The sequence below is a fragment of the Symmachiella macrocystis genome, assembly GCF_007860075.1.
Lineage (GTDB): Bacteria > Planctomycetota > Planctomycetia > Planctomycetales > Planctomycetaceae > Symmachiella > Symmachiella macrocystis.
This window is the reverse complement of the sequence record NZ_SJPP01000001.1, coordinates 3,562,233-3,677,575: the sequence shown is the minus strand read 5'-3', so window position 1 is coordinate 3,677,575 and position 115,343 is coordinate 3,562,233. Positions and strand designations below refer to the sequence as shown.

93 protein-coding genes and 1 tRNA gene (2 of these 94 cut by a window edge) are annotated in these 115,343 nt (G+C 55.3%); 39 read left to right on the top strand and 55 right to left on the bottom strand.

Annotated features, from left to right (window positions below):
• Positions 1 to 371, top strand: partial view of a dicarboxylate/amino acid:cation symporter gene (locus CA54_RS14265; protein WP_146371400.1) — the final stretch only. It extends 1,279 nt beyond the left edge of the window; the window shows 371 of its 1,650 coding nt (coding positions 1,280–1,650); the start codon falls outside the window, past its left edge; its stop codon occupies positions 369 to 371.
• A 212-nt stretch (positions 372 to 583) separates the two neighbouring features.
• Positions 584 to 2,122 carry a PP2C family protein-serine/threonine phosphatase gene (locus tag CA54_RS14260; RefSeq protein WP_146371399.1) on the top strand — a complete coding sequence of 513 codons (1,539 nt, stop codon included), beginning with the start codon at positions 584 to 586 and terminating at the stop codon, positions 2,120 to 2,122.
• Between the two features lie 45 nt (positions 2,123 to 2,167).
• Here CA54_RS14260 and lptE read toward each other — a convergent pair whose 3' ends face one another.
• The 7 genes from lptE to CA54_RS14225 form a co-directional block, all read right to left on the bottom strand.
• On the bottom strand, positions 2,168 to 2,698 hold the full coding sequence (gene lptE, locus CA54_RS14255; protein ID WP_231963063.1) for an LPS assembly lipoprotein LptE: 531 nt from the start codon (positions 2,696 to 2,698) through the stop codon (positions 2,168 to 2,170).
• 48 nt (positions 2,699 to 2,746) lie between these two features.
• Positions 2,747 to 4,066 (bottom strand): outer membrane protein assembly factor BamD, encoded by a 1,320-nt coding sequence (bamD, locus tag CA54_RS14250; RefSeq protein WP_197532464.1) that lies wholly within the window; start codon positions 4,064 to 4,066, stop codon positions 2,747 to 2,749.
• A gap of 234 nt (positions 4,067 to 4,300) precedes the next feature.
• On the bottom strand, positions 4,301 to 5,050 hold the full coding sequence (gene recO, locus CA54_RS14245) for a DNA repair protein RecO (RefSeq protein WP_197532463.1): 750 nt from the start codon (positions 5,048 to 5,050) through the stop codon (positions 4,301 to 4,303).
• 153 nt (positions 5,051 to 5,203) lie between these two features.
• Entirely contained in the window at positions 5,204 to 5,431 is a 228-nt protein-coding gene (locus CA54_RS14240) for a hypothetical protein (protein ID WP_146371395.1), read from the bottom strand.
• A 354-nt stretch (positions 5,432 to 5,785) separates the two neighbouring features.
• Positions 5,786 to 6,703, bottom strand: coding sequence for a ThuA domain-containing protein (locus tag CA54_RS14235; protein ID WP_231963062.1), 918 nt, complete (start codon positions 6,701 to 6,703; stop codon positions 5,786 to 5,788).
• An 87-nt stretch (positions 6,704 to 6,790) separates the two neighbouring features.
• Positions 6,791 to 8,335, bottom strand: coding sequence for a M20/M25/M40 family metallo-hydrolase (locus CA54_RS14230; RefSeq protein WP_197532462.1), 1,545 nt, complete (start codon positions 8,333 to 8,335; stop codon positions 6,791 to 6,793).
• Between the two features lie 88 nt (positions 8,336 to 8,423).
• The gene (locus tag CA54_RS14225; protein ID WP_146371393.1) at positions 8,424 to 9,362 is read right to left on the bottom strand and encodes a leucine-rich repeat domain-containing protein; all 939 of its coding nucleotides are present in this window, start codon (positions 9,360 to 9,362) and stop codon (positions 8,424 to 8,426) included.
• Between the two features lie 195 nt (positions 9,363 to 9,557).
• Between CA54_RS14225 and CA54_RS14220 the strand changes: the two genes are divergently transcribed.
• A complete protein-coding gene (locus tag CA54_RS14220) occupies positions 9,558 to 10,958 on the top strand; it encodes a sulfatase (RefSeq protein ID WP_146371392.1) in 1,401 nt (466 codons plus the stop codon).
• Between the two features lie 16 nt (positions 10,959 to 10,974).
• On the opposite strand, the gene recG is transcribed toward CA54_RS14220, so the two are convergent.
• The gene (gene recG / locus CA54_RS14215; protein WP_146371391.1) at positions 10,975 to 13,056 is read right to left on the bottom strand and encodes an ATP-dependent DNA helicase RecG; all 2,082 of its coding nucleotides are present in this window, start codon (positions 13,054 to 13,056) and stop codon (positions 10,975 to 10,977) included.
• A 110-nt stretch (positions 13,057 to 13,166) separates the two neighbouring features.
• Here recG and CA54_RS14210 point away from each other — a divergent pair, with 110 nt between their 5' ends.
• Positions 13,167 to 14,636 carry an ankyrin repeat domain-containing protein gene (locus tag CA54_RS14210; protein ID WP_146371390.1) on the top strand — a complete coding sequence of 490 codons (1,470 nt, stop codon included), beginning with the start codon at positions 13,167 to 13,169 and terminating at the stop codon, positions 14,634 to 14,636.
• Positions 14,637 to 14,806: 170 nt separating this feature from the next.
• Here CA54_RS14210 and CA54_RS14205 read toward each other — a convergent pair whose 3' ends face one another.
• Positions 14,807 to 15,505, bottom strand: a complete 699-nt coding sequence (locus CA54_RS14205) for a 3-keto-disaccharide hydrolase (protein ID WP_146371389.1) — start codon at positions 15,503 to 15,505, stop codon at positions 14,807 to 14,809.
• A 388-nt stretch (positions 15,506 to 15,893) separates the two neighbouring features.
• On the opposite strand from CA54_RS14205, the gene CA54_RS14200 reads away from it, so the two are divergent.
• From CA54_RS14200 to CA54_RS14185, 4 genes are all read left to right on the top strand, one after another.
• Entirely contained in the window at positions 15,894 to 16,652 is a 759-nt protein-coding gene (locus tag CA54_RS14200; protein ID WP_146371388.1) for a methyltransferase domain-containing protein, read from the top strand.
• A gap of 206 nt (positions 16,653 to 16,858) precedes the next feature.
• A complete protein-coding gene (locus CA54_RS14195; RefSeq protein WP_146371387.1) occupies positions 16,859 to 17,395 on the top strand; it encodes an ester cyclase in 537 nt (178 codons plus the stop codon).
• 95 nt (positions 17,396 to 17,490) lie between these two features.
• Complete coding sequence (locus tag CA54_RS14190; protein WP_146371386.1) at positions 17,491 to 17,949, top strand: RpiB/LacA/LacB family sugar-phosphate isomerase; 459 nt, start codon at positions 17,491 to 17,493, stop codon at positions 17,947 to 17,949.
• 194 nt (positions 17,950 to 18,143) lie between these two features.
• Positions 18,144 to 19,139, top strand: coding sequence for a hypothetical protein (locus CA54_RS14185; RefSeq protein WP_146371385.1), 996 nt, complete (start codon positions 18,144 to 18,146; stop codon positions 19,137 to 19,139).
• 119 nt (positions 19,140 to 19,258) lie between these two features.
• Here CA54_RS14185 and CA54_RS14180 read toward each other — a convergent pair whose 3' ends face one another.
• The 5 genes from CA54_RS14180 to CA54_RS14160 all read right to left on the bottom strand — a co-directional run bounded on the left by CA54_RS14180 (position 19,259) and on the right by CA54_RS14160 (position 23,672).
• Positions 19,259 to 19,678: an ester cyclase gene (locus CA54_RS14180; RefSeq protein ID WP_146371384.1), complete on the bottom strand. Its 420-nt coding sequence runs from the start codon at positions 19,676 to 19,678 to the stop codon at positions 19,259 to 19,261.
• Positions 19,679 to 19,910: 232 nt separating this feature from the next.
• Positions 19,911 to 20,888 (bottom strand): hypothetical protein, encoded by a 978-nt coding sequence (locus CA54_RS14175; RefSeq protein ID WP_146371383.1) that lies wholly within the window; start codon positions 20,886 to 20,888, stop codon positions 19,911 to 19,913.
• A gap of 390 nt (positions 20,889 to 21,278) precedes the next feature.
• Positions 21,279 to 21,863, bottom strand: coding sequence for a thermonuclease family protein (locus tag CA54_RS14170; RefSeq protein ID WP_197532461.1), 585 nt, complete (start codon positions 21,861 to 21,863; stop codon positions 21,279 to 21,281).
• A 118-nt stretch (positions 21,864 to 21,981) separates the two neighbouring features.
• Entirely contained in the window at positions 21,982 to 22,269 is a 288-nt protein-coding gene (locus CA54_RS14165; protein WP_146371381.1) for a hypothetical protein, read from the bottom strand.
• 194 nt (positions 22,270 to 22,463) lie between these two features.
• Positions 22,464 to 23,672, bottom strand: coding sequence for a DUF1570 domain-containing protein (locus CA54_RS14160; RefSeq protein ID WP_197532460.1), 1,209 nt, complete (start codon positions 23,670 to 23,672; stop codon positions 22,464 to 22,466).
• 259 nt (positions 23,673 to 23,931) lie between these two features.
• Here CA54_RS14160 and CA54_RS14155 point away from each other — a divergent pair, with 259 nt between their 5' ends.
• On the top strand, positions 23,932 to 25,236 hold the full coding sequence (locus CA54_RS14155; protein WP_146371379.1) for a hypothetical protein: 1,305 nt from the start codon (positions 23,932 to 23,934) through the stop codon (positions 25,234 to 25,236).
• 138 nt (positions 25,237 to 25,374) lie between these two features.
• Positions 25,375 to 25,866 (top strand): DinB family protein, encoded by a 492-nt coding sequence (locus CA54_RS14150; RefSeq protein WP_146371378.1) that lies wholly within the window; start codon positions 25,375 to 25,377, stop codon positions 25,864 to 25,866.
• Between the two features lie 97 nt (positions 25,867 to 25,963).
• Here CA54_RS14150 and CA54_RS14145 read toward each other — a convergent pair whose 3' ends face one another.
• The gene (locus CA54_RS14145) at positions 25,964 to 27,466 is read right to left on the bottom strand and encodes a Do family serine endopeptidase (protein ID WP_197532459.1); all 1,503 of its coding nucleotides are present in this window, start codon (positions 27,464 to 27,466) and stop codon (positions 25,964 to 25,966) included.
• A 732-nt stretch (positions 27,467 to 28,198) separates the two neighbouring features.
• On the opposite strand from CA54_RS14145, the gene rnc reads away from it, so the two are divergent.
• The 3 genes from rnc to bufB all read left to right on the top strand — a co-directional run bounded on the left by rnc (position 28,199) and on the right by bufB (position 30,672).
• Positions 28,199 to 28,927: a ribonuclease III gene (rnc, locus tag CA54_RS14140; RefSeq protein WP_146371376.1), complete on the top strand. Its 729-nt coding sequence runs from the start codon at positions 28,199 to 28,201 to the stop codon at positions 28,925 to 28,927.
• Between the two features lie 222 nt (positions 28,928 to 29,149).
• On the top strand, positions 29,150 to 29,623 hold the full coding sequence (locus CA54_RS14135) for a hypothetical protein (RefSeq protein ID WP_146371375.1): 474 nt from the start codon (positions 29,150 to 29,152) through the stop codon (positions 29,621 to 29,623).
• A gap of 110 nt (positions 29,624 to 29,733) precedes the next feature.
• Positions 29,734 to 30,672: an MNIO family bufferin maturase gene (gene bufB, locus CA54_RS14130; protein WP_146372394.1), complete on the top strand. Its 939-nt coding sequence runs from the start codon at positions 29,734 to 29,736 to the stop codon at positions 30,670 to 30,672.
• An 87-nt stretch (positions 30,673 to 30,759) separates the two neighbouring features.
• On the opposite strand, the gene CA54_RS14125 is transcribed toward bufB, so the two are convergent.
• From CA54_RS14125 to CA54_RS14105, 5 genes are all read right to left on the bottom strand, one after another.
• Positions 30,760 to 31,134: a hypothetical protein gene (locus tag CA54_RS14125; protein WP_146371374.1), complete on the bottom strand. Its 375-nt coding sequence runs from the start codon at positions 31,132 to 31,134 to the stop codon at positions 30,760 to 30,762.
• Positions 31,135 to 31,376: 242 nt separating this feature from the next.
• Entirely contained in the window at positions 31,377 to 32,168 is a 792-nt protein-coding gene (locus CA54_RS14120; RefSeq protein WP_146371373.1) for a phytanoyl-CoA dioxygenase family protein, read from the bottom strand.
• Positions 32,169 to 32,264: 96 nt separating this feature from the next.
• On the bottom strand, positions 32,265 to 32,855 hold the full coding sequence (locus tag CA54_RS14115; RefSeq protein ID WP_146371372.1) for a DUF1802 family protein: 591 nt from the start codon (positions 32,853 to 32,855) through the stop codon (positions 32,265 to 32,267).
• 76 nt (positions 32,856 to 32,931) lie between these two features.
• Positions 32,932 to 34,401, bottom strand: coding sequence for a hypothetical protein (locus CA54_RS14110; protein ID WP_146371371.1), 1,470 nt, complete (start codon positions 34,399 to 34,401; stop codon positions 32,932 to 32,934).
• 159 nt (positions 34,402 to 34,560) lie between these two features.
• Positions 34,561 to 35,973, bottom strand: coding sequence for a PQQ-binding-like beta-propeller repeat protein (locus CA54_RS14105; RefSeq protein WP_146371370.1), 1,413 nt, complete (start codon positions 35,971 to 35,973; stop codon positions 34,561 to 34,563).
• A 368-nt stretch (positions 35,974 to 36,341) separates the two neighbouring features.
• Here CA54_RS14105 and CA54_RS14100 point away from each other — a divergent pair, with 368 nt between their 5' ends.
• Together CA54_RS14100 and CA54_RS14095 are read left to right on the top strand one after the other, a co-directional pair.
• Complete coding sequence (locus tag CA54_RS14100) at positions 36,342 to 37,634, top strand: Gfo/Idh/MocA family protein (protein ID WP_146371369.1); 1,293 nt, start codon at positions 36,342 to 36,344, stop codon at positions 37,632 to 37,634.
• Positions 37,635 to 37,712: 78 nt separating this feature from the next.
• The gene (locus CA54_RS14095) at positions 37,713 to 38,171 is read left to right on the top strand and encodes a universal stress protein (protein WP_146371368.1); all 459 of its coding nucleotides are present in this window, start codon (positions 37,713 to 37,715) and stop codon (positions 38,169 to 38,171) included.
• A gap of 222 nt (positions 38,172 to 38,393) precedes the next feature.
• On the opposite strand, the gene CA54_RS14090 is transcribed toward CA54_RS14095, so the two are convergent.
• The 6 genes from CA54_RS14090 to CA54_RS14065 form a co-directional block, all read right to left on the bottom strand.
• Positions 38,394 to 38,747: a carboxypeptidase-like regulatory domain-containing protein gene (locus CA54_RS14090; RefSeq protein ID WP_146371367.1), complete on the bottom strand. Its 354-nt coding sequence runs from the start codon at positions 38,745 to 38,747 to the stop codon at positions 38,394 to 38,396.
• Positions 38,748 to 39,048: 301 nt separating this feature from the next.
• On the bottom strand, positions 39,049 to 40,131 hold the full coding sequence (locus tag CA54_RS14085; RefSeq protein WP_146372393.1) for a DUF1559 domain-containing protein: 1,083 nt from the start codon (positions 40,129 to 40,131) through the stop codon (positions 39,049 to 39,051).
• Positions 40,132 to 40,346: 215 nt separating this feature from the next.
• Entirely contained in the window at positions 40,347 to 41,234 is an 888-nt protein-coding gene (locus CA54_RS14080) for an alpha/beta fold hydrolase (protein ID WP_146371366.1), read from the bottom strand.
• A 114-nt stretch (positions 41,235 to 41,348) separates the two neighbouring features.
• Entirely contained in the window at positions 41,349 to 42,476 is a 1,128-nt protein-coding gene (locus tag CA54_RS14075) for a M12 family metallo-peptidase (RefSeq protein ID WP_146371365.1), read from the bottom strand.
• 125 nt (positions 42,477 to 42,601) lie between these two features.
• Positions 42,602 to 43,645 (bottom strand): glycoside hydrolase family 130 protein, encoded by a 1,044-nt coding sequence (locus CA54_RS14070; RefSeq protein ID WP_197532458.1) that lies wholly within the window; start codon positions 43,643 to 43,645, stop codon positions 42,602 to 42,604.
• A 418-nt stretch (positions 43,646 to 44,063) separates the two neighbouring features.
• Complete coding sequence (locus CA54_RS14065; protein ID WP_146371363.1) at positions 44,064 to 47,789, bottom strand: PVC-type heme-binding CxxCH protein; 3,726 nt, start codon at positions 47,787 to 47,789, stop codon at positions 44,064 to 44,066.
• Between the two features lie 250 nt (positions 47,790 to 48,039).
• Here CA54_RS14065 and CA54_RS14060 point away from each other — a divergent pair, with 250 nt between their 5' ends.
• Positions 48,040 to 49,155: an acyltransferase family protein gene (locus tag CA54_RS14060; RefSeq protein WP_146371362.1), complete on the top strand. Its 1,116-nt coding sequence runs from the start codon at positions 48,040 to 48,042 to the stop codon at positions 49,153 to 49,155.
• Between the two features lie 265 nt (positions 49,156 to 49,420).
• On the opposite strand, the gene CA54_RS14055 is transcribed toward CA54_RS14060, so the two are convergent.
• From CA54_RS14055 to CA54_RS14030, 6 genes are all read right to left on the bottom strand, one after another.
• Positions 49,421 to 50,656, bottom strand: a complete 1,236-nt coding sequence (locus CA54_RS14055; RefSeq protein ID WP_146371361.1) for an amidohydrolase family protein — start codon at positions 50,654 to 50,656, stop codon at positions 49,421 to 49,423.
• Positions 50,657 to 50,876: 220 nt separating this feature from the next.
• Complete coding sequence (locus tag CA54_RS14050) at positions 50,877 to 52,529, bottom strand: FAD-dependent oxidoreductase (RefSeq protein ID WP_146371360.1); 1,653 nt, start codon at positions 52,527 to 52,529, stop codon at positions 50,877 to 50,879.
• A gap of 111 nt (positions 52,530 to 52,640) precedes the next feature.
• On the bottom strand, positions 52,641 to 53,765 hold the full coding sequence (gene ribD / locus CA54_RS14045) for a bifunctional diaminohydroxyphosphoribosylaminopyrimidine deaminase/5-amino-6-(5-phosphoribosylamino)uracil reductase RibD (RefSeq protein ID WP_146371359.1): 1,125 nt from the start codon (positions 53,763 to 53,765) through the stop codon (positions 52,641 to 52,643).
• Between the two features lie 58 nt (positions 53,766 to 53,823).
• Positions 53,824 to 56,103: a glutamine amidotransferase gene (locus tag CA54_RS14040; protein WP_146371358.1), complete on the bottom strand. Its 2,280-nt coding sequence runs from the start codon at positions 56,101 to 56,103 to the stop codon at positions 53,824 to 53,826.
• A 20-nt stretch (positions 56,104 to 56,123) separates the two neighbouring features.
• Positions 56,124 to 58,577, bottom strand: a complete 2,454-nt coding sequence (locus tag CA54_RS14035; protein WP_146371357.1) for a vWA domain-containing protein — start codon at positions 58,575 to 58,577, stop codon at positions 56,124 to 56,126.
• Between the two features lie 291 nt (positions 58,578 to 58,868).
• The gene (locus tag CA54_RS14030) at positions 58,869 to 59,726 is read right to left on the bottom strand and encodes a carbon-nitrogen hydrolase family protein (protein WP_146371356.1); all 858 of its coding nucleotides are present in this window, start codon (positions 59,724 to 59,726) and stop codon (positions 58,869 to 58,871) included.
• 249 nt (positions 59,727 to 59,975) lie between these two features.
• Here CA54_RS14030 and CA54_RS14025 point away from each other — a divergent pair, with 249 nt between their 5' ends.
• The 3 genes from CA54_RS14025 to CA54_RS14015 all read left to right on the top strand — a co-directional run bounded on the left by CA54_RS14025 (position 59,976) and on the right by CA54_RS14015 (position 64,399).
• The gene (locus CA54_RS14025; RefSeq protein ID WP_197532457.1) at positions 59,976 to 61,475 is read left to right on the top strand and encodes a TolC family protein; all 1,500 of its coding nucleotides are present in this window, start codon (positions 59,976 to 59,978) and stop codon (positions 61,473 to 61,475) included.
• 267 nt (positions 61,476 to 61,742) lie between these two features.
• Positions 61,743 to 63,278, top strand: a complete 1,536-nt coding sequence (gene xylB, locus CA54_RS14020) for a xylulokinase (RefSeq protein WP_146372392.1) — start codon at positions 61,743 to 61,745, stop codon at positions 63,276 to 63,278.
• Positions 63,279 to 63,439: 161 nt separating this feature from the next.
• On the top strand, positions 63,440 to 64,399 hold the full coding sequence (locus CA54_RS14015; RefSeq protein WP_146371354.1) for an ornithine cyclodeaminase family protein: 960 nt from the start codon (positions 63,440 to 63,442) through the stop codon (positions 64,397 to 64,399).
• Between the two features lie 25 nt (positions 64,400 to 64,424).
• On the opposite strand, the gene bshB1 is transcribed toward CA54_RS14015, so the two are convergent.
• The gene (bshB1, locus tag CA54_RS14010; RefSeq protein ID WP_146371353.1) at positions 64,425 to 65,132 is read right to left on the bottom strand and encodes a bacillithiol biosynthesis deacetylase BshB1; all 708 of its coding nucleotides are present in this window, start codon (positions 65,130 to 65,132) and stop codon (positions 64,425 to 64,427) included.
• A 39-nt stretch (positions 65,133 to 65,171) separates the two neighbouring features.
• On the bottom strand, positions 65,172 to 66,392 hold the full coding sequence (locus CA54_RS14005; RefSeq protein ID WP_146371352.1) for a lactate racemase domain-containing protein: 1,221 nt from the start codon (positions 66,390 to 66,392) through the stop codon (positions 65,172 to 65,174).
• 202 nt (positions 66,393 to 66,594) lie between these two features.
• Between CA54_RS14005 and CA54_RS14000 the strand changes: the two genes are divergently transcribed.
• Both CA54_RS14000 and CA54_RS13995 read left to right on the top strand, forming a co-directional pair.
• Positions 66,595 to 67,203 (top strand): RNA polymerase sigma factor, encoded by a 609-nt coding sequence (locus CA54_RS14000; RefSeq protein WP_231963060.1) that lies wholly within the window; start codon positions 66,595 to 66,597, stop codon positions 67,201 to 67,203.
• 339 nt (positions 67,204 to 67,542) lie between these two features.
• The gene (locus CA54_RS13995) at positions 67,543 to 68,136 is read left to right on the top strand and encodes a PspA/IM30 family protein (RefSeq protein WP_146371351.1); all 594 of its coding nucleotides are present in this window, start codon (positions 67,543 to 67,545) and stop codon (positions 68,134 to 68,136) included.
• 45 nt (positions 68,137 to 68,181) lie between these two features.
• Here CA54_RS13995 and fhcD read toward each other — a convergent pair whose 3' ends face one another.
• Complete coding sequence (gene fhcD / locus CA54_RS13990) at positions 68,182 to 69,093, bottom strand: formylmethanofuran--tetrahydromethanopterin N-formyltransferase (RefSeq protein WP_146371350.1); 912 nt, start codon at positions 69,091 to 69,093, stop codon at positions 68,182 to 68,184.
• A gap of 250 nt (positions 69,094 to 69,343) precedes the next feature.
• On the bottom strand, positions 69,344 to 70,708 hold the full coding sequence (locus CA54_RS13985) for a right-handed parallel beta-helix repeat-containing protein (protein ID WP_197532456.1): 1,365 nt from the start codon (positions 70,706 to 70,708) through the stop codon (positions 69,344 to 69,346).
• A 330-nt stretch (positions 70,709 to 71,038) separates the two neighbouring features.
• On the opposite strand from CA54_RS13985, the gene CA54_RS13980 reads away from it, so the two are divergent.
• From CA54_RS13980 to CA54_RS13970, 3 genes are all read left to right on the top strand, one after another.
• Complete coding sequence (locus CA54_RS13980; protein WP_146371348.1) at positions 71,039 to 72,538, top strand: UbiD family decarboxylase; 1,500 nt, start codon at positions 71,039 to 71,041, stop codon at positions 72,536 to 72,538.
• Positions 72,539 to 72,672: 134 nt separating this feature from the next.
• A tRNA-Thr gene (locus tag CA54_RS13975) sits at positions 72,673 to 72,745 on the top strand.
• 641 nt (positions 72,746 to 73,386) lie between these two features.
• Positions 73,387 to 74,676, top strand: coding sequence for an OmpP1/FadL family transporter (locus CA54_RS13970; protein WP_146371347.1), 1,290 nt, complete (start codon positions 73,387 to 73,389; stop codon positions 74,674 to 74,676).
• Positions 74,677 to 74,945: 269 nt separating this feature from the next.
• Here the strand turns inward: CA54_RS13970 and murJ are convergent, their stop codons facing one another.
• On the bottom strand, positions 74,946 to 76,589 hold the full coding sequence (gene murJ / locus CA54_RS13965; RefSeq protein WP_197532455.1) for a murein biosynthesis integral membrane protein MurJ: 1,644 nt from the start codon (positions 76,587 to 76,589) through the stop codon (positions 74,946 to 74,948).
• Between the two features lie 23 nt (positions 76,590 to 76,612).
• Positions 76,613 to 77,014, bottom strand: coding sequence for a hypothetical protein (locus CA54_RS13960; RefSeq protein WP_146371345.1), 402 nt, complete (start codon positions 77,012 to 77,014; stop codon positions 76,613 to 76,615).
• 348 nt (positions 77,015 to 77,362) lie between these two features.
• Here CA54_RS13960 and CA54_RS13955 point away from each other — a divergent pair, with 348 nt between their 5' ends.
• Positions 77,363 to 78,355: an ABC transporter substrate-binding protein gene (locus CA54_RS13955; protein WP_146371344.1), complete on the top strand. Its 993-nt coding sequence runs from the start codon at positions 77,363 to 77,365 to the stop codon at positions 78,353 to 78,355.
• Positions 78,356 to 78,413: 58 nt separating this feature from the next.
• On the opposite strand, the gene CA54_RS13950 is transcribed toward CA54_RS13955, so the two are convergent.
• Both CA54_RS13950 and CA54_RS13945 read right to left on the bottom strand, forming a co-directional pair.
• Positions 78,414 to 79,706, bottom strand: a complete 1,293-nt coding sequence (locus CA54_RS13950) for a 3-keto-disaccharide hydrolase (RefSeq protein WP_146371343.1) — start codon at positions 79,704 to 79,706, stop codon at positions 78,414 to 78,416.
• A 94-nt stretch (positions 79,707 to 79,800) separates the two neighbouring features.
• Entirely contained in the window at positions 79,801 to 82,026 is a 2,226-nt protein-coding gene (locus CA54_RS13945; RefSeq protein WP_146371342.1) for a multiheme c-type cytochrome, read from the bottom strand.
• A 310-nt stretch (positions 82,027 to 82,336) separates the two neighbouring features.
• Here CA54_RS13945 and CA54_RS13940 point away from each other — a divergent pair, with 310 nt between their 5' ends.
• The 3 genes from CA54_RS13940 to CA54_RS13930 all read left to right on the top strand — a co-directional run bounded on the left by CA54_RS13940 (position 82,337) and on the right by CA54_RS13930 (position 84,503).
• Positions 82,337 to 83,350, top strand: coding sequence for a sugar phosphate isomerase/epimerase family protein (locus tag CA54_RS13940; protein ID WP_146371341.1), 1,014 nt, complete (start codon positions 82,337 to 82,339; stop codon positions 83,348 to 83,350).
• A 62-nt stretch (positions 83,351 to 83,412) separates the two neighbouring features.
• Positions 83,413 to 83,661 carry a Trm112 family protein gene (locus CA54_RS13935; protein WP_146371340.1) on the top strand — a complete coding sequence of 83 codons (249 nt, stop codon included), beginning with the start codon at positions 83,413 to 83,415 and terminating at the stop codon, positions 83,659 to 83,661.
• Between the two features lie 32 nt (positions 83,662 to 83,693).
• Positions 83,694 to 84,503: a class I SAM-dependent methyltransferase gene (locus CA54_RS13930; protein ID WP_146371339.1), complete on the top strand. Its 810-nt coding sequence runs from the start codon at positions 83,694 to 83,696 to the stop codon at positions 84,501 to 84,503.
• 14 nt (positions 84,504 to 84,517) lie between these two features.
• On the opposite strand, the gene CA54_RS13925 is transcribed toward CA54_RS13930, so the two are convergent.
• The 5 genes from CA54_RS13925 to CA54_RS13905 all read right to left on the bottom strand — a co-directional run bounded on the left by CA54_RS13925 (position 84,518) and on the right by CA54_RS13905 (position 89,891).
• Positions 84,518 to 85,414 carry an alpha/beta fold hydrolase gene (locus CA54_RS13925; RefSeq protein WP_146371338.1) on the bottom strand — a complete coding sequence of 299 codons (897 nt, stop codon included), beginning with the start codon at positions 85,412 to 85,414 and terminating at the stop codon, positions 84,518 to 84,520.
• A 55-nt stretch (positions 85,415 to 85,469) separates the two neighbouring features.
• A complete protein-coding gene (gene bioF / locus CA54_RS13920) occupies positions 85,470 to 86,654 on the bottom strand; it encodes an 8-amino-7-oxononanoate synthase (RefSeq protein ID WP_146371337.1) in 1,185 nt (394 codons plus the stop codon).
• A gap of 69 nt (positions 86,655 to 86,723) precedes the next feature.
• Positions 86,724 to 87,911, bottom strand: a complete 1,188-nt coding sequence (locus tag CA54_RS13915; RefSeq protein ID WP_231963059.1) for a M24 family metallopeptidase — start codon at positions 87,909 to 87,911, stop codon at positions 86,724 to 86,726.
• A gap of 143 nt (positions 87,912 to 88,054) precedes the next feature.
• Positions 88,055 to 89,107 carry an NAD(P)/FAD-dependent oxidoreductase gene (locus CA54_RS13910; protein ID WP_146371336.1) on the bottom strand — a complete coding sequence of 351 codons (1,053 nt, stop codon included), beginning with the start codon at positions 89,105 to 89,107 and terminating at the stop codon, positions 88,055 to 88,057.
• Between the two features lie 169 nt (positions 89,108 to 89,276).
• A complete protein-coding gene (locus tag CA54_RS13905) occupies positions 89,277 to 89,891 on the bottom strand; it encodes a hypothetical protein (RefSeq protein ID WP_146371335.1) in 615 nt (204 codons plus the stop codon).
• Between CA54_RS13905 and CA54_RS13900 the strand changes: the two genes are divergently transcribed.
• Positions 89,890 to 90,108, top strand: a complete 219-nt coding sequence (locus CA54_RS13900) for a hypothetical protein (RefSeq protein WP_146371334.1) — start codon at positions 89,890 to 89,892, stop codon at positions 90,106 to 90,108. The genes CA54_RS13905 and CA54_RS13900 overlap by 2 nt on opposite strands.
• Positions 90,109 to 90,811: 703 nt before the next feature.
• On the opposite strand, the gene CA54_RS13895 is transcribed toward CA54_RS13900, so the two are convergent.
• Positions 90,812 to 91,603: a hypothetical protein gene (locus tag CA54_RS13895; RefSeq protein WP_146371333.1), complete on the bottom strand. Its 792-nt coding sequence runs from the start codon at positions 91,601 to 91,603 to the stop codon at positions 90,812 to 90,814.
• A 205-nt stretch (positions 91,604 to 91,808) separates the two neighbouring features.
• On the opposite strand from CA54_RS13895, the gene panB reads away from it, so the two are divergent.
• The gene (gene panB / locus CA54_RS13890; RefSeq protein WP_146371332.1) at positions 91,809 to 92,633 is read left to right on the top strand and encodes a 3-methyl-2-oxobutanoate hydroxymethyltransferase; all 825 of its coding nucleotides are present in this window, start codon (positions 91,809 to 91,811) and stop codon (positions 92,631 to 92,633) included.
• 47 nt (positions 92,634 to 92,680) lie between these two features.
• Here panB and CA54_RS13885 read toward each other — a convergent pair whose 3' ends face one another.
• Complete coding sequence (locus CA54_RS13885; protein ID WP_197532454.1) at positions 92,681 to 92,863, bottom strand: carbon storage regulator; 183 nt, start codon at positions 92,861 to 92,863, stop codon at positions 92,681 to 92,683.
• Positions 92,864 to 93,219: 356 nt separating this feature from the next.
• Here CA54_RS13885 and CA54_RS13880 point away from each other — a divergent pair, with 356 nt between their 5' ends.
• Complete coding sequence (locus CA54_RS13880; RefSeq protein WP_146371330.1) at positions 93,220 to 94,224, top strand: D-2-hydroxyacid dehydrogenase; 1,005 nt, start codon at positions 93,220 to 93,222, stop codon at positions 94,222 to 94,224.
• Positions 94,225 to 94,250: 26 nt separating this feature from the next.
• On the opposite strand, the gene CA54_RS13875 is transcribed toward CA54_RS13880, so the two are convergent.
• On the bottom strand, positions 94,251 to 96,266 hold the full coding sequence (locus CA54_RS13875; protein ID WP_146371329.1) for a DUF2079 domain-containing protein: 2,016 nt from the start codon (positions 96,264 to 96,266) through the stop codon (positions 94,251 to 94,253).
• A gap of 128 nt (positions 96,267 to 96,394) precedes the next feature.
• Here CA54_RS13875 and CA54_RS13870 point away from each other — a divergent pair, with 128 nt between their 5' ends.
• From CA54_RS13870 to CA54_RS13855, 4 genes are all read left to right on the top strand, one after another.
• Positions 96,395 to 97,252, top strand: a complete 858-nt coding sequence (locus CA54_RS13870) for a glycerophosphodiester phosphodiesterase (RefSeq protein WP_231963058.1) — start codon at positions 96,395 to 96,397, stop codon at positions 97,250 to 97,252.
• A 28-nt stretch (positions 97,253 to 97,280) separates the two neighbouring features.
• A complete protein-coding gene (locus CA54_RS13865; RefSeq protein WP_146371328.1) occupies positions 97,281 to 98,507 on the top strand; it encodes an enolase C-terminal domain-like protein in 1,227 nt (408 codons plus the stop codon).
• A gap of 100 nt (positions 98,508 to 98,607) precedes the next feature.
• Positions 98,608 to 99,438, top strand: a complete 831-nt coding sequence (locus CA54_RS13860) for a hypothetical protein (protein WP_146371327.1) — start codon at positions 98,608 to 98,610, stop codon at positions 99,436 to 99,438.
• 122 nt (positions 99,439 to 99,560) lie between these two features.
• A complete protein-coding gene (locus CA54_RS13855; RefSeq protein ID WP_146371326.1) occupies positions 99,561 to 100,769 on the top strand; it encodes a PQQ-dependent sugar dehydrogenase in 1,209 nt (402 codons plus the stop codon).
• A 100-nt stretch (positions 100,770 to 100,869) separates the two neighbouring features.
• On the opposite strand, the gene CA54_RS13850 is transcribed toward CA54_RS13855, so the two are convergent.
• On the bottom strand, positions 100,870 to 103,782 hold the full coding sequence (locus CA54_RS13850; protein ID WP_146371325.1) for a secretin N-terminal domain-containing protein: 2,913 nt from the start codon (positions 103,780 to 103,782) through the stop codon (positions 100,870 to 100,872).
• A 537-nt stretch (positions 103,783 to 104,319) separates the two neighbouring features.
• Here CA54_RS13850 and CA54_RS13845 point away from each other — a divergent pair.
• A complete protein-coding gene (locus CA54_RS13845) occupies positions 104,320 to 105,693 on the top strand; it encodes a DUF1501 domain-containing protein (protein ID WP_146371324.1) in 1,374 nt (457 codons plus the stop codon).
• A gap of 23 nt (positions 105,694 to 105,716) precedes the next feature.
• Here CA54_RS13845 and tsaE read toward each other — a convergent pair whose 3' ends face one another.
• The 3 genes from tsaE to CA54_RS13830 form a co-directional block, all read right to left on the bottom strand.
• The gene (tsaE, locus tag CA54_RS13840) at positions 105,717 to 106,232 is read right to left on the bottom strand and encodes a tRNA (adenosine(37)-N6)-threonylcarbamoyltransferase complex ATPase subunit type 1 TsaE (protein ID WP_146371323.1); all 516 of its coding nucleotides are present in this window, start codon (positions 106,230 to 106,232) and stop codon (positions 105,717 to 105,719) included.
• Positions 106,233 to 106,283: 51 nt separating this feature from the next.
• The gene (gene thiL, locus CA54_RS13835; RefSeq protein WP_146371322.1) at positions 106,284 to 107,216 is read right to left on the bottom strand and encodes a thiamine-phosphate kinase; all 933 of its coding nucleotides are present in this window, start codon (positions 107,214 to 107,216) and stop codon (positions 106,284 to 106,286) included.
• 237 nt (positions 107,217 to 107,453) lie between these two features.
• Positions 107,454 to 108,854, bottom strand: a complete 1,401-nt coding sequence (locus tag CA54_RS13830; protein ID WP_197532453.1) for a trypsin-like peptidase domain-containing protein — start codon at positions 108,852 to 108,854, stop codon at positions 107,454 to 107,456.
• 443 nt (positions 108,855 to 109,297) lie between these two features.
• On the opposite strand from CA54_RS13830, the gene CA54_RS13825 reads away from it, so the two are divergent.
• Positions 109,298 to 109,615 carry a tetratricopeptide repeat protein gene (locus CA54_RS13825; RefSeq protein WP_146371320.1) on the top strand — a complete coding sequence of 106 codons (318 nt, stop codon included), beginning with the start codon at positions 109,298 to 109,300 and terminating at the stop codon, positions 109,613 to 109,615.
• A 63-nt stretch (positions 109,616 to 109,678) separates the two neighbouring features.
• Here CA54_RS13825 and CA54_RS13820 read toward each other — a convergent pair whose 3' ends face one another.
• From CA54_RS13820 to CA54_RS29365, 3 genes are read right to left on the bottom strand one after another with little or no spacing between them, the layout of a single operon-like run.
• Positions 109,679 to 111,280 (bottom strand): SLC13 family permease, encoded by a 1,602-nt coding sequence (locus tag CA54_RS13820; protein WP_146371319.1) that lies wholly within the window; start codon positions 111,278 to 111,280, stop codon positions 109,679 to 109,681.
• Positions 111,281 to 111,331: 51 nt separating this feature from the next.
• Positions 111,332 to 111,799, bottom strand: a complete 468-nt coding sequence (locus CA54_RS13815) for a universal stress protein (RefSeq protein ID WP_146371318.1) — start codon at positions 111,797 to 111,799, stop codon at positions 111,332 to 111,334.
• A gap of 60 nt (positions 111,800 to 111,859) precedes the next feature.
• Positions 111,860 to 112,006 (bottom strand): hypothetical protein, encoded by a 147-nt coding sequence (locus tag CA54_RS29365; protein WP_197532452.1) that lies wholly within the window; start codon positions 112,004 to 112,006, stop codon positions 111,860 to 111,862.
• Positions 112,007 to 112,420: 414 nt separating this feature from the next.
• On the opposite strand from CA54_RS29365, the gene gyrA reads away from it, so the two are divergent.
• A complete protein-coding gene (gene gyrA / locus CA54_RS13810; protein ID WP_146372388.1) occupies positions 112,421 to 115,129 on the top strand; it encodes a DNA gyrase subunit A in 2,709 nt (902 codons plus the stop codon).
• A gap of 109 nt (positions 115,130 to 115,238) precedes the next feature.
• Positions 115,239 to 115,343: the beginning of a dTDP-glucose 4,6-dehydratase gene (rfbB, locus tag CA54_RS13805; RefSeq protein ID WP_146371317.1), read on the top strand. The gene runs 912 nt beyond the window's last position; the window shows 105 of its 1,017 coding nt (coding positions 1–105); its start codon is at positions 115,239 to 115,241; its stop codon lies off the right edge, out of view.

Below are 115,343 nucleotides of genomic sequence, written 5' to 3'. Positions count from 1 at the left end.
GTTCGTTCGTGCTACCACTCGGCGCAACGATCAATATGGACGGCACGGCCCTTTACGAAGCGGTCGCTGTTTTGTTTATCGCACAAGCGACTCCGGGCTTTGATATGTCGCTGCAGTCGCAGATCATTGTGGCTGTGACCGCGCTGATGGCGAGCGTGGGGGCGGCGGGGATTCCGCATGCGGGGTTGGTGATGATGGCCATCATTTTGCAAGCGGTCGATTTGCCGATCGAAGCACAGGGCGTGATCATCGCCGTCGACCGAGTGTTGGATATGTGCCGCACGTCGGTCAACGTTTGGAGCGATTCTTGCGGCTGTGCCGTTGTTGCAAGATTTGACGCTCCCGACAACGGTAGCGAAGCGGGCGGTTGAGGCGTCGTTCCGGCGCGCGAACAGGGCCTGGAATCCCCGTCGACGAATCACCTTACGGCATCACTGATCGTTATCAACGGCGCAATCGATGCATGTTAGGGCGCCCTCATTGCGGTTGCGGGCATTGGTCGATGGTAATGAAATAGCACCCGACTTGCGGGTTGCCAAATCATTCCCCCTTAGAAATCGACACCCGCCGGACGTCACGTATTATGACCGCACTGGTGACAGATTATCGCCGACTCGTCTTGCTCATCTGCCGACAGTTTTCCGAAGCGACCGGCTGGGTACTGCGTTTTACCCCTGCCACGGAAGATACGGCGGAAGCGGTGTTGGACCAGTTGAACACCGATGCCTGCTGCTGTTGGCATGCGGAGATCCGCGACGAATTATCCATCGCCGGCTACTTGCATCTGGATGTTCCGCAATTCAACGAACCAAATTCGTCGCTGGAATCGGTGACTGCGCTGGGGCAAACGTTGGCGAACCTGATTTCGGAATTAGTCTCCGCCGCGCATCAGATCGATGCCTCCTCACGCGACCTGTCGACGTTGGTCGACTTAAAGTGCGCAGTCCGCGAGGGAACAGATCTACCTCGCACGATGTCGGATTTGCTGACCGCTGCGGCTCAATTGACCGAATCGTGGGGGGCAACCTTCTTTCTGCTCAACCCCACCACGAACTCGCTACGCTTGCGTGCCGTCTTTCGCCAAGGGGTGGACACGATTCCGCTGAAGACCCGCGAACTACGATCCGACCAACCGGACTTTCAGGCATTGATTCAGGGTCCGATCGTGGTGCAACGCGACCATCCGCACGGCGAACGACTTTTGCCGTCCGATGCGCTTTCAGGGTTGTGCGTCCCGGTGATGGCGGAAAATGTGCCGTTGGGGACGATGTGGGTCTATGACCGACGACAGCGGGAATTTACCGACCGGCAGATCCACGTTTTGCAGTCGATTGCTATTCAAACCGCTGCCATTTTGGAACGCATGGTGTTGTTGCGGGAAAGCGAAGTCCAACACCGGCTGTCGCGCGAATTGCAGGTCGCCTCGGAGAATCAACCAGACGATTTCGTCAACCACGCCATTGATGATCCGATGTTTGAAGTCGCCGCATTTTGCATGAGCGCGCATGAACTGGGGGGTGACTTGTGCGAGTCAATTCCGCTGTCGTCAAATCGCACAGGGATCGCTGTCGGCGATGCCTCGGGAAATAGCATCCCAGCTGCCATGGTGAAGGCGACCGCGCGGGGGGCGCTACGCACTCAGCAAGTGGAAGATCCTGACGTTGCGGGTGTTATGCAGCGTGTGAATGCCGCACTGCACACGTTGACACATTCGCAGCACTTTATGAGCCTAATCTACGGTGTGCTCGATTCTGATAAGCGCACGTTCACCTACTCCAATGCCGGTCATTGTAATCCAATCTTCATCCGCGGAGACAAAGTCACCACGTTGGAGTCACATGGTTTGCTGTTGGGAGTGCTGGGCGATACTGAGTACGGACATTCGGTGGTCGATCTGCAACCTGGCGACGTGCTGGTGATCTATAGCGACGGAATTAGCGAAGCGATGAATCGTTCGCGGGAATTGTTCCGCTCCAAAGGCATCATCGCCGCTGTCCGCGAATGCCGTGAAGGTACGGCAGCTGAAATCCTGCAAAATATCTGGGGGCGCGCCGAGGCGCATTGCGATGGCGATTCGCTTCCCGATGACCGGACCTTGATGGTGGTCAAGATCCGAGAGTAGTCCTGCAGGCGGGCCGACGAAGCAGCGAATTTCCCGGGAGCGTGCCTACCAAGGGGTTTCCATCATCTGCACGATTTCGCGGGCCATTTCGTCCAACGCGACTTGATAGGCTGTTGCTAATGACTGCCCGACTTCCGGGGCGAAATCGCCATCGGACATCAGGTGCACCACGTCCGGCGCCAAGGCCACTTCTTGTTCCTGAAGCAACTCGCCCGTCCGCTGATCGACCCAGGTGACGTGGATCCGCAAATCGATTTCCAATTGCCGCGCCTCGTCGTAACTGCTTTGCCCCAACGTATGCTTCCTGGAGCTGACAATCCGTCCCGACAGTTTGGTGTCGGCATCAGCGCAACTTGCTAGGCGGAGCGGCGTCTGCGTTTGAACTTGCCGCTGAATCGCCTCGGTCAATTGAAACTCGAGATCGCGCCGAAACAAATCGGTGTTGAAAGTTTCGACGTAGACCGTGTGAACCTCGTTGTCAAACGCCGGCCCCACCGCGTAGCCGCAACCGCTCAGCGTGAATGCCATCAGCATTAACGTCGCGGCGCCTACGGTTCGTTGAACGGTGCGAATCACGGTAAGTTTTACCATTGGGTCAGGGGATGGGAAGGAATGAGTTTCGTGTTATTCCGTCGGTAAGTTATCAAATAGATCCGGGACGTCCGAGAAATCGGGCGGGGCAATCGTATCTTCGTTTTCTACTGTTTCGCCTTCCTGGATATCCCCGATGTAAATTTCACCGACATCGCCGTCATACGATTCCTCGTATTTGGGCAGTTCCGGTTGGATCAGTTCTTCTTGTGGATCCATGCCGGAGCGTTTCAATCGTTCCGCTCGCAATTCTTCCATCGTCTGTTTCGCCAATTCGGCGAATGCCGAATCGGGATGGTCCTGCAACAATGCCACGCAGTTGATTTCGGCCGCTTCCCGTTGCCCTTTGCCTAAACGGTATTGAACCCGTTCCCAGGACTTGCGCGCCTTTTCGTGATTGATATAGGCCAACGATTTTTGTAGCCGCTTTCGATTGACCTTGTCCGGAAACAGGCTCAGCGTGCTCTCGGTTAGCTCGATCGCCTTGTCCAGCCCTCTCCCGTCATAGGCAGGGCCTTGATAGATCAATTGCTCGACGTGTGCTCCGAATTGATAGGCGTTAGCTGCGTGTGGGCTGTTGGGGTATTGTTCGCGAAGCATTTCGAAGAAATGGCCGGCTTCTAAATAGTCACCGGTGCGGTAGTGATGCACGCCTGACAACATCACAGCATCGTCTGCCAATTTCCCGGTGGGATGATTCAGCCAAATCGACTTGAGCGCTTCCAAGGCGCGTCCATCGGTATCGAACGCAGGTCGTTTGTCATCCGTGAGATTTGGGATTAATGGGAACGGACGTTTTTGTTTGTCGATTCTGACGACTCCCGACTCGGGATCTTCGCCACCCGAGGCCTGAATGACTTCTTGCTCCTGAACCGGGGCGGGGCCATCCAACCAGTCCCGCGCAATTGTGAACAGGCGGAATGTGGCCTGGTCCATATAGCGCGAGCCTTCGTATTTGTTCAACAGGCGGTTGTAGGAATCCTCCGCTCTGGGAAACCGCTCCTGCTGAAACTGACTTTCGGCCAGCATGAACAGGGCTTCTTCCTCGATGGGGCGGTCTTCATATTTTTTGGTAACTTTTTTGAACGCCTTTTCCGCTTCCTCAAAATCTTTGGCGGCATACAGTTGCTTTGCCGCGTCGAATTCGTCCTGACCTTCCATGGGAGCGAGTGAACCGTCGGCCAACAGACGTTCCTCAGCGGAGCTCGTGCTCGACCCGAACATGGTGCCGATTTTCTCGCGTCCCGATTCGACGGTGGAACATCCAGCCAGATAGGGTAGCCCTATGCTGGCCCATCCCACCATCAAGAAGAAATGAGGGAGCAAGTTTCGTTTTTTTAGGTTTTTGGGCATGACAATCACGGCGGCGACAACGCCTGTTCTTAAATCGTGCGGCCCAACGTCAGCTGCGCTTCGACTGCGATTGACGGAACTTCCGCCAGGGCAAAGCGCACAAAGAACGCCGGCCATACGAACATGGTGAGATTAAATAAATCGAGAAGTGAGATGGGGAGAACAGGTTTGGGTCGCGGGGAGAGATGAGAGTGTGCCGCAAATCTGCGGCGAAACGCTTTTTGGAATCGTGTGTTAGGTGAACTTCAAAAACTTCAACGTTTTAGGACGCCGTCCCAAAGCTTGCCGAATGGCTCCGTCAAGAACGTGGCGAATTTCTGTGAACTGTTGACGTGTTACGCTAACGCGCGATTGTGGCGATGTTGATTCTTCCGACAGACGTCGCAGAACAGCCACCGCTCCGGCGGTTAACCGGTGAAAATATTCTTCTTGTGCCAGACAAGAACGGCAAACCACGCCGCCCAAACTGGATTTCATTCCATACCAAGCCGCTGGTTCTACCTGCCGTCCGCACCGCACACAAATATCCCATGCGGGCAACTGGCCGATTTCACGCAACAGGCCTAACTCAAAACGCAAAATAGCTGTCGCGGCATTTCCAGCGACAGAAAACGATTCTAAGGTCGCGACCACATCGTCGTACAATTGAGGATGCGGATCGTATTCTTCATTCAGTCCGTTTAGCAATTCCGCGACATAATACCCGCCGTACAGGCCGGTTAAGTCGCGGTCGTTTGACTGAAATCGTCTTTTGAGTTGAGCTTCGGTCAGTATGTCCAACCCGCCGGACGATTTGCGGATGAACACTATATTGTAAACGCTTAACAGGTCAAGACCAGCCTCGAACGCGCTCTTAGCGCGCTTAGCCCCTTTGGCGACCGCCGAGAACTTGCCAAACTCCCGTGAAAAGCAGGTGACCACGCGGCTGCTTTCACTGAAATCCGCCAACCGAATCACAATCGCTTCCGTTTGTTCAGTCGACAAAGAACGGTCACCTTTAACAACGTTGATTCCCTTACTAAGAGGGAAGAGTCCGCAAATAAATTCTCCCTCTCGCGCGGAGAAGGGCAATAACAGATTACTCCCTCTCCCCCTGGGAGAGGACTGGGGTGAGGGTTTTCAAACTACTCAACCTCATCACTCCTGCCGATCCTCAGTGGCCGGCTTATCCAGTGCCTGCAGCGGCACAAACCCCGGCGAGGATTCCGCTGCAGTTGTACTTCCTGATGGACAATCCCCACAGCCTCCGGACTGACAGCCCCCCGAGCGTCCCCGCGCCAACTGCACGAAATCGCGGGTCAGTAAATAAACCGCCCACGCGACAATCACGCCGCACACAACAAATTGCCAGCCAATTTCCGGCATCAGTGGTTTCTCATCTTAGAATAAAACCTGCATTGAAATACTAGGACATCGTCCTAGGTGACGGATCGGTTATATCGTCGATTGGCCGAAGGTCATACTCAAAACTCCAGCCATTTTCGCGGGCAGGCCATTTGTGAATATGGCCGTCGGCCAAAGCCGCTTCGTGAGCCTCACCATCCAGGGGCGTTGCCCCTGGCTAAGATGAAAAAGGCCTTCGGCCTAAAATGCTTCAGACGGCTAAATTGTGACCCTGCATTTTATTTTCAGCGGCGTTAACAAATTGTGACAGGCAACCTGGGACTGTCAATTGGGCGCGTACGGAAATTCGTGAATCCGGCAGCGTATTCGCGAAAATCACTTGCCAGGATCGACACTCACCACGTCCGGCTTGGGGAAATTCTTCGGAACCGGCAACGTCACTTCGCCCGTTGCTGCCCATTCGCAACCACGATTCATCACCGTTTGAAAGCCGATACAACGCAGCGACGTGATGTCCTCGCCGCCGACGTGTCCTAGCACCGTGGTGAAAACACGTCCTTTGCCGTAGGGAATCACCCAGACCATCGGCTCATGCGTGCCAGTTCCGCCGGTCTCCTTGTCGGAATAGGCCGTTGCTAAAATTTGCATGTTCAGCGCCGGGCCTCGTTGACCGTGATACAACTCGTCCTTGGTGTGCATCCATTCACGAGGCATGCCACGCGTGACGGGATGGTCCGAATCGCGCGTCACAATTGCATACTCGTGTTGCCGACCATGTCCCGCTCCAGGGCCTTTGCCGGCAGCGGCGCGGTTGATTTTACCTTTGTCATCCAATGAAACCCGCTCACCAAAATCATTGCCGCGCCACCCCAGGCCGATCATCTCGTTCCACTGCGGCCATTTGGGAAACGCGTTATTGGCCGCATGGATAATCACCAAGCCTCCACCCCCTTTGATGTAGTCGGTCAGATCTTGCTGCACCGGCTGTGGCCAAGGTTGGCCGTTGTAATTGCTCAGTACAGCGTCATATTTTGAGAACTCCGGCCGAAAAGTTTTCCAAGCAGCCGCCGGCGCATTTTTGGGAGGCGTCGTGACAACGTCCACGGAAAACCGACCTGTGTCTTCCAAGACCTGACTCATGTAAGGCGTCATCACATGCCAGTCGTGATTGTTCTGGCCATCGACGATCAGAATGTTGAGTTTCTCCGCCGCACGCAAATCGGCAGTGCCGCTGCAGAGTCCCGCAACACACAACAGCACCAAGGCCAGTACCTTCATCAACCCATTCCACATAACCAAGACTCCCCCACTTCAAGTAGGGCAGGCTCCCGCCTGCCGTGATTTCCACAACCCCGTTACCCTCTCTGACGCAACGCAACATCAACGATTCGGCAGTTCCGGTATATGAATGTCGAGCGATTTTAAAAAGCCATGGCGTTCGACGAGCAATTCCAGTTGCGGCGTTTGATAAAATGCGTCGCCCCCGATCGTTTCGAAATCGGCGACCTCCCGTTCCCCAATTTTGTAGATTCGGTCGTTCAACCGCAACCCGGCTTGCCCTGCTGGTGATCCGGGGACTACGCGGGTCAGGACCAGACAGCCGGGATCGGCGGGATCGATCCGCCAACTGATCCCTAACCGTGTCGGCGTCCCTTCCAATGCGACTGAGATCGTTTTCGGTTCAGAGTCTTCGCCGCGGTGAATCACAAACTCTGTTGGGCTGGCCGCCGCTAAGACAGCGACGAGGAACTCGCTGCCTTTGGTCACCGCTGTTCCTCCCACCTCGATAATCACATCCCCCACAACTAGCCCTGCGCGGGCGGCGGCGGAGACGGGGCGGATTTGGTCCACGCGTATGCCAGCTGATGGTGCGTCGACTTCACTCCAGCGTACCCCCAGTCGACTAGGGCGCGGCGGAAGTCCACGCTCGGTTTGCTTTTGTACGGCGACGGTTTCACCCAATACAGAGCGACGAAAGGGGGTGATTTCTTCTCGATTGGCCAAGTCCCACGTGACGTGAAACATCAATCGCGTAATATCGCGAATTCCGTCGTAATTCAGTTTGTCGAGATCGTCGGCCGGCGTGTGGTAATCGTTGTGCAATCCCGTGTGAAGCATCATCGCCGGCACTTGCCTCTGCAGAAACGGCCAATGATCGCTGTTGTCGGGCAACTCCCAGGTGTAATCTAACTTCAAGGACTCGACGTGGTTGTTGTCGCTGATAATTCGCCGTAGTCCGGGAATGGTGCGGGCGCCGTAACAGGTCAAGACGCCGCGACGTAACCGGCCGATCATATCGACGTTGATCAGCATTTTCACTTTGTCACGGGGTACCGTCGGCGATTTGATCCAATGCTCCGAACCCCACAATCCTTTTTCCTCGGCATCCCATAAAGCGAACAGTATTGTCCGCCGCGGTGGTGTGTTGAGGTTGGAAATCGCCGCGGCCAATTCGATCAGCGCAGCTGTCCCACTGGCGTTATCATCCGCGCCGTTGTGGATGTAGCCGGTCGGTCCCCGGCTATTTCCGCTGTTGCCGTATCCCACATGGTCGTAATGCGCGCTGACCATGACCACTTCGTCCCCAACGACGGGGTCCGTACCGCGGATCATGCCTAGAATGTTGCGGTAGTTGCCGTTGAAGGATTGGTAATAGCGGCTGTCTTTGGTGCCGCCTGCCAATTTGTATTTTCGATATTGCTCGCCCAAATAAACCCCCGCAGCCATCCCGCCCTGTGATCCGGCTTCCCGTCCCTCGAACGTGTCGCTGGCCAGCACATTGACATGTTCCTTGATGTCAGCAACCGTAATCGAGTCTTTTGCCTGGGTTATCGAAAAATTCCCCGCCGCACGCGCGTTGTCCGCGACGATGCCAAAGCAGAGGGAGAGACCAATCCAAACGTTGCGTATCAGGGTGGTGTACATAGGCGTTGGTGAGATCTTGGGGGAAGGTGGGGGCCACTGTGAATTCATTGATTCCAATTTAGCATCCGCGGGAACCTGCGGCAAAGCGTTACGGTGCTTCGTTTCCCGCGCAAGCTCCCCAAACCGAAGAGGATGTCCAAACCATCGAGCATCCAGGGAGGGACTCAGCTAGCTTATCCATCTCAGGCTGCGTGACTTGCGTCATTTCCAGGGACAGGTGTTTTAACTTGGTGAGGCCTGCTAGATGCGCTGCGCCAGCATCGGATATCTGATTGCAATCCAAACGCAATGACTGAAGCTCGGTGAACTTGGCCAGATGTGCTAGTCCTGCGTCGGTAATTTTTGTACCGGAGAGGTTGAGTGTGACGATGCTGGTCAGCCCGGCCATTTGTTCCAGACTGGTATCTGTGACGGGGCAATTCTCAAGACTCACACGTTTGAGGGTCGTCGTACCATGAAAATGCGAGAACCCCTTGCCTGTGATCTGAGTGTGATTGAGCGTCAATTCTTGCAGGGACGACAACGCAGCTAGCTGCGCCAACCCGGCATCTGTCACTTTTGTTTTCGCGAGATCTAACGCTGCTAGGTGATTCAATTGACGTAAATGAATCATCCCCGCATCACCGACGCTGGTTTCTCTGAGTGAGAGACGTTCCAGCCCCAACAGTTCGCTGATATAAATCAGCCCGGCATCAGTAATCGGTGTGCTACTCAGTCCCAGACGCCGCAATTTGGGCATATCTTGCAAACGTTTCAGTTGTTCGGCCGTAACCGGCTGAAAATCTAAATACACAACGTCGGCATGATTCAATGCCTGCAAATATTTTTCGTCCACCGCATCCGGGATCAACGCAGGACGTTCGAGCTCTGTGGATACAAATCCTTCAAGCTCTGCAATCGCCTGTTGCTCTTTATAGTGCGGCCACCAGATCGGTAATACGACGGCAACCACCAACGCCACTAAGCTAATGAAAATCAATAGCCCGGTGCGAGGAATACGAGATTTGCGGGAGTCGGGTTCAGACATCGCTAACGCTCCTTTATCCTCATAGTCTAACAAACGTGAATGAGGTCGTCGCTGGTTGGCGTGAGATTCCGGTATCACGTTGGGCAAAGGATTCCAGAGGGAAATCAGCCTGCGTAAGCTGGTGCGGCGACTGGGAGCATGCTAATTTTAAGTCGTGTTGCCACATCGTTTCCCCTGCAAAAAGGCTCGACCGCCATGTCTTTCCGTGCCGCTTTAATATTTATCGTTATCTCCCAGATCGCTGGCTGGACCGAGCCACTTTTCGCGGCGACGGAAAAGCCGAATATTGTGTTCATTTTCGCCGACGACCTAGGGTGGACCGATCTGGGCTGCTACGGGAGCAAGTTCTACAAAACGCCCCACATCGACCAGCTCAGCGAGCAAGGGCTGAAATTCACCTGTGCCTATACCAATGCCCCCAACTGCGCCCCCACGCGGGCCTGTTTGATGAGCGGACGCTATTCGCCCCGGCACGGCATCTATACCGTCAGTACCGGCGCTCGGGGTGATGACAAATTCCGCAAGATGATTCCAGTCGAGAATATCACCGACCTGCCGCTTAGCGAAGTTACCATGGCCGACGCCATGAAACAGGCGGGGTATGTGACTGGTATGTTTGGTAAATGGCATCTTGGCAAAGGCCCTAAATACCATCCATCGCAGCGCGGATTCGACGAGGCCATCTCGGCGTCACGGGGGCATTTTAATTTCACAACCGATCCCGCAGTGCCAGTCGACGAAGACGAGTATCTGGCTGATTTCTTAACCGACCAAGCAGTATCGTTCATCGAGCGACATCGTGATGAGCCTTTCTTTTTGTATCTGCCCCATAACGCCGTCCACACTCCGATTCACGCTAAGGAGACTTCGACTGCCAAGTTCCAAGGCCAACCACCCATCGGCGGACATCACAATCCGGTCTATGCTGGGATGATTGACAGCGTCGACGAAGGGGTCGGGCGGATCATGGCCAAGTTAGATGAGTTGAAGCTGGCCGACAACACGATTGTGATTTTCTATTCCGACAACGGCGGGTTGGGCGGATATGGTGAATTGGGCGGCTCCACCGGGCGGAACATCACCAACAATGCTCCACTGCGCGGCGGCAAGGGAATGTTGTACGAAGGGGGCGTGCGGGTGCCGTTGATTATCCGTTGGCCTAAACCGATTCCGGCAGGAACGGTCTGCGACGAGCCGGTGATCTCTATCGATTTCTATCCCACGTTCTTAGAAGTGGCCGCCGTCCAGCCCGATTCGGCGCACAAACTCGACGGCATCAGTTTCTTGCCGCTGCTCAAATCGGGCGGGAAAGCCAAACTGGATCGCGAGGCGCTCTATTGGCATTTCCCCGGCTACCTGCAAGCCGATGTCAAAGCAGGCACCTGGCGAACCACCCCCGCCGGTGCGATCCGCGTGGGAGATTACAAACTGTTGGAGTTCTTCGAGGATGATCACGTGGAGCTGTACAACCTCCGCGACGACCTCAGCCAGAAGCAGGACTTAGCAGCCAAGATGCCGGACAAGGCAAACGCGTTGCGCGACCAATTGCACCAGTGGCGGAAAAGCGTGAACGCTCCGATGCCGACGCCGAAATAACCCATTGCCGAACAGTTCAACCACTGCCGACCAGATCCATCTGTTCGCGGAATCGCTCTAACACGCGGATCTTCAGCGGCGCATAATCGGGATCGTCGAATCGCCCGGAGTCGACCAGCTGGAACGCCACTTTGCGGGCTTCGCGAAGGACGGCTCCGTCGGTGGTGAGGTCGGCGACGCGGAGCGGAAGGTCGCCGTGTTGACGCGTGCCTAATACGTCGCCCGGGCCGCGGAGTTCGAAATCGGTCTCGGCAATCTCGAAGCCGTTCACCGTGCGTTCCATCGCCTGCAGCCGGCTGACTGCTTCGGGGTTGTCGGTTTCGGAAAACAAAAAGCAATAACCATCGAAACGGCCCCGCGCAATCCGGCCCCGCAGTTGGTGCAATTGCGACAGTCCGAACCGCTCGGCCTGGTAAATCACCATCAGCGTCGCATTGGGCACATCGACGCCGACTTCGACCACAGTTGTGGAGACGATTGCCTGAATCTCTCCGCTACGAAACGCCTCCATCGCCGCTGCTTTACGTTCACGATCCATTTGGCCATGCACGAGGCCCACGCGAAAGCCGCTCAGTTCGCCGTCGCTCAAGTCGCGGAACACCGCTTCGGCGCTGGCGTCTTCCGTTTCGGCATCTGATTCGTTCGCTTGGACACGGGGGCAGACGATGTAGGCTTGGCGGCCCGATTGCAGTTTGCGGCGGATGAACTCCCAGGCTTTCTTGCGTGCAGCGGCGGTATAGACGCGGCTTGATGTCACTTTGCAGCGACCGGGCGGCATATCGGAGACAACCGACAGGTCCAAATCGCCGAATTGTGTCAGGCATAGGCTCCGCGGAATGGGGGTGGCCGTCATCACCAAGACATGGGGCACCCGATCGCCGCTGGAAAAATGCGCCCGCTGCATCACGCCGAATTTGTGTTGCTCGTCGATGACCACCAGCCCCAGATTGTCGAAGTTCACATCTTTCTGAATCACCGCTTGCGTGCCGACGATCAATTGCACCGCACCGGAAGAAATGTCGGCCAATGCCTGCCGCCGTTCGCCGGCAGTTAAGCTGCCAGTTAGTAGCAAGCGGTTCACGCGACTATGCGCTAAAATAGCTTCGACGGTCCCCCAGTGTTGCGTCGCCAGCAATTCTGTCGGCGCCATTAACACCGCTTGATAGCCGGCGGCGATAGCGACCAACGTTGCATAAATCGCTACAGCGGTTTTCCCCGCACCGACGTCGGCTTGCAATAAGCGGTGCATGGCGTGTCCCGAATCGAGATCCTGCACGATATCGGCAACCGCCGAGTTTTGTCCGGCGGTGAATTCAAAGGGAAACAACCGCCGAATCCGCGCATCGATTTTCGACGTGGTGGGCATTTTGGCTGAGATCGGCTGTTGGGTTCGCAATCGGCGGCGCAGCGCCAGTCCCAATTGAAACTCTAACAAATCCTGAAACACCAACCGCCGCCGTGCTGCATCGCGCTGTTCGATCGTCTGTGGAAAATGGACGCCGTGCAGCGCTGCAGTGATCGGCATCAAGTCCGTGTATTGGCGAAATTTCTCCGGCAATTCTTCCGGCACAAACTCCGCATGCGATTCCAAGGTCTGGCGTGTGATCCGCCGCATGGCCTGCATGTTCAACCCTTCGGTGAGCCGATAAATCGGCAACACCCCGCCCCCGGCCTCCGCATCCTCTTCGTCGAGCCATTGAATCATGGGGTGCGACATTTCCCAACGCCCCGACGCGCGTTTGACCTTGGCGGAAAACAGCACCAGATCGTTGGGTTGAAATCGCTTGAGCACCCAATGCTGGTTGAACCACACGCCGCGGACGAAATCCCCGTCGCAATCCAGCAACACCGCCGAGAGTGTGCGATTGCCGGAGATTTTCTTGCCGTCGAGATCCACCACGCGACCGCGGACCGTCTGCACCTGCCCCTCTTCCAACTCCGCCACCGGCTTAACGACGGTCAGGTCGAGATAATCCCGCGGCAGATCAAACAACACATCCTCAGCCGTCCGAACGTCCAGCTTTTCCAACAACTCCGCGCGCGCCGGCCCCACTCCTTTCAGGAATTGCACCGGTGTTTGCAGAGGATCATCGGACATGGTTCAGTAGCGGCGCGATGGATGGCGAGTTCGGGGAATATCTTCAGCATAACTTACCGGCAACGGCCGTTGGCGTCCAATGGGGCGGGATCTAGGAAGACGCTGATCTCTTGGCAATTGAATTTCTACCATTCTACAATGCAGTCATGCCATGCTCTACTTCATTACCGACTCGGATCGAGATTAATGCCTTGTGGACAGGGTTTGCGTCACCGCAGACGTCAGGCCGGCTTGTCTTGCGGCAGGAGGCGGATGGTGATTGGACCTCGCATGATGAAGTCACGCTTGCGCTAAGTACTGTGACGCAGGGGCAGATTACTCGCTTCTTGAACGCGATTGATGACATCGCGACCGAACCTGACCCAATTCGGTTTGGTAGAACAACGGCCGAGCTTGATTATCATTTTGGTAGTCGCAGAACAAACGACTCGCCGACGATGCTGATCGAGCTGCACAATAACGACCATGACCTCCGGCGCATAAGAACGACATCTAATCGCGCGCATCTTCTGCCATGGACAATCGAAGGGGAAGATGGTTCTGACAACTTCAACCCTGAAATCAGTATTGCGTTAGCAGCAATTCTGCCTGACGGTTGGATGTTCAAAGAAAGGCTTCAATCATCGAGTCGCATTTTCGATACTGAAAATGAAATTCGTGCCGAGTTCGAGAAACGCGAACAAGAGCAGGTGCCGGATGATCGCCCCATCGAAACGTACGAGCAACAGATGGCGAAGTTCAATGAGGCTATGAATCAGTTGGCCGATGCAACGATACACGGCGAAGAAACCGAATTTGTGAAAGAGAAGCGCGACTACACTGCGAACCAACTCAGACGATTGTCCGCGACAGAGCTATCTGAATTAGTGGCAGCTGGATTCGACCTTTCGACCAGTGACGAAACCGGACAAACTGCTTTAATGATGGCGGCATCTCCGCCTTTCAATCGCGAACAATTTGAAAAACTGATTTTCGCCGGTGCCGATGTGAATGCGAAACGGGCCGATTTGATGACGGGAATTATGCAGGCTTGCGCCGGAGGCATGGAAAAAACTGTTCCATTCTGGATCAATGCCGGCGCGGATATCAGTCTGCGCGGCCCCCACGGTTGCACGGCACTCATGCTTGGTGCGAAGAATTCTGAAATCGTGCGAAGTTTACTCAAATATGGAGCCGACGCAACTTACAAAGATAACGATGGGGATACGGCTCTGGATTATGCGATGGACAAACTCGACATCATGAGTGCAGGCAAACGGTTGCAATCGATCGACCTATTAGCTCGTGAAATTGGTCGAGTGGATTTACTCTCATTGAAGCGTTCACTTGATCGTGCGATCGAGGCATCCCGCAACACGAGAGTTCATAACCAAGTGTTGTCGAGCTTGGGAAAACGCCCAATGTCGGAAAATATATTTGAGGGCCGAAAGAAAGCAGACCAAAGTGAAGCGATTCGGAAGTATTATGCTGGCATGGATGAATTTATTGACCTAGAAATCACTGAAATCGAATTGGCTGACAGGATCGTCGCAGTTCTAAGAGAAATTGTCGCCGAGTTTGAAACATCTTCGATCGGATAGTTCGATGAAGCCCCAAAAGTGAAATCCCCAAAACACAATAGACCGCGAATGGACAGAGTGAGGGCACCAGCCATTAAATGGTTTTGGGGGTTCGATAACTCTCGTCAAAGTTTGATATTGGATGTGCGCGGGCAACAATTGACTTCGCATTGGGGACGCAGCTGTAACGCTCAAAGCTGTTTGAGGTAGATGTCCTTAAATTGCACGGTCATGGGCTTGCCGGATCGCAGTTGTAATCCGAGGAAGCCTTTCAGGTCGAAGTGCCCTTTCTCCTGGTCGATCAGTTCGGAGCACTTTACACCGTTGATCCGGAGAATGATGTGTTGGCCTTTGGCCGTGATGTGATAGTCGTTCCATTCTCCCTCGGGTTTCATGGTCGCCTTCGCGTCCAGGTTGGTGGCTGTTCGTTTGCCCGCCGCGTCGATGACGGTCTTTGTGCCATTGGCGGTTAACAGTTCGTGGCCTTTGCGATTGTGCATTTCATCGCAAACGCCGCCGAGATACGGACCGCTCTGATAAATATCGGCCTGATAGCCGACTGCCAGTCCATTGGGCTTGAGCAGACTGCGAAACTGAACTCCCGAATTCCCGCCGTTTCCCTTCACGCGGAATTTGAGTTTGAGTTCGAAATCGGCGACGTCGCCACCCTGCCAGACCATGAATTGATTTGAGGTACACGGGTTCTCAGGCGTCGATTGCCCTGTAATCGCATGATCCCGCACCGACCAGTAACTCATCTCCAGCGCCTTCCAGCCTTTCAATGATTTGCCGTCAAAGATCGACTCAAATTCCGCCGCCGAAAGCGACCCGGCAGTCAAGGCAACGGATAGGCACAAAACCAAACGCGTGAACGGAGAAATTGTTTTCATGATAAGCTACTTATTGAATCTCGAGACGGAGTTTTTATCGGCATGGAACATGATCTCAAGTCCGATCACACATATCAACTCTATCCGATCCGTGCTGCAAGTTGGTGTAAGCAATTGTGGGTGGCTGTATCTCGCAGGGCAGAGATGAGTAATTGCCAGCAAACCACCCCACCGTGAACCGAGGGAGGCGACTAGCATGATGGCCAATTACTAGTGGCGCCAGCGTCGATGGCTTTGACTACACACCAGCCGTCCGGCCGCTATAATTGCTGCGGTCAGTCTCCGTTTGCCTGCGCGGCAGTCCCCACTGATCCTAGTGATCCGCTGGAATCAGGCCTGCTGTTTCGTCCTGTGGGGCTGCCGAATTCAACCATGATTTGCAACACCGATGACTGCCGACGTTTCCGATTCTGATGCGCTCCTGCCGCGATTCAACGACCGGGCCGATTCTTATACTCAAGCGGCCGTGGTGCAGCAGGCTCTAGCGACGTGGCTTGCGGAATGGATTGAGCCGATTGAGCAGACGCGCTGGCTGACGGCATTGGAGTTGGGGCCGGGCGATGGACTGTTCACGCGCATGCTGGCTCCGCGATTCGATTCTCTCACCGCTGTGGATAACGCGCCGCAAATGGTCGAGCGGGGTCGCTGCGCATTGCCAGACGTGGAGTGGGAGGTGGCTGACGCATGGCAGATTGAGCGTCTCGCATTCGATCGGGTGTACTCCGCTAGTTTTCTCCAGTGGTGCGACGACCCCGTGCCGGTGCTGAGCAATTGGCACTCTCTTGCCAAACCGGGGACGCGCATGCTGCATGGGTTTTATGTCGCCCCCACGCTCAATGAATGGCAAACCATTGCGCTGAGCCGATCGCCCATTCGATGGCGCAGTGCTGAGGAATGGATTGCCTGTTTTCGTGAAGCCGGTTGGAAGGTACTGCGAAGCGACTCACACAGTCATACACAACGGTTTCCCTCTTCCCTGGAACTGGTTCGCTTCTTTCATCGCACCGGAGCAACAACGGCGCGACAGACTTCTGCCAGCGAACTACGAAAAATGATCTCGGACTACGACACTCGATTCCCCGCCGTGGACGGATCTCCCGGAGTGCAGAGCCAGTGGACATTTTTCCGCATCGAAGTGGCTAATTAATTGCCGGCAACGTCTGTTAAACTGCCCATCGAAAAAGGGGGGCCAGTGAGGACTTGTCCGCCATTGCAAACGTGTCCTTGCTAAAACACTGCTGGAATAACCGGACTGGACTAGCCGGGTAGGATTCCGGGCAGGCTCAGAAAAATTTGGTATCATGCCTGCAACCATCCAAAATTCAGTTTTCAATTCTTTCGGAGGAGGGCACAATGACGACCAATTTGTCGGAAGCCGAAATGGTGCGACTGTGGGAGTTGCATACGCAACTGGAATTTGAAACGAAAGATGCCGTTGCCACCGTTGCCACAATGGCGCCGGGCAACTATGTGAATCATGTTCCCACGATGACCGGCGGGCGTGGTCATGACGAGATGATTGAGTTCTATGGCAAACATTTCATTCCCAAGATGCCGGCCGATACCACGCAGCGGGTTCTCGCGCGGACGGTGGGAAAGGATCGGTTGATTGATGAATTCGTGTTTTCTTTCACACACGATATTGAAATGGATTGGATGCTGCCGGGAATTGCGCCGACTCACCGGAAGGTCGAAGTGCCGTTGGTGGTCGTCGTGCAATTTGAAGGAGATAAAATCGCCTGTGAACGAATTTATTGGGACCAGGCTTCGGTCCTGGCGCAGATTGGGCTGCTTGATCCCTCGGGGCTCCCAGTGGCAGGCGTTGAACAGGCCCGCAAATTTGAGGATCCACAACTTCCGTCCAACGAACTGATGCAACGCGGCGATTAGCCGTTCGGACCAAGAGCGTTGCACCGTTTTCCTTTTCTCGTCGGCGCACAGCCCACAACCGCGTTCTCAACAATCGAATACTGGAAAGTACAGATATGCGCGTCGGTATCGCTGCAGATCATGGAGCGTTTGAATTAAAGCAATATCTGGCCGACCAACTCCGCGGAGCAGGGCATGAGGTGACCGATTTTGGTGCCCACAGTCTGAACCAGGACGACGACTATCCCGACTTTGTGATCCCGCTGGCCCAAGCCGTGGCCGCTGGGACAATGGAGCGTGGAATTGCCCTCTGTGGCAGCGGCGTCGGCGTCTCCGTCTGTGCGAACAAAGTCGCAGGTATCCGCGCCGCTCTGATTCACGATCACTTTTCCGCTCAACAGGGAGTCGAAGACGATCACATCAACATCCTCTGCATGGGTGGCCGCGTTGTCGGCATAGCGGTCGCGTGGGACGTAACGCGCACGTTCCTATCCGCCGAATTCAGCCAAGCCGAACGTCATCTGCGCCGTTTGGGAAAAATGTCGTCCCTGGAGACGGGACTTCCCCCTGACTAATGTCCCTGCCGACCGACGCCCGCGAATATTGTGGGTTGCGATGAAATTGAATGGCCACATCCGATTACACAGCGACGGTGTTTAGAACCAATTTCAAAACCCGGTTGCGCTTGTATTAGACACTTATATCCAAGAGTCCCCCCAACGCGTCAGAGGGTTTTGAAACCAATTGTAGGAAACAAGGAGCGCTCCGCATGACTTGGTTTGAATCGCTCACCGGATTTCCAGAAGAGTCCGCTGAGCACGTTCGTGCGAACATCACGATCGACGGCGCGACCATGACGTCGGCGGCCAATGGGCGACAGATGACCTTCGGTCGGCTAGAAACACCCAATTTGGCGGAACTTCGTTCGCGTGTGCAGTCCGCTCCGCGGTCGAAAGCGGCGCTGAAAGTGTCGGAGGTGCTGGGCGATGTGCAAGAACTCCACCAAGACCCGGCTCATGCCGGCGCCTTGTTCCAAGTCGCATCGCAATTCAACCTGTTAGAAATGGTCGGCCCCTCCGCAACGCCGGAATATGGAGTGGGCATTTACGAAAACGACCGTACACAGGGTCCCGCCTGCGCAATTGCTTGTGGAGCAGGAACGATATATCGAAATTATTTCACTGACGTGAGCGGACGCCCAGGACAAACCTTGGACAACCAAATCGATTGCCTGCACGATTTGGGCCTCGCGATCGGGAATACTGAAAATCAATTGTGGACCATGCGAAATGGTTACGCACTCGCCTCGGAGAACGGACTGCAAGAGATTTCCACTCGATTGGCAGCCTGTAGTGAAGCGGAACGTGATACGCTGCGAGAACGATTGCAAATCGGCATTCACTGGGAAACGGAAGTGACACTGGGAAATAGTGCGCAGACGGTCTCTCAAGCCTATTGCTCGGCGCTGCCGGTGGCTTATTCCGTCTTATCCGCTGATCAGTGGGCCAGTTTTGCGCAGTTGGTCCTCGAAGCGGCCTATGAAGCCACTTTTTGTGCCGCTATTTTGAATGCCGAATTGACCGGCAACAAGCGGCTCTTTCTCACGTTGCTGGGAGGCGGAGCATTCGGCAATCGCGACGACTGGATTTTCGCCGCTATGGAACGCGCGTTCGACAAATATGCGGATTACGACCTCGACGTTGCCATCGTCAGCTATCGTTCGCCCAGACCGGGAGTTGAAGAACTCATCAATCGCAGAGGATAGCAAGACCCTGGAACGAGGAGGGTGCGTTGCTCAACAGCAACGCTTTATGGCATTTCCCTTGACTGCTTGCTGTCAAGGGCGACGCGAAGGGCAGGTGGATAAATAACGTAGTTTCATTTCTACCCAACCACTCCCAATTGCTCGAGAAAACCATACTTATCCCAATCGACCCAACTCTCTACGAGTTTGCCTTCCTCGTAACGATCAGTATGCACACCGGTCCAACTTGTTGTTTTTCCGGTCGCCGCAAGCTCTTTGAATGTCCCGGTATGCTTGGCGGTCATTCGCCATCGCGAACAGACGTAATCCCCATCGGAAACCTGTAGTAGGACTTCCATCTTTACGTCTGAAAAACCTGTATGGAAATCGGCAACCAAGAACTTCCATTCGGCGAGTGACATTGTCGACGTGCCGGCAGCGGCATCCGGCATTTGATGATTGACGTACTCGGCCGACAAGTAGTCATCTGATTTGTGCAGAGCGTTGTCACCCCACAATTCAAGCAGATGCTTAGAGGTGGTTTTGTGGTTGTCCGACATGTTATTTTTGTCTCCGATAGGATGCCGCTTAGAATTTCTGCGTGTACAGCAACAATTCCGCTGATCGCTCGACTCCAGCCTGAAAGCCTAACAGAGGCTGCCTCCCATTTCGACTTTTTTTCTCCAATTTTTAATCTACCACGCGGATCATTCCCATAAAAAAACGAAGGCCGATCATTGGGGATCGGCCTTCGTCTATTTTCAGAGGGTACTCGTTATGATTCTCAAGCGGTTAGCGGGGCACTGCGAACCGGGTGGGATCGGCGAGGAATTCTTCTTGGTTTTGGGCCGAGCGAAACAAGTAGAATCGTCCGTCATAATCGCAACTGAATGACAGATAGCCTTCGGCGTGCCGTCCTGTACGATGCATTTCGATCACGTCGATCCCTTGTAATACGGGGGCATACGGATCCGGGTTGCGGACAAATTCATTCAGAGCTTCCTGGGATTCGAACCGATAGGAGCGCCCCAGATAGACGGTGCTGAACTTGGCCTTACCCCGTTGGAATTTACCGGCCCGCAAATTGACCGGGCAATACCCCAACAGGTGTTTGACTTCCGGCGCCGTCTCTTGCTGTTGAGCGGCACGGGTGATTTTGCGGGTCACTACCGGACTTGCGGCAGTCACGGCTGCATCGATTACTTTGGCAGCCGATTTGTCCAGCGGCGCGTCGAAGTTGAAATCCGCAAACGGGTTTTCCGTTTCGATTTCTGAGGCTGCGACGACCACCTTTTCGGCCTGCAGTTTCACATCGCTAAAGTCAACATTCGTCTGCGGGATTTGCTGCACCGTTTTGGGCAGAGATCGTTGCACAGTTTTAGGCAGAGAAATGGTTGGCGCCGTTAAGGGCTGTGTCGACTTGCTGGCGATTGCTCCAGCAGGACGCGGCGGAAAAAACGGATCCTGCGTGCGGCGGGCGGTTTCATGGGCGATCCGCTGTTGATCAATCTGTTGCGAGACGACCGGCAAAGGAGCCTTCGGCAGTTGGGACGTGGGAGTGACTTCCTCCTGGTCGCGGCCAAACAGCTTGGAGACGCCCCGTTTCAGGCCGCTGAAAATACGTTTGGGATGCAAACGCGATCGTTGTTCGGTTTCAGACTGATACGGCTCTGCGCCGCTGACAATATTAGCGGTTGAAATCGTGATGAAAATCGCTGTCAGCACAAGCCCGGCGGCGAGAACCCGTCTGTCGAATATGCGGAAGTTCATGGAACCCTCCTGGTTGCAAAACCTCGGTTGCAGCCGTCGCGGCAGCTACAGTCCAGCAGTTTTTTCGTCAGCGCCGCAAAGTGCCCGCGGCGCAAAGTAATACGCATTGAGACTCGGTCAGCGAGGGCGACATCGCTACATCCTTGGCGAATCGACCATCACATACCCGAGATTCCTCAGTCCCGGCTGTTTCCGTGACAGCGCATAGGACGGAGAAACTTATGCCTCGTGGCGTTTGTCATCGTCGCACCTACTGTCCCGACTTTGCAGGTTCCAGCGGTTTGCGCGGAATAGGCGTTTGACCGGGCAGGCTAGCCCGCATAACCGTTACAGACGATGCGTCCCTAACCGTATAGACCCGCAGATTTAGGTATCTCGCACGGTTCGCAATCAATTCCGGAATCGCGTCGAGCCGTTTTGAGAGGCTGGTCGTTTGGACTGCGGATTACGATCCGGCAACTGGAGAGACCAGATTCCGCGGTGTTCGCGTTTGGCATCTTGTTCTGCCTGGCGAAACAGTCGTTTCTTCGCCGCAGAAAACGGGAAATGCGTAATCGCCCGGCCATATCCGCCCCGGATCAACTCTTCGTTGAGCAGCTCATCGTTGATGTAGACGTATGCCAAAATACGGCCATAATCGTCCTCGCGCTCCTTGTCGAATTCCAGCCGCACCCGTTTTCCCTGGACCCGGTTCCGAGTGTATTCACTCGCCTCAGGCCCAAAGGGTTGGACGGGAAGATCGGGGTGTTTCGTTTCAGGCGTATCGACACCGATCAGCCGCACGCGATTGCCGTTGGCCAATAGCAAAGTATCGCCATCGACAGCGCGCTTGACGACGAACTCGCCAGATGCGGCGGGCGGGAGTGGAGGGGCTTCGGGCGGTCGGGTCAACCAGCGTCCGACGACCAACAGGATGATGATCACCACTGCCAGCAGCGGGGGGGTGGGACGGCGCCTAGAAAACCTGCGTGGCATGTCCGCCCTGCCTCCGGGACTCATCTAAGAACTGCAGCTGTTCGGACTAAGCTGCTGAATCTCTGGTGAAAACCTTAGTGAAAGATGCGCACGTCTATTCCACCATGCAATAGCGACCTTAATTCTCGCTGAATTTGAGTTGCCGCCAACTGTTTTTCCCCAAGGGATCGCGACAGTATTTGTCGCGACATTTCGGACACAAATCGTAACGAAAACCTTGCCGGTCTTCCTCAGCGATAATGTCGTCACCTGCGGCCAATATTTCGGCAATCTGTTCCAAATGGTCAGCGTCTAAATCCGCTTCGCTAATGATCTCCGGGTCGATGGCGGGCGCAACCTCCACTTTGACCACGTAGCGTTGTTCGTCTAGCCGCACACCACAAGCATCGCACGTGTAGTGCAACATAAGGCCCGAGTCCTCTCAAGTATCACGATAGTGTTCCAACACATCTCAATACTCGATTTAACCACAATTCCCTCAGCCGTGAAAGCCCTTTGGTCAATTTTGCCATGAACTTCTGTTCTGGCAAATTTTTCAGTCGCACATTTTGCGTATCGGTGTTCGTAACGTAGCGCTGTCATGTTTCGCGAGGCTAGACGTTACCTTTGCTCCATGGTGGCCGCTAAATTCTTCATGTACTTCAAGAATTGAGCATCCAAAACAGCAAGGTTTTTTCCGAACGCCCCCTCAAAATCCTTCAGGCGTTCAGCGGCCCCGTACGGTTTCAGCGGATCGCGATGCGCCACAGCGTTGAGAAATCGGGCGTACGCCGACGCGCGGGTTTGGATCAAATAAAAGCTGAGCGCCCAGGCATGGCTGTAACCGTCCAGCAAGGCGGCGTTGAATGCGGCATCCCCGGCGACAAAATTGCGCAGAGCCCCTTTGGGGCGACGCGTTTGAGCATAATTCATGAACCAGACAAATCGATCCCGATTGATTTGATCGGCAGTCTTAGTGTGCGAACCTCCGTCGCGAATTCCCGGTGCCTCGTATACCGTCGCTAAGCCTTCGACAATCCATTTGGGATTTTCGCCTATTCGCGAATGCAATCCGGTATTGAATGCGATCTGGTGCGTTGCTTCATGAATCATGGTGTCGCGCAATCCACTCTCCGACGATCCAGTGCCCGCCGCGATCGCGCCGGTGAAGCCCGAAAAGGATCGCTGCTCACGGGGGAAGCCGGTCCATGCCGGTAACTGGAAATCTTCGCTATGATCCAAGGCTGCGACACTGTCTCCGGGATCAAACAAGGCGACGCGATTGGTATGGTGGTGGTAGTACCCCATCAGACCTCGCACCGCCCGGACGCCATCACCCGCGGCATAGCGGGCAAAACTTGCGTGGTCGGGAAACACCAATGCGACAAGTGGAAACTCCGGTTCGGTCACTTTGAGTTTCCGGACTCGAAAGTACGAATAAAACCGGTTGTAAATGCCTTCGAATAACTTTGCATAGTCCCGCGCCCGTCCTCGGGGCCCACAAACGACATAGTGCCCGTTGGCGGCGACTTCAAATTTTCTACCGTACCGCCTTTTCAATTCATCGCGCACCTGAACAAGCGAATTGCTTTTGAAACGGGGCGATATCTTTTTGAATGAGCCGACTTCGTCGAACGTCAACGCATTGAGTTCTCCGTCGGTGCTCATCAACCAAAACTGGCGCTTATCGCTGGCAACGGCTTTCCCCTCATAAGTATTTTTGCCGACTTTGACCCGCAACAGGGACTGCGTTTTTTGGCCGCCTTGAGCAGATACCGCAGTTGCCAACAGGCTAAAGATGAGCGACGTGAACCATAGACGGTGGAGCATGATAGCGGGAGTCCGAAACGTAACAATCGAGGCGCAGGCCCAGGGGAGAAGCCCTGTCAAAACCGTTCCACGAAAAGTATAGGTCGTATCTCGCCTACGGGGGCTGCAACTCGCCGCATGTTGCATTAATGCAACGTGGTCATCCGCGGCAATTCGGGAATTGACTGTTTTCCTGCGGTCGGTGGTCTCCTAAGATAGATCTGTGGGCAACTATCGCTCGTGGGCAATTTCCAAGCATTTGTTTCAGAAGGATCCAGTCGTGTCGTTTCGGACGAGAATACCGGCCTGGGTGCTTTGCGGCTGCGTTTGCCTCACGGTGCTCCGCACTGCGGCAGGTGAGCCTCCGCCGGCAGCGGATTTAGCGGCGGAGGTGAAACAAGCCATCGCTGATTTGGATGCGAATCGTCTCTCGGTTCGCCGTGCGGCCGAAGAGCGGTTGATGAAATTAGGACCCGCGGTGTTACCGCACCTGCCCCCGCCGGAATTGATCCGCCAACCGGGTGTCCGACAGATCCTGAAACGTCTGCGGATCCAACTCGAAAAACGACAGGCCCGGCTCTCTGCAGCAGCCTCGCTGGTGACGTTACAGGGAAAATTTCCCTTGAATAAAATTCTGCGAGGGATCTCCGACCAAACGGGAAATCAATTTGACGCCTCTGCGCTGCCGATGCCGCTGTTGGAGGGCAAGGTCGAGATTGACTTTCAAAAGACGCCGTTTTGGAAAGTCGTCGATCATCTGTGCAAGGAATTGGGGTTGAGACATCGCCTCGAAAATAGAATGGAAGCATTGCAGTTGCTGCTGGCCGATGGAAAAGTCTCGCCGGAGATTGCGGTCACGTATTCCGGACCGTTTCGCGTGGCAGTCCCATCGACCGAGCTACGGCGGCCTGAATACGATCAAGTGCGTGTGGGAGTGGCGCTCACGGCCGAACCGCGTATGCGTTCTTTGATCCTGTCTTACGCTGCGAAGAATTGGACGCTTCAGCTACCGGATGGCCTGCTGCTTCCCCCAGTAAGTCCTGGAGCATTCTTGGAATTCACTCCCGAAGATGGTGGCCGGAGAGTTCAGCTTTCGATCGATTTCATAGACACTGACAAACCCATTGACAAGATCGCATTGGACGGCAAGTTCACCGTGACCACTGTCGTCGGGGATCAGCGAATTCGTTTTAGTGACCTGGAACGATCCGATGGTGTCGCTCGACGGCGGGGAGGGATCAGTGTGATTCTCAACAAAGCCACCACCACGGAAAACTCGGACGGGACATATGATGCCCGAATCGATGCAGCTGTCGTGTACGATGCGCAAGGTCCGGCCTTTGAATCGCACCGCACGTGGATCAATCACAATCACGTCTATCTGGAGACGCCTGAGGGGAAACGCATCGACTTTGCGGGAAACCAGCGCACGACTGATTCGGACACAGGGGCCGTGCTGATGGAATATCCCTTTCCGAACCTCAAGCAGCCGCTTAGCGAATACGAGTTCGTTTATGTCGCCCCCACGCTGATTGTGGAAATTCCCGCCACAATTCATTTCGCGGACTTGCCGGTCAAGAACTAATCGACGACGATTGCGAGCGAGACCTCGGTGAGCGGATCTTGCCCGCGCACTGTTGAGGCCTCAATTATTGTGAAAGCAACTCTCACGCAATCAAATTAGTCGCATCATCAAATTTTGCCATCACCAAAGGACACACACATGGACAGCAGAGCTGCTATTCGCCAATCGATTGAACTGGCCGATATGATTGCCGACACGTATTTGGGCGATCTCGAAGACTCCGAACTCTTCATCCGCCCGGCCGACAGCGCCAACCATGCGGCTTGGCAGTTGGGGCATTTGATCTGCTCTGAGCACAGTTTGGTAAGTGGTCTACGTCCCGGTTCGATGCCGGACCTGCCCGAGGGATTCTTGGATAAATATACCAAGGAAACCGCCTCAATCGACGACCCGGCGCAGTTTCACACCAAAGACGAATATATGAAGCTGCGGAAGGAACAACGGGCCGGGACGCTCAAAGTGTTAGACACAATGACAGATGCAGATTTTGACGAACCGGCGCCCGAAAAATTCCGCGCACATTTCCCGACGGTCGGGAGCATCATGGTCTTACAAGGCATGCACACCGTGATGCATGCCGGACAATGGGCCGTATTGCGGCGCAAGCTAGGCAAGCCGGTCACGATCTAAAGCCGGCACTCAAACAAAACAACCGGGTTGCGGTCGACTCTTACGATGTCTCCGCAACCCGGTTGTCGTTTTTTACGCGATTAACCGCGTCTTGTGATTATGGTTTGAGCACTACGAAAAACTTGCGGTCTCCACGATGCACGTGCAACAGAACTCCCTTGTCGGTGGAGTTTTTCTTGACCGCGTCCGCAAATTCGTCGGGAGTCGATACCGCAGTCGGGCCAACTTTTTCAATGACGGTACCAGGCTTTAGATTGGCGTAATCGGCCGGACTGTCCGGTTCGACTCCGGTAATCACCACGCCGTGCGGGTTGTCACCATTGATACCAAGTTGTGTGGCCAATTCGGGCGTCAGTTTCTGAACGTCCATGCCGACGATTTTCTGCTCCTTCGATTCCGGTGCGGATTCTTGCTGATCGCGAACCGGGACGATCCTCCGTTTCCCAAAATTTTCCGGCATGGCTTCAGCGACCATCGTCAGTTCGAGCTGTTTTCCGTCACGCATGACTTTCAACGGATATGATTTTCCGAGTTCCAACTCCTCAACAATTCGTTGTAACAGCGGAGTGCCGTTCACGCGGCGTCCATTGAGTGAGATGATCACATCACCTGGTTTCAGTTTGGCTTTTTCCGCAGGTGTCCCGGGCCAAACATCGGAGACCAATGCCCCTTCACGAATGGAAATGTTCAGCGTGTCAGCCAAATCATTGTCGACCGGCTGAATGGCGATGCCCAAATAGGCCCGCTGCACGGTCCCGTTGGCGATCAATTGCTGACTGACCCATTTGGCCATGTTGATCGGCACGGCGAAGCTCACACCGTCGTAACCACCGCTACGCGACGAGATGGCCGCGTTGACGCCGACGACTTCACCATTGAGATTGATCAACGGACCGCCGCTGTTCCCCGGATTGACAGCAGCATCGGTTTGCAGAAAATATTCGCGTTCCGCGATCTGTTGGCCGCGCCCTTTGGCGCTGATAATTCCGGCAGTCACAGACATATCTAAACCAAACGGACTTCCGATGGCCAGTACCCAATCGCCAACTTGAATGTCTTCACTATCCCCCATGGGGAGCGCTGGAAGCGGATGGTCGGCATCAATTTTCAAGATTGCAATATCGGAACTGGGATCGCGTTTGATATCGCGGGCCACATATTCACGGCCATCTTGGAAGCGAACGACCACCTTGTCGGCATCTTGCACGACGTGGTTGTTGGTCATGATGATTCCCGACGGATCAATCACAAATCCCGAACCGCGTCCTTCACGGCGAGGCATCTGTCGTTTTCCGCCTTGCCCGAAGAACTGCCGATACCGCGGATCATTTTTGAATTGCTCGCCAAATGGCGTGCCTTTGAACAATTCTTGAATATCGGCACCTTGAGCCACGCCCCCTTTGATGGTTGTTTCAATCGCCACGACGCTGGGCATCGATTTTTGAGACGCATTACGAATAGCGACAGAAAAATTCTGCGCCGCCGCCAGCGGCGACTCTCCACCGGTTTCACGCTGGGCCATAACGGCAGCTGCGCCAACCAAACAGGCCACACCGAAGAGCGCTAGTATCCATTGTCCATTTCTTACAAATTTTGTCATAATTTTATCCTTCATTGTATGCCAACCCGGATTCGGCCAAACCGGACTCGTCGATTCCACCAATAGCAATGCTTCGCGAATCAATGAATTCGCCAAACTCACCGGCGGATCGACATTATAGTTGAATGTCGTTTATCAGCCAGACGATTTTGCCGGATCGACTACTATTGGCTTGACGTCTATTAACTACGACGGAGACGGGGCGGGGTGTTGGGAATGTTTGAAAATTCTCAACCGGACGAAACCCCCGTTTCATGCGGAAAAACCCGGGAAAATCTCATTTCCCAAGTGTCCCGCCCGCCCCAACCGAATTGAGATAACACGTTCTTTCAGTGACCCTCAACACCGCTTTGGTAGTGCCGTCCATAACCCCGCTCGAACAATTGCTTGCCCCCACTGGTGACTTCATCTAACGACTACCGGTTGATCGTTGAGCGTGATTAAAATAAAGTAGACGAACAGCCACGCTCTATGGCTGTGTTGAGTGTCATGTACTTCGCCTGAAAATCCAGCGGATCGGAAGCGCGAATTCGCGACATCAACTCTCATGCCTAAAAGGCAATCAACACAGTAGACCAAGCAAACGGCCCCAGCGTCGCTTATCTTTCTAGTTGGGCATGGGCGAATTCAAAACTGTTCGCGCTGTGTCAACGACGACCCTAGCACTACGACGCAACAAACTCCCGAGAACCTCTGTGCCGCTCGGGCCGTATGACACCACGTAGAACATCGATGCCCGCAAATCCAGAACCCTCTTTTGACGACGATCTCCTCGCCCGCTGCGAAGAGGTTTTGCAGTACGAATTCCGCGATCGCGATATATTGCGCAACTGCTTAACACACGCCTCGATCGCCACTCATCGGTTGGCCTCCAACGAACGTTTGGAGTTTCTGGGTGACGCCATTCTGGGCGGTGTGGTTTGCGAAATGCTCTACCTGCAATTCCCCGACTACCCCGAAGGTGAAATGACGCGGATCAAATCCATTGTCGTTAGCCGGAATTCGTGCGCAAAGGTCAGCACCGCGTTGGGATTTCAAGACTTTTTATTGCTGGGGCGTGGCTTGAGTATTCACGACACAGTCCCCACATCGGTCATGGCGGCCGTGTTGGAATCGATCATTGCGGGTGTCTATATCGATGGGGGTTGGGAGCCGGCGCATGCGCTGGTAGGACGATTCATGGCCCCGGAAATCGCTTTGGCCTCTGAGTCACATCACGGTCGCAACTTCAAAAGCCTGCTCCAGCAGCACACGCAAAAACTCATGGGCGCCACTCCCATCTATTCCCTGCTGGACGAACAAGGTCCCGACCACTCCAAGAGCTTTAAGGTCGCAGCTGTGATCGAAAGCCAAAACTACGCCGCCGCTTGGGGAGCGACGAAAAAGGAGGCCGAGCAACGTGCAGCCCGCAATGCGCTGCATGAGCTCGAAGGCAAGGACATTCCGCACGCCGCCGAATAACCGCCGCTTTGCGCCACACGCCGCTGAGAACCTCGCTGCCGTTTTGTGGGACGCTTCACAGAAATCGTCGGACCGCTCTGAGAGACTGAGCGGCGGCGGTTCGGGGCAATGGAAATTCCCGCAACACTACACACCCGACTAAGCCGTTGATACGATACGGACGCTCGTGAACTCTATGATTGGGAAGCCGGGCGGACATACATTTACCAGGTGAGGATCGAAATGAAACCATCGGAATTGAACCGCAGAGATTTCAGTAAGTTCACCGTCGCCGCGTTTGGTGGCATGCTGGCTGGGACAGCCATTGGTTGCGGCGGCAGCGAAGAGCCCGCCCCCGCCTCCGGCGGTAGCGAAACCGGCAGCACAGAAACTCCCGAAACCGGGACGGATGTCGCTGCAGCGGAAAAACATGTCTGCCGCGGATTGAATGCTTGCAAGGGCCAGGGAGCCGATGGCAACAATGCTTGCGCCGGACAAGGCACGTGCGCTACGGCTAAAGCACATACCTGCCATACACAAAATGAATGCAAGGGCGAAGGCGGATGCGGTGAGACTGCTGGCAAAAACGAGTGTGCCGGCAAAGGCGAATGCGCTGTCCCGTTGATGGACGGCACTTGGGAAAAAGTTCGCACGGCATTCGAAGCAGAACGCAAAGCTGCCGGTGAACCGGTTGGTGCGGCACCCGCTAAAGGTTAATGGATCGGAGATTCAATGTGCGGCCCCCCGGCGAAGTCGGGGGCTGACGGATAAGCACGCCGTGCAAACGCTGCATTGCGGTTACACGGCGTTGATTTTTGGAGAGCATGATGAGCAGTCCGCGACTGGGATATCCGAACCTCGGTTTTGGCGTGGGACTGCGGGCGGTGCATTATCCCTACATTCTCAAACACCACCCCAACGTTGATTGGTTTGAGATCATCTCCGAGAATTACATCGACTCGCAAGGCCGACCGCGTTATGTCCTCGACCAAATCGCCGAACGCTATCCGCTGGTGATGCATGGCGTCTCGTTGTCGATCGGCAGCACCGATCCGGTCGATTTTGAATATCTGGCCAAGCTCAAACGCCTCGGGGCCGAAATCAATGCCGTGTGGATCTCCGACCACTTGTGCTGGACCGGCGTCGCCGGGCAAAATGCCCACGACCTGTTGCCGATTCCACTCAACGAAGAGACGTTGGCGCACGTCACCGAGCGGATTCGCATCGTGCAAGATGTGCTTGAGCGGCCGATCGTATTGGAAAACCCCAGCACTTACGTCACCTTTGCCGCCTCGACGATCAGCGAATGGGAATTCCTCACTCGCATGGCCGAGCAGACTAATTGCGGACTGCTGCTGGATGTGAACAACATCTACGTTTCCTGCTACAACCACGATTTGGATCCGCGGGAATACCTACAGGCCGTGCCGCATGACCGCGTCGTCCAGTTTCACCTGGCCGGCCACACGAATTGCGGCACACACATCATCGACACGCACGACGGTCATGTGATTGACTCCGTGTGGGAACTGTACCGCGAGGCACACCACCTGACCGGCGGCAGTTCGACGCTGCTGGAATGGGACGCCAACATCCCGGAGTTTCCAATCCTGCATGCCGAGGTCCTCAAGGCTCAGCGGTTCATGGGCAAGGCTGAAGTCGCGACAGAACAAGCCGACCTGCCCGACGAAGTGTCATGGGAAGCATCCCCTCAAGCATCGACTGTGCCGCACCCGCTATCGTTCATCAATGCCGACGTGGAATAGCGTGTTGCTGCAATAAAAAAAACCAACCCGCTGCGTAAAGCAACGGGTTGGTTGTCTGGTCACGAAAACTTCGTAGACACAATCTGCTTAGGCAGGCTTGTGGACCTTGTGACAAGCGCCACAATTCGTCACCTTTTTTAAGGCGTCGACATTCTCGGGATCATCCGCCGCGTCGGCCGCCGCCACGACCAAACGGGATGTCAGGATCTTCCAATCCTTTTGGCTCCCCTTCGGCGCGTCGTTCTGGGCCATGGCGATGTACAATTCCACCAACTGCTCACGTTCGTCGTCGCTGGCAGTCTTGCCCACGACTTTCTTGACGAGCCCCGACTTGTGGGCATCCTTCATCACCTCTTTAACGGAATGCTTGGCCACCGGCTTTTCATCGTCGGCCGCAGTGGCCACGGTGATCAAACCAGCGACGATCATCGTCGTACTCAACAACGCAAAGACTTTACTCATGAGGACTCTCCCGGAAACAGCTGATGTCATTAATCGCCCGCGACCATCACGGAGCGCCATGACCGAAAACCAACGGAATCTTTCTTCACTTGTGGACCGATCAGCGACAACGCTCATCAATTCCTCGCGCAGCTCAATAACTAACTCAGCATATCTTGCCGCTGCGCGCCTCATTGCGTCAAGTTCATACCGGCGACTTCGCCACGATTCGTGAAGTTTTCCTGCTGCTCAATTCCACCGGATCAGACCTCTGAGCGCATCTGTTCCCATTGCGTCCGCCCCAATTCTTTGATCCGCTCATCCGGCCAGCTTTCCAAAGGAGAGTACCGTGGATGATGGGATTCCTTATAGGGGTCGTTGCGGGCCATGTTGTAACAGGCAATCAGAGTCCACCGTGGATCGACACTTTTGTTCTGGTCCGAGCGATGCAACAAGTTGCTATGAAAGAATACAGCGGAACCGGGATCAAGTTCCACATAGACCAACTCCAAACGTTCCAGCGCCACCGCAACCCGTTCCGGGTCGGCTCCGGTCTGGTCGCCGACAGTGATATGATTCACACGTCCCATCAGATGCGAACCCCGCAACACCTGCAGGCAACCGTTGGCTTGCGAGGAGCGATCAACCGCCACCATACAACTCGCCATGTCCGGAAACAGGCAGCCGTTGTTGTACCAATACCCATAATCCTGATGCCATTCCCAAGCGCCGCCGATCAGCGGTTCCTTGAGAATCATCTTATGGTGATAATGATAAACCTCGCCGCCGAGCAGTTGCTCCATCGTCCCGGCCAAGCGTGGACAACGGACAAACGCCGCATAGATGTCCTCTTCCAATTCATTGGAGATTGATAATTTGACCGTTCCGCCTTCCCCATCCCGACGCCCACTGGCATTGGCCGCCATCAGCTGATCCGCGCGGGCGATCTTCCCCAAGAGGTCGATCTCCTCGGTGTCAAATAGGTGCGGAATCACAATAAATCCATCGCGATGAAACGCCGCAATATCGTCCGTTGTTAATGGTGTGTCGAGCATGGTTCTCAAGTCGTATTTGAAGTTCAGTATTCTGGTTCAATCGAGGGCGTCTTGTTGATTCGCTGCCGCCAACGTGCCTGACATTAAATCCACCAGCTATGCTGTCGCTGACGGGGACAATGCGGCATACAGGTCGTGCAACCGCACAGCGAATTCGTCGTCGCTTAACACCGGCTCGACTCCATCCGTGGCGATGCTGTCCGGCAGATCGACCCAACTGCTACAGCCGGCGAAATGCGGTGAATTGGGAATCACGATCGGTTCTGGCAACCGAAAAACACGGACCGGCAACACAAACAGTCCTGGCGTGCGATAGTGAAACCGTTCGTCCAAGGTGCGAGGCGCGTACACATGCTGCCCCGAAAGGCGTGGTAAAATAGATTCGTCGCAGAGTTCGACCACGCTTTGCACCTCGGCCCACAGCGAGATGGCCCAGCCTCCTCCAGCGGGTTTTTTCGCCTGGGACAGTTCCAGCAAATCGGCCGCCTCGTCGGAGAGGCCTTCCCGAGATTGATGCTCGTAAGTCGGAAACATCCAAAAGGCATCATGCTCCACGCGAAACCCTTCGCGCCCTTCGTGGATGCCCCCTTTGCGAAAAATGGCGATTTGCCGACCGGTCCGCAGCGTCTGGCAGACCGCCGCCCACTCCTTAAATGCTATCCGTCCCGTGGTTGTAGTGAGCATCATCGAATTTTCTTTAAAGTGTCTCGATTCAATCTTGGTGAAGCATGCCCCGCAAAAAAACTCGGAGCAGATTATTCAACTATTTGTTGGTGGACCTCACTTTGTTAGTCCGCAAAACTTCAGCATTCGGCTCTTTCAACGGGGCCCCCATTCCTTGTTCCTTGATCGACGCCGACACAGTTCCGGAGTTATCAGCGATTTCATTCCATTTGTCATGACAACGCAGATAAAGGTTTCCCGTTGCCGGGGCGGTAAAAGTTCCGTAACGGCCCAAGTTGAACGGCTTGGAAAGCCGGTACCCGGTATCTTCGTCATAGACCAAGACGATGCCGAGCAGTTGTCCTGCGGCGGGAGCCTCATTGCCGTCGTTGGCATCAGCCGACTTTTCGGGTGCGGGTTTGGCTGAGACGATCACTTTGTCGTTCCCGTCAGGTGTTGGTGGGGGGAGGATCACCGTCCCATCGGCATCGAGTTCTGGACCTTTTTTCGCGAGCTTCCAATGTCCTTCGACGCTGAATTGGTACTCGATTTCGGCATCCACCATCAATCCCGACGGTTGCCAACCGCGGCCTGCTGAGATTTTGACACGGACCCGCGAATTCCCGCGGCTTTTTCGGAATTTGCGTTTCCAATCGAAACTGATCAAGTCGGACCGAAGTCCCTGGTCCAGATGCTGGATGAAGAATTCGTATTCAAACACGATCTCCTGGAACATGGCCCCATAGACCTGTTTGAAATCGACGTTTTGTTTGTTCAGCAAGGCGAGTCCCAACGGACGAAATCGTTTGGCATAGTTCGGATTGTTGGCCAGCAAATGGCACAACGCCCACCTCCAGGCATACTCCCGCCAGGAGTCCCCGCTGATTTGTGCGCCGTAGACGATCTCCTCCAGTTTTTTGGTCTCGGAATTCTGCAGGTACTGGAGCACAATCGGTTCCAGCTTGACACTGGAATCGTTTTGCCGCCAGTAATTCCCCATTTCCGCCATGCCTTCTGAATACCACGTCGGGCCGGTCCGGCCGAAGGTCAACGCACAATAGGCGTGGACCGCTTCATGCAGCGGTACGCCGCGTTTTGCCACGGCATACACGACGGCGTCGGCATCGATAATCTGTTGGTTAGACAGCAAGGCTTGTGATTGACTGAGCGTCACACCGCCGCCGGCGGCAATACTTTGCACGCCTCGCGGATGCAATGAACCGGGCGGCCACTTTTGCAAATCCTTGACGACGTAGCATTCAATTGTCTTTCGACAGGGAGCTCCCCAATACCGGGAGATCAACCGCAACATGGTCTCCATCCGCTTAAGAAGATCTTGCGCCTCCTTCTTAGGCAGATCGGTATGCATGATGAAGTTTTTGGAGCGATAGTTGCGCGGGCCCGCTGCTTGTTCTGCAGCGGCCGCCTTGCGGGACTTGCGGCGGCGTTTCGTTTTTTCCTCGGCGGCATTCGTCAGCGTGGCCGAAGAGAAAGTGACCACTGCCATGAACAGGAGCACGATCAGTTGTCGCCGTGAGCGATTGCAGGACATCGGACGGAAATGACTCACGAATCCTGTGCTCCTTAATAGCGGGCAAGATGGGGCCGGACATCGCGTCCACCGTTGGATCGACGTGCCTGTGATGACTCCGGCAAGGGGCAGTTGAGGCGCGCAGCCACCGTTGGCCCAACCGCCCAAACCACCGAGTGCGAACTCTCACTTTGACTACTATTTCTCTCGAAAGCAATACAAATACTTTTGCCCCCGCACGATCATCTGATCCCCAACGATTGCGGGAGTCGCGTCAACCGGCGAGTCCAGCTTATTTGTCGCCAAGACTTCGTACTCGGGGCTGAGTTTCAGCACCATCGTCGTCCCGCCGCGTCCGGTAATATAAACCCGGTCAGTAGCCCCCACCGGCGAAGCGTACACGCGTGAAATACTCCCCAGTCGCTTGTTGTCGTAATCGACTTCACCGGTCACCGCCGACATCCGCGTCAGGATTCCGTTATACGACTTGAGAAAATACAACGCGTCGCCATACAGCAACGGCGACGGGACATACGGCGTTCCCGCGCGATAATCCGAACTCCGATCGTAGTACCAGTTGATCGTGTCGGTGCCAGAAATATCTCCCTTGGCGGACAAGGGAATCGAAAAGATGGCCGTTCCCTTCCATCCCGACATGCAGACCACGTTGTCGCCCAAACGCACCGGCGCTGGAATGACGTTTCCGGTTTGGCCGCCGCATTCCCAGATCACCTTGCCGTTGGTGATATTGTAGCTCCGTACGCGATTGGCGCCGTTGACGACAACTTGTGTTTTACCGTCAAATTCGACGATCAACGGAGTCCCCCAACTGGAAGCCTCGTCGCGGTCGATTTTCCATTGAATTTCACCTGTTTTAGCGTTCATGCCAACGATAAACGAATTAGTTTCCTGGTCACAATTCACAATCAACCAATCGCCATACAGCGCGGGCGTTCCCCCTTCGCCGAATCCATTGCGCATGTGAAAATCGCCCAGGTCTTTTTCCCAAATCAACTTGCCGTTCAGGTCGTAGCAATAGATGCCGAACGATCCAAAAGAGGCGTACAAATATTTACCGTCGGTGACCGGTGAGGCGGAGGCAAAACTGTTGTCGCCGGGGCGGAACCCTTCGTGGGGAACCTGCGAGCGCGCTGTCTTTTTCCAAATCACCTCACCGTTTTTACGATCAATGCTCATCACCACAAAATCGTGAATGTTCGACGGAGCCTCAGACGGCCGGCGTCGGCGTCCCCCACGACCGCGTCCTCGTCGCCGGGGGCGATCACCTTCGGGCCGCTGCTCCTCGGCCGCGGCAGCCTCGGGCTTGGCCGTTGGTTCTCCTTTCTTTCCCGTGTCAACTGCAGTCAAAACGAACACCTGGTCGCCCCACACGATAGGTGACGCATACCCGAGTCCGGGGATTTCGACTTTCCAGTCGACATTTTCCTCTTCGCTCCACTTGAGCGGCGGATTGCCGTGGGGAGCCACGCCGGTCGCCAGCGGACCTCGCCATTCGGGCCAGTTGAATTCTCGTTGTTCAGCGGGTTCTTCCGCCATTAAATTGGTCGACAAACCGGCGAGAATCACCAGACATGGGACGAAGATTTTCATTGTCGCTTCCCCAGCGTAATTAACAAAAAATTGACAAGCACATTTCAAAAGCGGCTCGCAGATTGTCGTGTCCCTGTTCGCAGGGAAAGTCTCTGACCGCCACCCCTAAATAACCTTATTGGTTCGTTTCGATGGAGACAACCGCAGGGCGTACGCTCTCCGTTGAGCATATCACCCTGCCTAGTATGAACACCGCCCACCCCGAATAGTTTCGCAAGACTGCTCCCCGTCCCTGTTGATTCGACAGAGAATTCCCAATTGGACAGGCTTCAACTCGACGATCGTCGCGTGATTTGGTACACTCATATCAACGAACATCAATACTAACTTGCAGCTATTTCGCAACCACGACCCAGGAGTATTTCGTTATGGCCGATGCTCTCAACCGGCGTTCTTTTCTCAATCAATCCGCTCTCACGGGAGCGGCCATCGGCGTCGCGGCATCGACGGGAACAAGCTTCGCTGCAAATGCCGCCTCTGCTAAGGTCGTCGTCGGCGTCATGGGCATGAGTCGCGGTCGTTCATTGGCACAATCGTTCACCAAGCAGTCCGGCTGCGAAGTCAAGTATGTGTGCGACGTCGATAAGACGCGCGCTGAAGCCGCTGTCGGAGCCGTCGAAAAGGCAGGCGGACCGACTCCGCAGGCAATCGGCGATTTTCGCCAGATTCTTGACGACAACGAGGTCGACGCTCTGGTCTGTGCCGCACCGAACCACTGGCATGCCCCAGCAACCATCTTGGCCTGTGCCGCCGGCAAGCACGTCTATGTCGAAAAACCGTGTAGTCACAATCCTCGCGAAGGGGAGATGATGATCGAAGCGGCACGGAAACATAATCGCGCCGTACAAATGGGAACACAGCGCCGCAGTTCTGATGGGATCATCGAAGGGATCGCAAAGTTACACGAAGGGGCCATCGGCAGGGTCTATTGTGCCCGCAGTTGGTACGCCAGTGCTCGCGGAGAAACCGGAAAAACAATCCCCGCCGAAGTCCCCGCTGAGTTGAATTATGACCTCTGGCAAGGCCCCGCACCGCGGATTCCGTATGCGGAAAACCGTGTCCCTTACAAATGGCATTGGTTTTGGCATTGGGGCAATGGAGAATTGGGCAACAACGGCGTGCATGCCCTGGACCTTTGCCGATGGGGGTTGGGAGTCGACTACCCCATTCGCGTGACATCGACCGGTGGTCGGTATGTGTTCAATGACGATCAACAAACCCCCGACACCTCCTCAGTGGCTTTGGAATTCGACAACAAGCAACTGATCACCTGGGATGGACTGAGTTGCAATCGACACAACAACGTCGACGATTTCGCCACTTTTTATGGCGAGAACGGTACGCTCTCCATCAAGAGTGGCGGCGGGTATATCCAATACGACAACAAAGACAAGGTGGTCAAAGAGGTCGGCGGCAACCGAGGGGACAATGAACATATCCTCAATTTCCTCGCGGCGATTCGTAACGACACACCGTTGGCCCTCAATGCGGAAATTGAAGAGGGACACAAGAGCACCTTGCTGTGTCATCTCGGCAATATCGCCCAGCGGACCGGCCGGGCAATGACCTGCCGCAACAACGACGGACACATCGTGGGCGACGACAAAGCCATGGAACTCTGGTCGCGAGAATATGATCCGCAATGGGAACCGAAAGTTTGACGCTGTTTTGTGGCAGCGTGATCCAAACCGCGAGAACGCGTGCCGAAATTGCGTGATGCCCAAGGCTGGGGAATCAGGATGATCAACCTAAAGAAAATATTACTGCCGACGGATTTCAGCGAGAACAGCGAACACGCACTGCAATATGCGCGCGAGTTTACAGAACTGTTTGATGCCGAATTGCATATCATCCATGTCTCGCACCAAATGTCGCTAGAGCATGGCATGAGTTTTCTGCCGCCGGGCGATTTGATGTTGGATATGCAGCCCGCGGCAAAACGTAAATTGCATAAAATCGCGACCGACGACTGGGCTGCGGGACGGACGATTGTCCGCGAAATGCGCGAAGGTCGCCCGTTTGTCGAGATCATTCGTTATGCCGACGAAGTCGATATCGATCTCATCATCATGGGAACACACGGTTGGGGGCCGATTTCGCACTTGCTAGTCGGTAGCGTAGCGGAGCGGGTCGTCCAAAAGGCGCACTGCCCCGTCATGACTATTCGGCCTGCTGGGCATGAATTCATCATGCCCTAACCACAGCCTTGCTGTATTTCACTACAGTCGCTGCGCATCCTGCTTGCCGCGCGGGCCTATTGAGATTTTTCGAAAAAAACTCCGGAGGCGACTACGCTCCGGAGTTTTGGCTGCTTTACATATCTGGACTTTACACGGCTAAGTCACCAGCCGTCGATCGCGAAACAACACTTGTAGATCTCGTCTGTACTCGACTAATCGTGTCCTGCTCAGCGTATCAATTCAGGGACGCGTCAATGCAATGATGCCCATGTCGATCGGTTCGCCACCCTCGGGAACGACTAACGTGAATTCCGACTTCTTGGGATTGGTATATTTCTTCTTGAAGAGATCCGGCTTGTCACTCGCTCTTTGGAACGGTTGGTTGGGGCCGCTATGGTCGATAAACGTCAGCGTGTAATTACCGGCGGTAAGTCCGTCGTCTTTGCGATAGCTCCATGCTTGGAATTTACCGTCCGCATCCGTAGTGGCTTTGGGAAAGATTCGGTGACTGGTTGCCTTTTCTTCAGCATGGAAACTGATCTCGATGCCGGCCAGTGGTGCCCCGTCCACATGAACGATGCCGGTGACTGGCACGACTTCTTTCTCGTTTTCCGGCGTTCGTGCACTGGAACAACCCGTGGTTAGTAAGCACAAAACTGCAACAGTACTAAATAGTCTCAACGGTCCAAACGGCACCGATTCCATCTTGTTCACGATTTCTTGATCTCCCGAGGTGGTCGACGGACACAGTGAATTCATTCGCTGGCCGTCAAATAAAAAGGCAAGAAACAACGCACGCTTTTGATTCGGCGGGCCAAACTCTCGATAGAAAAGAAAAGCCCAACCGTGAAAGAGTCACGGTTGGTCTTATTCTCAGTAGCAATGCAGAGAACCATTATTGATTCACGATTTCGCCACCGGCACGGGTATTCTGAGCAGCCCACACAGTGGTGTCGATGCTCTCACTGGTGGATTGGACTGAACCATCACCCAGCAAAGTGAGTGTCGCCCCGGTGTGGAACGAATAAGGTCCAGCAACGTCCGACTGTGCATCGACGGCGTTGGTGCAGTTGATCACACACGGTCCACTGTTTTGCACACCATTATCGATGAGACCAAACGAATTAAACGGGGTCCCGGTGGCAAAGGCAGATCCCGTAAAGGCGCTGACCCAAATCCCACCGTTACTGCCGACACTCGAGTTGGCAAACGTATCGGCCTTACCGTCGGTATAACCTTGTTCGCGATTTGCGTGTTCGTGAACGAAGTACGTATTGGAAGTTCCGTCGACCATGTCACGAATCCGGTTACCGTCATTGTTGTTGATAGCAACCATCGGTCCGGCTCCGACGTCAACAAGGTACAAAGCGCCGCGGATTGCTCCTGCGGTGTTGGCCCCCGGGTAGAGCGCCTGATGATTTGCCTCAACGTCGCCGTCGAGGTCAATGATCGTAATGTAGTCGCAAACGCCGCCCGTTTGAGTATTCGTTGAGGGAATACCAACAGCCGGAATGGGCGGATTGGAGGGACCACCGCCGGTGAGCACGTTGGCAGAATGCGGCGCTGACGGGCAGATGAAGCCCGGTATTGCCGTGGATTGGGCCACGAGACTACCAGCAGCGGCAGCATCTACGTCATCCAGGACACCGCCAGCAGCTTTGACTGCTTTGTAAACGTTGCCTTGATCGATGTAAGGCAACAAAGCGGCAGGCCAAGTCATTGATCCGGGCAAAGGAGTCACGGTCCCTGCGGTTAGGTCGGCATTCGAAAGGTAGGTCTGCGGGAAGGTCAAATAGACATCGTGGTAATTGTGAAATGCCAGACCGATCTGCTTCAGATTGTTGCGACACTGCGTTCGGCGAGCGGCTTCGCGCGCTTGCTGTACGGCGGGCAACAATAAAGCGATCAGAATCGCAATAATCGCAATGACGACCAACAACTCAATCAGTGTAAAACCAGATCTACGTCGCGTTGCCATGGGCAAACTCCTTCATGCAATATGACGGAAACGGGAGAAAAATGAATAGCGTGAATACGCACAGAACTGCAGAGTAACAACCGACCAGTCGGTTGGTTTTCTAAAAGATGGGAAGAGGCACATCTTGCAGGATGTTCATTTTAGGGGCGTTTGTCAAGGAAAACCCTAATATGACTTCCAGTTTTTGAGAAAATCATACAAAGATTCCAAGAACTCTACTCCTCAGTCAACCATGCGTGCATTCGCTTGGTGACTAGATCAGGCTTGTCTTGTTGGATGAAATGCCCCGCGCCTGGGACCGTGATCAAGGTGAGGTCCTTGTCGACCCATTGCCAGGTGTCATTCAGCGCCCCTGGCAACAACGCCCAATCATCCAGGCCATGAAACATCAGCACCGGGCTTTGAATCTTGGGGTAGGTCCGTTCGCTGTCGTCGTACGGTGCGCGGGGGTAGTTGGCCTTATAATAATTCAACATACCTTCAATCGAGGAACGCTGAAATGCGGAGACGTACTTCTTGCGGTCTTCAGGATCCTTGACCCATGCGGCCAGCGCTTCGGGGGTCAGCGCAGCGGCGGCACCCCGCTTTTGAAAGTTCCGGGCGTATGCGCTGCTCTTGTGCTGGTCGGGATTGTCGCGCAATTCGCGCATCAGTCCTTGGGGGTGCGGCAAGTTGAGGATCACCAATTTATCTAGCATCTCAGGATGGGTCATGGCAAACATCCATGCCACCATTCCGCCCCAGTCGTGCCCCACCACGATTGCCTTCTCTTTTCCTAAATGTTCGATGACCGCGCGGACATCGCCGACGAGTTTGTCGGCCGTGTAATTCTCGACACCCTCAGGCTGATCGCTCTTGTTGTAGCCTCGTTGATCGATGGCCACGACTTGAAAGTCTTGAGCCAAGACCGGCATCTGTTTCCGCCATGTATACCAGTAGTCGGGAAACCCATGGATCATTACAACCAACGGCCCTTTGCCCATGGTGACATAATGGATTTTGACTCCGTCGGAATCCGCATAGCCATCTTCGCCGAACTCCGCCCCCTGTGCCGTCAATGAAATCCCCATCAAAACCAAGACTCCTCCCAGGAAGTTCTTCATAACTGCTGTTTCCTATTCGCTGTGAATGCTGAGAGGGACAATCAATAGTGATCATCCGCAGGTACTGACTTTGTGACGCCCTTCACACGGCGGCATGCCGTCCGGTCCGTGTGACTATTTCGGAACCGTACTCGATTTCGGTGCGGACGGTTTACCCGGTGTCCCCGCACCAAGCAATTGCAACATACGCACGGTAGCCGGTTCGTCGGGCGTGATCTTAATGATTTCGCGGTAAATCGATTGTAGCTGTTGCCTTGTTTTCGGTGTCAGTTCGTGCAAATAGCGGACGTTGTGTTCGCGGATTTCGTCGCCGACCAAGCACATGACCAGCGTATTGACCGGATCAAAGCCTAGCCGAAATGACCGCAAGTTCGCCTTGCCGTCATTCAATTGGGGCCGCATGGCCGAATCTTTTTCCGGACTGTGCGTCGCTCCTAGATAGTGTCCCAACTCGTGTAGCAGGACTTCCAGTCGTTCTGCTTCGCCCATGTTTTTTGACCATTCCCGAATGAGGATATGCTGCCGCAGCGGCGCGAAGGTCCCTCCTAACCGAGTTCGCTGCTGCAGGATGCGGCGCTGGCTGCTAAAGCCGATCGCCAAAGCCGCCGGTTCAACGCGAGATTCCCGCTCGAATTCGGCCAACATTTTTGTAAACTGTCGCACCTCGTTATTGGAATCCCAGGTATCGACGCCCACGACTTCGAACCGCACACGGCAATGTTGCTCGAAGATTTTAGAGGCCCGCTCCAGCCGCGCACGGAGACGCGCCTCCCAGAGCTTACGCACAAACGGCTCTTCATCGTCCACAAATAGTTTCACCGGAATCGTGCAGATCTTCGTATTCGGAGGATCGCTATCATTTTTAGGCGGCGCCGTATCCTGCCGTTTCGAGTCCGTGTCATCCACAACGGCCTTGTTTGCCACGTCCGCGGCAAACCCAATGCGATTCAGTTCCAGTAGTTCCTGATCGCGTTGGTGAAAAAAACAAACGCTATTCGGTTCCACCTGCAAAATCTGAGAGGCGTCCTCAGAACCGAATTGGATTTCCACCGCCGCTGTTACGGGAATCGAGACCAACTCCTTCACCGGAATTGTGTAAGACGACTTCTGTCCGGCTTGGTGTTTGACCTGGAACGAGACTGCTTCGCTCGTGCGATTCGTCAATACGATGACGTCGGCAAATAGCGGCGCGGGGAGACATCCGGCGATGAGGCAAGTGATAATTGCGTACTTGGAATTCATAAACCGGATCTCGCCTAGATGCTAAGCCAGGGCATGGATCCGCTTGATCGATCAATCCCCCTCTGACTCCATTCTACGGCGCCGCTCCGCGCATGCAATCAGAAACTGTCAGAGCGGGCGGCAATCTATTGCGCCGGCGCGATCCCCTGCCAGCGTGCTGTGCCAATAGCAAAGTATTTGTGGCGAAACGGTGGTTTTTGGCGACTGGCATACCAGATCCGCCAACTCCCATCGGGTAATTGCCGTATCGATTGGCTGGTCGTGTAGTGCGATTCCCATTCGCGCGAAGGATCGGGACGGAAGACAGGGTTGTGCGGATTCTTCTCCCAGTTGATGCCGTCGCTGCTCACCGCAAAACCGATCGCGGTCTTCCCCTCGAAGGCGGACCAATAACTACCGTACCACATCAAGTACAAATCGCCCGACTTGATCACGGTCGGATAGAACAACCGCCCTTGTTCCCATTTTTGCCCAATTCGCAGCACCGCCTCTTTGGTCTCTTTCCACTCTTGGCCGTCGTTGCTTTGCGCATGCCGAATTTTCCAAGGTTCCGCGGAGACGTCGGTGTACCACATCTGATAGGTATCGTCGATCTTCAGGATCGTGGGGGCATAAACGCCGCTCAGTTGTGGATCGCTGGGGGGCGACCACTGGATGCCGTCGTGACTTTGGGTTTCGTGCAAATTGTGTACGCTCTTTCCAAATAGATGACTGGCGCTAAACCACATCCGCAATTTTCCGTCTTCGCGGAGTACCGAACCATCTGCATAGCGCAAGAGCGTCGGTGTGAGTATCGAGGATTCGCCGTCGCCGAATTCAAAGACAGGATTGCCAGGATGTTTTTCAAAGGTGCGGCCATCTTTGGAGCTGGCCAGCCCCAATCGGAAAACCCGTTTGGAGACCTTGCCCTGCGATCCGGCATACCACATGCGGTACTGCCCCTCCTCCAGCGCGACGCATGGTGCGAAGACATGCATGTCGTCAAACGCGTCTTGTTCGCCAAGTTCGATGATCGGCCCCTTGGTATCGCGTTCCCACTCCTGTGGTTGCAGCCAGGGGGCGAATTCCGGCGGGTCGGCTGGTTCATAGGCCGAGACGAACGAAGAATTTGCCAACACAATCCACAAAACGGCCAGCCAACTGCACGACCGTGAAACGATCAGCAACATGGGAGAACTCCCGATGTAAAGAGATGTGGCGGAACTCGGCGTCTGAAAACAGGCAACAGGATATCCAGACCGTGGTGAATGTCGCATCAACTATTGAGACGGTTCACATCACCGCGGATTGAACACAGATCAAAAATGGATTTGAAACCGTGACCCGGCAGACCTCCCTACTGACTGCTTGCAGTCAGGGGCGGTAGGGCAGACCGAACACGGCACGACCGAGACATCGAGCGCTGACGTGACGAACCATCAAATATGCCAGCTAGTTGTACGAGAAATGAAATGTTGAACAGCAAGTCATTTAGAAATGACTCCGTGACATTAACGATACAAAGTTTTTCTCAGTGTTCAATCTGTGTTTTCTCGGTGGCCCAAAAATCCGTCCAATTCCCCTGATGGAAAGCGAGAAAAAGCAGACTCACTTCGCAGCCGGTTCAGGAAATTTGGGTTCGCGGTTGAAGCGGATATCGCGGGGGCCGAGAATTTTCATATAGAACTGATGCGCGCCCCCTTCGTTGACGATTTTCGCCAAGATCGGATTCCAACCTTGTTTGAGGCGAATGCTGACTTTGTCCTGGTCCGGGCGTGCCGTGCGGCCGGCCGTTTGCTTGTGAACCAATTTTCCGTTGAGCCAAACGCGACATTGGTCATTCGATCCGACCGAGAGGACCGCGTCTTGATCCTGAGGGGAATGCACATAGGTCAACGCATAGGCCGAGACGTCCGCTTGCGCGCCAAAGATAGCCCCCAAATCCAATAAGCCGCTGGCCGAGACGAGTGTCGACCGCCATGGAAGTGGATTGCCTTCGGCATCGTTCACCGGTTGCTGGGGATCGGGATTTTGCTCCGGCGGATAGGCCGTTTCCAATTCGCCCGGATACAACCCGGCGACCCACCAATGAAAATTGCGTGTCCGCAATGTTTCTTGCGCGTCGCGATCTTTGAGAAACGCGACGAGGTCGATGAATTCTTGATAGTTCAGCAGAGCGATCACGTTGTCCGGCATCAAGCTTTTTTCATCCGGCTCTAAAAACTCGATGTCGGTTTTAGCGATGCGCGTCTCCTTGCCCTGCGCATCACGGATCACGACTTCTTGGTCGTTGTCCAGCACTTTTAACCCGGTATGCACGCGGCCTTGTGCTGTTTCGACGATGAACTTTTGATAGCCCTCTTTGATTTCCTTGGACGGGTCGATCATCGATTCCATAATCTTGGGGATCGAGTGCGTTTCCCAGATCTTGGTCAGATCAGGCCCGGTGTTTCCGCCGACCCCTTCCAACGAGTGGCAACCGACGCAACTGACCTTATTTTTGTCCAAAAATACTCCCATACCGTTTTGCGGACGGCCGACGGTGGCCACCATCTCTTCGACGCGTTTGACCTCTTGGGGGTCCAACGACAACGCCAAGCCGCCCGCAAGCACGCGTTTGAGGACAGCGGCAACTTGCGGGTCCTTGTCCGCATGTTTGCGGAGTGCTTCGGAGACCACTGGCAACAAACTGACCGGCAGACGTCGGTCCGCATACAGCGTCCCGGCAAACTTTGCCCGTTCCGGGGTACTCCCCAACACGCGGATCGCAGCCGCTTGATAGGCCACATCTTTGGTGGTGGCGATGGTTTCGCTGGAGACCGCCAAAGCACGGCGGAAATCGACTTCGGTGAGCGCCTCCAACGCATCGGCGCGAAGCGGACCTTCTTTTTCGGTCCATTCCACCAGCAGGCCGATCGTTTCATTGGCGCGCAGCGCGCCGAAGGTTTTCAGGATTTCCCGTTTTTCTTCCAGCGATGTTTGTTCGGACTTCAAATTGGCCGCCAGCGCATCGATGGCGGCGATCAGCCCCAGATCACGAATGCTTTGCATCACCGTCAGCCGTACGTCTGCTTCGTCGGAGTTGATTAGCTTGAGAATCATCGCCTGCAGTCGCTCCGGCGCAACACCCCCGACCAGCGAAACCGCATTGAGGCCCGCCAGAGTTTCGTCAACGCCGGCGGCCGGATGTTGCTCCAGCCAGTTGGCAACAGCATCGCCTGTGATGGGCGGATTGAGTTGATAGTTGCGGTAGGATGCGAACAGGCGGATGCGTTGCTCACTCGTCAGTTTATCGGAGTGTTCAATGGCGATGGCCAACTCATGGGCGGCCTCGCGTGTCCGTAGCGCTTCGAAGACCCGGACAGCTGTTTCCCGCGCTGCTGGATCATCGGACTGCAACCAGCCTGTGAACTTAGAAATCCCCGCTCGACCAGTATGCTCCAACGCACGAATCAATCCGTCGCGGTAATAGACATCGTTTGCGTCCTCGTGATACAAGGCATTGGCAATCAACGGGGCAACGCGGGCACCGTAAATTTTGGCCAGTGCCAGTGCCGTTTGCCGTTTGACCGCCAAATCGGTCTCGGTACGGAATTGTAATTCCAACCCACGAGAGACGGTCGTATCGGCCGGCAAATACCCATGTTGCGGCGTTTGGCCCTCCGGCGCATATCGCAAGTGATTACCCAATCCGTCGGCCGCCAACCGGCGGATGTTCGCATCTTTATGCTGCAGCGCCGTCACCAGCGCGGCTTGTACGCTTGCGTCCCAAAATCGCTGCATGCCTCCCAACGCGTGCAGTTTGGCATGAATCGGTGCTTTTTCGTCGGCAAGGATTTTCAAAAACGTCGCACGGTGTTTCTCACCGCGTTTGACAAGTTCGTCCGTCGCGCGGCTGCGTTGTTCGAAATCGCCGGTTTTTAGAATTTCGACCAACTGCGCATCATCGGCCGCTGCCAGCTTGGCCCAACTGTCGGCCGGCTGAAGTGGAATGGCCGGCATCTCGTCGGTGCCGGCCCAACTCAGTCGATACAACCGCCCATGCACGCCGTCTCCCCACAATTTGCCCGCACCGCCGGAGTCCGTCCGCCAGTCGAGCACATAAATCGCGCCGTCCGGTCCCATCGCTGCTTGGCAGGGCCGGAAATAATCGTCGTCCGACTGCATCAGCGTGAATTCTTTTGTGATGCGGAACGTGGCTCCCTGCGGTTCGACGAAATACCCACGCACCGATTTGCGATAGACATCAGGATAAATGAAGACGCCGCGAAACTCTTCGGGAAATGCTGTGCCGGTGTAATGCAACAGCCCGGCCGGCGCACCGCGACCGGTTTTGATCATCGAAGGTAACTTGCCGGGCAACTCGCCATTGACCGCTCCACGTTGAAAGTCGCTGCGACAACATTCGACCTCGGGAAACAACCGCCATCCGTAATCGGCCCCTTCCACCACATGCATGATGCGGACGCCCATGAACTTCGACCCGTCTTCCTGGTCGTTGTCGACATGGAACATGTTGAAGTTTTCATCAAAGACCACGTCGCGGTACGGATTGCGAAATCCGCGAGCAAATTCCGTCAACTGCCGCCCGTCCGGTGTGCTACGGACAACCACGCCGCATCGCATGACATCGACGCGCGTCCCGTCGACCCCTTCGCCGCGATTGTCATTGTCGCCGGAGGTGACATACATCCCCCCGTCGTGGCCAAAAGTCACGCCGGAGATTTGATGATGGTGAAATCCGCAAAATCCACGCAGGACTTCTTCCTGGAGATCGAACGGCCCCTCGGCTTTGGATTGCTTGCGACGAATCACGTGCCCCACCGACGGCAAGTACGTCCAGCCATCATGAAAAGCCACCGACGAGGACAACTCAAGATCATCTAAAACGACCTGCGCCGCATCATATTTGCCGTCGCCGGTTGTGTCTTGGAGCGTTTTCAACACATCGGGCACGTCTTTAGTCATCCGCAAAATGCTTAGTTGTGTGCCATCTTTAAGGGTCACATCGTAGTAGGTTTGCTCGGCCGACTTGCCTTTGACCCATTCCAGTATGTAGAGCGTGCCGTCCGGTCCGAATCGCATGCCGACGGGATTGACGATTTCCGGTTCCGTCGCCACGATCTCGACTTTGATACCCGCTGGCGTTTGATAGCCGGCCAATTCGGGATTCAACGTCCCTTGGTCAATCATCTTGACCCACCCCGGCGCCGGTTTGGGCGGGGCTTGGACATTGTTGTAGTCAAATTCCGCTTCTTGAGCGGTCGCGGCAACGCATGTGAGAATCTGTGTGGCAATAACAAAAAATAAGCAGGTCGCGTAGCGAATAATCACGGGTCGGTCATCTCCTCATTGGTTTCAATGCAGCTGGTCGCGATCGTCAGAATCGTTGATCGCAACCTATTCAGGTTACGTATTTCGCCGCATCGACGCAACAAGACCGCCGTGACTGCGGCTCACACGGTGGTGAGTTTCGCTTAGCATTCGGCGAATTCGCTGGCGGCGGTGGGGCTGGTTTTGCTACCTTGATGATCTCCAGCCGTGATCCCCTTAGAACTGCTGTCCCGTGCGAAAGACCGTGAAGATGCCCGCTGCCTCCCCCAAAGCTGCTGCCGAACAACCCTCTCCACGGCTGATGTCGCTCGATGCCCTTCGCGGTTTCGATATGTTTTGGATCATCGGCGGCGCGGGATTTGTCGAAGCCGTTGCCGCTGCGATGAAACCCGAATGGGGCGAAAAGGTGGCGTTCCTCACCGAACATCCCGAGTGGAATGGGTATACCGCCTACGATCAGATCTTTCCGTTGTTCATGTTCATCGTCGGCGTCGCCATGCCCTTTTCGTTGCTACGGCAACGAGATACGGGAACGCCACCATCGAAACTGTATGCCCGCGTGATACGCCGTGGGCTGTTGCTGGTGCTCTTTGGTGCGATATTTAACGGCATGCTGCTGCTCGACTTTGAAAATCAACGCTATGCCAGCGTGTTGGGCCGCATTGGGTTGAGCTATATGTTTGCCGCATTCATTGCACTGAATACCAATATCCGCGGGCAGGTGATTTGGATCGTCGGCATTTTGATCGGCTATTGGGCGGCGATGCGATTTATCCCCGTCCCCGGCTTCGGTGCCGGTGACTGGACACCGGGGCACACGTTGAGCGGATACATCGACCAAATAATCATGCCGGGCGTGCTCTACAAAGAGGTCCGCGACCCGGAAGGTTTGTTCTCTACAATTCCGGCAATCGCCACGGTGCTCACCGGAGTCTTAGCCGGGCATTGGTTGAAGTTGAGCAAAAAGGAAGGCGAACAGAAAACGATCACGCTCTTTGCCGCCGGCGTCGCCTGTGTTGCCTTGGCTCGATTGTGGAACCCTTGGTTTCCGATCAACAAAAACCTGTGGACCAGTTCGTTTGTGTTGTACACAACCGGCTGGAGTTGTATCGCTTTATCGATTTCGTATTTGTTTGTCGATGTTTGGGGCTGGAAAAAATTGGCCTTTCCCTTCATCGTGATCGGCATGAACGCAATCACGATTTATATGGTCCGCGAATTCGTCGACTTCCCCGCCATCTTTGAGTTGCTCTTCCAGCGAGGCCAACACAAAATCCACCCCGCGATGTGGGCCGGCGGCGAAATTTTTCTGGTCTGGTTGTTCTTGTATGTGCTCTACCGCAACAAAATCTTTTTGCGACTGTAATGCGGAGGGATCGCCAGTCAGCCCAACGATTGAAAAACCCTTTCAGGGTTTGTTTGATGTCGGCTTTCATTCCCAGGGTGGCGCGGCTTTGCCGCTTACCCTGGGCTATGATGTGAAACCCCTTTGGGGTTTTTCGCGGCGGCGTTCCGGGGTGGTGGATTTAACGGGGGGTGATGCGGTCCTCGAAATTCTATGTCGCCGTTTGAAAATCATGCCTGCCGACATCATGCCCGTCGAATACGACAAGTCCTCGGTTTGGAATTGTTTATTTGAGACATTCGCCACGGACGTAGACGGCTTCGATGCTGCCGGGGAAGGTGACTCCCTCGAAGGGGGACCAGCCGCATTTGGTTTTGAGGTCCTCGCGGCGGATGGTTGTGGGGCGGGCGAGATTTAATACCGTCAGTGATGCGACATATCCCGGCTCGATGCGACCGAATTTTAGCGGTGCTGTATAAGGATTCACAAACCGACCTGGGTTCTCCGCACAAAACGCGGCGACCTGCCCGGCGGTAAAACCTTGCTCGGCTATCAACCAGGTGACGAATTCGCCGTAGGTATCCAAGTGTGGCTGCCCGGAAATGCCGGCGGTGTTTTCTTCCAGCGTGTGCGGCGCGTGATCGGTGGCCAGATAATCCAACGTCCCGTCCCGGAGTGCGGCCAGCATCGCCTTGCGGTCGGCAATGTCTCGCAAGGGGGGATTCATTTGCATCCATCCGCGGTTTTCGTCGGTGAGATCAGAAACATCGTAATACAAATGGTGCGGCGTCACTTCGCACGTCACGTCCAACCCCTTGGCACGCGCCGCACGTATCAACGGCAGCCCTTCGCCCACGGAATAATGGCACAGCTTGCCGCGCAGTTCATATTTTTCGATCATCTGTAGCGCAAACCGCGTCGCTGAAAGTTCGCACTCTGCCGGTCGTCGTTGTTCGTGCGTCGCGGCTGATTTGTGTTGTTCGAGCAGTTCGGGATCCTCGCAATGAAAACTCACGCACTGCCCACGATAATGCGCGAGGGTTTCATCCAAATCTGCTAACGTCGAGAAAAATAAATCCCCCACACTCGGCCCCATGTAGGCCTTATACGGCACGGCAAATGACAGCGGCCGCGTCCCGGGACCGATTCCTGCGTAAAGCGTGACTTGTATCGGCACATCGCGCGCCGCCAGATGCTGCTGCTTCGCCCGATATGAAGCATCATCAATCGGCGCTACCGGATTGTTGGGCATATCGGCGACTTGCACGACCCCACCATTCACAGCCGCGGCTGCGGCGGTGCGGAAATCTTCTTTATAGGTTTGCGTCTCACTCTGGTCATCGCGGGCATGAATATGAATATCTCCCATCCCGGCAAAGACATAGCAGTCCTCACCGAATTCCACATCCGGCGTCCCGAGTCGCTCACCAACTTCGACAATCGTGTCGCCTTCAAGTCGGATTTGCCCGGTCCATTCCCGTTCGGGATTCACAAAACGACCGGCGATGATGGTAGATGACATACTGGTGGACCTTTAAGCCGAAAAACTAATGACTTGGTTGTGCGTTAAGCGGCGTCTGGAGTGGGTTTGAAAAAAATAACCACGAAAGGCACGAAATACACGAAAAAAGAAAGGGGTTATTTCTAGTCTTCTTTTTTATCGTTTTCGTGTCTTTCGTTTTTTTCGTGGTTCATCTTTTAGTTTTTGTAGCGAAGCCGCCAGGCGCTCAACTGGCGTGCGTTCACTCTGCTGGAATTTCAAGAACTTGTCCGCGTTTCAGCAATTCTTTTTGCAGTTTTACTGCGGAGACATCTTGCACGGTTAATCCTTCGTCGATCGCCATCACCGCTGCCGTGGCGGTGGATTGGCCGAGGATCATGAAGACCGGTTCCATACGGATGGAGCCGAAGGCGATGTGCGAACTGGAGACGCAGACCGGGACCAACAAATTGTCGCATTGGCCCCGTTTGGGGACCAGCGCGCGATAGGCGATTTGGTACGGTCCGCGGGTGGAACGGCCGATGTCACCTTCGTTTTGCACATGCCCGTCCGGCGTGACGTACCGCTGCACGTTGTGTGAATCCATGCCATACGACCCCATGCCGACCGAATCGGGGATCGGTGGTTTGTTGAGCAGTTCGTTTTCGGTGATCACGAAATCGCCCACCATGCGACGGGCTTCGCGGACATAGATTTGGTGCGGCCAATGACCGTTGTCGACGAATTCGTCTTCCGCCAATCCCCATTGTTGCATCTCCTGTTGAACCTCTTTGGGGACGCGTGGATCGTGGGCGATGAAATACAGCCACCCTTTTTGATAGGTTTCATGCTCGGCGATAATTTCGCGTCGCCGCTCATACGACGCTTCCGGGTAGTCGTAGTTGTAACCGATATTGTCGGTGCTCATCGGGCCGTGGTTGTTGGTGTCGGTTTTGTGATTGGGAATGGGGTCGAATTTGTTAAACGTCTCTCGCCAACCCGCATTGAAAATCCGCACGAGTAGTTCGTATTGCGCCGGGTCGTAACCTTCCGGTTTGGGGAACGGCACCCGGTTTTGCGGATCGTCCGTCAGGCACATGCGGAAGCAGTACGCTTGAATCTTTTTGTCTGCTGCCCCATATTCCCCCGGCGGCTGCGGACTGATCCGCGGGAGCAAGCCGCTCTGTGGATCACCGGGAATGCGGTACGGGCTGATTGGCGTTTTCACCGCACCAAAGTGGTGTTTGTGATGCAGCACGCCGGTTTGCACACCGTTCCACTGCTCGCCATATTGGCTTTTCGCCTCGCGGCCGATGGTATATTCCACGCCGGCGGCCGCCATCAGGTCCCCTTCGTAGGTGGCGTCAATAAACATTTGCCCGTTGTAGGTTTTGCCACTGAGAGTGGTGATCGAAGTGATCTTTGCGCCTTCTTTTTTGACCCCGTTCTCGCGGTCAAGCCATTCATCGCGATGCATCGGGATTTTGTGTTCGCGAATCAGATCTTCAAAGACCGACTCGGCCGCATGGGGTTCAAAAATCCACATGGTACGCTGCGCGCCGTCGACGGCGGGGGTTCCCTGTCCGCGTCCGCCATACTCTTCGCGAGGTTGCCACTTCCAAGCCTCAGGGGTTTGATAATGTTTCCACACACGGTGATAGAACTCACGAGCCAATCCGCCGATGACCGCTTTGTTTCCGGTATCGGTCCAGCCCAGTCCGCCGCTGGACAGTCCGCCTAGATGCTTATCCGGCGAAACCACCACCACCGATTTGCCCGATTGCTTGGCTTCGACGGCGGCTGTGACGGCGGCGGAGGTGCCTCCGTAAATGACCACATCAAATTCAGCTGCCGGCAGCGCCGTTGCTGTGATTCCCGCGAACAACAAGGCAATCACGATAGGTTGAATACGCATAGGGAGACGAATTCTATAAAAGGATGGCTGAGAAACTCTTAGCCGTTGCTGGATGAATAGCAAGCCCATTCTACTACGGTCGTGCGAAATTGCGACGCTAACCGGCGGCATTCAGGCATCGGCTTGGTTCACACGCCCGTGAATATAAACGTCCCCGCCCACGATGGTCATCGACGGTATATTCAGCGACGGCAGAGCAGGGATCTGTTCCAGACCCAGGCCACCAACCGGGGTGATGGCGGAGAGGCCTCCCACAATTTTGGGAGCGACGAACACGTGTACTTCATCGACGAGCTGTTCATCGAACAACGATCCCAGCACGGTTCCGCCCCCTTCGAACAGCACGTTGGTCATCTGCCGCCGCCCCAATTCATCCAACAACTCGCCAAGTGGAACGCCGGTTCCCGCAGGGGAGGCGAATTGGACCACTTCTACGCCCGCAGTTTGTAGTTGTTCCACGCGCTGCGGCGCGGCTTCGTGGCGCGTCGCCAACAGCAAGGGGGCTTCGGAAATGGTCTTGACCAGCTGCGAATTGAGCGGCAGTTCCGCTTGCGAATCAACGACAACGCGGGTCGCGGTGCGCGGGCCGACCGGTCGTGCGGTCAGTAACGGATCATCGCCGGCGACAGTCTTCGCCCCCGCGACAATCGCATCGATTCGTCCTCGCAATTCATGCACAATCGCTCTTGATTCAGGACTGGAAATCCATTGGGAATGCCCGGTCCGCGACGCCAACTTTCCGTCGAGCGTCATGGCCCATTTGGCGTGTACGTACGGCCGACCGGTTGTGAGTAATTTTAAAAACGGGGCGATCAATGCGCGGGCGTCGGTTTCCAGCAACCCCACCTCGACCTCGATCCCCGCTTCGCGCAGCTGCTGCACTCCACGACCAGCTGTGTGCGGCGAGGGATCGAGCATTGCGACAACGACCTTAGCAAATCCCGCATCAATCACCGCTTGGGAGCAGGGGGGTGTTTTCCCGTGATGTGAACACGGTTCTAGCGTGACAAACAATGTTTTCCCGGCGGTGTTCCCGGCGGCTGCGGTGATGGCGTTGACCTCTGCGTGAGGGCCGCCGAATTGTTGGTGGTGTCCTTCACAGATCAGCGTTCCTTGCTCATCAACGATCACCGCCCCGACCTGCGGATTCGGTTCGACCCGCCCGGTCCCCCAGGCGGCGATTTCCAAGGCGCGGCGCATGGCGGCTTCTGCGTCAGAAAATGTTCTAGCTGGCATAGCGATTTCGCTCACATGGCGACTGAGCAGAGTTGGCGGAGACAATCAGAACTCCGCATCAAACCATTCCCCGTTTTTTCCTGAGAAACCATTCGGTCGACATCACACCGACAAAACAGACCAATAAGATCCAGTTGTCCCACAGCGAAACCACTTTGTTTTGCGTCAGTTGGCGATTGATGCCCTTGTCGATCAATTCCTCAAGAAAACCGCGAAAATCTTCCGGCAATAGAAACCGTCCTTGCGTGACCGACGAGATCTCTTGCAACAGTGACGGGTCGGCCGCCGGGTTGTACATTTCCAAATCTTGTTCGAAAACCACAAACCGCGCTTTGGCACTGTAACCCAACGGTTTTCCATTTCGCACCGCGCTGACTTCCACGCGATACTCACCCGGCAAAGCGGATTCGGCGAATTCACCGAAATTCAAATCACCGCTGCGTTGGGGAGCCACGGGATATCGTTTGTCCTCCGGGCCGACTACTTGTGTTTGAAATTCGACATCGGTGAGCGGCTTACCTTCTTCGTCGCGAGCGCCGAAGGTGAAGGGCACTTTTTGTCCGGGACGAAACCGCCGTCCTTCGAGTTTGACCCACACCGAGTCATCGCCTTGTGAGTCCTTGTTCGCCAACCACAAGATCACTTGCCGCCAGAACTGTTGTTGCTCATTGGCGAATCCCGCCAGATACCACAGATACGTGGTGTCGCCGGCAAAAGCCATCACGCGGCCGGGGTTGTATTCTTGGGCGATCAATAGCGGTTGTTGCGTCTCAGTTTCCGCCAGCACGCGGGCCAGTCCCAGCTTTTTGGGCGTGAGTTTGGTTGCTCCTTCCAGTTTGGGAAGTTGTTCCCAACCGGTACTTTCGTCGCCGAGATTCCCCATTCGCATCACAAAATCGCCGCGACCTTCGATGGTCGGCAACATTTGTACCGGATTGGAGATTTGCAAACTCTCGTCCAATTCATCCTCATTGAGGATCTCCGTGGGGTACATCACCACCGGGAGCAGATCCTGTAGCGGTGTCGTCGCATAGCCGCCGGCACCGAAACTGTGAAATCCGCCGGTCATGATCAAACCGGCACCTTGACTGACAGCTTCGGCCAATCGCCTCAGGTTCCGTTCGCCAAAAACCTTGGCAGGGACGTCGCCGATGATGTAGACGTCGTATCGGCCCGGTTCGAACCATTCGTCTTGAATTTTCGTCGGCTCAGCCTCGCCCCGATAGCGGACGATTTGCCGGTCGATTTGGATATCGGGAGAGCGGCCAACCTCGGCCAGCTTTCCCATTTCTGGCCGCCAAATATCGAAGTAAGCGACGCTCAACCCACCTTTGAGCACCGTGACAAAGGTGGTGAGCACATTGTTGCTGGTAATCAACTCGCCTTCAAGCGGCTCGACTTCAATAGAGATTTTGTATTCGCCCGCGTATTGCGGCGTCCATGTAAACTCGACCGGCAGCACGTCTTGTGTGCGTGTCGTGCGCAGCTTCTGCGCCGGTGCCGCTAGTTTCATGTTGTTCTTGTTGGGATCACGAATGCTGGGATCTTCGACCATCAATTTGACCGTCAAATCGCGATTGGCGACCCCCAAGGCGCGGATATTCGCTCCGACCAGCACTTGGTTCTTTTCAAACACCGTCGGATTGACCTTCAAATCCTCAGCGATTTGATCCATCGTCGAATCGGTGAGACTCGATGAACCGACGCCGACGGTGTGTATCGGCGCATTGTGCGCCGCCCGGTATTGGCGGACTGCTCCGCGCGGATCGATGTCGAACGGCGGCAGCGCTCGTTGTGCTCCATCGCTAAACAGAAACACACCGGTCACGACATCGGGTTGCAGGGTACGGGTCAGGTATTCCAAGGCATGACCGATGGCCGTCATTTCCCCATCGGCGGCCGAGGAGGGCTTGTCCACCTGAGTGATTTCGCTATTGAACTCGTAATGTACGACCTCAACCTTTTCTTTAATCTGGTCCAACAAGTCTTGATTGTCAGCCAATGTTTTTAGAATCGTCTCCCAGCGCGTCAATCCACCCGGACCGTCGGCGAGATCCAAGCTCCGCGAGTTTTCGTGTACGAGAACCAACTGCCCGGAGCGCTCATCGGTTTCCGTTAGAACCAACGAGGGTCGGAACATTGCCCAAATCAATAGCAACGCCGCCACCGTTCGCAGCCCCAACAACCAGAATCGCGTGCCCCGTGATAAATGCGCGACCCGCTGCCGATAGGAACGCAGGACGATCACCAACAACACAATCGAAACCACGACCACCACCGGCCAGGGCCAGATGGGTTCAATCCGGGGTTGCAGGTTGTCGGGGAAGATGTCGAACATGGGGAATCCGCAGTAGGCCCTTAGACGGCTGGTTGATCAGCGTTTGATGACATCCCGCGCGCGATATCTTCCGCGGCGGTCGTCTCGGTTTCGTAGAAATAATTGGCCACGAAATGCTCAGCGACAAAAATCCCAATCATTATTGCCAACACCCAAGGGAAAATTTCTCGTCCGACACGGCCTTGCCGGACTTGTCGTGTGAGGTTGTCGATATCGCGGGCCGCTTCATACCGTCCTTCACCGAACAATTCATCAAGATCACTGGTGCCCAAACGCGAAAGATCGCTTTCCGAGGCGACGGCATTGATGCTGAAACCTCGTTCGAATTGAATGTCGGCGTTACGAGGGATGAGGCGATAATTCCCCAACAGCCGCGCATCGTCAATCACCACTTCGTCCGCGCCGGGCGGAAGATCCTTGCCCGGTTGTGTGCGATCTGGCTTTCGGATCAGCAACTGTTTGATCTCGAATTCGTCGGAGAGTTTGATGACGGGAATTTGTCCGGCGGTATAGTTGTAACGCTCATCGTCGTGCCGGGAAACGTATTGCGCCAACTGATCGCTGAGCACCACGGCGACATTCACGGAGGTCACTAGATTACTCCATTCGCTGCGGTCAAACGGCGTGGTGATCATCACGACACGGCCTTGGCCGACGGTGCGTTCAATGATCGCCGGGGTTTCGTTCGCGTCGGTGTAGGGTACGATCACGGTCGCATCGTCGGCTGGTTTTGTCCGCCAGTGTCGTGTGACGTTTACGCTCGCCAATTCGCTCGTATCCCATTCGGCGAATGTCCGCAACAGTGGATGCGTGAGGTTTCGCAGATCGAATTGTTCGGTTTCTTTGAAAGGACGATTCGCCAATAAGTCCGCCGGCAAAATAGCCTGAGCGGTTTCATCGAGGTAACTGGCTTGGTTGACGTTCGGGCCTAAAAAGAGAACGGCCCCTCCGCCAGCCTCTAAAAATCGTTGCAGAGCCCGCCAATCAGCGAATCCAGGCTGCCCCACGTCCAGCCAACAGACCACATCGAAACGGCTCAAATCCTCAGCAGCGAACTTCGCCGAGTCGATGACTTTAGTGCGATACGGCGAATCCCCCGAGAGTTCCAATTCCTCCGGCGACAAAGCGGTCCGGAAGAAATTGGCTTTCGTCGCATAATTGTCCGAGACGACCAGCACTTGCTTGGGAGGCTGAACTTCGATGGTGAATGAAATGGCATCGTCAAACGACAACGAATCGTCGGTTTCTAACCGGACCTCTCCCTGGACCACCGGCCCGGTCAAACCGCTGAGGGGGAACCGCGCGCGGGTGGCGATTTGGTCGACCTGCACGTCGGTGCTCCCCTGGTCGATCATTTCACCTCCAGGACCTTGGATCGAAATCCCAACAGTCTTAACACCACTGCCGGTTCCGCTGCCGGTCACGGCTGCATCGACCGTCACCACACCCCCTTGCGGAACCGCTTGGCTGGACAGTCGCAAGTCGGTCAAACTGGTGTTCGAGGGTTCCTCGACACCAACGTCGATCAAATACACCCCCAAGGCCGCTAAGCGTTCCAGTTCATTTTGCAATAACCGCGCTCCTTCTGGCTGCCAAGCGTGCTGGGCCAAGTCCGTGAAAATGTACAATTCCCGGACAAATTGATCTTCAAATTTCTCCCCGTCAGCAACCGCACCTTGCCCGCGACTAATGTCGTCCACTTGCAGGTCGACCACTGCGCGAATGCGGTCATTGATGGCCGCGGAGATTGCTGACGATTTCAATTCCTGAATCTGTGTTTGCGCGATAGCACGATCGGGACTGAAATGGATCGGTTCATTGGATGCCGTATCACTAATGGCGATGCGACTTGATCCGGGGAGGTTATTCAGATGCTCCGTGGCAATTTCTGCCGCACGTTCTAGCCGCGTCTTATTTTCATATTTGAAGTCCATGCTCAGACTGGTGTCGAACAGGAACACCGCTGCGACGGGCAGGTTTTCCGCCTGTTGAATGGTCGGTTGTGATATCGCCGCGGATATCCGCCGTTGAAAGGGCCAAACAACAAGCAGCAGAAGCAGCACCAACGTTCCAACAGCAACGCCTCCGCGTAAAAACGACCGCCGCTGGGCCAAGTCATACTCCGGTAATTGTTTACGGCGCCAAAAACGCAACATCGCCCAATACCCGCCCGCCGCGGCTGCGAGAATGAAGAGCGTCGTCACGATTTCACTCATCGACGGCGAATAATTGGCTGAGGGAACCGTGGGCCGCGCCAGCCCGATTACTATCAGTGCAATCACGGCCATGCGTAGTAACAACAGCAATAAATGCCGCAATCGCATCCGCCGACGGTTGGCCCGTCGTTGCATCTGAATCAACCGCAACGCGGGAAACAGCAACTTTTTGGGTTTGGCCCGTAACAGAAAATGCAATATCACCGGAATGACGGCCAGCGCCAAGAAGTAGAGCAGTTGTGGATTCTGCGGTGACATTTACGGGAGGGGTTCGAGAATGAAATGATTCTTTAGATGAGCGACGTTTTTCACTGTGTGACAAGTTCGCGGACTAAAAACGGAGCATGGTGGCCGCATTCGTCAAAGGACCTAGATTTGTGTTCCCCCCTATCCTACAACAATCCAGTAGTCGGCGTCCAATGCGCAGCCTCAGTATCAGCCGACCGTAACCGCTGCCTGTCGCCAGTCTTGGCAGCCACAAAATGGCGATCCCTTCGCCCGGGGCTAAGTGTAGATTTCATGAGATTGCTGCATTCCTTTCGCCAATTCTCAATCGACGTCAGTCCGTCCCGGCGGCGTTCGTCCATGCGGCTCGATGACCGGGCCGTAGAGATGCGGACGGCGGTCAGCAAAGCGGTCAATTTCGTGTTTGCCGGGCACTCGAACATAATGTTTATTCCGTGCACGCGACAGGTCGATTTCGGCGTAGAGAATGGCTTCGTTGTCGTGAGGCAATGTGGCCAACGTGGCTCCAGTCGGGTCGGCAATGCAACTGTGTCCGATAAATGGAAACCCATTTTCCTCACCGACACGGTTCACGGCAATGTAATACACGCCATTCTCCAAAGCACGCGTGTTAATCGCGCTGGCAGCGGCACACTCGGAACCGGGGGGCCAATTGGTAGGCAAGGCGATCAAATCCGCCCCTTGCAATGCCAAGCAACGAGCCGCCTCGGGAAACGATGCGTCATAGCAGATATTCATACCAACGTTCATTCCGCCGGCAGCGTGCACAGCGAAGGGACGATCGCCATAACTGGTAAACCGGTCGATGCCCAGAAACGGCAAATGCACCTTGCGGTAACTTCCCAAGACCCCCGCGGGACCAACCAACACTGCAGCGTTGTAGAGACTCTCCCCCGCTGCTTCCAGCATGCCGACGACGGCAAAACTATTGGTCGCTGCACACGCTTCGGCGAGTCGTTGCGTTGACGGTCCGGGAATCGTCTCGGCAGATTCGAGCGCTTCCTCGCGGCTGTCGAAACAATATCCCGTCAGTGCGCATTCAGGAAACACGGTCAGCGTCGCGCCGGCAGCGGCGGTCTGGGTCAATTTTGAGATAATCTTTGTCAGATTCGCCGCGGGTTGTCCCAATGCGACATCCATCTGCACACCGGCAATTTTCATAGTCTCGACTCCACATCACGTGTTTTGAGAGTGAACAGGGTCTGTACCATGTGGCAGCCAAAAGATCAACAATTGTCGCCGCTCTGGCCAACCTCGGCCAAGAGAGACCCAGCCACCCTTAGGAAACATTCAATCCCAATGACTGTTACCGTCGATACAAACGTCATGCGCATGGTCCGCACCTAGCGCTGTTGTAAGATGACCCAAACCCCACCGCAGTCACTCGTCCTCTCCCCAGGGATGAAGTCCATGGAACGATCCTACCAGCGCGTGCGCCGCTTCGCACTCGTTCTCCTCAGCGCTGCACCGTTAGTCTTGGCGTTGCCAGCACGCGAACGATACGTACAAGCTGATGAACCGCTGCCTGGTCAAGTCGATGCGGCGCGGGCCGATGATTCGGGAGTCGTCCATCTTTCCAACGCGGATTTGTTTATCGATTTTTCCGATGCCAGCATGTCCACCATCAAATCGTCTCCGCCGGATGCGATCCAGCCCGAACCGGGGGTCGCCTATTCGCTGTCGGAATTGGAAGAGTTGGCCCTGGCGACCAATCCGACATTACAGCAAGCGGCCGCCGAGATCATGCGGCTCAATGGTGTGCGTGAGCAAGTCGGGCTACGTCCTAATCCGATCATGGGTTATCAGGCAGCGGAAGTCGGCAATGAGGGTTACGCCGGCCAACAAGGACTGTTTATTGGGCAAGAATTTGTTCGCGGCGGTAAATTAGAATTGAACCGCGCCGTCGCAGGCAGTGCTGTTGAACAAGCCCGTTGGAGGCGAGAAACGCAACAACATCGCGTCATCAACACCGTCCGCCGCCGATTTTATGAATCGCTCGGCGCACATAAAACGTTGGAACTAGCGTTGGACTTACAACAGTTGGCGCAACAGGCTGCGAAAATAGCAGGCAGTTTGGAAAAAGCAGGGGAAGGGACCTATTCGCAAGTGCTGCAAGCCGAGATCGAAGCCCAGAGTAATTTGAATCTGGTCAAAACATCGCGCGTCGTGCGTCAAACCTCGCTGAAACGTTTATCGCTGGCTGTTGGTTCCCCCGCATTACAGCCAGAGAACCTCGTTGGCAGTCTCGACCAGACCCCGCCGGATCTGGAATTCGATTCGGTCTGGAACTGGTTGACGGAAAACAGCCCAGAACTGCAGGCGGCGTATTATAATGTTCATCGCGCTCGGTGGGCGATCCAACGCGCCGAAGCCGAACCGATTCCCAACATGGATGCTCAACTCGGTATCGCACAAGATTTCGCCACGGACTATACCATCGTCAACATTCAAGTCGGTTTTCCGATCCCGATTCACAACCGCAATCAAGGCAATATCACCGCCGCCCAAGCCGAGCATATTCGCGCCTGCCGCGAAATTGAACGTCTGCGGTTGGACCTGCGCGACCGTCTCGCCACCGCGTTTCAAAGCTATCAAAACGCGCGGATACAAATGGAGAGTTATCGCGATAAAATCCTGCCCAAAGCCAAGCAGAATCTCGATCTGGTGAGCCGTGGCTACAAAGAAGGACAACTCGATTATTTGCAATTGCTCACCGCGCAGCGGACCTATTTTCGCCAAAGTCTCGCAGCGGTGCAAATACAAACGGCCTTGTGGTTGAGCGTCGTCCGCCTGCAGGGATTGCTGATTTCCGAAGGTCTAGGAGCCCCTGGAGAAATTGCCTCCGAAGTCACGCCGCCCGACATCAATACGGACTACCCGGTGGGGTTGTTTCCGATGATGTTGCCGTGATCGATGTTTGGCACTTTACGCGGCATCGTGGTGGCAGTAGGCCCTACTGCTGTATTGTTGCTGGACAATTCGTCGCCGATGCTGCAGAATCGCTCGCGGCATCTTGCTGACGGCGTTCCTCCAGAAATGTTCTGTTGTATGCGGTGGCGCGCGCGAATCTCATTGGCAGGTTTCGCCCTGCAATGGCGAGTTGCCACACGACAATCAACCAATGGGCAGACCATTTCATTCATTGACCGTCACATTTCGCAACAAGGATTCACAGCGATGGGAATTTATCTGGGCATCGACGTGGGCACCAGCGGCACGAAAACGTTGGCTATACGAGAAGACGGTCAGATCGTTGCATCCGCCACAGCGGAATACCCCCTCGACAGCCCCAAACCGGGATGGTCCGAGCAGAACCCGGCCGATTGGTGGAAGGCTGCCGTACGCACCGTCAAGCAGGTTCTCAAAGCTGGAAAATTCAAACCGGCTGAGGTCGCTGGGATCGGCCTGAGCGGACAAATGCACGGCAGCGTCTTTTTGGACCGCGACCACAATGTCATCCGCCCGGCAATTTTATGGAACGACCAGCGGACCGCCGCCCAATGCGCCGAGATCGAATCTAAGGCCGGTGGACGCAAAAAACTGATCAACATGGTCGCCAACCCAGCGCTGACCGGATTCACGGCTCCCAAGATCCTCTGGCTCCGCGAACACGAAACCCGCAACTATTCCCGAACGGCGAAGATTCTTTTGCCGAAGGACTACGTTCGTTTCCGGCTCACCGGTGAATTCGCCACGGAGGTCAGTGACGCATCGGGAACGTTGTTATTGGATGTCAAACGCCGGCGGTGGTGTAAACCGCTGCTCAAGAAATTGGACATTGACCAGGAACTGCTGCCGCCGGTATTTGAATCCGAAGAGGTCAGCGGCAAGCTTTCGCCGATCGCCGCCAAACAAATGGGCCTTGCCGCCGGTGTGCCGGTGGTTGGAGGTGGGGGAGACCAAGCGGCCGGTGCGATCGGCAACGGCATCGTCCGCCGAGGTGTAATTTCCGCCACAATGGGCACCAGCGGCGTTGTCTTCGCGCACAGTGACGAAGTTCAAATCGATCCCCAAGGGCGCGTGCATACTTTTTGCCATGCGGTCCGTGACAAGTGGCATGTGATGGGAGTCGTCCTTTCGGCAGGTGGCAGTTTTCAATGGTATCGAAATCAACTGGGTGCCGCTGAAGTGAAAGCCGCCCGTCGTCAAAAAATCGATCCCTACGAATTGCTGACCGCCGAGGCGTCCCAGGCGCCGGCGAGTTGCGAAGGGTTGTATTTTCTCCCCTATTTAACCGGCGAACGGACACCGCACGCGGACCCACATGCTCGCGGCGCTTGGATTGGGTTATCACTGAGGCACGGCAAACCGCATTTGATTCGCTCGGTGATGGAAGGCGCGACGTACGCCATGCGGGATTGCCTGGAAATCATCGAGGGGATGAAAATCCCCGTCCGCGAAATCCGTCTCTCCGGTGGTGGCGCCCGCAGCCCCTTTTGGCGGCAAATGCAAGCGGATATTTATGGCAAGCCGGTAATGACCATCAACGCCGAAGAGGGCCCCGCGTTCGGTGTCGCCTTGCTCGCCGCAGCCGGAACGGGTGCCTATAAAGACGTCGTCGAAGCATGTGCAGCGGCCATCGACACAACTAGCCGCACCACTCCCGACCGCAAAACCAAAGCCGCCTACAACCGCGCCTATCCCCTGTATGGCAAGTTGTATCAATCCCTCAAGGAGAACTACGCGGCCATTGCCGAGTTGGTCGAATCATAGTTTTTTATCATGTCGAATCCATGAAACGAGCAAACACAACCGCACGCATCTGTTCGCAGGAATTCTCATTTTTTAACGATTTACGAGCGCCCCTCTGTTCCCTCCCCGCTAGAATGACTTAAGCTCGCAGTTTCGCATCCCACACGAATGAAAGAGATGGCATGGCTGCACTGTTCATTACTGAAGAAGAGGTTCGCGACCTGTTGGATATGGAAACGGCCATCGAAGTCGTGGAACAGGCGTTTGTCGCTCTTGCCGAAGGAACCGCGGAGAACGTGCCGCGCGCACGCGCCTTCGCACCTGGCCCGTTCTTTTTGCACACCATGTCAGCCTCGGCTGACTATCTGGGTGTCGCCGGATGGAAAAACTACTCCAGCCGGCCCGGGCATGTCGACTTTCTTGTTGGTCTGTACTCGATCGAAAGCGGCAAACTGTTAGCGTTGATCGAGGCCGATTACTTGGGACAACTCCGCACCGGCGCGGCTACCGGTGTCGCCACCGACTACATGGCGCGGCCCGATTCCAAAGTCGTTGGTGTTTTTGGCACCGGCAAACAGGCTCGCACCCAGTTAAAAGCAGTCTGCGAAACGCGCAAGATTGATTATGTCGAAGTCTACAGCCGCAACGACGAAAACCGCCGCCGTTTCGCCGACGAGATGTCTGAATTGTGCAACACCGAAGTCGAACCGGTCCATGCGCCCGACACGGCTGCGACGGAGAAGGATATTGTGATCACCGCCACCGGCAGCTCGGCTCCGGTGTTCGACGGTCGCGTTTTGGACGAAGGGACGCATCTCAACGTGGTCGGTTCGAATTTTTTGCAGAAAGCGGAAATCGACGTCACCACGGTTCGCCGCGCCGATGTCATTGCCTGCGACAGCATTGCCCAATGTCAATTAGAGGCGGGCGATTTCTCAGCGGCACTCACAGAACACGCGATCGATTGGCCGCTGATGCACGAACTATCAGCAATCGTCACCGGCCGCAACACAGGCCGTCCGCAAAAGGATAGCGTCACGTTGTTCAAATCGACCGGACTGGCGATTGAGGATGTCGCCCTGGCAGCAAAACTCTTGGACTTGGCAACGCAAGAGCGAATCGGCAAACCGTTGCCGTTTTAATGCAGCCGCGGTCATGCTGTGAGATTCAAATCAGTGATTCCAAACTGCCCAGCCCAATCTCCTCGCGGCTGGCAAACGGCTCACCGTATCCCTTGCCGATGGTCCATCCCCAATACCGCGCGCGATCCTGAATGTCGTCAAGAATCGTGGGGAATTCCTTGGGCCGGTTGATGAGGACTTGGCTTTCGTAGCAACGGATCGATTCCATTTTGGTCTCGATGTGCTCACTGATGTCAAGCACCAGCGATGGCTTCGGATGAATCCGCAGATGGATGCTCCAAAAATAGAGGATGCGCGGCGGCCAAAATGGCTGAGCCGGCAGATCGGTCCGTGAGAGTTTTGACCAGAACCGTGCCGCATCACACAGAGCGCTCGCCACCACATGATCGGGGTGCGCATCGTCCCAGTACGGCGCCAAAATCGTTTGCGGACGTGTCCGCCGAAATACACCCGCCAATGCCCGCCGCGCTTGCAGAGTATGTTCCAGGCTGCGGTTAGGGAGTCCCAAATTTTCGCGAAAATCGAGTCCCAGCACTTTCGTAGCCGCTGCGGTTTCGCGTTGGCGAATCGCCGGTGTGCCGTGCGGTGTCGGTTCTCCGCTGGTCAATTCCACGACGCCGACCCGCAGCCCCTGTTGCCGACTGAGGAGGATGGTGCCGCCGACACTGATCTCCGCATCATCGGGATGCGGTGCAACGACAAGCACATCGAGCGGGGTTTCCGGATCAGTCATGAGTCTCTCGCCATCTTCGAAGAAATCCAGACGGATGTATTAAGACCGCACGTTCCCATACGCGTGTTGCGCCCCATCCAGGAAAATACAGGATCCCGCCTCGGCAACGATCGCATCAACAGCACTCTCACTGGCTAACGGCTGCATATGCAATTCCGAGACGATGCTGTCGCGGACATGACTCAACAAATGCACCTCCGCCCAGTCGAGAGCATCGGCCAATTGCAGGGCCGGAATGAGGTCCGGTGGGGACAGATCACAGAGCGGTTGAATCGCATCGCGAGGTTCGTCGCTGCCACGGATCAGCTGCATGCCATCGCCCGGCTCGGCGGACAATTCCGAAAGGATCACAATCCGGCCGCCCCGCGTAACCAGCCGTCGGGCATTCGCCACTGCCGTCCCAAATTGTTCCCAGCTGTGCCCACCCGCATCCGCACTAACGGCCGCCACGACGACCTCGGCACGTTCATCGACTTGCAGTCGCCAATGATCACCCAACAAAGAAATGCCGCGTCGTAAAACCGACTCGTTGGCTCCGCTCAACACAGTCAACACTTCGCCACGCCCGGCGGCGATCACCTGCACGCTCACCTGCGTGCCAAGCAACCAAGCGACTTCGTCGACGAGTTGCCGAAAGGGACGTTCTTCATCGGGACCGAGTTCACTGTGTCCTTGTCCCTGCGCGCGGCCAAATGCATCGGCTGAGGAGAGACCTGGATAAAACACGCTATTGGTTCCGCGGTATCCCATGACCGGATCGAAGGTGATTTGACCGATGCTCAGCACAAAATCGGCTTCGACCAAATTGCGGGAAAGATAAATCCGCTGGCCTCCCGCCGTCGTTGCGACATATGCGTTTTGGTTTTCATCAGCCGGGTCGTGGATTTCCCATTCGATTTGCGCTTGGATCGAATCGACCAACTGGCTGCGGGGATCGATCAATAAACCATTGCCGGTCGACGCGGGTTGCAAAATCGTCACATCACCCGGTTCGATGCCGCTGGCGATGAGGATCTCGCAAACAGCGTCGACAATCTCCGCTGCCCGCGGTGTGTGATGGTCGACGGCGAGTACCACTTTGTCACCGGGCACGACGCACTGTGACAGCGGAGGAAAATCGAGCGGCTGCTCGAAAGCCGTCTTGAGATCCGCACCAAAATCCGCCGTGGGATGCGGAAGCGCTAGTTGCGCCTGGAGTTGCGAGGGATCGCAATCGCATTCATAAACGCGGCGTTGGCCGTAATGCAGTGAAATGGACACAGTAAAAAACTCGCCGAATAATCCTCAAAACACCACACACCCAACAGCCAGAGGACGAAACTTACGGGAACGTATTAGTGACATCCGACGCTGGCGCCACTATAGTGGGAAGTACTGAGACGTCAACTGGGGCGGCGCGTATGGCGGCCGGGAGACCAGTCTGGGAGATTCAACAGTTAAGTTGTAGCGCGAGAAGAATGCCGTGCCGGAACCGGAAACAGTCACCAATAACGACGATCGCCTGATGATCGAAATTCAGGCCGGGAATTCCTGCGCCTTTGAAGAGTTGGTCGTCTGTTACCAAGCACCGCTGATTGGGTTTTTCTTCCGAAATACGCGCGACCGACAAATGTCGGAGGATTTGACGCAAGAAACGCTACTGCGAGTCTACAATCAATCGTGGGATTACCTCCCCATGGGACGGTTTCGCGGGTGGATGTATCGAATCGCCCGCAACCTGATGATTGACAGCATTCGCCGCCAGTCACACGACGCACTGATTCGCGCAGTGCAATCTCGCGACGAAGACGACAACGCTCTTGCGCGGCTGGTAGGCGAGGTCGTTTCTCCTGAAGATCAAACACACGTGAAGGAACTGGCGCAAATCGTCGATAATTTGCTGCAACAATTGCCCGAGCTGCAGCGAACGACCTTTGTGATGCATCACTACGCTGGTTTGACGCTCTCGGAAGTGGCCGATGCCACAGAGACGACGACTTCGACCGCCAAAAGCCGCTTGCGTTTGGCGCGTGAAAAACTCCAAGAAAAATTACTCTCCCGCGGCGTGCGCGGGCCGGCCGAAGACTATTGACGATCGACAGTTATCGTTTAGCGAAATCTCAGAAAAATGTGATGACAAAAAACAACACTCGCAGCCTAGAATGATCACAGATGGCATCTCCCAGAGGGCGATGGGAAGATTCCATTAAAAATTGATGGAATATGAGCTGATGAGTGAACCATTTTCAGCGGTTTGACGTTACCAAGGGATGCTCTCGACGCACCAGCGAAGCATCGGGACTTTTTTTAACGGCCCACGAGAACCCGTTTCAAAATTCGGTTGTGCACGGTCTGGGGAATTCACCAGAATCAACACAACCAAACAGCAGACGATTTTGAGACGCGTTATGAAGGAATCGGAGTAGCGGCGATGACCTATTTCAGCCGGCTCAGTGACATAGTCACCTGTAATTTGAATGAATTGCTTGATCGGGAGGCCGACCCACATGCGGCCATCTTGAGTATCCTCCGCGAAATGGAAGCGGGTGTCGCCGGCGCTAATCGTAGCGTCGCGACCGCGACCTCGAATCAACAGCGGATTCAATCCGAAATCGACGAACACCGCCGACACATCGCACATTGGCAGGACAAAGCCCGCGAGGAACTGTCAGCCGGTCACGAGGAAGCTGCACGGCGAGCGTTGATGCGAAAACGGGAAGTCGAAGACTTGATTGCCGGACTGCTGCAACAACACACAGCCGCCGTCTCCACCAGCGAGCAATTGGAAACCACCCGCCGCGCCCTAGAAGCACGACTTGCGGAAGCGCGGCGGCTGCAAGAACAAATTCTCAGCCAATCCAACGCATCCTCCGCCAACGACACCGTCGACAATCTGCTGGACGACACCCAAGTCCTCGGCACAGAGGCGGACGACGATGTTTCTGCCGATGCTCCCACCGGACGTGATCCCGCCATCGAAGACGAACTCGCCGCTCTGCGCCGCGAGTTAGAACAGAAGGATTAGCGCAATAGCAATAGGCACACCGGATTCGTCTCAAATAACGAACGGCTACAGGAGATCCTTGAGGTAAAAATGGTGCGGGCCAAGCTTGCCACCGTAATTTCCAGCCGTTACCAATTCGATCTCCTCCACACTGCAAGCAGCGTGCAAGCCCGCTTGCATGGCTGCCTGAACATCGTCGGCAGCCAAGCCGTCGATGACGATTTCATAGACTGCCTCCACGGTTTCGGGAATCGCCAGGTCGGTCATGCCTCGTAGTGTCGGGCAATAAGCATCGTTCGTGCTGGCGTTGAGTTTTTTGTATCGCGAACCAACCTTACTGCCGCTGCGGACAATCCCTCCAGGAAACGGCAGGATCACGTTGGGAATCTCACGAATCGCAGTCACCGCCGCTTCTGATGCGGATAAGGCGGCTTGGGGAGAACGTCCCGCGATAATGAGATTGCCGCCCGCGACCCCCTTGAGGGACCCGAAACGATCCTCGCAAACGAATTCGCCATCCATCACCGGGATCCGCCAAAGTCGTTGCGTGCCAATTTTTTTGGATTGTTGAAACGAGTCACCGAAAAACCGCAATTGCCCGCCGACGGAGAACTGTTTGTCCGTTGGCGTATCCAACAGTCCGTTGTAACAAGCGGTCGTCGGACACGTCAGCACGCATTGCCCGACGCGTCCGACAACGGCCTTTGCCAAGGCATCGCGATTGAAGGCAAAAACCAACACGCTCACCCCCGGCCGCCCATCGGGCGTTTCATCAGCCGACAGCAGACGCTCGACGGCAGCCTCGGCGTCGCAGGCAATCACGCTGGTCGCATAACCGGTCATCACCGTCCCGGCCACATCAGCCCAATGGGCATTGGCAGCCGTCACAATCACCCGCGCCGCCATCGTCGGAAACGCCTCAGCAAACGTATCCACAATGGAAACGCCATTCAAAGTTAGCTCAGCGGTTGTCGTCATTGTGGAATCGTTCCAGGTTTTGCCAGTGATAATTCGTATTCAAATTAAAAACGAAAGAAGAAAAACTCACGCAAAGGCGCTGAGCTGCAAAGGGAAAAAAGGGGGCTCTCCGCTCCCTGTTCTTTCCGGCTTCGTGTCTTTGTACGCTAACTTTTTTATTGTGAATCTACCGTCCTGAATTGAAAGGTGCGTCGCGACGCACCCTACTTTGGGAGGTTTGAATCCGTGTTTTATCTGTGTGAATCCGTGGCTATTTTTCAACTTCAATCAACTGCAGATTAACATGATTCGCCGCGTCCCCCAGTTGGTTGGGGACTTTGTGTTGCCGGTGCAGTGTGATCTTTCCGGTGACGTCCTGCAAATCATGCCCGCCATGATCATCGACATAATCCAAAGCCGGGCCAATTGCGTCGTAGTACAGATGACAGTTGACGAATTCGACCCCACCCGGTGCGGTGACAATTTCGGGCCGCCGTAGGTGAAAGAAGACGGCAGGCCGCGGTCCACCATAATCCTGGTGCCGTGCGACCCAAGAGTTTCGCCAGTTACAATCCACAAACCGGACTTTCACGCTCTTGGCTGATTTGTCAAAGATCTTCGCCCCCTCCTTGCCGGTATTTTCTGAGGTGCAGTTGATAAATTCGATCAGACCTTGCGGCCCGTCATCCCGCGCGGTCCCGACCGCCATGCCGGCCCAACCGCGCATCTGGGGATCGGTGAAATCATCCGCTGCCATGCCCGGTTTGCCCATCCGCGTGAGACAGTTTTCAAACCGCACCGAGACCGGTTCCGACTCCGCAGACAGCGGTTTGAGATACACCAAAATCCCGTGCCCCGAGTTGTCTTCCATCACGCAATTACGAACCACGCAATTCATCAACCGCTCATCCGGACTATCCGGTTCGAGATCGATCCCCGCTTCCGGAGCGGTCCCGTCTGTCCCTGAGAGAATGCAATTTTCAACCAACAGGTTTTCCGCGCTAATCACGCTAATTCCTTGACGGTGGTTGTCGTGGCAGACGCAATCACGAATCGTGATGTCGGTGCACCAACGGTTTTTGCCGCTGGAACCGATATAAATTCCGTCGCCGCCAGAACTTTCAACACGCAGTCCCGAAATATCGACCCGCTGACAGCCGACAATACGCAAGCCCATTCGCCATTCCGCTTTTTCATAGGGAGGCTGTTGGTAATCCTTTTTGCGCATGCGGAGCGTCGCGCCGTACCCACGAATGGTGATGTCCGATACGTCTTCAGCGCGGATTAACGAGTCTCCGCCGCCGCGGAATTCCCCGCCTTTAGCCAACACCAACACGCCGGGCTGAAAGACCAGCTCCAGATTTCCATGCAACTGAATCGGCCGCACAATCCAGGGTTGCCCCACGTAGGGGACAATCACTTTTTTGGCGCCCGAATCAATCGCAGCTTGCAACGTATCGGTGGCATCTTCAGCATCGAAACCCCACCAAGCGGCATTGGCAGTTGTCCGTTTCCCGGAGGCCACTTCTTCAATCGCCTTCTTATCAGCACCGTCGCCCGCAAAGGCGTTCGTGATCGTACCGGAAAAGATTAGTGAAATGGTAGCGGCCGTCAGCAGCAATGAGCGAATTTGCACTTCTCGAGGACTCCTAATATCGTTGAGTGGTCTTTCCAAAATCATAACGGCGAACGTTTGCAGCAGTCCAGCGGAAGCGCTGTTGCAGCAACCAATAAATACAGTGCAACGGTAGGGCGGGCTCCCGCCTGCCGTCATGGAGGTAAGAGGCAACCCACCAAAAACGACCGCTGCCAATTCGAGCGGCAGCTCGCACAAAACATCCCACCGCCGCCATTCAACTGAAATCCGGGGGGCGAGCACAAGTCAACGGGTGGGGAAGTTGTTATAATCCTCCCCATTCCGATCAAGACGATTCGACTTCCGTACCCTAAATTCGCAGCGACACATATGCCGTACGATCATCTCGCTGATTTTTTGTCCGACCTCCACGATTCCGGCGAGTTGATCCGCGTGGCGGCTGAGGTCGATCCCGTTTTGGAAATCGCCGCAATCACCGACCGCATCACACAGTCCGCAGACGGGGGGCCGGCACTCCTCTTCGAAAACGTCAAACAGACCGCGCTACCGGTAGCAGTCAATCTATTGGGCAGCGAAAAACGGATGTGCCGCGCTTTGGGGGTTGCCGATGTCGAAGAGGTGGCTCACCGCGTCGCCGGCTTAATCAGTCCCGCACTTCCCGACGGTTGGTTGGAGAAACTCAAGCTGTTGCCTCAATTTTCGCAGTTGACGAATCTGCCACCCAAAACAGTTGCCACAGCGATCAGCCAACAGGTCGTTAAAGTCGGCCGCGACATCGATCTGGGAGAGTTACCGCAACTCCATTGCCGTCCCAAAGAGACTGCGCCGTTTATTACCCGCGGCCAGATTCATACTGTCGATCCGGTGACCGGGACGCGACATGTCGGCAACGTGCCGTTGGAGATCCGCGGAGCGACCTCGGCGCTGGTGCATTGGACACCACACGACGTCGGGTTTCAAAATTTTCGAAAAACCTGCCAGCTTGGCAAGCAGACCCCCGTGGCGGTATCGCTGGGAGGCGACCCACTGCTAGATTTCGTCTGCACGCTGCCGCTGCCGGCCGATAGCGACCCGTTGGTCTTCGGCGGATTTTTGCGAGATAAAAACATCGAAGTCGTCGCCTGCCGTAGTGTGGAATTGCAGGCGCCCGCACATGCGGAAATCGTCCTGGAAGGCTACATCGATGCCCTGCACGAACTGCAACCGGGGAGCGAGTTTGGCAGTCGAACAGGGTATTATGCACCCCGCATGCCGCGACCACTGTTACAACTCACCGCGCTCACGCATCGCGCCAATCCGGTCTTCCCCACGACGGTGTTCGGTCAACCACCGCGTGAAGAGTTTTGGATGAACCGCACAGTCCAGCGAATTTTTCGGCCGTTGATCAAATTGTTCTTGCCCGAGATCGAAGATTTCCACCTACCCCGCAGCGGAGCAGGGCGGAACATCTGTTTTGTTTCGATCAACAAAACCTACCCGCAACAGGCTCGCAAAGTGATGAACGGCATCTGGAGCCTGAACCAATTGATGTACAGCAAGCTGGTGGTGGTGGTCGATGCGGGTGTCGATTTGCTCAACGAGGAGCAAGTCTGGTTTCAAGTCGGCGCGAACCTAGATCCCGCGCGAGACGTCTTACAGACCAGCGGCCCAGCCGACTACCTGGACCATGCCAATGCAATTGCCGGAACCGGGGCCAAGATCGGCCTGGATGCGACCACGAAATTCCCAGAAGAGACCCAATCACGCCCCTGGCCGGCGCAATTGGACATGCCGCAGGAGATTGTCGACCTCATCGAACGCCGCTGGCCGGACTACAAAATCGGCCAGATTCCCTCGCGAGAAGACAAAAAACCGCCACATAACGGCTAAGCGAAAACCACCCTATCAACAGTCCCCCAAAGGGTTTGCCGCCCCCCGCCATTCGGCTTGCAAAACCGGCCAACGTAAGATATACCATTGCTGTGACGTTCCGCGAAAATCCGCAGGAACTGCCTACACTCCAAGCCGCCGTAGCTCAGTTGGTAGAGCGACGCATTCGTAATGCGTAGGTCAAGAGTTCAAGTCTCTTCGGCGGCTCTACAAAAGCCCTTCGATTGCAATCCTAGGGCTCTTTTTCAGTAGATTGAGCGTTCCCGATGTTTCGAACAACCAATTAGAAACATCCCTTCAATTCGTCACAGGATCCGACGCAGACGGCAGTAGGCTGCCTATTAATCGAATCTTGAATCCAAACCGTCGACGTGCAAACGTCGATGGTTTTTTCGTTGATCATGAGAAGACGGCGACCTTCTTGCAGATCTGAGCAATCGACTGTCCTAGAGCAAGCAACCGTTCTACTTCGCTAGAATGCTGAATAATTTGTTACGCAATGAGACATTTTCTCGGCATGTCCGGCGTCCCATTCTGGGCCCCCATTGCTTGGCATTCTAAGACGCCAATTGATGTCGGTTCTGGATGTCATGTCAGTGTCAAAAGGTATCGATTCTGCGGATTTTGCGGATCGAATCGCTTAATCCCGCCGTTCTGACCTAGTTTTCGACGTTATTCCAATAGCCCGTTTCTGGAATTGGTCGAATTTAAGCATCGAAGTAGTTGTGACGAAGGATCGGACTTTGCCGATTCTTCCTGATTGACACAACCAAATTTCCTGAGGCTCTATCCTCGCTCACGAGAGCCTTGGTGAATGCCTATCTCAGAACATAGTCGGGGGAGCGTCGATGCACCGCAATCTGCAAGCGTTAATCGTGCTGACAATTTCAGTTTGCACAATCGCAATCAATGCTCAAAATGCGCAAGCGCAAGCCTTCGGCGTCGAGTTACACAACACAATGATGCCCGTGTCCGGCGCGATGGGTGGAGCGAGTTTGGCACGGCCGCAGGATGTGCAGTCGGCGATCAACGGCAATCCTGCCACGGTCGCACGGTTGACCGGAACCACATTCGGGTTCAGCGGATCATGGGTCGAGTCGACCTTTAACATCTCGAACAATCCGCCAGCGGGGAGTCTATTTTCCCAACTCGTGGGGCCTTTTGAGGCAAAGTCCGTAGGCCAAGGGTCGCTGTTGGGGAACATCGCCGTCGCGCAAGATCTGCGTCCTCTGGGTGTTCCCGGCACGCTAGGTGTGGGGCTGATCAGCTCCGCTGGGGTCGGTAGCAGCTTTCGCCAAGTCCCCGAAAGCAACGGCACCTCAGCCTTTCTCGCCTTTCTGGATGTCAACGTGGCGGCCGGCGTTGACGTGACTGAAGAATTGTCGGTTGGTGCTAAGCTGCAACTCGGCAATGGAACTTTGGACGGCCCGTTCGTGGGGCTGACTGGAGCTGCCTATGACTATGCATTACGGGGGTCGGTCGGTGTCGACTACGACATTGCGCCAGCGACGACGGTCGGCTTTTACTATCAAACGAAACAAAGCTACAACTTCGACGACGCGGCGATTCTCGATGTGCCCCTGCGTGATCCCATCATTTCTGACATTTTTGTCGATCTGCCGAACAACTACGGGCTTGGCATCGCTGATGAATCTCTGATGAACGGGCGGTTGCTGCTGGCAGCCGACGTCCTGTTCAAGCAATGGTCCGATACGGATTTATTCGGGGCGGTTTACGACGACCAGTGGGTTTTCCAATTCGGCAGCCAATATTCGGTGAACGACCGCGTCAAACTGCGACTGGGTTATGTTTACGCTCAAAACGCCACACGAACGCAAGTTGGGAATTCAGCTGGAGGCGTGACGCCTCCCGGTGGTCAAGCCGCCATCCGCTACGTGCAGGCGCAGTTCCCGGCGTTCAACCGTCATCGTCTCACAGGTGGATTTGGGATTAAGGACTTGCTTCCCAACGTCGATATGGACTTCTTCGCCGGCGGCATGTTTCGCGACACGGAGACCTTTGGGGATTTCACCTCAGACGAACTGGCCACGTACTGGGTCGGCACGGGCCTGACATGGCACTTCGGCGGAGGCTGTTCAAACCAAACCTGCGACGCGTGTGCGCTAGTTGCACATTAATTCAATGCCGCAAACGAACGAGCAAATGGCCAAAGACATTAACCTCGCTTCGAAGGATAGCGACAACTGTGAATAGTACGCCGAGTTACAGTGGCATTTCCCTCCCTCTAAACGCACAGTGGATCAGCCAAAATCGGTGAGTTCAAAATCGCTGATCCTCAGAAACATCTGCCAACCGTCGCTGTAAAAAACTCTCGAAAATGGCGAGTCAAAACGCGCAGATATCACATGCCCCCAATCAACGTCGTACGTAGTATGACCTACACCAGCTAATGCTCCTCGTCGACCTTGCGGCGGAGGAGCATCTTTAGTTCGTTCATGCCCAACAGCGTCGCGGCGGCGTAATAGGTGATTACCGACACCGCGACGGGAATCACCACGCTCAGCACGCGGGATGGAATTCCTTGGGCATCGCCGCACATCCACATGGCGACGAAGCAAGCCGCTGACATCACGGCGGTCGCTATGCCGGCTTTGTAGACCGTCCTCCATAGGCGGCCAGCGTCGATCTGTCCGGCGCGGGATTGGATCATCCACGTCAGCACAAGCACTTGTAGCGTAGCGGAAATCGTTGTCGCGTACGCCAATCCTTCTCCGCCCAGCGGCCAGATCAATGTCAGATTGAGCGCCAGATTCACAGCTACACTGGCTAGCCCCACTCGGAGGGGTGTCGTGCGGTCATCGAGCGCGTAATAGGCCCGGTATAATATGAGCTGTCCGCAATAGGCCCAAACGCCGCAGCCATATCCGGCAATCAACCCAGCCGTGCGCGCCGAGTCACCGGCGTCAAATTCGCCGTATTCAAACAAGGTTGTCGCCAGCGGTCGTGCCATCAGTACCAACCCCACACTGGCAGGAAATCCGATGGCGACCACCAACCGCAGTCCCAATGTCAAATCGTTCCGCAAGAGGTCATAGCGTTGTTGTGCCGCATGCCGCGCAAGCAGGGGGAACAACACCGTTCCCAGTGCGACACCAAACACGCCGAGCGGGAATTGGTAGAGCCGCTGGGCATAATAGAGCGCCGCCGCTGCCCCCTCTTGGAGTGGCGGGTTCTCTAAAAACCGGGCAAAGCCCCAGGCGATCAATCGGTCCGCGAGGGTATTGATCAGCGTGGTCGACATGCCCAGCATGACCGGTAATGTGGCCCACGCGATTTCTCGAACGCGGGGCATGGCTGAGCTCCAGTCCGTGCGAAAGTGATAGCCGTATTTTTTGAGCAGCGGCCACTGCATGGCGACTTGCACGCCTCCGGCGACGATAATGGCAGCAGCGATCGCATAGGCCTGACTGAGCGCATCGGGAGCGAATAATGGGGCGACCAACCACAGCGTAGCGATCCAAAACAGATTTAACATCACCGGCACCAAAGCAGGTAACGTAAAATGCCCCAACACATGCAGAACCGCACTCACCTGCGCAGCCAGGCAGATCAAAATCAGATAAGGCAACATGGCCGCGGTGAGGCCCAGGAGGATATGGATGTCCGTATCGCGGCTACCCCATTTCAGCAGTCCCCAAATACCGAGTTCACCGACAAGCACCAAGGCTGTCAAAGTAACAGTCAACAGCGCGAAGACGGCGCTGACGAGCCTCCAGACGTTTTCGCGATCCGGTTTTTGCAGTTCCCGCGTGAGCACCGGCAGAAACGACGCGGAGAGGGCTCCCTCGCCAAACAGACGCCGGGCGAGATTGGGAATGCTGAAGGCAACGACAAAGTGATCGGCGATGGGAGAGAGACCAAACAAAGCGGCCATGCCCATGTCGCGGATCAGACCTAAAACCCGACTGAGCAGCGTGCAAAGGCTAACGATTCGCAGTCCGGAAAACAGCCGTTGCCGGTGTTGAGCGGGAGCATCCGCCTCGCCACCGACGATACCGGATTCAGCCGCAGTTTCGGAGGGATTCTGCACAGAGGTCAACCGGTCGCTATGCCTCAGATGCGGGCGGGAGTCGGTTCGAGCCGTGCCCGGTTGATATTCAACTGGTGCAGAATGCTCATAACGGGATCGATCGGTAGACCCCATTCCAAGGACCAGCAAATCACATCCAGGTTTTCGTAACCGCGTAGCACGCGATCGAGGATGCGATCCAGCAGTAGGTCGTTTTCGACCAGCAGTCGGGGAATCAGACCGAAGTCGTTGTCACCGAACTCCGTCCAGTGTTGCCTGCCCGTCAAATGCTCTAAACATTTGCCGCGGCAATAGTGGGGCCAATAGCGATCGTACCATTGCCCGAGGGCGACAGATCCGACGTCCCACCCCTGCTTTTCGCTTTCGATCCACTTATGGCGCTCGGCTTCGCGAAGCCCTTCCTGGTATACGCTTAAACAAGCCACGACCGACTCCTTTGCACTCTCGGTGCAAAGTGGAGAAATAACAGCGAACGAATCTCTCGATTCTATCTCAACACCAAATCCGCAGCAAGATAAGTTCTCAGATAAATTCGCCAAAAATTAGCAGGGTCTTCATCCAACAAAACCGGTCGCACTCCAGCAATTAAGAATGAAACAATAAATGCTCGATACACCTGCAATTCAAGTATTCAACAAGCAAATACAGCATCCGGCCGCTGCGGAATTCACGGCTGACTTGGTGCCGCATCACGAGGCTGGTACGATGCAACCAGCTAATAGATTTCCCTACACGTCGAATCATTCCTCATTGAGATTTTTGTTGGAGCCCCCATGACGCCCCGCATTTTCCTCGTTGGTATTTTGGCCCTAGCCGTCGGCTGCGGCGGTGACGACACCTCATCACCCGAGACAAACACCGGATCCGGCGAGAAACAATATACGATCGCCGTGATCCCCAAAGGAACGTCGCACGTGTTTTGGAAATCTGTCCATGCCGGCGCCCAGAACGCCGCTGACGAATTGGGAAATGTCGAGGTGCTCTGGAAAGGCCCGTTGCTGGAGTCCGACACGAAAGGTCAGGTCGATGTGGTTCAGGATTTCATCGTCAAAAACGTAGACGGCATTTGCCTGGCGCCACTCGATTCACAAGCGCTCATCGAGCACGTCAACGTCGCTAAAGAAGCGGGAATTCCCGTCGTCATTTTCGACAGCGGCTTGGATGATGAATCGAATACGGTCTCCTACGTGGCGACCGACAATTGGCACGGCGGAGAATTAGCGGCCCAGACCTTGGCCGAAAGTATCGGCGGCAAGGGGAACGTCATCCTGCTGCGGTATAAGACCGGCAGCGAATCTACCGAACAACGCGAAGAAGGGTTTCTGGCGAAACTCAAAGAGGCTTATCCCGAAGTCAATGTGATTTCCTCGGACCAATACGCCGGAGTCACTCCGGAAGAAGCCTTTGCCAATGCCACGCAGATCCTGCAGAGATACGAAGGACAGGTCAACGGAATCTTCGCTGTCTGCGAACCCAACGGCGAAGGAGTTCGCAAAGCGATTGAACAATTGGGGCTGACCGGCAAAGTCAAATTTGTCGGTTTCGACCCCAACGAACCGTTGATTGACGGACTGTCCAACGATCAGGTCCACGGCATCGTGCTGCAGGACCCGGTCAAGATGGGTTACGAAGCAGTGATGTCGATGATGAAACATCTCCAGGGCGAAGATGTGGAAAAACGAATTGTCACCGGCGAATACGTCGCCACGCCGAAAAACATGAACACCGAAGAGATGCAACGGTTGCTCAAACCGGAACAGTACTGAGCCGAGAGGGATCCGCTGCCCCGTTCACACGATGTCCAATCGTGCCGGTCGAAATCCCCTACGGCATTTCTTTGATTCGCGGCGGGGGCAATTTGGCGACGCGGAGCTTTCGGAAGGACAAGTCAGTGGTCGGGTCGTGTCCTTGGATGCTGAAGTGTCCGGCTGCGGTGCGCAATCCTTCGCGAGGATTTTCGGCCGGAGCGCGCTCGTCCGTCCAATCGGTCACGGGAAAACCATCGACCCACACCGCCACGTGAGCGGCCTGCGCGATCACCGTCATCGTGAACCACTCGTGATCGGTACTGACCACCCGCCGCGTGGGAACACGACGATAGATGCCGCCGGTGCCAAAATCGACCGGTTGATTGCGATCATCCCCTTTCCACTCGTTGCGGACCTGCGCTTCATAACCGTTCATCTGATCGGCTGAGGGAGCGGGCAGCGCCCGGAAGAAGATGCCGGAGTTGAGGTGTTCGCCGTTGGAAATAATTTCCGCCTGCAACACAAAGTCGTCCCATGTTGATTCACTTTCCAGATAGCCCCGACCATCGGAAACGTGAATGGCTCCCTCCTGGACCTCAAACGTGCTTTTCCCCCCTTCGACAACGCGCCAACCGGTGAGATCCGTGCCGTTGAAAATTGGCAACGTTCCCAACGGCTTTAAAGCGATATTGCGAAATTTGACCATCCCTTTGCGAAATTGCAGCCCGATGTATCCGGTGACCGGCCGATCAGGACTCTCGTCGGTGAAATCGAGAACCGTTTTGCCGTCGACCTTTGCGATGATTTGATTTCCCCCCACAGTGATGTGATACGCCACCCACTCACCATCGTTGGCAACCAGTTGCGCTGGCTGTTGCCGTGTCACCAAACTAGCCGTGGCAAATGCCTCATGCGTGTCGCACAGATTGAATTCATAGCAATCGACTGCCGGGTCCTGGGGTTCGAGCGGTGCGCGCAAAAACAAGCCACTGTTGCCTCCCTTTTCGACCCAACATTCGCAGCGGAGCTCGTAGTCGGCGAATTGCGTGGTCGTGTTCAACCAACCTGGTTCGCCCGACGTGGCGACAATCTCGCCATTCTCAACGCTCCAGTTGACGTCGTTGGTCGCCTTCCAACCATACAGCGATTCGCCATCAAACAGTTGAATCCATCCCTCGGAAATCTCCGCGCGAGACAACGGTCGGTGCTGTGTGGCGACCGCCGCTTCCTGCTCGGGTTGGGAGGGCACTGCCACTTTTTCGGATTCCTCCACTGGAGAATCGGCGACGGCGGCGGGCAACGGTTCCTCCTGGGAACAGCCGGTCGCGGTCAAAAGCAGAAGACTCAATACCCAACAGCAATAGCGCATCACAAGCTCCCTCAAATTTGATCGATACAGATTCCACAACACCCGAGCATTATCCTGCACAAAAGTCCCCCGGAGGGGAAGCGTGAAACTCAGTTCAGTTGCCCGCTTTTTCCGGTGGACCAATCCTCGGGCGGCGGCGCTGGGCTGCGCCTTGCTCGATCCGCGTTTTCATGTCCAAGAACATCCGATTGCCCGGTTGTAATCGCATCAACCGGTCGGCGGCATCGACCGCTTTGTCCCATTGTTCTTGCTTTTCATAGAGCAGGGTGAGCATCATCAAAAAATCGGGACTCGTCGGGTCAAGCACGTAGGCCCGCTCCAGCGCAGTTGTCGCCTGCTCCTCTCGCCCGAGCAAATAGTTTACCAATCCCAAACGATAATGGATCGTCGCATTGTTTGGCAGCAGCCGCGCATCGCGGGCGAGGATCTCCGCTTCTTCTTCGCGGAGCTTGCGGACTTCATCCGTCTCCCCTTGTTGTTCGAGCAGCCCCGCCAAATTCGAACGCGGCCCGGCAACGCTCGGTTCTAAGCGAATCGCGGTGCGGTATTCCTCGGCCGATTGCTGCGGTTTGCCTTGGTTGGCATACAACAGCCCCAAGCTCAGGTGGACTCCCGATTGATCTGTATGCGCGTTGAGTCCGGCTTGGTATTCAGCCAATGCAGCTGCGAGATCTTGGCTTTCAGTAGAATTCAACACCCCCGGCGGCAATCCAGACAGTAGTCGCGCCGCTGTAACCCGAACCAACCGGGACGCATCCTTCAGGAGCGGCGCCAAACGGCGTTTTTGCTCGTCCGCCTCTTCGCGAGTCCGTGGTTGCCAGCCTTCAAACAATCGCAGCGCCGCGGTCCGGACCAAGGGGTCGCCATCCTCAAGCGCCTTGTAAACCGCGGTGCGGCTTGCGGCGGTATTAAAACGGGTCGCTAACAGCGACACCGCCGTCGCCCGCACAATAGCCCCTTCGTTCCGATTGCGAGCCAGTTTGGCCAATTTGGGGACCGCCGACGGCGCACTCTTTCGCCCGGCATCGATGATTTCACCATAATGCGGATCCTGCCGCCGCTTCGGGCCGTACCATTCAACAATTTTATCCGCCGCCCACTGCGGGGATTCTTCTGGTTTTGTGTGACAGCCATTACAGGCATTCGGCGTGCCGATCTTCACGGTCAAGTCGGGACGCGGCACGCGTAAACTGTGATCGCGGCGGGGATCGACGACCATGTACTTTTTCGACGGCATGTGGCATTCCACGCAAGAAGCACCGTCGGTGCCGATCTTGTGATGATGGTGGTTCGGGCCGTCGTATTTCGCCGGCAAATGGCATTGCGTGCAGAGCTTGTTCCCCTCGAATTTTAATTTTGTCGAGTGCGGGTCGTGGCAATCGGTGCAGCGGACTCCTTTGCGATACATCAGGCTTTGCAGAAACGAACCGTAGACGTAGACCTCTTCGTCAATTTGTCCGTCGGCGTGATACAGATGATCTTCGAGCAATGATAAATTGAAATGGTCGAGAAACTTCTCTCCCGGTTGGAAACCAGGATGAATGTGTTGTCGGTGCGAATGGCAGGGAGCGCAGGTCTCTAGCTGCGCGCGTGCATTGGGACCTTTGAGCTTAGCCAATCCGTATCCGTAATGGCGGTCCCAGAACAGGGAACTCGAATTCGCCAACTCCTCATGAATGCTCCCCGGTCCATGACACGCTTCGCAACTGACGTCCATTTCATGAAACGAATAGTTATGCGTATCGGTTTTGACGTCGTAATTTTTGGCGAAATTGGTCGAATGACAGTCGGCGCACATGTGGTTCCAGTTTTGCGCGGACCCGGTCCAGTGCAACGGATCGTCCGGTCCGAAGGGGGCATCGGGATTGGCGTAATACCAGCGTTTCTCCTCCGTGTCCCACGTGACCGGCAAAACCTGGACTTGGCCCCGCTCCAACTCGGTTAGGTATTGTTGGAGCGGATGGTAGCCAAAAACATATTTGACTTGAAACTCCGCTGTCTCGCCGTCGGGGCCTTGGGTTTCGACGAAATAATCGTCGCCGCGACGCTGCATTTTGGAAACGATGCCGTGATGTTCCAGTTGCGTGTCATTGAAGTCGCCCAAGACGAATTCCGGCGTCGCCAAGTCCATGGCCAAATCGTGATCCGAGCCTTGCCATTTTTTGTACTCCGAGGAATGGCATTCGATACAGGACTGCCGGCCCACAAAAGTCGCGGTGCGGCCCTCCGGCAAGGTGACATACCAATCCAGCGCCGGCCACGCGATGATCGCCAAGATGGCGACGGCGAGAATCAGTCCTATCCAAATCCGTTTCTTCATTCCGGTCTATTTTCCGATTTGGGTGAATCAATGTTGTTCGGTGCGGTTAGCGACTGCGACTATCTGAGGAGGAGGCTAAAAAACCGTCCATGCGCCCATTCATGATTGTGGAGCATCCTGGCGGGAACAACAACCCAAGCGTCCCAGAGTGTGAAGAGCGAGAATTACCGCTGAGGGCCTGCTGGGGCGGACATTTTTGCCGCATGCTTTACCTAGGGCGCTCATCCTTTACAATCCGGGAAACAGATGCTGTTTCTGCGTTGATCTCAGACTCCACGAATTCCCCGATACGGATAGATTGCTCCCGACGATGTCGCAAAATCCCAAAGTCATCCTGAGCGCCTTCGCCGACGAAGGTGCCGTGTCCAAAAAGGCCATTGAACAAATGGCCACGTTGTCCGCCTTGGGGCTGGAATACTACAGCCCTCGTTTCGTCGATGTTTCCGGCGAAGTCAAAAATGTGATGGCGCTGACCAAACAGGAAATCAAAAAACTCAACAAACTGCACGCCGATTACGGCATGCACGTGACGAGCATCGGTTCGCCGATCGGCAAGGTCAAACTGCTGGATGTCGACGATGGATCGCACAATAAGTTCGTCCCCTTCAAAAAATATCTGGCCTCTGACGTGAAAACGGCAATCGACCGCGCCAATCAATTGGACACCAAATTGATCCGCGGATTCTCGTTTTATCATCCCGCCGGGACCGATCCCGCTGAGCACGTTGATCAAGCGGTCGATCAACTCGCGCAAATCGTCGAAGCCTGTGCCGCGGGCGGCGTGATCTTCGGGTTAGAAGTTGAAGCCAATCTGATCGGACAGAACGGGCGGCTGCTGGCCGAGTTGTCGCGGAAAGTCAACAGCCCGCACATGGTCTGCATTTTCGACGGAGGCAACCTCGCCTGCCAGAATCTCACACCGGTCGAATGTTTTGATGAATACCAGGCCATGCGTAAGCACATCGGCTGGATGCACATCAAAGACTACGCCGTCGACCCGACGTTGTCCTGGACCGGCGTTGTCGATGAAGAACGCTTGAAAAACTTTGTGCCGGCCAATGTGGGGGACACCGGTCACGAAGCGATCTTGCGAGATTTCCGCGAGCATGTCACCAAGCTCGACAAAAAAATGAAGAAGCTGGGAGTCCCCGGCGTCTTTTTGGAATTAGAACCGCACCTCAAAGGGGGCGGACAATTCGGCGGATTCAGCGGACCAGACGGTTTGGGCGTCGCTTGCCGCGGACTTTGTTCGGTATTGGATTATGTCGGCATCGATTATGAATTACGCGGCTTCGAACACATCCGCACTGCCCGTGGATTTTGAGAAGTTTTAACACCCCACTCCCTACGAAGGACGGCGCGCTAAAATAGCGTCGCCGGAAATTCATGGCATTTACGCAAGATACGCTCGAAAAAATTAAATTGGTTTGCCCCAAGACCAAGGCAGACCTCGTGCTTGACGGGTCCTTATTGGTGAGCGCGGATCCGCAGTCGCGGCTGCGTTACGAAGTGAAAGACGATATCCCCATTATGCTGGTCGACGAAGCGGTCGAGTTGTCGACTGAAGACTGGTCGGCCGTGATGGCGCGGCATCAGCGCGATCCACAAACCGGGAAACCGCTCGAAGCCACGTAATCCCTCGGCGTCCAGAACAAAGGAAAGCCGCGATGAGACTTCCGCATTCGAACTCAGGTTGCCGCCACCAATTCTCATCCTGGGCGCTGTTGGCGGTCCTCGTGACCGTGGGCTTGGCCAGCGACTTGCGAGTCGCCTGCGGCGACGAACCGGCTGCTAATAAGGATGCGACAAAACCGGGGGAGCGTTACTCGTTTCGCAAGGACCACGATCCCAACGGCATCGGCAAGTTCTACATGGATCGTGAAATCGCTCACGTCATGGGCTTTGCCGGGATGCCCTGGTTGGAACGGGACGAACGCGAGGAAGAAGAAGCCACCTCAAAATTAATTGAGGCGCTGCAACTCAAACCCGGCATGGTGATCGCCGATATCGGCGCGGGGAGTGGAGTGATCTCTGTCTTCATGGCTGAGAAAGTCGCCCCCCAAGGTAAGGTTCTAGCAGTCGACGTCCAACAGAAAATGCTCGATGCCCTCAAAGCAAAATGCAATCGGCTGGGCATCAAAAACATTAAGCCGGTGCTCGGTAAAACAAAATCACCGCAATTGCCCCAAGCCACTGTCGACTTGGCGATCATGGTCGACGTCTACCACGAATTCGATTTCCCCTACGAAATGGTCCAAGGGATTTCCGCAGCGATGAAACCGGGCGGACGCGTGGTGTTTGTCGAGTACCGCAAGGAGGACACCAGCGTGCCGATCAAGCGGGTCCATAAAATGAGTGAGGCCCAGGTCAAACGAGAAATCGGCCTGCCGGAGCATCAATTGAAGTGGTCCAAAACCATCGACGTTTTGCCGTGGCAGCACATCATCGTGTTTAAGAAACAAAAACCGAAATCGTAACTCGGTCGCACGATTCAAACGCCGACAGTTTTGAGGGGATGCGCCGCGAGGAATTCACGAATCCGCGGGATGAGCTTCTCATGGGCATCCTCAAACACATAATGCCCCGCTTCGGGAATCCGCAACGTTTCGGCATCGGGGAAGAAATTTAAAAACTCCTCTAAGAACTGCGGCGTAAAGCACCAGTCTTTCTCTCCCCAGGGAAATAGCACCGGGTATTCACGAAACTGCTGCAAACCTTCTTCGATCTGCTTCAACGTGCCATAGCTGGGATGCTGCTTTTTGAGCGGAATATCCTCCACAAACCGCAACGTGGCGATCCGGTCGGCCCAATTGCCGTAAGGGGCCAGAAATCCGGCGCGGACTGCGCGCGTCATTCGTTCGTGTTTCTCCACAGCCATCGAAATCGCCGCGCGGGCAAACGCATTCATGCCGCGAATGGCGAGCGTGCCGAAGATTGGAATACGGCAGATGGCAATTCGCAGCGGAATCGATGTTGAACGAAACGCTGCTGTGTTCATCAGCACAAACCGCGAAAACCGCTCAGGCAATCGAGTGGCGGCGCCCATGCCGATCGCGCCACCCCAGTCATGAGCAATCAGCGTGGTGTTGTTCAAATCGAGCGTGTCGATCAAACGGGTCAGATTGGTCACATGTTGGTCGAGCGTGTAAGGGTAGTCCTGCGGCTTGTCGGAAAACCCGCAGCCAACATGATCGACCGCTACGCAGCGATAATCGGCCGAAAGGTCCTTGATCAAATTCCGCCAAGCAAAGCTCCACGTCGGATTGCCGTGTACGAACAACAACGTCTCGCCCGTGCCTTCATCGAGATAATGATAGCGCGCACCGTCGAGGTCGAGATAATTCGACGCAAACGGATATTCCGATTCAAAACCAGCACGTGAATTCATAACGGCATCAATAACTCAACAAAACCCGCTCGGCAAACAACTGCGAAAGAGTCTATCAACTTCCCAGGGCCACGTCGCGTAAGACGTCACTCAACGCGGTCGTGAAATCCTCAATCACCCGCCGGTCGTGCGCCCACGACAACGTAATCCGCAGACGAGACGTCCCGGGCGGAACACTGGGCGGGCGAATGGCTCCCACGAGAAACCCCCGCTCCTCCAGCGCAGCGGCAGTCTGCACCGCCAATTGAGGGTCATCCAGCAGAATCGGAAAGATAGGGGCAACGGCCGCGGGAATGGTTGCAAAGCCTTCCGCGATCAGAGCGGCACGGAAATCTGTGCACCGTTGGAGCAACTCCGCGCGTCGCTGCGGTTCCGTTCGGATGATATCGACTGCCGCACATGACGCCGCACAAACCGGCGGAGGCAAGGCTGTGGAGAAGATTTGGGGCCGCGCGCGATTCCATAGCCATTCAATCAGCGATTGAGAGCCACTGACAAATCCGCCGCTCGCTCCCACCGCCTTGCTCAACGTCCCTACGCGAAAATGCACACGGTCTTCGACGCCCGCGAATTCTGCAAAACCTTTCCCCTGTGCCCCGAACACGCCCGTCGCGTGCGCTTCATCAATCATCAACATCGCATCGTGCGACTCGGCCAATTCGCACAAGTCGGCCAGCGGCGCCGCATCGCCATCCATGCTGAAGATGCTATCCGTGACGATCAACCGTCGGCGGACCGACGATGCTGCAGACAATGCTTCGCCCAAAGCACTGAGATAATTGCGGTCGTAAATCGTTAAGGCCGCCTTGGACAATCGGCAGCCGTCCACCAAACTGGCGTGGTTCAAACGATCGGAAAACACTGCATCCTCGCGACCAACGACGGCGACAATCACCCCCATATTGGCGGCAAAACCGGTCGGAAACAGTAGCGCCGACTCGGTCCCCTCGAACTGAGCCAGTTGCTCTTCCAGCCGCGCGTGCCATTGTGTTCGTCCGCAGATCAATGCACTGGCTGTGGCCCCGGTCCCCGCTTCCGCAGCGGCCTGTTGCGCGGCGGCGATTACCCGGGGATCTTGCGAAAGACTCAAATAGTCGTTGCCGGCGAAATTCCACATCTCCCGGCCATCGATGCGGCACCGGCCGCCCGGCAAAGGTTCGACCATCCGCCGTCGCCGCCGCAAACCACGACGCTCAATCTCGTCTAACTCTTCATTGATCCAGGGCAACGCATTGGACATGTGAAAACGCGATTCCCGGCCGACACAATCGCGGCGCGAACAATAAAAGAGTGACTGGAGGACGTACCGTTATGCAAGCGAGATCAAGTGATTGCTCAATTGCTCATACCCGGTTTCGGTAATGAGGTAGTTGTGTTCGATGCGAATGCCGCCGATGCCTTCGACATACAGGCCTGGCTCCAACGTCACCACATCGCCGGCAACTAAAATATCTTCACTTTCCGGAACCAAAATCGGTGGTTCTGGATGCGCCAAGCCGATGCCGTGCCCGGCGTGATGGTTGAACGTGTCGCCGTAGCCGGACTCTTTGAGGGGCCGCTCAGTGGCCGCATGCACATCCTTTGCAGCGGCGCCGGCCTTGAGCGCTTTTTCGCCGCTCTGCATGGCCGCTTGGCATAACTCCATCAGCATGGTTTGTTCATCGCTGGGGGACCCTACGCTGAGCACGTTGGTGAAGTCGCCGCGATAGCCGTCGATAACGACCGAAAAATCCATCAGCATCATATCGCCGTCTTTAAGGATTTCTCCGGTCGGCAATCCGCCCGCCTTAAACTGCTTGGGATTGGTGACGCGAAAATCACCATAGAGAATCACCGGGCGTCCTGCGTCCTCCATGGCGGCTGCGTGAATTTCGCAATAGACGTCAAAATCGCTGATCCCCGCACGCACAATTTCGCGCGCCCGCGCATGGCCCGCTTCGCCGGCACGGATGGCGGCCCGCATCAGTTCCAATTCGTCCGGTTCCTTTTGCCGCCGCAAACGACGCAGTACCGATCCCAGGTCAATCGCTGGACGTCCTGAACCAACGGCATCGGCGATGCGTTCTTGTACGGAATGCCGTTCGCGATCAGGCGAAAGCACTTCCCAAGCGGCTAACGGCAACCATTCCGCCTCGACCGCGCCGTTGCGGCCGAGAATGTGTCCATCAATCGCTTCCAGCGCCTTGAACAACGCATGGTCCCGGTTGATGACCGCATGCTGGTGGTTATACCACGTTTCTTCGATCACCCGATCCACGAAATGTTCGCCTGCGGCGGAGCGCACGGTGAAATTGTCGGCACAGAGCGTCGCTGTTCCACCCCGTTCCAGTAACAGCAACCCCCGTTCGCCTCCGGAAAAGCTATACGGGTTCACCAGAAAATTGCTGAGGTAGTACACGTGGCGCGGATCCGCCACCAACAACCATTCCACGCTCTCCGGCACACTCGCCCACAACCGAGCCCGCCGCGCTAAACATCCCGCTTTGGTTAACATCATTTTTTCCTATTCAGGAGGCCGTCGACTGTAGGCCTGAGGCGTGAGGTGACAGGCTTGAGGATGCGCCATCGTAAGCCAATCTCGCAACAACCTGACACTTCTGTTTCTCTGGCCACCGGCCACTCGCCACCGGCCACTTTTTATCAGTCATACCCCTTCGACGCCAACCAACGTTCGGCGTCGAGGGCCGCCATACAACCGGTTCCAGCAGCTGTAATCGCCTGCCGGTAGTAATCGTCCGCGACATCCCCGGCAGCGAAGACTCCTTCGACGCTTGTGTAGGTTCGTTGCGGAGTCGTCCAGGTGAGATAGCCTTTGTCGTTCATCTCCAACTGGCCCGCCAAGAAGTTGGTATTAGGCGTGTGGCCAATAGCAGCGAAATAACCTGCAGCTTCCAGCTCTTCTGTTTTTTCCTCATCCGTCGTGCTGCGGAGCCGGACGCCGGTCACCCCGTCGTTATCGTTGCCAAGTACCTCATCAACCACGGTGTTCCATTTGACGTCGATTTTTTCGTTGGCCAAGACTCGATCGGCCATGATTTTGCTCGCGCGGAATTCATCGCGGCGATGCACGATGTAAACCTTGCTGCCGAATTTCGTCAAAAACGTCGCCTCTTCCATCGCGCTGTCGCCGCCACCGACGACCACCAACGGCTTGTCACGAAATCGTGGAATCGCACCGTCGCAAACCGCACAGGCGGAGACGCCCATGTTTTTGAATCGTTCTTCCGAATCGAGCCCCAGATAGTTGGCGCGGGCTCCGGTGGCAATAATCACCGAGAGCGCTTCGACCTCCGCACCTTCCAGCGACTTGAGTTTGAACGGATGCACCGAAAAATCGACTTCTACGATGTCGTCCGTCACGACTTTTGTGCCGAAATTCACGGACTGCTGCCGCATCAGTTCCATCAACTCCGGCCCACTGACCCCTTCTTCGAGGTGCGGGGCCATGTATTTGCGTTTCGACTCGTCGATCGAGTTGTCGAGGTAGCCCCCCAGATCGCCGGCAGGAAATCCGGGGTAATTCTCGACCTCGGTGGTGAGGGCCAATTGCCCGAGCGGCAACGTCCCTTGCAAGCGGTTCTCTTCGGTCACCGCCCCCTCGTAAACAACCGGTTCGAGATTGGCGCGTGATGTATAAATGGCGGCCGCCCATCCGGCGGGGCCGGAGCCGATAATGACTACGCGTTCAGCCACGTGGTGTATCTCCCCAAAAGTCCTTGAAACTCGCTCATTTTTTTCAAAATCCTTGCGCGGGGAATGATACTCCACCAGCGGGCGCGAGGACAACCAGCATCAGCATTTCGCCGCAACACAGCTTCCAAAGCTGCGATTGGACAATTGGAAAAGCGTCGGCCCAGAGGTCTCAATCGCGAAACCAACCGATTTTGGCGCGATTTTTGTAATACACCGTGCCGAGCTGATGCATGACCACGATGGAGACATAAACCAGCAGCAGTGCCGAAATCGTGTGAACGAATAAAATGATCAACAGGCTTTCCGGCCCCAGCATGGCCATGATCACGGCGCTCAAAAAGAAATAGACGACAATCACACTGGCTGAGAGCAAGCAACAGGTTAAATATTGCCGCGGCAATTTGAAAATCGCCCCGAATACATACAGCGGATTGGCGGCTAACACTGAATTGAATAACGTGGCGGCCAGCAAGGCCATAGGTGAGTAAAACGCACCGAGAAGCAGCAGGATTTCGCTGACTTCCGCTGGCGTATCCCAGGCAAACCACCACCGGAGCAGGTGAAATCCCCACCAGGGAGAGAATCCCAAGACAATGGCTCCACACCAAGTGACCGCATCTTGAAGCATGTCCTCACCGGAGGATGTTTCAGGCAGTTCGCTGTCCCCTCCGGCGGCAACGCGGACGACTTCGCTCAAAAAATGGAAAAAATATCCCGCAGCGATCAACAGCACGAAAAGTCGAGCGATGTTGGCAACAAGCGACGGGATCGGAATCGACATCATGATTGCGACGAACGCAAAGCCGATTCCCCATCCCAAAAGCGTGAATTTGTTTTCGTCCAGGAAGGGGAACTGGAAACTGGCCAGCCATGGTCGCTGGGAACGTCGCTTTTCCCGCGATGCCGACCGCCAAGCGGAGGGAGCGGCGATCGATGTCGGCGGCTCACTCGACCGGGCCGCCCGGTATGTCGATTTGGATCGCTTCCCGGCGGAACGCTGAGACGTGTCCATTCGTACAGAAACCAGATCGTCACTGAGGGGAGTTCTGCCGTCGACAGAATAAGCGTCAGCATCTTCGCCAAGCTTGGGAACCAACGTCTGCTCTTCACAGGCTGGACATCGAACGACCTGACCGGCGCGCTGGTCGGAAACTCGTAACCGAGAACCGCAGTCACAACGAAATTCGATGGTCATCGGCGGCCTTTGAGCTGAGTATGATCGATTCACAAAAGCGACTGGTTTTAAGAACCCGCGAGCGAGCGAATTCGCCTCTCTTAAAACGCAGAATCCACAGATCAGGATCAATCAATAGCTCACCCGGCTACGAGATTTCCGGACAAGATTTGAAGGCACAAAGAAAAAGAAAACGTTCCGCACAACAAGGTGCGGAACGTTTTCCAGTGTACCAATGGCGGAAGTGCGGGCCAACGCTTACCACCACGGCGGTGATTATATAAAGCATTAATGATGCCAAATCGCACCGTTTTGAGTCAATGGACGTAAGTCATCATACTCAAAAGACATATATCCTGGGTGAACGCGACTGTGGATACGGGCACCGGCAAGGATCGTCCCATAATAAAACACCGGGCGGAATCGAGCGTATCATTTTGCGCCATTTGCATTGTATCGCAACACACGCCCCAACCCCCCTGTGCCCGCTGCTTTGTGCACATACCCTGTGCTCAGTCGGATCTGTCGAGCTACTTTTTCTCTTTTTTGTCGATCTCAGCGAACGGATTGGCGACCGAATCCCCTTCTGATTTCTTGTCCGACTTCGAGGCGGTGGATGCCCCGCGTGAACGTTTGCGGCCGCGCTTGGAGCCATTCTCCTGAGTCGCAAAATACTTTTCGGCGTTCAACGGCTTCTCCAGATTGATCTCGACAGCAGTCGCCTTAAAACGACCACGAGTTGGCCTACCAGTCAACACGACATCCGCTCCCGGAACAATCAATGCGTGGTTAGCCGATTCGATATTGACCTTATAGCCTTCCTCCAACTGCACGATGCCCGGACCACCGCGTCCAACGTTGATTGTCATCTGCTCTTTATCCAGCTGAGCGATCACCCCCATCACCTCGAGGACCTCAGCAGTCTTGCCCTTTTTGACACCGCGAAACCGCGAGCCATCCAAGTAGACTTTGAATTCCTTGCCGAACAACTTCTTATCTTTGCTTTGGTAAGCCTTCGTGTAGACGACCGCCCCGGGTCGTAGAAAGCCAGAATCCCCGGCTCCCTTGATCATTAAGGGCGTACGCGTTGTGAGCAGTTGCTCGACGGTTTCCCCGTTCTCCGTCTCGATCGACAACACCAGCGTGCGGCCTTTTTTCTCGACGGATTTTATTTTTCCAGCCAGCGTATTTGCTGGATCGGGCTTTGTGGTCTTATCTTGAGCAAACGCCGACTCTGCAGCCAACAGTGCTAGTGCGACCAATCCGACCGCGATTGCGCTGTACCGCATCGCCTGCCCTAGGTTATGGGATCGCAGCATCATCTGTGCTCCTGATGTGATAATAAACAGGTCTGCTAGCCTGCTGAAGCGGGCATGGCGAACCTATGTGACTTCGGAGACCTCGTTCGTTAGGATACACGGGTTGAGTGCCGACGGCAATCATTTTCCATGTGGCGACATGAATCCCCCGGGAATCGCCGCGACGGATGGATTTTGAGATCACCCAAGATAAAAAAGACGCGACCCGATGACTACAGATGCTGACAACGGCGGACAGCCCGCTTCCCCTTGGACCGTACCTCAATTTTCAGCGGCAAAACAACAGGGCCGTAAGCTCACGGTGTTGACGGCGTACGACTTCACGTGGGCACAGCTCTTGGATGAAATTGGCATCGATGCCATTCTTGTCGGCGACACGCTGGGCATGGTGGTCCAAGGCCGGAATTCCACATTACGGGTCACGGTCGAGCAGATGATCTACCATGCGGAGATGGTTGTCCGCGCGGTCAAGCAGGCGTTGGTCATCGTGGACATGCCGTTCATGTCGTTTCATGTCAGCCCCGAACAAGCGTTGGAAAACGCCGGACGGTTGATCAAAGAAACAGGCGCAGCAGCAGTCAAGCTCGAGGGGGGGGTCAACCAGGCGGGCACCATCGCAAAATTGACGGGCGCTGATGTGCCGGTGATGGCTCACGTCGGGCTCAAACCACAATCCGTACTCTCAATTGGCGGCTACAAGGTGCAGCGTGACAAACAACCGTTGCTGAACGATGCCTTAGCAGCGCAAGATGCGGGAGCTTTTGCGATTGTTTTGGAGTGCGTTCCACGGGAAATTGCCGCTGAAATCACAGCCACGTTGACGATTCCCACAATCGGCATTGGCGCCGGCCCGGATTGCGATGGGCAGGTTTTGGTGACCAACGACATGCTGGGGTTAACCCCCGGATTCGCACCAAAATTTCTCAAAAAGTACGCGGACCTGCGAAGCATTGTCGACTCATCGGTGCGGAATTACATTCAGGAAACTCGTGACAATTCGTTTCCTGACGATACGCACAGCTTCCATGAGTAATACCGGTCAGCAGAGGGACGCGTCATTTCGAGCTGTCTCACAAAGTGTTAATTGAGCTGCAATTCCGCCTCTTGTGTTTGCAGGTACAGGATCTCTTCCCAGTAGTTCAGTTCGCCATCCGTGGAAGTCATGCCCAAGCGGACGTATTCGTCGGTGATCTCCACCACGGTTAAGGTCAAGTTTTTGCCAAACTGAATCGATTCGCTTTCAGCACGTGAGATGACTTGCATCAACCAGCCTCTTGAATCTGAATAAGAGTCGAAAGAAGAAATCAGAAAACACGCATCGAACGTCATGCGTTGGTGTCCCATTTTGTCGAACAGTCCTCGGAAGAGCAAGCTCCAAAACGTCGGATTATGGATGAAAAAAGTCTTTGTATTTTTAGGAATCGATACTTGACAAATTACGTTTGCGCGCACCCAAGTGATGAAACAACAGCCACGTGACGTGGTATCATATTACCAAAGCTGCGAAGTAGAGAACGGAATGAACCCGACCGGACAACTGTGAAATTTCAATCTCAAAACTAAGTCGCGGCGCTTGTGATTACGCAATGCTTTGACGCCTCAACCAGAACCGATACGCTATGAAAAAACTTGTCATCTTTCCGCCCGTCGACGATCTGCGTCTGCAACGAATTCAGGATGCGGCGCAAGACATGGTTGTTGTGAATGCAGCCGATCAAGCGACCGCCGACGAAGCAATCGTCGAGGCAACCGCGTTCTTCGGAAAGCTGACACCACAACTGTTGGCACGTGCAAAGCAGTTGGACTGGGTGCAGTCACCGACCGCTAGTTTGGAGCATTACCTCTTTCCAGAATTGGTCGCGCATCCTTGCCAGTTGACAAATATGCGGGGCTTGTTTTACGACGTCATCGCCGATCACGTGCTCGGCTACGTGCTGATGTTCGCGCGCAATTCCCATATTTATTTGCGGCAACAAATGCAATCTCGGTGGGCACCGGTCGGTGGAGAAGAAGCCCGGGCCGATTTTGTGAACGGGCCGGGGCAAGTCAATGCCATTGACCGCGGCGCACTGCATCTGGCTGATTGCACGCTGGGGATTGTCGGCGTGGGGAGCATCGGTGGTGAAATCGCTTGCCGGGCCCGCGCCTTTGGCATGCATGTGCTGGGCGTCGATCCGGTCCGCCGTGAGATCCCCGATGTCCTGCCGGAAATATGGCCGATCCGCCAACTTCCCGACCTGTTGGCCTCCAGTGATTTTGTGGTAATCGCCGCCCCGCACACGCCGGAGACAGAAAAACTTTTCTCGACCGAACAGCTTCAGCAAATGCGAGACTCGGCCTATCTGATTAATATTGGACGCGGTGCGATTGTCGACTTGGGGGCGCTGACCACCGCACTCGAGGCAGGACAGATTGCCGGCGCAGCACTGGACGTGTTTGAAGTCGAACCGCTCCCCGCCGACCATCCGCTGTGGGGCATGGAAAACGTACTCATCACGCCGCACGTCGCGGCCGCCTCGCCGCGCATCGCCGAACGACATACCGAAACATTGTTGGAGAATATTCGCCGTTACATCAACGGTGAAGAGTTCTTGACCCCGGCCGACAAAGAGAAGTGGTTTTGAGCGAGCGAGGTTGAATGACCGGCCTGTCAGCGGCGGCGACGCAGCACGATGAAGTAACCGTCAGTGCGATCAGGTAACAATTCCCAGGTTTGCGGATTGTCGCGAAATTCCTTGACCTCACTCGGCAGCTTGATGTTGCTGTAGCGATGCCGCGTATCAATCACGATGTAATCCGTGTCATCCGGGACGACGGGGCGGTAGTCGCTGTAGTCATACGACCGCGCGTAATGCGTGAAGCGTGGATGCACGAAATCGGTCGAGGCGACTTTTGATTCGGCGGGGATTTGCTCGATCACTTCCGCGAATTTCTCAGCCCGTTCACCCGGCACGTACCAGCGCTCCCAATAATAGGCGGATGCGGGGTCCCAAAATGCGATTCCCGTCGGCCCGACACTGAAAAACAATCCCGTACACAACGCGCAGGCGAATGCCCACCGCGGCCGAAATCGTGCAGTGGTCGTCAGCGATGCGGCCGCTGCCCAGAAAAGAATCGGTATCAACGGCGCATGGAAGTGGTGTTGCGTATCACGGGCAAGTTGATTCAGGCACAGCACACCAAACAACGGAGCCGCCACCGCCAACCGCGTGGGAGACAATAACGGCAATCCGCCGAGCGGCAACAACAAATACAGCGCGAACAGCAAATTGCCCGGCGTGAACAGATACCCGGCCACTCGCAGTGGATGGATAAAGACATTGCGCACCATTTCGCCGGGCGTTGCGCCCAGATCTTCGGGGAAATAACGCACGTAATGCACATCGCCGCCCCGAAAGTAGGGGATGGCGAATTTGATCACCAACATCAAATATAGCACTCCAAACAGTGCCATACATCCTCCCAGCCACCAGAGCCGTTTGCGCGGGAGAGGATGGTCCGCCTCCGCCTGCCGGTGTAGGGCGATCCATATCCCCAGCGGGGCGAGAATCATCGCGTAGTCTTCTTTGGCCGAAAGAGCAACGGCGAGTAACAACAGCATCGTCTTAACACGCCCGCGCTCCCATTGATCAAGCGCAAAAAGTATCGCCGGTACGCCGAAACAAATCGGGCGGAACGTTTTGAAGTCGATTTCGATATCCAAAAAATGCAGCGGAAAATAGAGCAGGTACGCGCCGGCGAGCAGGGCGGCACCACGGCGCGAACCGGAATGTCGCCGCCCGATGAAAAATACCGCCAACGCCCCGCTGGCCAAGGCAATGGTTTCGCACAACTCTAACGTCAGATGCGAACGCCAGATGAGATACACCGGCAACAACAACACATGCACGACTTGGATATGCTCGCCCAAAAACAGACGAAACTCCGGCGGCTGCCGCTCGGTGTTGTAATCCAGAAAGCTGCGAAAGCCTTTGCCGTGCGTGAGATTCCAAAGATGCTCTTCGTACATCGCTGAATCGCCGTGTGGCGTTTGCAGCCCGTAATACAGTTGCCGGTTCATGGCGAAGAAACAGCCGACGAACAGTGCGATTCCCAACCACAATGCCCAGGGAACGCGCTGCGGTGGAGTGGCGTCGATGGTTTGGGAATCTTGTCGCGGCAAAGCCAATGTGAAAAATGTGGCCCCCCAACCGGCGCAGCTGATTGCCAACCAGAAGGGCGTGCTGGCGGTGACGAATGGATTCCACGTGCCACCCAGGGAGATCAGCCACAGGATTTGCCAGACAAACGGCAGCAACAACCACGGCCAGCCTCGCCAGCCCCAATAGGCGAGCGAATCGACGTATTCTTCGCCGCGTTTGCGACTCAACCAGAACGCCCCAGCCAGCCACGTAACAACGCTCGCCGTGCCATTGATCAGCAGCAAACGGAAAAAGGGAACGACCGCTGTGAGTGCATTGGCGGCGGGATTGGCTTTGACTTCGCCGCCAAAAATGCTGACGACCTTTCGCCACAGGCCGGAACTGATCATATTGGAGGAAAGCGATTGATCCTCAAGCAGCATCTGCAAGCCGATGCAATAGGCCAACGTGCCGCCAATAACCATGCCGAGCGCCCAAGAGAGACGCGGTGGTAGTGCCTGTGGTCTGGCAGGAGGATCGGACATGGAGGGTTTCGATGGATCGAGAGGAATCTTGAATGGCGGCGACCGCCCCGTTATTGATGTTAGTGTAATCCTCCCCCGTTCATCCACTCCGCTTTCAGGGAATTCCTACGTAGGCAGAAAGGCCAACCATGCGACAGCCGTTTTTTCTATTGTTTTTCAGTGCACTCGCCATCGCCACAACGGGGGTTTGTAGATCGTTTGCCGAGTCTCCCCAGGGCGTTGACATGCCGCAGCGGGGGATTTGCGCACATCGCGGGGCGAGCAATACGCATCCGGAGAACACGTTGGCGGCGTTTCGCGAGGCGATTCGATTGGGGGCGCAAATGATCGAATTCGATGTGGCGCTCACCAAGGACGGACAGCTGGTGTTGCTGCACGACCCCACGCTCGATCGCACCACCGACGGCAGCGGCCCGGTGGGGGACTTTACGCTGGCGGAACTCAAGAAACTGGACGCGGGAAGTTGGAAGTCGGCTGAGTTTGCCGGAGAACGAATCCCGACGCTTGATGAAGCCTTGAAGATCATGCCGGAGAATATCTGGCTGAACGTGCACCTGAAAGGGAATGCGGAATTGGCCGAGAAGACGACGCGACGAATCATCGCTCACGAGCGGCAGCATCAGGCATTATTGGCCTGCAACAAAAAAGCCGCCCAAGCCGCCCGTCAGGTTGATGAGGAAATTTTAATCTGCAATATGGAGCGTCAAGGCAATAACCTGCAGTACGTCGATGAAACGATCGCCATGGGGGCGGGCTTTATTCAATTACTGCGAGGGAAAACCGTTTCTCCCGACCACACGCAAAAACTCACGATGCACCACGTGCGGATCAATTATTGTTGTGTTAACGATGCGGAGGTCGTGCAGCAGTTGTTTGAAAGTGGCGTCCAGTTTCCCTTGGTCGACGAACTGGCAGCAATGCTGAAGGTGGCCGACGAGGTCGGCATCCCGCGGTTGAAACCGGTCTATCGAACGAAGTCGAAGTGATTGTGAATGTCAATCGATCCAAAGGGGCGTGCCGTTGAAAATCACCGATGTGAAAACGATCCTCACTGCTCCGGCGGGGATTCGGCTGGTCGTGGTCAAAGTGCTGACCGACCAACCGGGGTTGTACGGACTGGGCTGCGCGACCTTTACTCAACGTGCGCGGGTCGTGCAGACGGCGGTCGATGAGTATTTGCGGCCGTTCTTGCTCGGTAAGAATCCGCTCGACATCGAAGACATCTGGCAGTCGGCGTTTGTCAGTTCCTATTGGCGGAATGGTCCGGTGCTGAACAATGCCCTCAGCGGTGTCGACATGGCGCTGTGGGATATCCTGGGGAAAGTCGCCGGAGTGCCCGTCTATCAACTGCTGGGGGGCAAATGCCGCTCTGCTGTCGATACGTATCGGCATGCCTCGGGCAGTGATTTCCAAGAGGTCGAGGACCAAGTCCGCGGATTTCTACAGGCGGGTTACCGCCATGTGCGGGCGCAGGTCGCGATTCCCGGCATGGGGACCTATGGCAGTGGAGAGACGACAGGTGCAGATGATGTTCCCGAAAATCGCCGCACCGAAATCTGGGAACCACGCCCCTACGTCCGGGCGATTCCGCGATTGTTTGAGCATCTGCGGAATCAACTGGGCGACGAAGTGGAATTGATTCACGACGTGCACGAACGCGTACCGCCGATATTGGCGATGGGACTGGCCAAAGATTTGGAGCAACATCGTTTGTTCTATTTGGAAGACCCGTTTAGTCCGGAGGATGCCGGTTATTTCTCGCAGTTGCGGCAACAAAGCAGCACCCCGCTTGCCATGGGAGAGTTATTCAACAATCCGCATGAATGGATACCGTTGGTGAGCGGGCGACTGATCGATTTTATGCGCGTGCACATTTCGCAAATCGGGGGACTGACCCCCGCCCGCAAAATGGCCGCCATGTGTGAGCTGTTTGGCGTGCGGACCGCTTGGCATGGGCCGGGGGATGTCTCGCCGGTCGGGCATGCGGCCAATATCCACCTGGATTTGGCTGTCCCGAATTTTGGCATTCAAGAAGCCCACGAATTCAACCAAGCCGAGCAAGATGTGTTCCCCGGCTGCCCGGAATTGCGTGATGGATATTACGATGTGAATGATGGTCCCGGACTGGGGATCGACATCGACGAAACATTAGCAGCGAAGTTTCCGATCACCGACGCCCCGCCGTTTGACATGTTCTGGGGCAATTATCGCCGCGCGGATGGCACCAGTGTCAAACCGTAACCTCACCGCCGTTCGTATCCTCCTGACGCCAAGTTCGATACAATCAAATAACACCGTATTCTTTTGTCGGTTGTCAACTTGATTCGAGGTGTCGTTAGTTATGTCAGGCTCAAAGGCAATTGGTTTCATTTTGGTCGTGGGCACATTTTGTTGTGCCGGATGGACTGGCTCTCCGCACGGCGATCTGGTGAGCACGGTTTCCGCAGATGATGCAGCCGACGCATGGGGCGACCTGAGCGGGCAATTCGTTTACGGTGGTGAACCGCCGGTGGCCGAAGCATTGGAACTCAACAAGGACGCCGAATTCTGCGGGCCGTTCGATCTGCATTCAGAGCAACTACGGGTCGATAAAGAGAGTCGCGGCATCGCCAACGTCGTGATCTGGCTAGAAATGCCGCGACGTAAGACGCCGCCGATTCATGAGTCGTATGCCGAATCGGCCAAGGCGGATGTCTTGTTGGCCAACAAGGATTGTCGATTCGTGCCACACGTAACAACGCTGCGAACCACGCAAATATTGTTGATTAAAAATGACGACAAGATCGCGCATAACACAGCTGCGTATTTGAAGCGGAATCTGCCGTTTAACGCTGTTTCTCCCCCCGAAACCGAAGACCGCCGCTCGGCGCGCCGTGTCGAGCGGGCGCCGGCGAAGGTCAGTTGTTCGATTCACGCTTGGATGACCGGTTGGCTACTCGTTCAAGATCATCCCTATATGGCTGTCACCGACAAGGAAGGCCGCTTTACGATCAAAAACCTCCCGGCCGGTGAATGGACGTTTCATGTGTGGCACGAAGTCCCGACCGACGTCACGGCAGCCTCCCAAGGCGACGCGCCACAGACCTGGAAAAAAGGCCTCGTGACCGTGACGGTCAAGCCGGGCGAGAACGATTTCGGCCAGTGGACGGTCGATCCGAAACTATTTCAATAGCCGTGCGCTTTGAAATCGGGGCCGCTTCGCTCTATTCTCATACGACCTACCCAGGCAGGTGCGTTGCGTTGCGCGCCTGACAAGAAATTTTTTAACCAATTCACGCAACAGGTGGTCCGCTGATGAAGATGTTTCCGCGTATGACGCTGGTGTTCTCCGCACTGGCTTTGACAGTTTCTATTTTGAGCACCACCGGCCGTGCGGCGGAAATTGATGAATCGCCGCTCGCCATCCGCGCGACACAGGCATTCATCGATTTGGAGTTTCGGCGTCCGATCGTAATGACCTACGCCGGCGACGGCAGTGATCGCGTTTTTGTTGCCGAACAAGAAGGGGTGATTCGCGTCTTCAAAAACGATCAGGACGCCACCGAGTCGAGCCCGTTTCTCGACATCGAGTCCAAGGTGGTCTACAAGGACAACCAAAACGAAGAAGGCCTGTTAGGTTTTGCGTTTCATCCCAAATACAAAGAGAACGGCCATCTATTCGTGTATTACACAACGACCGATGCTCCGCACACCTCGGTCGTCTCCCGGTTCACCGTCTCCGCCGACAATCCTCAGCAGGTGGATCCCAAGACGGAAGTCGAAATCCTCCGCATTCCACAACCGTTTTGGAATCACAATGGCGGCACAATCGCCTTTGGGCCGGACGGTTATTTGTACATTGCCCTTGGGGATGGCGGAGCCGGTAATGATCCGATGGGGAACGGACAAAACCTAAAGACATGGTTGGGATCGATCTTGCGGATTGATGTCGACCACAAGTCCAACGGAAAGAACTACTCGATTCCCAAGGACAACCCGTTCGTGAAGACCCCCGGTGCGCGTCCCGAGATTTATGCCTACGGCGTTCGTAACATTTGGCGGTTGTCTTTTGACCGTAAAACCGGCCTGTGCTGGGCGGCGGATGTGGGGCAGGACATTTGGGAAGAAATTGACATCATCGTCAAAGGGGGCAACTACGGTTGGAACCTTCGTGAAGGGAAGCACAAATTCGGCCCCAACGGAGTCGGGCCGCGCAAGGATTTGATCGAACCGATTTGGGAATACCATCACGACATCGGCAAGTCGATCACCGGCGGACAGGTTTATCGTGGCAAGAAGTTTCCAGAATTGGTCGGCTCGTATTTGTATGCCGACTACGTGAGCGGCCGCATTTGGGCCTTGAAGTACGACGCCGACAAAAAAGTCGTGACTGCTAACCGCAGCATCAGTTGGCCGGAAGGGGTCGACCCACTGCCGGTGATGTCATTCGGCGAAGACGAACAAGGGGAGGCATATATGCTCACCCCGTCGGGTCACATTTTCGGGTTTGAGAAAGCCGAATAGGACGCGTATAAAAAATCCCCCACTCCTCGGATAAACGAGGGGTGGGGGAATACGTCTGTCACGTGTAAACCCGATTGTGCAAACCCAACGGTGCAGCGAGTCAGTTCAGCAAGGCTGCGGCTGCGGCATCTTGTTGCTGCTGCTGTTGCTTTCGTTGCATTTGTTTTTGCTTCTCCGCTTCTTGTCTTTGCTTTTCTTCGTCCGACGGTCGCGGGTTGAGCAGTTTGGAAAGGTTCTCATGGATCGCCGCAGAATCCATTCCCGGCTTGAGTTTGACGACCTGCATATTCGATTCCAGCGGTGCCGCCGATGTCTCAAGTTCGTTGATCATGAGTCCCACGTTGTGCAAAATGGCCTCCGTGGCTGAGACGATCAACGTATTCGTCTTGGGGTCGACCCCGATCGACAAGTCCCCCTTGAAACGGCCTTGGCTCAATTCATCCTTGTCATCGTCGCCATAATAGTCGGCGTAGCGAATGTTAGTTTGTTTTTTCGGCTGATTTTCAAGCGCCTTGTCATTAGCGCTGAGCAGGTCGCGATAAACGTCTTTGATCGCCTCGGAAACGTCCTTAGCGCTGTTGTGTTTGAGCTTAAAGATTTGTACGTGTCGCACATTACGCGAGTTGGGCGGCAAGGCCTTGTCGTACATTTCAATTAATTCCTCAACAGTTTTCCATTGGCTGGAATCCCCGCCGCGGACCATGATCGAATTCGTGTCGGTATCGACGATGAATTTCAACTTCTTGCGCTTGGATAAACTTCGCGTTTCGTCTTTCTTATCGTTGGAACCGTAGTCGTAATACCAGTAGGGTCGACGTGGTTTGTCGTCTTCGTCCTCTTCTTTGAAGAAGTCCTCTAGATTAAAGCTGACCCAATAGGCGGACGCATATTTGAGGAAGAAGACTTTGTAAGTCTTTGGTGGCGGAGCGATGTCGACCATCAAATCTTCTAACACATCCAGTGCGGCGGGGTCGTCGCAACTGATGACGAGACGGCCATCGTGTGTGCGGCGGATCGAGATGGGAGGCGCTTCGGCTTTGCGGGTGCCCGCAGGACGTTTGGCTTGTTGATTGTCGCTCGCATCAGCTGCGGCGGCCTCGACCGGTTCTTTTGCCGCCGTCTTTTCTTCATAGAAATTCGCCAACTGCAGACGTGGTTGAATCGGCAGGGCAGCGGTCTTGGGTTTGGCCGCTGCATCCTTTTTTTCCTTAGTCGGTTCGTCTGTTTCCGGAGTTTCAATCGGTTCGGGGAGAATCAATTCGTTGGGGGCAATGTTCGGCCAAATCTTCCGCAGGCGTTCTAAGACCTTTTCGGAATCTTCGGGGGAAACCGCTTCCATCAACCGCATTTTGCTGCGGTTTTGGCCGGGAGCCCGGATTTCACCCAACTTGACCAACAACCCTTCGACTGAGTCCAATTCAATGTCGTTGGCCCACAGCAACAGGCGGTTGTTGTCCATGTCGGCATCGACACGGAATTTGTCTTCCTTTTCCTCTTTTTGATTGGACGATCCGTAGCCGCCATACCACGAATACCGCGAGCGACTGTTGTCCTTTTTCTCTTCTTCGCCGCCCATCATGAATTTGATCGAGCCGGCGACTTCGACCGCGTCTAGTCGTCGCAATTTGATCACATCAAACCGCCGGCCGCTGCCGTCGAGCTTGGCGATCAGTTTGCGGATCATCAAATGGTCGGTCATAGAGGCCTTGGCGATGATGGCTTTATTCTTTTTATCGACTTCTAATTGCGTGCCGATATCCAAGCCCCCCAGGTCTTCCAACATATTTACTAACGTTTCGGGGTCGGTCGCCGCTAAACGATAAGTCTGCATGCGGTCGATGTTGTTAAACAGCGAGTCGGCCGGATCGGCAGCCACATCGAGTGATTTGATGGCTTGCGTAATGATGGCCATTTTGTTGGGTGGTGCCGTCGCCATGATGCTGTTGCTGCGGGAATTGACAATCAGTCGCACCTCTTCGGGGGCCTTAGCACCGGCAGCCCCACCCTTTTTTTGCTGTTGTTGCTGCATGCGTTGCATCATTTGTTGCATTTGCTGCTGCATCTGCGGATTCGCGGCGCCGGAGACTTCGGCCGTGCGTTTGATCCCCAGCAGATCTTGCAATTGCACCAACGTTTCTGAGGCGCGGGTATGTTTGAGAAAGAACTCCTGCATCACTCGGTCTTGTCCGATGTCGGATTTCTCCATCAATAGATATGATTGGATCTGCCGCAAATTGGCGACCGTATCCATCGCTTCCAGACGATTGAGCGACTCCACCGCGTTCAGACGGCCATGCTCGGGGCTAATCAACGGTTTGAGTTGTTCTGCCAATTCTTTGGCAATCAACGTATCGAGCACGAACGACGTGCGGACGTATTCGTGGGGCATCAATTTGGCAAGTTCCTCGGGCGTGACCTCCGGTACAACGGCCGGGTTGAGTTCTTTGATTTTCTTCAGGCTGACCACCGAGAGCATTTCTTCATGCAAGATCATGGTGTAACCCCGCGCCAGCAGGTGGCGATTGATCACGTCGCGGGCTTCGTCGACCTCGTAACTGCGGGTTGTGACAAAATTCAAATAGTCGCCCGGCAATTCCTGCCAGTCCAAGTTGAGATGCGCGACGTCGGCCAACTCCTTGAGCACCACCGGCCAGGGAGCGCCGCGGAAGTTGAAGCGGACTTCACCGTCGCCCAGTCTCTGTAGTTTGAGATCTTCCGGCTTCGGCTCCTCATCCGGTTTGGCGGGCCGCTTTACGGCTGAGGTTCCCGGTTCCTCTTTTTTCTCGTCCGGTTTTTTGTCTTTGTTCTTGTCGTCACCCGGCTTGGATTTATCACCCGGTTTTGCTTGTCCCGGTTGAGGTTGGCCAGGCTGCCCCGGTTGCGAGGGCGTGGACCGTCGACCCCGTACTCCAGAGGGGACGACAACAGCATCTTGGGCATGACAGAGTTCGGGCAATCCGCTGAGCAACAACCCGCAAACGGCTGACAGAAATATGCGATGCATGGAGCGCATGTGAGACTACCTTTTCGTATTAGAGAACGCATTCCGAACGGTATTTTTTACCCGTATCACGCAAGTGTGAGTACTCACGGAAGAGTCGATCGACACGGGCCCTGCCTGTGAAATCACGGCGAGCAAGAAATCTCGATTTCCCATTTTATCACGCAATGACTTGGCTACAACTGCGAAATGCTCAATCGCGGACTGTTTAGGAAGATACGATTGGGAGCGGAATTTGTCTATTTTTGAGTAAAACAGGCGTAAAGCGACAGGTTTGAGGTGGTGTGCGGGATGTCCACTTCAAACTGGCGGACTAGGCTTTGAGCTTCTGCCCCAGTGACTGATCGCGGGTAATCGCTCCCCCTTTTCTGGCCACTGGCCTCTATCCACTGGCCACTCTGCACAGCCGACTACCCTGGTAAATTCCCTAGATCACGTTGCACGGATTGCAATGATTTGAGTAGAATTCACATCAATACAGCGTGATGCGTTGTGAGCCCCGCAAAGACGCGGGACGATTGCCCCCATTTTGGTTGGGAGAGACCGACGATGCTGCAAGTCGATATGGGAAACACAGGAAAGTACTGTGACGGCATGAGTCGTCGCAGCTTTGTGCAGTTGGGCGTCGCCGGCATGGCCACCGCAGGATTGGCGGACGTGTTGCGTGCCAAGGAAACTGCAGCGGAGGGTAAACAGCATCGCTCAGTTATCTTGCTGTGGCTCGACGGCGGACCGGGGCACTTGGATCTATACGATCTCAAACCGGAAGCACCGGCTGAGATTCGCGGTATGTGGAATCCCATTCCTACGAACGTACAGGGATTTGAAATCAGCGAACTGTTTCCCCAACAAGCAAAAATCGCCGACAAGTTTTCGATCGTCCGCTCGCTACATCACGGCACGGGCGATCACTTCGCCGGCGGCCATCGTATGTTGACTTCCAAAGCGATGGGTGTCAGCGGTGGGAACAATACGGGTAAATTCCCCTCTCTCGGTTCAGTGATTACGCGCGAGTTAGGTGCAAAAAGTCCGGGCATGCCCAGCTACATCAGCGTGCCGGTAGCCAGTAGCATCGGCTTGCGTCCAGGCTACTTCGGCGGAAACTGGTTGGGCGTGCAACACGATCCGTTTCAGACGGGTGGGGATCCGAACAAAGATAAATTCGAAGTCAAAAACCTGAATCTGGCGAAAGGGTTGTCTCTGTCGCGGTTGGAGGATCGCCGCGGGTTGTTGACACAACTCGACACGATTCCCCGCAACGTCGAAAAGACCGCTACCTTCGATGCGATGGATCGGTTCGATAAAAACGCATTTGAATTCGTCTCTGGAAAACGCGCGCGGGAAGCCTTTGACCTTAGCCGTGAAGATCCACGGATTCGCGATCTCTATGGACGGCATACTTGGGGCCAAAGCACGTTGTTGGCGCGACGGTTGGTCGAAGCCGGCGCGCGGTTTGTCACTTGCCATTTCGGCGGCTGGGACCATCACTGGAATCTCGAATCAGGCATGCAATCCTATTTACCGCGCGTCGACGCTGCCGTGTATGGTTTGTTCAAAGACTTGGACCAGCGCGGTCTGTTGGAAAGCACCATGGTTGTGCTCTGCGGTGAATTCAGCCGCACGCCACGGATCAACGATGGCGGCAATGGCGGTCCTCCGTTGAGTAAGGGGACGCCCGGTCGCGATCACTGGGGTGCATCGATGTTCTGCCTGATGGGAGGCGGCGGCATTCGTGGCGGGCAGATTATCGGTTCGACCGACAGCAAGGGATATCGACCGCTCACCCGCGCAGTTCGTCCGGAACATATCCACGCCACAATCTATCGTGCCATGGGACTCAACCCGGCGTTGCATCTCTTAGACCATCGCGGTCGCCCAACCCCGGTCCTGGAAGATCCCACCCCGATTTCGGAATTGCTCTAACGCCCGGCGCAAGTTCCACAATTTCAACCTTCTTTATGCGCGTCGGCGACGTTGCGAGCAACGTCGATGAGCATCGATTGTGCGATTGGTCCTTGGGCAGCGAACTTGAAAACGCGGGTGCTTTCTCCCGTAATGTCGATTTCGATCCGTAGCACATCGTCAGGCAAGACACCGGCAACGCGGTCCGCCCATTCGATCAAGCAGACGCCTCCGGCCTCAAAATATTCCTCGACGCCCAAATCCAGAAACTCGTCAACGCTGCCCAACCGATACGTATCGAAATGATATACCGGCAGCCGACCGGCGTATTCTTGGATCAATACGAATGTCGGGCTCGTGACCAACTTTTCGTCGACTTCAAGCGCCGTGGCAACGGCACGAGTCAGACGCGTCTTTCCCGCACCGAGGTTGCCTACCAAACCAATCACCGCCCCCGCTTGAGCAGCGTGCCCTACGGCGGCGCCTAATGCAGCGGTCTCTACTTCTGAATGCGACGTATACGTCCAAGTTGTCGGGAGGGACGATTCGGAGCCGGGCACAGTGGGGCTTTCTCGATCAGCGGTAGTTACGGAGAACGGAACTGTCGGCAATTATAACAGATGCTTCCAGCCTGACACCGGTAAGGGGATCACCTTTCCGGCTGCGGTGCGTAACTGCATTTCGTTACCATCAACGACCGTGCCAATTCTCGACAAGGGAATTTCTAGCGGCGAGTTGGCCAATAACCGCGCAGCGTCATCGCCTGAGACGGTAAACAACAACTCAAAGTCTTCACCGTCGGAGAGGGCGTGATCCCAAGCAGAACGACCGTCTTCCTCGGCGGCGGTTTGGGCGGCTGGGCTGATGGGGATTTCCGACTCCTCTAAAATAACTCCCACGCCGCTTTCTTCGACAATGTGCTGCAAATCCGCCGCCAAGCCGTCGCTAACATCGAGCATGGCATGCAGATCGACGGCCTCATGCAATTTCGAGGCTTCGTTGATGCGAGGCGTGAAGTCGAGGTGTTTTCCCGCCAGACTGCCGCCCAAACCTCCGGTGACAAATATCGCGTCACCTGGGCGAGCGCCGCTGCGTGTTACGGCGCCGCGGTCAGTTGTTTCACCCAAGGCGGTGATGCTGATCACCAGCGGACCTTGCCAGCTATTGGTGTCACCGCCAGCGATGGCGACGTCGAACTGGTCGGCCAACTCCTCGATGCCGGCGTACAGTTCCTCGGCCAATTTCGCGGGGACGCCACGGGGTAGGGCGAGGCTGATCACGGCTGCCAAAGGGCGTCCGGCCATTGCGGCAATATCGCTGAGATTGACCGCCAATGCCTTATGACCGATTTGTCGAGGCGTCGCCGGGGGCATCGTAAAATGCACCCCTTCCATCAGCATGTCGACGGTGACCAGGCAGTTCGCCGGATTGGGAAAGGCCAACGCTGCGGTGTCATCGCCGATTCCCAGAGGAATGCGGTCGTGGGCGCGGGTCTGTTGGCGAATCCATGCGATCAGTTCAAATTCATGCCGGCCGGTGTTCACCCGAGTGGACCTTAGCTGATTGAGATTGAAGAGAGTCTCGCCCGAATTGTAGGCCCGCACCGACGCGCTGGGAAGGACCGGTCGGCTCGGCGCATAAAAACACCGGACCCCAGCTAGCCACGGCGCTGGGATCCGGCGTTGGACGTCTTGCTGCGGCCGGTGAATCGAGGTGATGACAGTCCTCGTATCACACAGCAGAGGCAGCGACTTTCATTCGTGTGCATACCGTCTGCGACATTAATCTTGCAGGGGAAGGCTCAATGTTTTTTCGATGATTTGCTCCCCGCGAATGATATGGCACTTCACAGGTGCCATATCCGAGGCGGCTGAGTTGGCGGTTAGCGATTTGCGTTGTTGCTTGAAGGCGTACGTCACATGCGTGATCTTGTAGGCTTCCCACAACGCCAAGCCAACAACCACATCGCCGGACTTCACCCCTTTGGCAGCCGCTGGGCCGTTGGAACGGACTTCGATGACCTGTAATCCGCCCTTATAGTGTTTTTGGTATTTGTTGGGCAGTTGGTTTTGGCTGATTGTCCGGAATCGCAAACCGAGAATCCGCCAGACCATTTGTTGCGGCGTATCACCACGGTATGAAGTCGTGTCACTATTGTTGGCACGGGCGACGATATTCGTGAGAGGGCGTTCGCCGTTGCGTCCGATACGAAGTTGCAGAGCGACTTCAGCGCCATCGCGTCGTACCGTGACCGGCACTTCTTTTCCGGGATTGATTCCCAACAACGCGCGTTCGAAGTCCGCCCGATCCGACACAGCCACTTTGCCCGCTTTGAGGACTTCGTCGCCGGGCCGCAGACCCGCTTGGAATGCCGGGCTGTCGGAATGCGTTCCGCTAACAACCATCTTCTTCGATTCAGGTGACCGGACATCCTTGGTGAGCAAACCGTGGTACGTGCCGAATTTTTCATTGTCCAGCAATCGCGAAATCGTGCGACGGGCGTCATCGATGGGAATCGTGAAGCCGATCCGTTGTGCTCCGGCGCGAATGGCGACGTTGATACCGATGACTTCGCCGTCCAAGTTCACCAACGGTCCACCACTGTTACCGGGATTGATGCTGGCGTCGGTTTGGATCAGGTTTTTGTAGCCGATCTTTTCATTGACTTCGACATTCCGGCCCAATGCACTGATAATCCCGCGAGTGATCGTGTGAGTGTATCCAAACGCATTGCCCACAGCGAAGACGGTTTCGCCACGCATCAAGTCACAGGACGTCCCAAAGGGAGCGACGGGCAACGAGCGTCCGAAATCGACTTTAATGATCGCCAAGTCCTGACGGCTGTCAAAGGAGATGACGTTGGCTTTGGCTTGCGTGCCATCGATCAATTCGACGCGAATCGCGTCTTGGTCGACGTTGTGAATCACGTGTTCATTGGTAACGATGTAGCCTCGTTCGTCGACAATCACACCGGTTCCCATGCCGTTCACCTTTTTCGGCGAGCCGAACACAGGGTCTTTGGATTGGGTTTTCTCGGTGTGGATATTGACGACAGATTTTTCGACACGCTGGACCGCATTGACCAGCGGGGTACTACGGCGTTCCGATCCAACGCCGTTGTTCGCCAACCATGTCAAAAGGAGCGCACAACAGAGTCCGGTAATTTGAATCCGTGGTTGCATAAGTCGGGTTCTTCTCGGCGCGGGGGTCTCAAACCGAGGTTGCATCCAGCAACTTCCGGTTCAACGAATGGCAGCGTCATCAAACTGCAGGCGAGACTCAGATCCGTTGTATCTCGATACCAAAGGTCGGGGCGATGTCCGTTAGAATTTCCAATCGGCCAGCCAACCCAAAATTGGTTACCCTTCCGCTGCGGGGTCGGCACGTAGTGTCTGTAGCGATTAGGTAATTCGCTAATTGGGTGAATCCACATATCTCGAAACATTTTCTTCTCAAGTCAACGTTCGCTAGAATGGTGTTTTGATATGCCGACGCGGCAAAGCTCAATTCCCCCGAGATACAGCCATTCGTGCCGGCAACTCAAAACGCCTAACCCCAAACGGCCCGTTTGCAGGACCGCAACTACAAACCCGTTTCCCTCATTTGAACAGCAAAGAAACCCGCCATGTCCCGTCGCGAAAAACTCGAGGAACTATTGGCCGCGGATCCCACCGATACCTTCCTGCAATACAGTGTCGCCATGGAATATCGGTCCGAGGGTGATCTGCAGGCTGCCGAAGCACGATTTCAAACCTTGTTGAATGCGTCGCCCGACTACGTACCGACGTATTTTCGGCTAGGCGAGGTGTACGCGGAACTCGATCGGATCACCGACGCGCGCGATGTCCTGACAACGGGAATCGAAACCGCCATGCGAATCGGTGACCAGCATGCTGTCGGCGAAATGACCGAATTCCGGGCGAGTTTGGACGCTGCCGGGTAAGTCGCGCAGCTGATTGCGCGGCGATTCCTCAGAATCCCGGACCTTGACCGTCGCAGCGGCATCTCACTTTGCCCAGGACGGCAACACCTGGGAGTCGATGCCGAAAATGGGGATCACCAATAAATAGGTGACCGCTGTAATGAGCATGACGCCCAGCAGGTTCAGTAGGATGCCGTAGCGAACCATGTCGAGCACGCGAATCCGGCCCGAGCCAAATACGATGGCATTGGGGGGCGTGGCAATCGGCAACATGAAAGCGCAACTTGTGGAGACCGTTGCCGGCAGCATGAACAAACGGGGATCGATTCCCAAGCTAACAGCGGCTGCTCCCAAGATCGGCAAAAATATTTGCGTTGTGGCAACGTTGGAAGTGAACTCCGTAAGAAACGTCAACAGCAGGCAAATCCCCAGTACCATGACCAGAGGATGGCTTCCGGCAGCATATTCGGTGAACAGAGTCCCGAAATAAACAGAGAGCTCGGAATTCTCAAATCCTGCAGCAATCGCAAAACCACCTCCAAACAGCAACAGCAATCCCCAGGGAAGTCGCGATGCTGTCTCCCAATCCATCAGGAACCGCAGCTTTCCTTGATCATCGCGCCCACCAGGCAGGCAGAACATGAGCACCACCATGGCCATCACCGTGGAAGAATCATGCAGAAAACGATGCGTAAACGAACCGCCGATTTCATGGTTGGTCAACCAGTTTTCTAGCCAGGTTGCCCAACCCTCAAAGAACACGTGATCCTGAAACTGGAATTTGCCCCGCAAAACCCACAAGCAGGCAGTCATGACAAACACGCCGAACATCAGCAATTCGCCAACGGTGGGCGGTCCCAACTCCCGAATGCGGTCGCGAAAAAATCCGCGTCCCAGCGCCGCCAATTGCGGCTGCGGTGGCATTCGCAATGTCAACAAGACCCATGCGCAGAAAATCAACAGCATCCCCAACGGCACAAACGCCATCATCCATTGCCCGGCGGTGATTTCCGGTCCCTCAGCAAAATGCTGGTCCCAGACACCCAAAAAGGCGATGTTCGTCGGCGTGCCCACCAAGGTTGTCGAGCCTCCCATGCTGGCGGCATAGGCGATTCCTAGCAACAGCGCCAAGGAGAGCCGCGACAAATCGGGCCGCTCGCCCGATTCTTGCTTAGCGGATAAAACCTCTTCGAGTGATGTTAAGATGGCCAAAGCAATGGGCAGCATCAAGAGTGTCGATGCGGTGTTACTGATCCACATCGATAAAATTGCCGTGGCGCACATGAAACCAAGCACAATCCGTCGCGGGCCTGTGCCAAGTAATCGGACGATATGATAAGCGATCCGCCGGTGCAGTCCCCAGCGTTCAATCCCCAGCGCGATCATGAACCCGCCCATTGCCAATACAATGCTTTGGTTCATGTAGGCCGTGGGGACTTCCTTAGCGGGTTGAATCCCCAAGAGAGGAAACAGGGCCAACGGCAGCAAGCTGGTGGCGGCTATGGGAACGGCTTGTGTGACCCACCACATGACCATCCACAGAACAACCGCCACGAGTCGATGCGCCTCGACCGACATGCCCTCGGGGAGAGGACTGAACAACACGCCCAGGAACAGCAGCGGTCCGCACACCAATCCGGTCCGCCCTACCGGTGTCGGCATTGCCTCGTATGCATTGGAAGACATTGAGCTGCGGAGTTTCCTTATTGCGGCAGTTCGACTGAAAATTTTCGATTCTTAAGGATGAACGAACTGATGCCCTTCGGGCCGGACGGTGAGTACCGGGCAGGGGGCTTTGCGGACGACCTTTTCGGCCTCACTGCTAGTCAGCATGTGTGCAATCGCTCCGTGGCCGTGTGTCCCCATGACGATCAAGTCGATCTCATTCTCGCGAGCGAAATTGATGATCTCCACAAAGGGCGTGCCATGCACCCAGTGCAATTGGGCGTTACAGCGTTTTTTATCGTCGTCGGTCAGCCACCCTTCCATGCGCTCTTGCGCATATTGCTCGAATTCTGCTTTCGAGGGCATGGGATAACTCTCAAACATCGGCAGATATATCACCGGGTCGACGATGACGTGCAGCAAATGCAATGTCGCACCGAAACGCTCCGCCATTTCCACAGCATAGTTAGCTGCTTCGAGGCCGGGCTCGGAAAAATCGGTGGGCAACAGGATATTTTTCAGTTGGATCATGGCGTTCATTCAAACTCGCAAGGCCGTTTTTTTTCACGCAAACGTTCCGACACAATACCACGGCGGGAATCAGGCGACCAGTCGGTTTGTCGCGCCGGGGGCTGCTGAACGTATGGCTGTTTGCAGATACGGCGGTGCGGATTTTTCATCGAGTTTTGTACTGCTCACCTCGTTGATAATTCCCTCAAAATCGCTTAAAATCGGCATTGTTGCCATGTCGGTTTTTCGCCGAACCAGCTGAGCGAAACCCGCGTCGCAAGTTATTTTGTAGAAAAGGGTTGCGAAACACGTCTTTGCTGAAGGATTGGCAGCAAGACTCCCGGGCACGATGAGATGTGTGCGTGCCTCGATCCGGCGACGAATTCGGCACATTTCACCTCTCCATTTGGCGTTCTTCAGGCTGAAGTTCGCACGAAAGTTGGCCGGGAATTTTAGCAAGCCCGGCAAATAATAGCGGCGTATCAGACGCCCTGGAACCGGTGGAACCAGCGGTCGAAACCGACTCGCTATCAGTTTTGATTTCGCGGCGAATGGATTCCTTTACGAATCGATTAACCGAATTAAAAATAAGTGTATAGCCCTCAAGGAGGCCAGGAATTGTCGACAGGAGACGCAGAGAACATCCAGCAGATGGATATTCGCGATGAGATGCGGAATAGCTATCTGACCTATGCGATGAGCGTAATCGTCAGCCGCGCGTTGCCCGACGTGAGAGATGGTTTGAAACCGTCGCAACGTCGCATCCTGGTGGCGATGAATGACCTGAACCTAGGGCCGAGCAGCGGCCGGGTGAAGTGTCAAAAAATCTCCGGCGACACGTCGGGAAACTATCACCCGCATAGTGGCGAAGGGGTTTACTTAACGCTCGTGCGCCTGGCGCAGGAATGGAACATGCGCCAAGTCCTGGTCGACAAACAGGGGAACTTCGGTTCGCTGGCCGGATTACCACCGGCTGCCGCGCGTTATACCGAAGCCCGGCTCTCGGCCGCGGCGACGGAAATGCTGGATGACATTCGCCGCGACACGGTTGATTTCGTGCCGACCTACGATCAACGGCTGACCGAGCCGGTCGTATTGCCTTCGCGGTTTCCGAATTTGTTGGTGAATGGTTCCAACGGGATCGCGGTCGGTATGCGGACGATGATTCCGCCGCACAATTTGGCCGAAGTTTGCGATGCCGTGCAATTGCTGATCGACGAACCCGACGCCACACTCGACGATCTGATGGGATGCGTTCAAGGGCCGGACTTTCCAACCGGTGGAATCATCTGTGGACAACTCGGCATCCGGCAGGCGTTTAAGGATGGACGTTCGACAATCGCCGTCCGGGCTCGCACACATTTCGAGCAAGAGAAAAACCACGACGTGATCGTCGTGACCGAAATCCCCTACCTGCAGACGCGGGACGGGATTCGGGAAAAGCTAGAGCAAGTGGTCCGCGAAGGCCGCATTAAAGAAATCTCGCAGATCGTCGATCTCACCGACCGCACGATTCCCGCGTGGCAAGTGCGACTACATATTATCCTCAAACGGGATGCGGATCGTGAAGTTGTATTGAATCAACTCTTCCAGTATTCCCCCTTGCAAACGACGCTCAGCTTGAATTTCGTGGCGTTGGTCGGCAGCCGGCCGAAACAGTTGTCGCTGAAAGAGATTCTCGAAGAATTTGTGCGGCATCGCGTGACCGTGCTGCGGCGGCGGACTGAGTTTTTGTTGGCCGAAGCCAAGAAACGCAAGCACACCGTCGAAGGTTTGTTGATCGCCCAAATCAACATCGACAACGTGATCAACACTATTCGGCAGTCACCCGATCGCAAAGAAGCCTGTGTGCGACTCCAAAGTCTGGAAGTCGCCGGCGAATTGATCGCCCGCGCCTTGGGGGATCATGGATTTCAGTCATTCTTGGCCGAACGTCATCCCGGAACGGATGCGCCGGTCGCACAGGAAAACTACGGACTGACCGCTAAACAGGCCGAAGCGATCGTCGCCATGCAACTCGGCTCGCTGGCCGGGTTGGAACGAGAAAAACTCGGTGAAGAACACCGCAAGCTGTTGGATGACGTCGATGAATTCCTGCGGTTGCTCTCCGACGAAGCACACCTGTTGGCCGTCATCCGCGATGAGATGGATCAACTCAAGGGGAAATTCGGTGACACGCGGCGAACTGAAATCAACGATGAAGAAGTCGGTAACGTCAGCAAAGAAGAGTTGATCACCGAAGAAACCATGGTGGTCACACTGTCGCATCGTGGATATATCAAACGCATCAAGCTCGACAGCTATCAAGCGCAGAACCGCGGTGGCAAGGGCATTATGGGTGCCAAGTCGGATGACGAGGACCCGATCGAACATCTCTTTGTTGCCAGTACGCACGACTATTTGATGTTCTTTACGGATCGCGGAAAGGTGTACTGGCAGAAGGTCTACGACCTGCCGTTGGGTAGCCGCATTGCCAAAGGGCGCGCGCTGGTCAATCTTGTACGTCTCGAACCGGACGAGAAGATCTTCCATTGTCTGGCCGTGCGCGATTTCGACGGAGAACGGCAACTGGTGCTGGCCACCCGCAATGGCATCGTCAAAAAAACCGCCCTCTCCGCTTACAGTCGCCCGCTGCGTGGCGGATTGATTGCCGTCAAATTGGACGAAGGGGACGAACTGATCGGCGTGGCGATCGTTGGGCCGGGAGAAGATTTGCTACTCGCCTCGGCCAACGGGATGGCGATTCGCTTTGCTCAAGAAGATGCACGCAGCATGGGCCGCAATACGCGCGGGGTCAAAGGCATCAGCCTCCGCGAAGGGGACTACGCCGTCGGCATGGTTGTCGCCGATCCAGAATTAAACCTGTTGACCGTTTGTGAAAATGGATTTGGAAAACGAACGCCGATCGGGGTCGTCGATCATGACGAGCCAGAGACCGAGGAATCGGGCGAACCAGAATCAGATGCGGAGACTGCGGATTCAGCCACCGGGGATTCAACCACTGCAGACGAAGCTGCTGAGGACGCACCCGAGGAAACCGAAGCCGCGTCGGAAGAAACGGTCCGCAGTAGCATGAAATACCGCCGGCAAAAACGGGGAGGTAAGGGGGTCATCGATATTCGTACGACGCAACGCAACGGCAAAGTGGTTGCCGTGACGGCAATTTCGGAAGAGGACGAAGTCTTGATGATCACCGCCGGTGGCAAGATCCAGCGTGTGCGGGTTGCCGACATTTCGCAAGTCGGACGCAATACGCAAGGGGTGCGGATTATCCGGATGGGCGAAGACGACAGACTGGTCTCTTTGGCCCGCGTCCCCCAAGAAGAGATTGACGAGGATGCGGTCGCTGAGGAAGAATAGGTGTAGACCCACTGCCTGCAACAAGGTGGTTCCCTAAAGCTCCCCGGCATCCCTGTGACCGTTCGCCTCATTTTCTACAAATACGACTGACTTCGAAAAGGATGAGGCGATGCGTCTACTAGTAACCGGTGGCTGTGGGTTCATAGGATCGAATTTCATACGCCAACAATTGCAGACCTATGACGACGTCTCGATCGTCAATCTCGACCTGCTG

Bases quoted from the DNA above. Each gene is read 5' to 3' on its own strand.
- CA54_RS14260 (WP_146371399.1), top strand. From the start codon at position 584: ATGACCGCACTGGTGACAGATTATCGCCGACTCGTCTTGCTCATCTGC.
- bamD (WP_197532464.1), bottom strand. From the start codon at position 4,066: ATGCCCAAAAACCTAAAAAAACGAAACTTGCTCCCTCATTTCTTCTTG.
- CA54_RS14240 (WP_146371395.1), bottom strand. From the start codon at position 5,431: ATGCCGGAAATTGGCTGGCAATTTGTTGTGTGCGGCGTGATTGTCGCG.
- CA54_RS14235 (WP_231963062.1), bottom strand. From the start codon at position 6,703: ATGTGGAATGGGTTGATGAAGGTACTGGCCTTGGTGCTGTTGTGTGTT.
- CA54_RS14230 (WP_197532462.1), bottom strand. From the start codon at position 8,335: ATGTACACCACCCTGATACGCAACGTTTGGATTGGTCTCTCCCTCTGC.
- CA54_RS14225 (WP_146371393.1), bottom strand. From the start codon at position 9,362: ATGTCTGAACCCGACTCCCGCAAATCTCGTATTCCTCGCACCGGGCTA.
- CA54_RS14220 (WP_146371392.1), top strand. From the start codon at position 9,558: ATGTCTTTCCGTGCCGCTTTAATATTTATCGTTATCTCCCAGATCGCT.
- recG (WP_146371391.1), bottom strand. From the start codon at position 13,056: ATGTCCGATGATCCTCTGCAAACACCGGTGCAATTCCTGAAAGGAGTG.
- CA54_RS14205 (WP_146371389.1), bottom strand. From the start codon at position 15,505: ATGAAAACAATTTCTCCGTTCACGCGTTTGGTTTTGTGCCTATCCGTT.
- CA54_RS14200 (WP_146371388.1), top strand. From the start codon at position 15,894: ATGACTGCCGACGTTTCCGATTCTGATGCGCTCCTGCCGCGATTCAAC.
- CA54_RS14195 (WP_146371387.1), top strand. From the start codon at position 16,859: ATGACGACCAATTTGTCGGAAGCCGAAATGGTGCGACTGTGGGAGTTG.
- CA54_RS14190 (WP_146371386.1), top strand. From the start codon at position 17,491: ATGCGCGTCGGTATCGCTGCAGATCATGGAGCGTTTGAATTAAAGCAA.
- CA54_RS14185 (WP_146371385.1), top strand. From the start codon at position 18,144: ATGACTTGGTTTGAATCGCTCACCGGATTTCCAGAAGAGTCCGCTGAG.
- CA54_RS14180 (WP_146371384.1), bottom strand. From the start codon at position 19,678: ATGTCGGACAACCACAAAACCACCTCTAAGCATCTGCTTGAATTGTGG.
- CA54_RS14175 (WP_146371383.1), bottom strand. From the start codon at position 20,888: ATGAACTTCCGCATATTCGACAGACGGGTTCTCGCCGCCGGGCTTGTG.
- CA54_RS14170 (WP_197532461.1), bottom strand. From the start codon at position 21,863: ATGCCACGCAGGTTTTCTAGGCGCCGTCCCACCCCCCCGCTGCTGGCA.
- CA54_RS14165 (WP_146371381.1), bottom strand. From the start codon at position 22,269: ATGTTGCACTACACGTGCGATGCTTGTGGTGTGCGGCTAGACGAACAA.
- CA54_RS14160 (WP_197532460.1), bottom strand. From the start codon at position 23,672: ATGCTCCACCGTCTATGGTTCACGTCGCTCATCTTTAGCCTGTTGGCA.
- CA54_RS14150 (WP_146371378.1), top strand. From the start codon at position 25,375: ATGGACAGCAGAGCTGCTATTCGCCAATCGATTGAACTGGCCGATATG.
- CA54_RS14145 (WP_197532459.1), bottom strand. From the start codon at position 27,466: ATGACAAAATTTGTAAGAAATGGACAATGGATACTAGCGCTCTTCGGT.
- rnc (WP_146371376.1), top strand. From the start codon at position 28,199: ATGCCCGCAAATCCAGAACCCTCTTTTGACGACGATCTCCTCGCCCGC.
- CA54_RS14135 (WP_146371375.1), top strand. From the start codon at position 29,150: ATGAAACCATCGGAATTGAACCGCAGAGATTTCAGTAAGTTCACCGTC.
- bufB (WP_146372394.1), top strand. From the start codon at position 29,734: ATGAGCAGTCCGCGACTGGGATATCCGAACCTCGGTTTTGGCGTGGGA.
- CA54_RS14125 (WP_146371374.1), bottom strand. From the start codon at position 31,134: ATGAGTAAAGTCTTTGCGTTGTTGAGTACGACGATGATCGTCGCTGGT.
- CA54_RS14120 (WP_146371373.1), bottom strand. From the start codon at position 32,168: ATGCTCGACACACCATTAACAACGGACGATATTGCGGCGTTTCATCGC.
- CA54_RS14115 (WP_146371372.1), bottom strand. From the start codon at position 32,855: ATGATGCTCACTACAACCACGGGACGGATAGCATTTAAGGAGTGGGCG.
- CA54_RS14105 (WP_146371370.1), bottom strand. From the start codon at position 35,973: ATGAAAATCTTCGTCCCATGTCTGGTGATTCTCGCCGGTTTGTCGACC.
- CA54_RS14100 (WP_146371369.1), top strand. From the start codon at position 36,342: ATGGCCGATGCTCTCAACCGGCGTTCTTTTCTCAATCAATCCGCTCTC.
- CA54_RS14095 (WP_146371368.1), top strand. From the start codon at position 37,713: ATGATCAACCTAAAGAAAATATTACTGCCGACGGATTTCAGCGAGAAC.
- CA54_RS14085 (WP_146372393.1), bottom strand. From the start codon at position 40,131: ATGGCAACGCGACGTAGATCTGGTTTTACACTGATTGAGTTGTTGGTC.
- CA54_RS14080 (WP_146371366.1), bottom strand. From the start codon at position 41,234: ATGAAGAACTTCCTGGGAGGAGTCTTGGTTTTGATGGGGATTTCATTG.
- CA54_RS14075 (WP_146371365.1), bottom strand. From the start codon at position 42,476: ATGAATTCCAAGTACGCAATTATCACTTGCCTCATCGCCGGATGTCTC.
- CA54_RS14070 (WP_197532458.1), bottom strand. From the start codon at position 43,645: ATGTTGCTGATCGTTTCACGGTCGTGCAGTTGGCTGGCCGTTTTGTGG.
- CA54_RS14060 (WP_146371362.1), top strand. From the start codon at position 48,040: ATGCCCGCTGCCTCCCCCAAAGCTGCTGCCGAACAACCCTCTCCACGG.
- CA54_RS14055 (WP_146371361.1), bottom strand. From the start codon at position 50,656: ATGTCATCTACCATCATCGCCGGTCGTTTTGTGAATCCCGAACGGGAA.
- CA54_RS14050 (WP_146371360.1), bottom strand. From the start codon at position 52,529: ATGCGTATTCAACCTATCGTGATTGCCTTGTTGTTCGCGGGAATCACA.
- ribD (WP_146371359.1), bottom strand. From the start codon at position 53,765: ATGCCAGCTAGAACATTTTCTGACGCAGAAGCCGCCATGCGCCGCGCC.
- CA54_RS14040 (WP_146371358.1), bottom strand. From the start codon at position 56,103: ATGTTCGACATCTTCCCCGACAACCTGCAACCCCGGATTGAACCCATC.
- CA54_RS14035 (WP_146371357.1), bottom strand. From the start codon at position 58,577: ATGTCACCGCAGAATCCACAACTGCTCTACTTCTTGGCGCTGGCCGTC.
- CA54_RS14030 (WP_146371356.1), bottom strand. From the start codon at position 59,726: ATGAAAATTGCCGGTGTGCAGATGGATGTCGCATTGGGACAACCCGCG.
- CA54_RS14025 (WP_197532457.1), top strand. From the start codon at position 59,976: ATGGAACGATCCTACCAGCGCGTGCGCCGCTTCGCACTCGTTCTCCTC.
- xylB (WP_146372392.1), top strand. From the start codon at position 61,743: ATGGGAATTTATCTGGGCATCGACGTGGGCACCAGCGGCACGAAAACG.
- CA54_RS14015 (WP_146371354.1), top strand. From the start codon at position 63,440: ATGGCTGCACTGTTCATTACTGAAGAAGAGGTTCGCGACCTGTTGGAT.
- bshB1 (WP_146371353.1), bottom strand. From the start codon at position 65,132: ATGACTGATCCGGAAACCCCGCTCGATGTGCTTGTCGTTGCACCGCAT.
- CA54_RS13995 (WP_146371351.1), top strand. From the start codon at position 67,543: ATGACCTATTTCAGCCGGCTCAGTGACATAGTCACCTGTAATTTGAAT.
- fhcD (WP_146371350.1), bottom strand. From the start codon at position 69,093: ATGACGACAACCGCTGAGCTAACTTTGAATGGCGTTTCCATTGTGGAT.
- CA54_RS13980 (WP_146371348.1), top strand. From the start codon at position 71,039: ATGCCGTACGATCATCTCGCTGATTTTTTGTCCGACCTCCACGATTCC.
- CA54_RS13970 (WP_146371347.1), top strand. From the start codon at position 73,387: ATGCACCGCAATCTGCAAGCGTTAATCGTGCTGACAATTTCAGTTTGC.
- CA54_RS13955 (WP_146371344.1), top strand. From the start codon at position 77,363: ATGACGCCCCGCATTTTCCTCGTTGGTATTTTGGCCCTAGCCGTCGGC.
- CA54_RS13950 (WP_146371343.1), bottom strand. From the start codon at position 79,706: ATGCGCTATTGCTGTTGGGTATTGAGTCTTCTGCTTTTGACCGCGACC.
- CA54_RS13945 (WP_146371342.1), bottom strand. From the start codon at position 82,026: ATGAAGAAACGGATTTGGATAGGACTGATTCTCGCCGTCGCCATCTTG.
- CA54_RS13940 (WP_146371341.1), top strand. From the start codon at position 82,337: ATGTCGCAAAATCCCAAAGTCATCCTGAGCGCCTTCGCCGACGAAGGT.
- CA54_RS13935 (WP_146371340.1), top strand. From the start codon at position 83,413: ATGGCATTTACGCAAGATACGCTCGAAAAAATTAAATTGGTTTGCCCC.
- CA54_RS13930 (WP_146371339.1), top strand. From the start codon at position 83,694: ATGAGACTTCCGCATTCGAACTCAGGTTGCCGCCACCAATTCTCATCC.
- CA54_RS13925 (WP_146371338.1), bottom strand. From the start codon at position 85,414: ATGAATTCACGTGCTGGTTTTGAATCGGAATATCCGTTTGCGTCGAAT.
- bioF (WP_146371337.1), bottom strand. From the start codon at position 86,654: ATGTCCAATGCGTTGCCCTGGATCAATGAAGAGTTAGACGAGATTGAG.
- CA54_RS13915 (WP_231963059.1), bottom strand. From the start codon at position 87,911: ATGATGTTAACCAAAGCGGGATGTTTAGCGCGGCGGGCTCGGTTGTGG.
- CA54_RS13900 (WP_146371334.1), top strand. From the start codon at position 89,890: ATGATTGCGACGAACGCAAAGCCGATTCCCCATCCCAAAAGCGTGAAT.
- CA54_RS13905 (WP_146371335.1), bottom strand. From the start codon at position 89,891: ATGATGTCGATTCCGATCCCGTCGCTTGTTGCCAACATCGCTCGACTT.
- CA54_RS13895 (WP_146371333.1), bottom strand. From the start codon at position 91,603: ATGATGCTGCGATCCCATAACCTAGGGCAGGCGATGCGGTACAGCGCA.
- panB (WP_146371332.1), top strand. From the start codon at position 91,809: ATGACTACAGATGCTGACAACGGCGGACAGCCCGCTTCCCCTTGGACC.
- CA54_RS13885 (WP_197532454.1), bottom strand. From the start codon at position 92,863: ATGCAAGTCATCTCACGTGCTGAAAGCGAATCGATTCAGTTTGGCAAA.
- CA54_RS13880 (WP_146371330.1), top strand. From the start codon at position 93,220: ATGAAAAAACTTGTCATCTTTCCGCCCGTCGACGATCTGCGTCTGCAA.
- CA54_RS13875 (WP_146371329.1), bottom strand. From the start codon at position 96,266: ATGTCCGATCCTCCTGCCAGACCACAGGCACTACCACCGCGTCTCTCT.
- CA54_RS13870 (WP_231963058.1), top strand. From the start codon at position 96,395: ATGCGACAGCCGTTTTTTCTATTGTTTTTCAGTGCACTCGCCATCGCC.
- CA54_RS13860 (WP_146371327.1), top strand. From the start codon at position 98,608: ATGTCAGGCTCAAAGGCAATTGGTTTCATTTTGGTCGTGGGCACATTT.
- CA54_RS13855 (WP_146371326.1), top strand. From the start codon at position 99,561: ATGAAGATGTTTCCGCGTATGACGCTGGTGTTCTCCGCACTGGCTTTG.
- CA54_RS13850 (WP_146371325.1), bottom strand. From the start codon at position 103,782: ATGCGCTCCATGCATCGCATATTTCTGTCAGCCGTTTGCGGGTTGTTG.
- CA54_RS13845 (WP_146371324.1), top strand. From the start codon at position 104,320: ATGCTGCAAGTCGATATGGGAAACACAGGAAAGTACTGTGACGGCATG.
- CA54_RS13830 (WP_197532453.1), bottom strand. From the start codon at position 108,854: ATGCAACCACGGATTCAAATTACCGGACTCTGTTGTGCGCTCCTTTTG.
- CA54_RS13825 (WP_146371320.1), top strand. From the start codon at position 109,298: ATGTCCCGTCGCGAAAAACTCGAGGAACTATTGGCCGCGGATCCCACC.
- CA54_RS13820 (WP_146371319.1), bottom strand. From the start codon at position 111,280: ATGTCTTCCAATGCATACGAGGCAATGCCGACACCGGTAGGGCGGACC.
- CA54_RS13815 (WP_146371318.1), bottom strand. From the start codon at position 111,799: ATGAACGCCATGATCCAACTGAAAAATATCCTGTTGCCCACCGATTTT.
- CA54_RS29365 (WP_197532452.1), bottom strand. From the start codon at position 112,006: ATGGCAACAATGCCGATTTTAAGCGATTTTGAGGGAATTATCAACGAG.
- gyrA (WP_146372388.1), top strand. From the start codon at position 112,421: ATGGATATTCGCGATGAGATGCGGAATAGCTATCTGACCTATGCGATG.